General features: G+C 71.3%; 90 protein-coding genes, 11 tRNA genes, 1 other RNA gene, 2 pseudogenes and 1 riboswitch (1 of these 105 only partly in view). Of the genes and pseudogenes, 51 read left to right on the top strand and 53 right to left on the bottom strand.

What is annotated here, in order from left to right; genetic code table 11:
- Window positions 1–30: 30 nt before the first annotated feature.
- Together ACZ5K7_RS18060 and ACZ5K7_RS18055 are read right to left on the bottom strand one after the other, a co-directional pair.
- Window positions 31–1,677, bottom strand: coding sequence for an ATP-binding SpoIIE family protein phosphatase (locus ACZ5K7_RS18060; protein ID WP_450971782.1), 1,647 nt, complete (start codon window positions 1,675–1,677; stop codon window positions 31–33).
- 182 nt (window positions 1,678–1,859) lie between these two features.
- Window positions 1,860–3,239 carry an NAD(P)/FAD-dependent oxidoreductase gene (locus tag ACZ5K7_RS18055; RefSeq protein ID WP_468914490.1) on the bottom strand — a complete coding sequence of 460 codons (1,380 nt, stop codon included), beginning with the start codon at window positions 3,237–3,239 and terminating at the stop codon, window positions 1,860–1,862.
- Window positions 3,240–3,633: 394 nt separating this feature from the next.
- On the opposite strand from ACZ5K7_RS18055, the gene ACZ5K7_RS18050 reads away from it, so the two are divergent.
- Window positions 3,634–4,407, top strand: coding sequence for a TetR/AcrR family transcriptional regulator (locus ACZ5K7_RS18050; protein WP_468914488.1), 774 nt, complete (start codon window positions 3,634–3,636; stop codon window positions 4,405–4,407).
- Window positions 4,408–4,716: 309 nt separating this feature from the next.
- Window positions 4,717–6,618, top strand: coding sequence for a sigma-70 family RNA polymerase sigma factor (locus ACZ5K7_RS18045; RefSeq protein ID WP_468914486.1), 1,902 nt, complete (start codon window positions 4,717–4,719; stop codon window positions 6,616–6,618).
- On the opposite strand, the gene ACZ5K7_RS18040 is transcribed toward ACZ5K7_RS18045, so the two are convergent.
- On the bottom strand, window positions 6,605–9,895 hold the full coding sequence (locus ACZ5K7_RS18040; protein ID WP_468914484.1) for an AfsR/SARP family transcriptional regulator: 3,291 nt from the start codon (window positions 9,893–9,895) through the stop codon (window positions 6,605–6,607). The genes ACZ5K7_RS18045 and ACZ5K7_RS18040 overlap by 14 nt on opposite strands.
- 249 nt (window positions 9,896–10,144) lie before the next feature.
- Window positions 10,145–12,223, bottom strand: coding sequence for an asparagine synthase-related protein (locus ACZ5K7_RS18035; RefSeq protein WP_450971786.1), 2,079 nt, complete (start codon window positions 12,221–12,223; stop codon window positions 10,145–10,147).
- A gap of 749 nt (window positions 12,224–12,972) precedes the next feature.
- Here ACZ5K7_RS18035 and ACZ5K7_RS18030 point away from each other — a divergent pair.
- The 4 genes from ACZ5K7_RS18030 to ACZ5K7_RS18015 all read left to right on the top strand — a co-directional run bounded on the left by ACZ5K7_RS18030 (window position 12,973) and on the right by ACZ5K7_RS18015 (window position 18,083).
- The gene (locus ACZ5K7_RS18030; protein WP_351713581.1) at window positions 12,973–14,397 is read left to right on the top strand and encodes an MFS transporter; all 1,425 of its coding nucleotides are present in this window, start codon (window positions 12,973–12,975) and stop codon (window positions 14,395–14,397) included.
- A gap of 202 nt (window positions 14,398–14,599) precedes the next feature.
- On the top strand, window positions 14,600–15,820 hold the full coding sequence (lhgO, locus tag ACZ5K7_RS18025; protein ID WP_351744388.1) for an L-2-hydroxyglutarate oxidase: 1,221 nt from the start codon (window positions 14,600–14,602) through the stop codon (window positions 15,818–15,820).
- 54 nt (window positions 15,821–15,874) lie between these two features.
- A complete protein-coding gene (gene trmB / locus ACZ5K7_RS18020) occupies window positions 15,875–16,756 on the top strand; it encodes a tRNA (guanosine(46)-N7)-methyltransferase TrmB (protein WP_351713577.1) in 882 nt (293 codons plus the stop codon).
- A 10-nt stretch (window positions 16,757–16,766) separates the two neighbouring features.
- Window positions 16,767–18,083 (top strand): PrsW family intramembrane metalloprotease, encoded by a 1,317-nt coding sequence (locus ACZ5K7_RS18015; RefSeq protein WP_351713573.1) that lies wholly within the window; start codon window positions 16,767–16,769, stop codon window positions 18,081–18,083.
- Window positions 18,084–18,097: 14 nt separating this feature from the next.
- On the opposite strand, the gene ACZ5K7_RS18010 is transcribed toward ACZ5K7_RS18015, so the two are convergent.
- The 5 genes from ACZ5K7_RS18010 to ACZ5K7_RS17990 form a co-directional block, all read right to left on the bottom strand.
- Complete coding sequence (locus ACZ5K7_RS18010; RefSeq protein ID WP_468914481.1) at window positions 18,098–19,060, bottom strand: aldo/keto reductase; 963 nt, start codon at window positions 19,058–19,060, stop codon at window positions 18,098–18,100.
- Window positions 19,061–19,214: 154 nt separating this feature from the next.
- Window positions 19,215–20,261: a M23 family metallopeptidase gene (locus ACZ5K7_RS18005; RefSeq protein WP_468914479.1), complete on the bottom strand. Its 1,047-nt coding sequence runs from the start codon at window positions 20,259–20,261 to the stop codon at window positions 19,215–19,217.
- Window positions 20,262–20,270: 9 nt separating this feature from the next.
- A riboswitch (cyclic di-AMP (ydaO/yuaA leader) is annotated at window positions 20,271–20,429 on the bottom strand.
- A 267-nt stretch (window positions 20,430–20,696) separates the two neighbouring features.
- Complete coding sequence (locus tag ACZ5K7_RS18000; protein WP_468914477.1) at window positions 20,697–21,806, bottom strand: PP2C family protein-serine/threonine phosphatase; 1,110 nt, start codon at window positions 21,804–21,806, stop codon at window positions 20,697–20,699.
- 181 nt (window positions 21,807–21,987) lie between these two features.
- Window positions 21,988–22,061 (bottom strand) — tRNA-Met (locus ACZ5K7_RS17995).
- Between the two features lie 56 nt (window positions 22,062–22,117).
- Window positions 22,118–23,248, bottom strand: coding sequence for a dihydrofolate reductase family protein (locus tag ACZ5K7_RS17990; protein ID WP_468914476.1), 1,131 nt, complete (start codon window positions 23,246–23,248; stop codon window positions 22,118–22,120).
- Between the two features lie 69 nt (window positions 23,249–23,317).
- On the opposite strand from ACZ5K7_RS17990, the gene ACZ5K7_RS17985 reads away from it, so the two are divergent.
- Window positions 23,318–23,845 (top strand): MarR family winged helix-turn-helix transcriptional regulator, encoded by a 528-nt coding sequence (locus tag ACZ5K7_RS17985; protein ID WP_351713562.1) that lies wholly within the window; start codon window positions 23,318–23,320, stop codon window positions 23,843–23,845.
- 148 nt (window positions 23,846–23,993) lie between these two features.
- Window positions 23,994–24,635: a GTP cyclohydrolase II gene (locus ACZ5K7_RS17980; RefSeq protein WP_351713560.1), complete on the top strand. Its 642-nt coding sequence runs from the start codon at window positions 23,994–23,996 to the stop codon at window positions 24,633–24,635.
- A 213-nt stretch (window positions 24,636–24,848) separates the two neighbouring features.
- Here the strand turns inward: ACZ5K7_RS17980 and ACZ5K7_RS17975 are convergent, their stop codons facing one another.
- Window positions 24,849–25,577, bottom strand: a complete 729-nt coding sequence (locus ACZ5K7_RS17975; protein ID WP_468914473.1) for an SDR family oxidoreductase — start codon at window positions 25,575–25,577, stop codon at window positions 24,849–24,851.
- A gap of 113 nt (window positions 25,578–25,690) precedes the next feature.
- Window positions 25,691–26,359: a nitroreductase gene (locus ACZ5K7_RS17970; RefSeq protein WP_468914471.1), complete on the bottom strand. Its 669-nt coding sequence runs from the start codon at window positions 26,357–26,359 to the stop codon at window positions 25,691–25,693.
- Window positions 26,360–26,502: 143 nt separating this feature from the next.
- On the opposite strand from ACZ5K7_RS17970, the pseudogene ACZ5K7_RS17965 reads away from it, so the two are divergent.
- Window positions 26,503–26,670 (top strand): annotated as a pseudogene (locus ACZ5K7_RS17965) (NAD(P)H-dependent oxidoreductase); the annotation flags it as partial.
- Window positions 26,671–26,822: 152 nt separating this feature from the next.
- On the opposite strand, the gene ACZ5K7_RS17960 reads toward ACZ5K7_RS17965, so the two are convergent.
- The 10 genes from ACZ5K7_RS17960 to ACZ5K7_RS17915 form a co-directional block, all read right to left on the bottom strand.
- Window positions 26,823–27,308 carry a MarR family winged helix-turn-helix transcriptional regulator gene (locus ACZ5K7_RS17960; RefSeq protein ID WP_468914469.1) on the bottom strand — a complete coding sequence of 162 codons (486 nt, stop codon included), beginning with the start codon at window positions 27,306–27,308 and terminating at the stop codon, window positions 26,823–26,825.
- Window positions 27,309–27,579: 271 nt separating this feature from the next.
- Complete coding sequence (locus ACZ5K7_RS17955; RefSeq protein WP_468914467.1) at window positions 27,580–28,875, bottom strand: glycosyltransferase 87 family protein; 1,296 nt, start codon at window positions 28,873–28,875, stop codon at window positions 27,580–27,582.
- A 706-nt stretch (window positions 28,876–29,581) separates the two neighbouring features.
- A complete protein-coding gene (locus ACZ5K7_RS17950; protein ID WP_351713550.1) occupies window positions 29,582–30,148 on the bottom strand; it encodes an NADPH-dependent FMN reductase in 567 nt (188 codons plus the stop codon).
- Between the two features lie 233 nt (window positions 30,149–30,381).
- Window positions 30,382–31,605, bottom strand: a complete 1,224-nt coding sequence (locus ACZ5K7_RS17945; protein WP_468914465.1) for an MFS transporter — start codon at window positions 31,603–31,605, stop codon at window positions 30,382–30,384.
- A 433-nt stretch (window positions 31,606–32,038) separates the two neighbouring features.
- Window positions 32,039–32,111 (bottom strand) — tRNA-Lys (locus tag ACZ5K7_RS17940).
- A 98-nt stretch (window positions 32,112–32,209) separates the two neighbouring features.
- Window positions 32,210–33,724 (bottom strand): amino acid permease, encoded by a 1,515-nt coding sequence (locus ACZ5K7_RS17935; protein ID WP_468914463.1) that lies wholly within the window; start codon window positions 33,722–33,724, stop codon window positions 32,210–32,212.
- An 84-nt stretch (window positions 33,725–33,808) separates the two neighbouring features.
- Window positions 33,809–36,895, bottom strand: a complete 3,087-nt coding sequence (locus ACZ5K7_RS17930; protein WP_468914461.1) for an FG-GAP repeat domain-containing protein — start codon at window positions 36,893–36,895, stop codon at window positions 33,809–33,811.
- Between the two features lie 201 nt (window positions 36,896–37,096).
- Window positions 37,097–39,289 carry a DEAD/DEAH box helicase gene (locus tag ACZ5K7_RS17925; RefSeq protein ID WP_468914459.1) on the bottom strand — a complete coding sequence of 731 codons (2,193 nt, stop codon included), beginning with the start codon at window positions 39,287–39,289 and terminating at the stop codon, window positions 37,097–37,099.
- A gap of 299 nt (window positions 39,290–39,588) precedes the next feature.
- On the bottom strand, window positions 39,589–40,113 hold the full coding sequence (locus ACZ5K7_RS17920) for a hypothetical protein (RefSeq protein WP_351695486.1): 525 nt from the start codon (window positions 40,111–40,113) through the stop codon (window positions 39,589–39,591).
- Between the two features lie 144 nt (window positions 40,114–40,257).
- Window positions 40,258–40,611 (bottom strand): metallopeptidase family protein, encoded by a 354-nt coding sequence (locus tag ACZ5K7_RS17915; RefSeq protein ID WP_468914457.1) that lies wholly within the window; start codon window positions 40,609–40,611, stop codon window positions 40,258–40,260.
- 105 nt (window positions 40,612–40,716) lie between these two features.
- On the opposite strand from ACZ5K7_RS17915, the gene ACZ5K7_RS17910 reads away from it, so the two are divergent.
- From ACZ5K7_RS17910 to ACZ5K7_RS17870, 9 genes are all read left to right on the top strand, one after another.
- The gene (locus ACZ5K7_RS17910; RefSeq protein WP_468914456.1) at window positions 40,717–42,261 is read left to right on the top strand and encodes a metallophosphoesterase family protein; all 1,545 of its coding nucleotides are present in this window, start codon (window positions 40,717–40,719) and stop codon (window positions 42,259–42,261) included.
- Between the two features lie 80 nt (window positions 42,262–42,341).
- Window positions 42,342–42,414, top strand: a tRNA-Glu gene (locus ACZ5K7_RS17905).
- A 37-nt stretch (window positions 42,415–42,451) separates the two neighbouring features.
- Window positions 42,452–42,526: transfer RNA gene (locus tag ACZ5K7_RS17900), tRNA-Asp, on the top strand.
- A 24-nt stretch (window positions 42,527–42,550) separates the two neighbouring features.
- Window positions 42,551–42,624 (top strand) — tRNA-Phe (locus ACZ5K7_RS17895).
- Window positions 42,625–42,984: 360 nt separating this feature from the next.
- On the top strand, window positions 42,985–45,861 hold the full coding sequence (locus tag ACZ5K7_RS17890) for a PKD domain-containing protein (protein WP_468914454.1): 2,877 nt from the start codon (window positions 42,985–42,987) through the stop codon (window positions 45,859–45,861).
- A gap of 72 nt (window positions 45,862–45,933) precedes the next feature.
- The gene (locus ACZ5K7_RS17885) at window positions 45,934–46,245 is read left to right on the top strand and encodes a hypothetical protein (RefSeq protein WP_351695495.1); all 312 of its coding nucleotides are present in this window, start codon (window positions 45,934–45,936) and stop codon (window positions 46,243–46,245) included.
- A 121-nt stretch (window positions 46,246–46,366) separates the two neighbouring features.
- Window positions 46,367–50,311 carry an ATP-dependent RNA helicase HrpA gene (hrpA, locus tag ACZ5K7_RS17880; RefSeq protein ID WP_468914452.1) on the top strand — a complete coding sequence of 1,315 codons (3,945 nt, stop codon included), beginning with the start codon at window positions 46,367–46,369 and terminating at the stop codon, window positions 50,309–50,311.
- Between the two features lie 93 nt (window positions 50,312–50,404).
- Window positions 50,405–50,479: transfer RNA gene (locus ACZ5K7_RS17875), tRNA-Asp, on the top strand.
- Window positions 50,480–50,882: 403 nt separating this feature from the next.
- A complete protein-coding gene (locus ACZ5K7_RS17870) occupies window positions 50,883–51,074 on the top strand; it encodes a DUF6274 family protein (protein ID WP_351695499.1) in 192 nt (63 codons plus the stop codon).
- 517 nt (window positions 51,075–51,591) lie between these two features.
- Here the strand turns inward: ACZ5K7_RS17870 and bldC are convergent.
- Together bldC and ACZ5K7_RS17860 are read right to left on the bottom strand one after the other, a co-directional pair.
- Window positions 51,592–51,798 (bottom strand): developmental transcriptional regulator BldC, encoded by a 207-nt coding sequence (gene bldC, locus ACZ5K7_RS17865; RefSeq protein WP_003949541.1) that lies wholly within the window; start codon window positions 51,796–51,798, stop codon window positions 51,592–51,594.
- A gap of 607 nt (window positions 51,799–52,405) precedes the next feature.
- On the bottom strand, window positions 52,406–53,248 hold the full coding sequence (locus ACZ5K7_RS17860; RefSeq protein ID WP_468914450.1) for a DUF8083 family protein: 843 nt from the start codon (window positions 53,246–53,248) through the stop codon (window positions 52,406–52,408).
- A 233-nt stretch (window positions 53,249–53,481) separates the two neighbouring features.
- On the opposite strand from ACZ5K7_RS17860, the gene ACZ5K7_RS17855 reads away from it, so the two are divergent.
- The gene (locus tag ACZ5K7_RS17855; RefSeq protein WP_351695503.1) at window positions 53,482–54,573 is read left to right on the top strand and encodes a Leu/Phe/Val dehydrogenase; all 1,092 of its coding nucleotides are present in this window, start codon (window positions 53,482–53,484) and stop codon (window positions 54,571–54,573) included.
- Window positions 54,574–54,873: 300 nt separating this feature from the next.
- Entirely contained in the window at window positions 54,874–55,134 is a 261-nt protein-coding gene (locus ACZ5K7_RS17850; RefSeq protein WP_351744693.1) for a DUF3073 domain-containing protein, read from the top strand.
- 86 nt (window positions 55,135–55,220) lie between these two features.
- Here the strand turns inward: ACZ5K7_RS17850 and purM are convergent, their stop codons facing one another.
- The 8 genes from purM to purS all read right to left on the bottom strand — a co-directional run bounded on the left by purM (window position 55,221) and on the right by purS (window position 63,400).
- Window positions 55,221–56,318 (bottom strand): phosphoribosylformylglycinamidine cyclo-ligase, encoded by a 1,098-nt coding sequence (gene purM / locus ACZ5K7_RS17845; RefSeq protein WP_351695505.1) that lies wholly within the window; start codon window positions 56,316–56,318, stop codon window positions 55,221–55,223.
- A 34-nt stretch (window positions 56,319–56,352) separates the two neighbouring features.
- Window positions 56,353–57,882: an amidophosphoribosyltransferase gene (gene purF, locus ACZ5K7_RS17840; protein WP_468914448.1), complete on the bottom strand. Its 1,530-nt coding sequence runs from the start codon at window positions 57,880–57,882 to the stop codon at window positions 56,353–56,355.
- A gap of 221 nt (window positions 57,883–58,103) precedes the next feature.
- Window positions 58,104–58,577: an META domain-containing protein gene (locus tag ACZ5K7_RS17835; RefSeq protein WP_450971794.1), complete on the bottom strand. Its 474-nt coding sequence runs from the start codon at window positions 58,575–58,577 to the stop codon at window positions 58,104–58,106.
- 18 nt (window positions 58,578–58,595) lie between these two features.
- Complete coding sequence (locus tag ACZ5K7_RS17830) at window positions 58,596–59,393, bottom strand: maleylpyruvate isomerase family mycothiol-dependent enzyme (protein WP_351695511.1); 798 nt, start codon at window positions 59,391–59,393, stop codon at window positions 58,596–58,598.
- 129 nt (window positions 59,394–59,522) lie between these two features.
- Window positions 59,523–60,047 carry a GNAT family N-acetyltransferase gene (locus ACZ5K7_RS17825; protein WP_351695517.1) on the bottom strand — a complete coding sequence of 175 codons (525 nt, stop codon included), beginning with the start codon at window positions 60,045–60,047 and terminating at the stop codon, window positions 59,523–59,525.
- A 157-nt stretch (window positions 60,048–60,204) separates the two neighbouring features.
- Window positions 60,205–62,463 carry a phosphoribosylformylglycinamidine synthase subunit PurL gene (gene purL, locus ACZ5K7_RS17820; RefSeq protein WP_351695519.1) on the bottom strand — a complete coding sequence of 753 codons (2,259 nt, stop codon included), beginning with the start codon at window positions 62,461–62,463 and terminating at the stop codon, window positions 60,205–60,207.
- Window positions 62,460–63,140 carry a phosphoribosylformylglycinamidine synthase subunit PurQ gene (gene purQ, locus ACZ5K7_RS17815; protein WP_450971796.1) on the bottom strand — a complete coding sequence of 227 codons (681 nt, stop codon included), beginning with the start codon at window positions 63,138–63,140 and terminating at the stop codon, window positions 62,460–62,462. Before purQ ends, purL begins: the two co-directional genes overlap by 4 nt.
- Window positions 63,137–63,400 carry a phosphoribosylformylglycinamidine synthase subunit PurS gene (gene purS / locus ACZ5K7_RS17810; protein WP_093501106.1) on the bottom strand — a complete coding sequence of 88 codons (264 nt, stop codon included), beginning with the start codon at window positions 63,398–63,400 and terminating at the stop codon, window positions 63,137–63,139. Before purS ends, purQ begins: the two co-directional genes overlap by 4 nt.
- Before the next feature lie 359 nt (window positions 63,401–63,759).
- Here purS and ACZ5K7_RS17805 point away from each other — a divergent pair, with 359 nt between their 5' ends.
- The 8 genes from ACZ5K7_RS17805 to ACZ5K7_RS17770 all read left to right on the top strand — a co-directional run bounded on the left by ACZ5K7_RS17805 (window position 63,760) and on the right by ACZ5K7_RS17770 (window position 68,432).
- Window positions 63,760–64,077 (top strand): histone-like nucleoid-structuring protein Lsr2, encoded by a 318-nt coding sequence (locus ACZ5K7_RS17805; protein WP_351695523.1) that lies wholly within the window; start codon window positions 63,760–63,762, stop codon window positions 64,075–64,077.
- Window positions 64,078–64,213: 136 nt separating this feature from the next.
- Window positions 64,214–64,285, top strand: a tRNA-Gly gene (locus ACZ5K7_RS17800).
- Between the two features lie 81 nt (window positions 64,286–64,366).
- Window positions 64,367–64,442, top strand: a tRNA-Gly gene (locus ACZ5K7_RS17795).
- Window positions 64,443–64,590: 148 nt separating this feature from the next.
- Window positions 64,591–65,517 (top strand): ABC transporter ATP-binding protein, encoded by a 927-nt coding sequence (locus ACZ5K7_RS17790; RefSeq protein WP_468914444.1) that lies wholly within the window; start codon window positions 64,591–64,593, stop codon window positions 65,515–65,517.
- Complete coding sequence (locus ACZ5K7_RS17785; protein WP_468914442.1) at window positions 65,514–66,338, top strand: ABC transporter permease; 825 nt, start codon at window positions 65,514–65,516, stop codon at window positions 66,336–66,338. The genes ACZ5K7_RS17790 and ACZ5K7_RS17785 overlap by 4 nt, the downstream gene beginning before the upstream one ends.
- Before the next feature lie 32 nt (window positions 66,339–66,370).
- Entirely contained in the window at window positions 66,371–67,726 is a 1,356-nt protein-coding gene (locus ACZ5K7_RS17780; protein WP_468914441.1) for a sensor histidine kinase, read from the top strand.
- The gene (locus ACZ5K7_RS17775; protein WP_351695531.1) at window positions 67,723–68,337 is read left to right on the top strand and encodes a response regulator transcription factor; all 615 of its coding nucleotides are present in this window, start codon (window positions 67,723–67,725) and stop codon (window positions 68,335–68,337) included. The genes ACZ5K7_RS17780 and ACZ5K7_RS17775 overlap by 4 nt, the downstream gene beginning before the upstream one ends.
- A gap of 22 nt (window positions 68,338–68,359) precedes the next feature.
- Window positions 68,360–68,432 (top strand) — tRNA-Gly (locus ACZ5K7_RS17770).
- 71 nt (window positions 68,433–68,503) lie between these two features.
- Here the strand turns inward: ACZ5K7_RS17770 and ACZ5K7_RS17765 are convergent.
- The 6 genes from ACZ5K7_RS17765 to ffs form a co-directional block, all read right to left on the bottom strand.
- Window positions 68,504–69,403: a phosphoribosylaminoimidazolesuccinocarboxamide synthase gene (locus ACZ5K7_RS17765; RefSeq protein WP_468914438.1), complete on the bottom strand. Its 900-nt coding sequence runs from the start codon at window positions 69,401–69,403 to the stop codon at window positions 68,504–68,506.
- A 70-nt stretch (window positions 69,404–69,473) separates the two neighbouring features.
- Entirely contained in the window at window positions 69,474–70,967 is a 1,494-nt protein-coding gene (locus tag ACZ5K7_RS17760) for a N,N-dimethylformamidase beta subunit family domain-containing protein (RefSeq protein WP_468914436.1), read from the bottom strand.
- 327 nt (window positions 70,968–71,294) lie between these two features.
- Entirely contained in the window at window positions 71,295–73,064 is a 1,770-nt protein-coding gene (locus tag ACZ5K7_RS17755) for a M48 family metalloprotease (RefSeq protein WP_468914435.1), read from the bottom strand.
- 277 nt (window positions 73,065–73,341) lie between these two features.
- Complete coding sequence (purD, locus tag ACZ5K7_RS17750) at window positions 73,342–74,622, bottom strand: phosphoribosylamine--glycine ligase (protein ID WP_468914433.1); 1,281 nt, start codon at window positions 74,620–74,622, stop codon at window positions 73,342–73,344.
- Window positions 74,623–74,753: 131 nt separating this feature from the next.
- Window positions 74,754–77,036 (bottom strand): DNA polymerase III subunit gamma and tau, encoded by a 2,283-nt coding sequence (locus tag ACZ5K7_RS17745; RefSeq protein ID WP_468914431.1) that lies wholly within the window; start codon window positions 77,034–77,036, stop codon window positions 74,754–74,756.
- A gap of 45 nt (window positions 77,037–77,081) precedes the next feature.
- Window positions 77,082–77,180: signal recognition particle sRNA small type (ffs, locus tag ACZ5K7_RS17740), an RNA gene on the bottom strand.
- Between the two features lie 72 nt (window positions 77,181–77,252).
- On the opposite strand from ffs, the gene ACZ5K7_RS17735 reads away from it, so the two are divergent.
- Window positions 77,253–77,340, top strand: a tRNA-Ser gene (locus ACZ5K7_RS17735).
- 79 nt (window positions 77,341–77,419) lie between these two features.
- Here the strand turns inward: ACZ5K7_RS17735 and ACZ5K7_RS17730 are convergent.
- Window positions 77,420–77,770 (bottom strand): hypothetical protein, encoded by a 351-nt coding sequence (locus ACZ5K7_RS17730; protein ID WP_351695614.1) that lies wholly within the window; start codon window positions 77,768–77,770, stop codon window positions 77,420–77,422.
- 50 nt (window positions 77,771–77,820) lie between these two features.
- A pseudogene (locus tag ACZ5K7_RS17725) lies at window positions 77,821–78,063 on the bottom strand (site-specific integrase); the annotation flags it as partial.
- A gap of 1,094 nt (window positions 78,064–79,157) precedes the next feature.
- Here ACZ5K7_RS17725 and ACZ5K7_RS17720 point away from each other — a divergent pair.
- From ACZ5K7_RS17720 to ACZ5K7_RS17710, 3 genes are all read left to right on the top strand, one after another.
- Window positions 79,158–79,931, top strand: coding sequence for a calcium-binding protein (locus ACZ5K7_RS17720; protein ID WP_468914430.1), 774 nt, complete (start codon window positions 79,158–79,160; stop codon window positions 79,929–79,931).
- 320 nt (window positions 79,932–80,251) lie between these two features.
- Complete coding sequence (locus ACZ5K7_RS17715; RefSeq protein WP_468914429.1) at window positions 80,252–80,755, top strand: SCO4402 family protein; 504 nt, start codon at window positions 80,252–80,254, stop codon at window positions 80,753–80,755.
- Between the two features lie 1,022 nt (window positions 80,756–81,777).
- Complete coding sequence (locus ACZ5K7_RS17710; protein WP_351695620.1) at window positions 81,778–83,301, top strand: VCBS repeat-containing protein; 1,524 nt, start codon at window positions 81,778–81,780, stop codon at window positions 83,299–83,301.
- Window positions 83,302–83,602: 301 nt separating this feature from the next.
- On the opposite strand, the gene ACZ5K7_RS17705 is transcribed toward ACZ5K7_RS17710, so the two are convergent.
- The 5 genes from ACZ5K7_RS17705 to ACZ5K7_RS17685 are packed head-to-tail and all read right to left on the bottom strand — an operon-like array spanning window position 83,603 to window position 89,884.
- Window positions 83,603–85,489 carry a copper resistance CopC/CopD family protein gene (locus ACZ5K7_RS17705; protein WP_468914427.1) on the bottom strand — a complete coding sequence of 629 codons (1,887 nt, stop codon included), beginning with the start codon at window positions 85,487–85,489 and terminating at the stop codon, window positions 83,603–83,605.
- Between the two features lie 50 nt (window positions 85,490–85,539).
- Window positions 85,540–86,298: an SDR family NAD(P)-dependent oxidoreductase gene (locus ACZ5K7_RS17700; protein ID WP_468914425.1), complete on the bottom strand. Its 759-nt coding sequence runs from the start codon at window positions 86,296–86,298 to the stop codon at window positions 85,540–85,542.
- Complete coding sequence (locus ACZ5K7_RS17695; RefSeq protein WP_468914521.1) at window positions 86,295–86,768, bottom strand: cupin domain-containing protein; 474 nt, start codon at window positions 86,766–86,768, stop codon at window positions 86,295–86,297. The genes ACZ5K7_RS17700 and ACZ5K7_RS17695 overlap by 4 nt, the downstream gene beginning before the upstream one ends.
- Window positions 86,755–87,393, bottom strand: coding sequence for a GNAT family N-acetyltransferase (locus ACZ5K7_RS17690; RefSeq protein WP_468914519.1), 639 nt, complete (start codon window positions 87,391–87,393; stop codon window positions 86,755–86,757). The genes ACZ5K7_RS17695 and ACZ5K7_RS17690 overlap by 14 nt, the downstream gene beginning before the upstream one ends.
- A gap of 7 nt (window positions 87,394–87,400) precedes the next feature.
- On the bottom strand, window positions 87,401–89,884 hold the full coding sequence (locus ACZ5K7_RS17685) for a penicillin acylase family protein (RefSeq protein ID WP_468914423.1): 2,484 nt from the start codon (window positions 89,882–89,884) through the stop codon (window positions 87,401–87,403).
- Window positions 89,885–90,020: 136 nt separating this feature from the next.
- On the opposite strand from ACZ5K7_RS17685, the gene ACZ5K7_RS17680 reads away from it, so the two are divergent.
- The 4 genes from ACZ5K7_RS17680 to ACZ5K7_RS17665 all read left to right on the top strand — a co-directional run bounded on the left by ACZ5K7_RS17680 (window position 90,021) and on the right by ACZ5K7_RS17665 (window position 92,077).
- Entirely contained in the window at window positions 90,021–90,665 is a 645-nt protein-coding gene (locus ACZ5K7_RS17680) for an HhH-GPD-type base excision DNA repair protein (protein WP_468914421.1), read from the top strand.
- A gap of 78 nt (window positions 90,666–90,743) precedes the next feature.
- On the top strand, window positions 90,744–91,448 hold the full coding sequence (locus tag ACZ5K7_RS17675; RefSeq protein WP_351695628.1) for an HdeD family acid-resistance protein: 705 nt from the start codon (window positions 90,744–90,746) through the stop codon (window positions 91,446–91,448).
- Between the two features lie 94 nt (window positions 91,449–91,542).
- A complete protein-coding gene (locus ACZ5K7_RS17670; RefSeq protein WP_468914419.1) occupies window positions 91,543–91,884 on the top strand; it encodes a hypothetical protein in 342 nt (113 codons plus the stop codon).
- Window positions 91,885–91,942: 58 nt separating this feature from the next.
- The gene (locus tag ACZ5K7_RS17665; RefSeq protein ID WP_351695632.1) at window positions 91,943–92,077 is read left to right on the top strand and encodes a hypothetical protein; all 135 of its coding nucleotides are present in this window, start codon (window positions 91,943–91,945) and stop codon (window positions 92,075–92,077) included.
- 45 nt (window positions 92,078–92,122) lie between these two features.
- On the opposite strand, the gene ACZ5K7_RS17660 is transcribed toward ACZ5K7_RS17665, so the two are convergent.
- A complete protein-coding gene (locus ACZ5K7_RS17660) occupies window positions 92,123–93,706 on the bottom strand; it encodes a helicase HerA-like domain-containing protein (protein ID WP_468914517.1) in 1,584 nt (527 codons plus the stop codon).
- Window positions 93,707–93,821: 115 nt separating this feature from the next.
- On the opposite strand from ACZ5K7_RS17660, the gene ACZ5K7_RS17655 reads away from it, so the two are divergent.
- Window positions 93,822–94,118: a type II toxin-antitoxin system VapB family antitoxin gene (locus ACZ5K7_RS17655; RefSeq protein ID WP_003999914.1), complete on the top strand. Its 297-nt coding sequence runs from the start codon at window positions 93,822–93,824 to the stop codon at window positions 94,116–94,118.
- A gap of 138 nt (window positions 94,119–94,256) precedes the next feature.
- Window positions 94,257–94,910 carry a LytR C-terminal domain-containing protein gene (locus tag ACZ5K7_RS17650; RefSeq protein ID WP_351695634.1) on the top strand — a complete coding sequence of 218 codons (654 nt, stop codon included), beginning with the start codon at window positions 94,257–94,259 and terminating at the stop codon, window positions 94,908–94,910.
- 181 nt (window positions 94,911–95,091) lie between these two features.
- Here the strand turns inward: ACZ5K7_RS17650 and upp are convergent, their stop codons facing one another.
- A complete protein-coding gene (upp, locus tag ACZ5K7_RS17645; protein ID WP_351695636.1) occupies window positions 95,092–95,727 on the bottom strand; it encodes a uracil phosphoribosyltransferase in 636 nt (211 codons plus the stop codon).
- Between the two features lie 135 nt (window positions 95,728–95,862).
- Between upp and ACZ5K7_RS17640 the strand changes: the two genes are divergently transcribed.
- The 9 genes from ACZ5K7_RS17640 (at window position 95,863) to ACZ5K7_RS17600 (ending at window position 101,657) form a co-directional block, all read left to right on the top strand.
- Complete coding sequence (locus tag ACZ5K7_RS17640) at window positions 95,863–96,060, top strand: hypothetical protein (protein WP_351696255.1); 198 nt, start codon at window positions 95,863–95,865, stop codon at window positions 96,058–96,060.
- 361 nt (window positions 96,061–96,421) lie between these two features.
- Window positions 96,422–96,961, top strand: coding sequence for a tRNA adenosine deaminase-associated protein (locus ACZ5K7_RS17635; protein WP_351695638.1), 540 nt, complete (start codon window positions 96,422–96,424; stop codon window positions 96,959–96,961).
- Window positions 96,962–97,017: 56 nt separating this feature from the next.
- Window positions 97,018–97,449: a tRNA adenosine(34) deaminase TadA gene (gene tadA / locus ACZ5K7_RS17630; RefSeq protein WP_351695640.1), complete on the top strand. Its 432-nt coding sequence runs from the start codon at window positions 97,018–97,020 to the stop codon at window positions 97,447–97,449.
- Between the two features lie 77 nt (window positions 97,450–97,526).
- Window positions 97,527–97,611: transfer RNA gene (locus ACZ5K7_RS17625), tRNA-Ser, on the top strand.
- A gap of 273 nt (window positions 97,612–97,884) precedes the next feature.
- Window positions 97,885–98,061 carry a hypothetical protein gene (locus tag ACZ5K7_RS17620; RefSeq protein ID WP_351695642.1) on the top strand — a complete coding sequence of 59 codons (177 nt, stop codon included), beginning with the start codon at window positions 97,885–97,887 and terminating at the stop codon, window positions 98,059–98,061.
- A 22-nt stretch (window positions 98,062–98,083) separates the two neighbouring features.
- Entirely contained in the window at window positions 98,084–98,377 is a 294-nt protein-coding gene (locus ACZ5K7_RS17615; protein WP_351695644.1) for a Dabb family protein, read from the top strand.
- A 206-nt stretch (window positions 98,378–98,583) separates the two neighbouring features.
- Window positions 98,584–99,501 (top strand): RNA polymerase sigma factor SigF, encoded by a 918-nt coding sequence (locus ACZ5K7_RS17610; protein ID WP_468914514.1) that lies wholly within the window; start codon window positions 98,584–98,586, stop codon window positions 99,499–99,501.
- A gap of 447 nt (window positions 99,502–99,948) precedes the next feature.
- Window positions 99,949–100,863, top strand: coding sequence for an RNA polymerase sigma factor SigF (locus ACZ5K7_RS17605; protein WP_351695648.1), 915 nt, complete (start codon window positions 99,949–99,951; stop codon window positions 100,861–100,863).
- Window positions 100,864–100,913: 50 nt separating this feature from the next.
- Entirely contained in the window at window positions 100,914–101,657 is a 744-nt protein-coding gene (locus ACZ5K7_RS17600; RefSeq protein ID WP_468914415.1) for a hypothetical protein, read from the top strand.
- Window positions 101,658–101,771: 114 nt separating this feature from the next.
- On the opposite strand, the gene ACZ5K7_RS17595 is transcribed toward ACZ5K7_RS17600, so the two are convergent.
- On the bottom strand, window positions 101,772–101,975 hold the full coding sequence (locus ACZ5K7_RS17595) for a hypothetical protein (RefSeq protein WP_351695652.1): 204 nt from the start codon (window positions 101,973–101,975) through the stop codon (window positions 101,772–101,774).
- Window positions 101,976–102,169: 194 nt separating this feature from the next.
- Between ACZ5K7_RS17595 and ACZ5K7_RS17590 the strand changes: the two genes are divergently transcribed.
- From ACZ5K7_RS17590 to ACZ5K7_RS17575, 4 genes are all read left to right on the top strand, one after another.
- The gene (locus ACZ5K7_RS17590; RefSeq protein WP_468914412.1) at window positions 102,170–102,739 is read left to right on the top strand and encodes a MarR family winged helix-turn-helix transcriptional regulator; all 570 of its coding nucleotides are present in this window, start codon (window positions 102,170–102,172) and stop codon (window positions 102,737–102,739) included.
- 94 nt (window positions 102,740–102,833) lie between these two features.
- Window positions 102,834–105,302, top strand: coding sequence for an MFS transporter (locus ACZ5K7_RS17585; RefSeq protein ID WP_468914411.1), 2,469 nt, complete (start codon window positions 102,834–102,836; stop codon window positions 105,300–105,302).
- A gap of 111 nt (window positions 105,303–105,413) precedes the next feature.
- Window positions 105,414–106,235 (top strand): YceI family protein, encoded by an 822-nt coding sequence (locus ACZ5K7_RS17580; protein WP_468914409.1) that lies wholly within the window; start codon window positions 105,414–105,416, stop codon window positions 106,233–106,235.
- Between the two features lie 59 nt (window positions 106,236–106,294).
- Window positions 106,295–106,768 (top strand): PPOX class F420-dependent oxidoreductase, encoded by a 474-nt coding sequence (locus tag ACZ5K7_RS17575; RefSeq protein ID WP_468914407.1) that lies wholly within the window; start codon window positions 106,295–106,297, stop codon window positions 106,766–106,768.
- A 90-nt stretch (window positions 106,769–106,858) separates the two neighbouring features.
- On the opposite strand, the gene ACZ5K7_RS17570 is transcribed toward ACZ5K7_RS17575, so the two are convergent.
- The 6 genes from ACZ5K7_RS17570 to ACZ5K7_RS17545 form a co-directional block, all read right to left on the bottom strand.
- On the bottom strand, window positions 106,859–107,593 hold the full coding sequence (locus ACZ5K7_RS17570; RefSeq protein ID WP_468914512.1) for a TetR/AcrR family transcriptional regulator: 735 nt from the start codon (window positions 107,591–107,593) through the stop codon (window positions 106,859–106,861).
- Window positions 107,594–107,745: 152 nt separating this feature from the next.
- On the bottom strand, window positions 107,746–109,128 hold the full coding sequence (locus ACZ5K7_RS17565) for an MFS transporter (protein WP_468914405.1): 1,383 nt from the start codon (window positions 109,126–109,128) through the stop codon (window positions 107,746–107,748).
- A gap of 107 nt (window positions 109,129–109,235) precedes the next feature.
- Window positions 109,236–111,509 carry a glycosyltransferase family 39 protein gene (locus ACZ5K7_RS17560; protein ID WP_468914403.1) on the bottom strand — a complete coding sequence of 758 codons (2,274 nt, stop codon included), beginning with the start codon at window positions 111,507–111,509 and terminating at the stop codon, window positions 109,236–109,238.
- Window positions 111,506–112,996 (bottom strand): bifunctional glycosyltransferase family 2/GtrA family protein, encoded by a 1,491-nt coding sequence (locus ACZ5K7_RS17555; protein WP_351695666.1) that lies wholly within the window; start codon window positions 112,994–112,996, stop codon window positions 111,506–111,508. Before ACZ5K7_RS17555 ends, ACZ5K7_RS17560 begins: the two co-directional genes overlap by 4 nt.
- Window positions 112,997–113,010: 14 nt before the next feature.
- Window positions 113,011–114,678 carry a HAMP domain-containing sensor histidine kinase gene (locus ACZ5K7_RS17550; protein ID WP_351695668.1) on the bottom strand — a complete coding sequence of 556 codons (1,668 nt, stop codon included), beginning with the start codon at window positions 114,676–114,678 and terminating at the stop codon, window positions 113,011–113,013.
- Window positions 114,675–115,343, bottom strand: partial view of a response regulator transcription factor gene (locus tag ACZ5K7_RS17545; protein ID WP_194078854.1) — the 3' portion only. 72 nt of this gene lie beyond the right edge of the window; the window shows 669 of its 741 coding nt (coding positions 73–741); the start codon falls outside the window, past its right edge; its stop codon occupies window positions 114,675–114,677. The genes ACZ5K7_RS17550 and ACZ5K7_RS17545 overlap by 4 nt, the downstream gene beginning before the upstream one ends.

Raw genomic sequence — 115,343 nt, 5'->3', positions numbered from 1 at the left:
ACCGGCCCGCAGTCAAATCTCGGCCTGCCCCTACCCCTTCGGCAGTACGAACTCGCACCACACCGCCTTCCCACCCCCCGGTGTCCTTCTCGACCCCCACCCCGAAGCGATCGTCGCCACGATCGCGATGCCCCGGCCCGACTCGTCGCCCGGTTCCGCGCGGCGGCGGCGCGGCAGGTGGTCGTCGCCGTCCGTCACCTCGATGATCAGGCGGCGGTCGGTGCGGCGGAGTCGCAGCCGCATGGGCGGGGTGCCGTGCTGGAGTGAGTTGGCGACCAGCTCGCTCGTGGCGAGGACGCCCAGGTCGTGGAGTTCGACGGGGAAGCGCCAGCTGGTCAGCACGCCGGAGGCGAACGCACGCGCGCGTGGTGCCGCTTCGACGCCGCCGAGGAGTTCCAGCGCCGCGTTGCGGAACAGCTCGCCGTCGGGACCCGTGCGGGCCGGGTGCTGGAGGACCAGGACGGCGACGTCGTCGTCGTGGTCGGCCGTGACGCCGGCCGAGCGGACCAGGCGGTCGCAGATGACCTGCGGGGTGCCGGTGGCTCCCGCCAGCGCGCGTTCGAGCGCGGCGATGCCCTCGTCCAGGTCCTCGTTACGGCGCTCGACCAGGCCGTCCGTGTAGAGGACGGCCGTGGAGCCGGGGCCCAGCGGTACCGAGCCCGACGTGTGGATCCAGCCGCCCGTGCCGAGCGGCGGGCCGGTCGGCTCGTCGGTGCGGAGCACGCTGCCGTTCTCGTCGCGGACCAGGATCGGCAGGTGGCCGGCCGAGGCGTACACCAGCCGCCCCTCGTTCGGGTCGTGGACGGCATAGGCGCAGGTGGCGATCTGGTTGGCGTCGATCTCGGTGGCGAGGCCGTCGAGGAGCTGGAGGACCTCGTGCGGGGGGAGGTCCAGGCGGGCGTAGGCGCGGACCGCCGTGCGCAGCTGGCCCATGACGGCCGCCGCGCGGACGCCCCGGCCCATCACGTCGCCGATGACGAGGGCGGTGCGGCCGCCGCCGAGGGTGATGACGTCGTACCAGTCGCCGCCGACCGCGGCCTCGGTGCCGCCGGGCTGGTAGGTCGCGGCGACGCGCAGGTCGTCCGGCTGTTCGAGTTCCTGCGGGAGGAGGCTGCGCTGGAGGGTCACGGCCGTCTCGCGCTGGCGGCGCTCGCTGGCGCGCAGCCGCTCGGCCGCTTCCGCGTGGTCGGTGACGTCGGTGGCGAAGAGGAGGACGCCGCCGTCGTGGTCGCCGTTCTCGGCGACGGGTGTGCAGGTGAACGTGTAGGTGCGGCCGTCGAGCGCCTTGCGTGACTTCAGGGTGCGGGGCTTGCCGCTGCGCAGAACCTGGTCGAGGAGCGGGAGGAGACCGAGTTCGGCGAGTTCGGGCAGCGCCTCGCGGGCGGGGGCACCCGGGGGTCGTACGCCGAAGGCCGCCGTGTAGGCGTCGTTGACGTACGCGATGTGGTGGTCGGGGCCGTGGACGAGGGCGACCAGGGCCGGGACGCGGTCCAGGACGTCTCGGGCCGGCAGTTCGTCGACGGCGGGCAGACACGGCGAGTCGTCGGTCAGCTGTTCGACGCGGGCAGCGGGCACGGAGCCTTCCCCCCGTCGGTCCGGGGGGACCGCGTGCTCGATCCGCGCTGCGGCGCGGCGCTGCGTTCCGGGGAGCCGGGCGCTCCAGCGCGTGAAGTTCACGAATCCTTGCCTCGTGTCGTCGTCTCCGGCCGGCTAATGGGAGCGGCCGGGGGCCGGGGGAAGTCCCCCGGTGCAGTTCTGGGGAGAAGCCTTGTGCTCGGTCGGGGGGCAGTCTGACAGGGTGGCCGTCGGCGGCGACATCCGTCAGACGCCGGGGCGGGCCGTGGAGTTCCTGAGTTCCGTCAGGACGACCCGTTCGAGTCGTCGGAGGGACTGTGAGGAGGCTTTCCACCGGCCGCGAGTTCGAACTCCGCTCGGGGATGTTCGAGTGATCCGAGCGAGACGATCTCCCGCTTGAAGAGTCCGGAGAGGGTCCATTCGGCGAGCACACGGGCCTTGCGGTTGAAGGTGGGCACCCTGCTCAGGTGGTAGACGCGGTGCATGAACCAGGCAGGGTAGCCCTTCAGCTTGCGCCCGTAGACCTGGGCGACGCCCTTGTGCAGTCCCAGGGAGGCGACCGAGCCGACGTAGGCGTGGGCGTAGGTGTCGAGGGGTTCGCCGCGCAGTGCGTGGACGATGTTGTCGCCGAGGACCCCGGCCTGGCGGACCGCGTGCTGCGCGTTGGGGGCGGTCTCGGTGCCGGGTTCGGCGGCGGTGACGTCGGGAACGGCGGCGGCGTCGCCCGCGGCCCACGCGTGGTCGACGCCGTCGATCGTCAGCTCGGCGGTACATTTCAGGCACCCGCGCGGGGTGAGCGGAAGATCGGTGGCCGCGAGCACGGGGTGCGGTTTGACGCCGGCCGTCCACACGAGCGTCCGGGACGGGAAGCGCTGGCCGTCGCTGAGGACGGCGACACGGTCGGCGCAGGATTCCAGGCGGGTGTTCAGCAGCACCTGGATGTTGCGGCGGCGCAGCTCGGTGACGGTGTAGCGACCCATGTCGGGGCCGACCTCCGGCAGGATCCGGTCGGTGGCCTCGACGAGGATCCACTTCATGTCCTCGGGCTGGACGTTGTGGTAGTACCGCGTGGCGTAGCGGGCCATGTCCTCCAGTTCGCCGAGGGCTTCCACGCCCGCGTAGCCGCCGCCGACGAAGACGAAGGTGAGGGCCGCGTCGCGGATCGCGGGGTCGCGGGTGGAGGAGGCGATGTCCATCTGCTCGATGACGTGGTTGCGCAGGCCGATGGCCTCCTCGACGGTCTTGAAGCCGATGCCGTGCTCGGCGAGACCGGGGATGGGCAGCGTGCGCGCGATCGAGCCGGGCGCGAGGACGAGTTCGTCGTACTCGAGGAAGGTGGCGCCTTTCCGCTCCTCGGCGGTGGCGAGGGTGGTGACTTCGGCGGTGCGCTTGGCGTGCTCGATGGACGTCACCTCGCCGATGACGACATGGCACCGGTCCAGAACGCTCCGCAGGGGTACGACGACATGACGAGGGGAAATCGAACCCGCGGCCGCTTCGGGAAGGAACGGCTGGTACGTCATGTAGGGGTCGGGGGTGACGACAGTGATGTCGACCTCGTCCCGCCTGAGCTCCGCCTTCAGCTTCCGCTGGAGCCGCAGGGCCGTGTACATCCCGACGTAGCCGCCGCCGACAACGAGAATGCGCGCACGTTCCTTCACCATCCCATGACGCACCCGTGACTGTTGTTTGTCCACAGCCCCGGCAATTTGTGTGACCGGCGGGCCGCTGTGCGGGGTGCCGGGCGTGCGGACGGAGCCGGACGAAAGGGGCCAGGTCAGCGGGGGCGGACGAGGGGGCGTGAAGACAACGAATCGGGATGTAAGCGACCCGTACTCCGATCGGGGGGCGCTCCGTGCGGAACGTCCCCCTTCTGAATTGACAGCCTCTCAACTATGTTCGTGTGTCGACGGGGTGTAGGGGATGTGGCCGAACGGTCCGCGACGGGCGGGTTCACCCGGCCGACGGTCCGTGGATCGGCGACAGTTCCACTCGCTCCGGCTTTCACAGTGCGGGGAGAGTCTCCGGGGGGAGACGTCATTAACCGGGGGAACACAGATGCATATTCAGGACACGCATTGGTCATCGGCTTCCGCCCTCACGACGGGCGGCGCAACGGTGAGCGCGGCGACGGGCAACGGACGCGGCGACGGGCCGCGTACGACGCCGCTGCGGGTGGACGCACAGCGCAATCTGGAGCACGTGCTGCGTGCGGCGCGCGAGGTCTTCGGCGAGCTGGGTTACGGCGCGCCGATGGAGGACGTGGCGCGGCGGGCGCGGGTCGGGGTCGGCACGGTGTACCGGCGCTTCCCCAGCAAGGACGTGCTGGTCCGGCGGATAGCCGAGGAGGAGACCTCCCGGCTGACCGACCAGGCGCGGGCCGCACTCGGGCAGGAGGACGAGCCGTGGTCGGCGCTGTCGCGTTTCCTGCGGACGTCGGTGGCGTCGGGCGCGGGGCGGTTGCTGCCGCCGCAGGTGCTGCGCGTCGGGGTGCCGGAGGAGGTCGGCGGTTCCGTCGCCGGGGCCGAGGAGGCCCGGGTGCCGCAGCAGCGGACGCAGTCGGGCGCCGGCGAGTTGCGGCTGGTGCCGGAGGAACGGGAGCCGACGGTCGGCGCCGACGACGACGCGGGAGCGGCCGCGCTGCTCGAAGTCGTCGGGCGGCTGGTGGAACGGGCGCGGGCGGCGGGTGAGTTGCGCGCGGATGTCTCGGTGTCCGACGTGCTCCTGGTGATCGCCACGGCGGCGCCCTCGCTGCCGGATCCGGCACAGCAGGCGGCGGCTTCGTCGCGGCTGCTGGACATCCTGCTGGAGGGACTGCGGTCCCGGCCCTGACGGCGCGGTGACGGTGTCCTGTGCTTGGCGGCGCGGGGGCATGTGCCGTCCATGGTCGTAGGCGGTGCGGGGGGGTGTGGCTGAGCGCGCCCACGCGGCGGAGCCGCACATCGGCAGGCCCCGCACCGCTTGCAGGGGCGCGGCTCCTGTCTGTTGAGGCCTTCCCTTCCGGGTGATCGTCAGTGCACCGCCCTGACAAGTGCGCTCGGACGAGTGGTACGTCCGTCGCTCCGGGGGCTGAACAAAAGCCAATGTGGCAGTCTGACCCGGTGATTCGGTCGGGTTGGGCAGCATCGGGGGCATTCCGCGATGAGCGTTGACGGGTGGGACGAGTCCGCCGGTGAGGAACTGACCTCGCCGAAGGTGCCCAGTCAGGGCGGGCGGGCCGGTGTACCGCCCGTCGGCGAACCGCCGGAGGGGAACGTTCCGGCACAGCGGAGCGGCAGTGTGCTGCCATCGCCCCGGGACCAGCCGCCCGCCGACACCCAGTTGATCGAACGGATGCGGGGCGGCGACGACTCGGCCTACGAGGAGCTGTACCGGCGGCACGCGGACGCGGTACGGCGGTACGCGCGGACCTGCTGCCGGGACGGGCACACCGCCGACGACCTGACCGCCGAGGTCTTCGCCCGGATGCTGCAGGCGGTGCGCGGCGGGTCCGGGCCCGAGTACGCCGTGCGCGCCTATCTGCTCACCTCCGTACGGCGGGTCGCCGCGCAGTGGACCAAGTCCGCCCGGCGCGAGCAACTGGTCGACGACTTCGCGCTGTTCGCGGCGCAGTCCGCGCGCGGCTCCGAGGCCGCCGACGACACCGCATCCGTCGGCTCCTTCGGAGCGGGGCTGGGCCCCGGCGCCGATGTGCGGGCGATGCACGAGGCCGAGCAGTCGATGGCCATGCAGGCCTTCCGTTCGCTGCCCGAGCGCTGGCAGGCGGTGCTGTGGCACACCGAGGTCGAGGACGAGTCGCCGAGCGAGGTGGCCATCCTGTTCGGGCTGGACGCCAACGGCACCCGCGTCCTGGCCAGCCGGGCCCGTGAGGGGCTGAAGCAGGCCTACCTCCAGGCCCATGTGAGCGCCTCCCTCACCGACGACGAGGAGTGCGCCCGCTACGCCGACCAGCTCGGCGGCTACGCCCGCCGCAAGCTGCGCATCCGCGCGGAGCGGGGGCTGCGCAAGCATCTGGAGGAGTGCGCCAAGTGCCGGCTGGCCGCCGCCCAGATCGAGGAGGTCGCCGCCGGTATCCCGGCCGTCGTACCGGTCGCGGTCATCGGCTGGTTCGGGGCCGCCGGGTACGCCAAGGCGCTCGGGATCATCGCGGGCGGTGCCGGAGCGGGGGCCGCGGGCGCGGCCGCCGCGGCGGGCGGTTCGTCCGGCGGGGCGGGCGGCGGTGCCGGTGGTACCGCGGCCTCAGAGGGGCTGGGGGCGCCGGTGAAGGCCGGTATCGCGGCCGGGGTGGTCGCGGTGGCGGCTACCGCCGCCGTGGCCCTCGCCCTGATGAACAACAGCCACCCGACCAAGGAGGTGGCCCGCCCCACCCCCTCCGCGCCGGTCGTCCAGCCCGGGACACCGACCCCGGCCCCCGCGCCGCCGAAGCGGGCGCCGCAACCCGAGCCGGTGGTCCTCGCCCCGGAGCCGGCCCCGACGCCCACCCCGAGCCCGACCCCGACTCCGGAACCCACCCCGAGCCCCAGGCCGACCCCCACCGCCACTCCGACGCCCACCCCGACCCCGAAGCCGGCCCCCACTCCCACCCCGACGCCCACGCCGCCGCCCGCCCCGGTCGTCTACCAGTGGAACGAGCTGCGCTTCGACGTCACCGGCGACGGCACCCAGCCCGAGATGCGGCTCGGCGAAAGCAGCTGGGTGTGGCAGCGGTACGGGGTGACGGTCGCCGGAGAGCGATATGCGAACGGCGTCACCGTGCACGGCCGGTCCTCCGTCACCATCGACCTCAACCGCGAGTGCACCGCCTACGACGCGATGGCCGGCGTCGACGACATGACGCTCGGCCTCGGCAAGGTCGCCTTCTCCGTCTACGCGGACGGGGAGCGCCTGTGGCGGTCCGGGACGGTCGAGGGCGGGCAGGCCGCCGTGCCCGTCCATGTGGACCTCACCGGGCACCGGACCGTGCGTCTGGTGGTCGAACCGGGGACCGGCCTCGACTCGGTGGCACTCGCCGACTGGGCCGAGTCGAGGTTCACCTGCCGGTAGCGGTGCCCGTGGGTGTCCCGCTCAGTTCGCGCAGGACGTCCTCCTCGGTGAGGGAAGCGCCGCGCGAGCGCTCGGCCGCGTAGCGCTCCGGGGTCAGCGCCGCGCGCGCGGCCGCGTCGATCTCCACGGCACGGGTGCCCTCCGGCTCGGGGCGGACGCTGCCGGCCCGCCAGTGGTCGGCGGCGGCGAACAGCCGTACCGCGCCCGCCAGATCGCCGAGCCGGGCCAGCAGGTCGGCGCCGACGTCCGCCAGCGCCGCCGTGATCGTCTCGGCGCACCGGGCCTCCATCGCCGCGCGCAGTCCCCCGGCCAGGATCGGCAGCCCTTGCCGTGGGCCGTGCTCCATCGCCGTGATCAGGGCATCGACTGCGTGGAACCCCGCCATGAACTGCGGTGGCGGGGTGCCGCCCCGCGTCGCCGCGCGGGCGGCCTCGCAGAACGCGCGCGCCTGGGCCAGATCTCCCTCGTGCTGCGCCATGTGCGCCCGCAGCAGCGCCACGAACGCCTGCGACTCCGCGACCCCGTACCGGTCGGAGGCCTCGCTCGCCCGGTCCAGGGTGGCCCGGGCGGTCGCCCGGTCGCCGGAGCGGTAGGCGATCTCGGCGAGCCGCGCGATCAGGAACGGCGTCTCGGCGTACGCGCCGACCTCGCGGGCCAGCCGCAGCGCCTCCTCGTACTCGGTCTCGGCCTCCGTGAACAGGCCGCGCGCCATGGCCGCCTCGCCGGCCGCGCTGCACACCTGGGCCCGCATCCAGCGGTCCCCGACCCGCCGGCTGAGGATCCGCAGCTCCGCCAGGTCCTCGTCGACGCCCCGCAGGTTGCCGGGCGAGTCGACCATGACATGGGCGCGGTACATCAGGGTGACGCCGATCTCCCAGTCGCCGCCGTACACCCGGCAGTTGGCGACGACGGCGGCCATGTCGGGGCCGACGTCCGCCGAGCTGCCCAGGAACCAGGCGGTCAGCGGCCAGATGATGCCCGGCAGCCGGGCGGCCCGGGGACCGCCCGCCTCGAAGGCGCCCCGGACCAGCGCGATGTACTTCGGGGCCCGCTCGTCCGCCACCAGGCCGGCCGAGGCGGACTCGGAGGCCAGGAGCAGGTCGAACAGCCGCAGGTCCATGCGCAGTTCGTGCAGCGGGTGCCCGGTGTCGGCGTCCGGAGCGGCCAGCAGCGCGCCCACCGGGTCCGCCGCGTCGGCCAGCGCGCGCAGTTCCTTCGGGCCGGCGCCGTCCGGCAGGGCGTCCCTGGCGACACCCAGGCGCAGCACCGCACCCATCCAGGCCATGGCCTCCAGGCGGTAGTTCCGCAGCCACCAGAACCAGCTGACGGCGAGGACGATCCCGCCCGCCAGCGCCTCGTCGCCCGCGTACACCGCGCGGTCCAGGGCGGCGCGGATGTTGTCGAGGTCGGTCTCCAGGCGGCGGATCCACGGAAGCTGCTCCCCGGACCGCAGCTTCGGCGCCGCCTCCTCCACCAGCGCCCGCACCCAGGCGCCGTGCCGGCGCTCGGCCGCCGCGCGCAGCCCCGGGACCTCGGCGGCACGCTCGACGGCGTACTCGTGGATGGTCTCCAGCATGCGGTAGCGCATCCCGCCGGTGCCGTCCGGGCCGTCCGGGGTCGCGACCACCAGGGACTTGTCGACGAGCGCGCCGACGAGGTCGGCGACCGGGCCGGTGCACACGGCCTCCGCCGCCGCGAGGTCCCAGCCGCCGGCGAAGACGGACACCTCGCGCAGGACCGTGCGCTCCCCCTCGTCGAGCAGATCCCAGGACCAGTCGACGACCGCGCGCAGGGTCTGCTGGCGGGGCAGGAGCGTACGGCTGCCGGAGGTGAGCAGGCGGAAGCGGTCGTCGAGCCGGTCGGCGATCTGCCGGGGCGTCAGCAGCCGCAGCCGGGCCGCCGCGAGCTCGATGGCGAGCGGCAGTCCGTCCAGACGGCGGCAGATCTCGTCGACCGCCGTCCGGTCGTCCGGCGCGCCACCGGCGTCGGGGCGGACGGTGGCGGCGCGCTCCTCGAAGAGCCGGTGTGCCTGCTCGGGGGCGAGGGGCTCGACCGGGCGCACCGACTCACCGGGGACGCCGAGGGGTTCACGGCTGGTGGCGAGAATCGTGAGCCCCGGGCAGCGGGTGAGCAGGGTCTCGGCGAGGGCGGCCGCCGCTTCGATGACATGTTCGCAGTTGTCAAGGATCAGGAGTTGGCTGCGCCGCGCGCAGTACTCGACGAGCAGGGCCGTGGGGTCGGCCTGCGGGGTCGCCAGCTCGTTGGTCATGAGCACGGTCTCGCGCAGACCGAGCGCGCTGACCACCGCGCCTGGCACCGCCTCCGGCCGGTCGAGCGGGGCGAGCTCGACGAGCCATGCCTGCGGGAGCGCGGCGGCGGCCTCCTCGGCGAGACGGGTCTTTCCGGAGCCGCCCGGTCCGGTGAGGGTGACGAGGCGGGCCCTGTGCAATTCGGAACGAACCGCGTCGAGTTCGGGTTCCCGGCCCACGAAAGAGGTAAGCCGTGGACGCAGGTTGCCGGTGCGGGGCGGGAGGGCGCCCGGCGGGGTCGGCTCCTGTCTCAGCAACGACGCGTGCAGGGCCTGGAGTTCCGGGCCGGGGTCGGTGCCGAGGCCGTCGGCGAGGGTGCGGCGGGCGGTCTCGTACGCGGCGAGGGCGTCCGCCGGGCGGCCGGTGTCGCGCAGGGCGCGGATGAGGAGGGCGTGCAGCGGTTCGTCGTACGGGTGCGCCGTGGTCAGCGCGGTCAGTTCCGGTACGGCGTCGGAGGCGCGGCCGAGACGGAGGGCGGCGTCGGCGCGGGCGCGGGTGGCCTCCAGCCGGAGCGCCTCGGGGCGGGCGGCGGCCGGTACGCGGTCGGGGAGGTCGGCGAGGACGGGGCCGCGCCACAGGGCGAGGGCCTCGGTGAGGACGCGGTGCGCGGTCGCCGCGTCGGCGGCGGCGAGGGCGGCCGCCCCTTCGCGCACCCGGCGTTCGAAGACGTACAGGTCGATGTCGTCCTCGGCCGCGGCCAGGCGGTAGCCGCCGGGGGTGGAGGCGACGGTGTCCTTGCCGAGAGCACGGCGGAGCCGGCCGACGAGGGCCTGGAGGGCGGCCGGGGCGTCCTGCGGCGGGTCGTCGTCCGCCGCCCAGACCTCCTGGATGAGGGTTTCCGGGGTGAGGGTGCGGTGGGGGTGGAGAGCGAGGACGGTGAGCAGCGCGCGGAGGCGGGGGCCACCGATGGGTAGGGGGGTGCCCTGGTCGTCAGTCGCCTGGGTCACACCCAGAATTCGGTACCGCACCGGGTCATTGTCGCCGGGTCGTGGGGATCGGGCACGGGGGTTTCGAGGCCGGGGCACTGGAGATACGCGGGGTGCGGGCTGGGGAGGTTGCCCGGGGCGGGGGCTGGGGGCGGGGGGTTTTCGCTCACCGGCGCTTGCAGGGCGCTGGGGGTACCCCCGGCCGAAGGCTGGGGGAGGAACTGCGCGATCGGCCCCCACCGGCCCGCACTCCGCATCCGACCGGCAGGGCAACGGCGGCCTCCCGGAGGGTCACGCCCCCGACGCCAACGCCCCCCTCATCGGCCTGATCCCCGCAGGGACCGCACGGGCGCGTGCCGGCGTTCCCGTCCAGCACGTGCCCCGGCGGGACAGCAGGCGGCGGAGCCACAGTTCCAGGGAGACCAGGTCGGCCAGGCCGTCCAGCGGCAGGGGTTCGCCCGCCGCCGCCCCGCGGAGCGCCTTGCGGACCACCCGGGCCTCCACCAGGCCCGCCTGCGCCAGCAGCGGCGTCGAGAAGAGGGCGATCAGGTCGTCGGCCGCGACGCGCAGCCCCGTGCGGGTGGCGGCCGCCGAAGAGGCGTGGGAGGGGGCGCCCCAGCCCGGCGGGAGATCGGCGACGCCGGCGCCCTCCAGGACCGTGCGGAGGATGGCGGCGCGGGCTCCCGGCCGGACCCGCAGCGCTTCGGGGAGGTCGCGGCAGGCGCGGACCACCTGGTTGTCGAGGAAGGGGGCGTGCAGGCGCTGGGAGCGGATCTCGGCGGCCTGTTCCAGGATGCGGATGTCGGCCGCGTGGCGGGCGAGGACGGCACGCGCGCGGTAGTCGCCTGGGCGCTGCCCGGGGCCGACGCCGGAGCGGTTCGCCGCACCCTGTAGCAGAACCGATACTTCAGCCAGCGCCTCACCCGTCAGCCAGCGCGCCGCCGGGCCGGGTCTCGCCCAGGTGAGTGCCGCGAGGGACGCGCCCACCGCGCCTCCCGGGTCGTCGAAGCGGCGCCGCAGCAGGCGCTCGGCCAGGGACTCGACACCCGCGCGGTACGGCGTACGCGCCAGGCGGCGCGCCGCGCTGTACACGCGCGCGGAGACCATCACCGAGCCGTCGGCCTTGGCGAGCGCGGCGACCGGGCGGACGAGGTGCCGGCGCTTGCGGTCCATCAGCAGGTCGGCGAGGCGCGCGGGGTGCGCGTCCAGGACCTGGCGGGCGCCGTAGCCGGTGAAGTGGTCGGCGCTGCCGGCGGCGAGGCGGGCGCGGTGTCTGGCCGCGTGCACGAGGGACGGCCCCGGTTCGTCGGTCAGGGGGCCCTCCAGGTCGGCGTACGGGAGCATGTCCTCGCCGCCGGTCACCACCACGTGGTGCAGCCGCGGGTTGGCCGCCAGGGTGCCCGCGCGTTGGAGTTCCGCCTCGCGGCCGCCGACGGCGAGGTCGTTGAAGGTGACCGCGAGGAGGCGCTCGCCGGCGCCCGTGCCGTGGCCCAGGACCGTGCCGGGCATGCCGGGCAGACCGGCGGCCAGCAGGGCGAGAGTGCCGGAGGCCGGGCCGCCGGACAGGTCGGCGCCGATGCCCGGCACCGGCATCCCGCGCGCCGCGCGCCGCTCGGCGGGGCCCATGCCGGGCACCGGGCCGGGGTCGATGTCCGGGACGTGCCGGGGGGCCGACAACCGCGCGCGTACGGCTTCTACGAGCGCGTCCCGTACGGCGTCCACCGCACGGTCGGGGTCGGCGGAGGGAGCCGCGACCGCGAGCGAGGCGACCTGCTCGTACCCGGCGACCTCGCGCGCCCCGGTGCGCAGGATCAGCGCATGCCCCGGCGGAATGCGCCGTACGCCCTCGTACGGGGTCGAGTCGTGCACCGCGGCCGGTACGTCGGGGGCGGCCAGGAGCGCGGCGAGGTGTCCGTAGTCGAGGTTGGCCTCGATCAGGTCGGCGAGCGGCAGCGCGGCCGTGGCGTAGGCCGTACCGCCTGCCCAGGGGGTGTGGAAGACCGGGCGGGCGCCCGCGAGGTCACCGCAGACGGTGATCCGGCGGCCGACCTGCACGACGGCGGTGTAGCTGCCGGGCCAGGCGGTCACATGCCGGAGTGCGCCCCCGCGCGCCGTGAAGAGGCCGAGGCGCAGTTCCTCGTCGGTGGCGCCGCAGGTCCCGAGGACGGCGATGCGGTTCTGGGCGTCCGCCGTGATGACGCGCACCTCGTCGGGGCGCCAGTCGCCGACCGCCCAGAGCGGATCCGGGTCGCCCCACAGCAGCTGGGAGCCGACGGGGTGGACGGTCTCGCCGTCGTATCCCAGGGCGCCGGCGGAGCCGAGCGTGGCGGCACCGGAGGCGGTGCTGCTCCATCCCACCAACCACCGCATCGACGCCTCCACAGGCTGTGGACAACCATGCACGGTACGAACTGGATGCCCATGCTGCCATGAAGGAAGCGCTCCGGAGGGGCGGTGGGGCCGCCTTTGATCCTCGGAAGATTTCACGGAGTTGCCGCAGGACGGGCCCACGCGCGCGTGCTGTGGACGAGTCGCGGCAGAACCGCGGAAGAAGCGAACCGCCGTACGGCGCAAGGCGACTGCGACGCGAATGCGCCCCCCGAACGCTCCCCCCGAACGCCCTTCGCGCCCTCAATTCCCATGGTAGGAGCGTTGATCGCCCGCAAAAGACGGGGGCGATTTTCGGCCAATTCGGCGAGGTCGCCGCGGCGGTGCGCACGCTCCGTACATGCTTTGCGCACCGCACGCGCGCGTACTCGAACGCGCACAGTCCGGGAGGCGGGCATCGCCTCCCGGACCGGTCCGCCACCCGCGGGGATTGAGGTGGCGGTGTCCCCCAGCCCACTGGATCCAGTACAGCGGGCCGACCCACGCACCGACCATGGAACCGCTCCCCCGATGGCCGGAGAAGAGCGCACGGACAGGCGCACGGCCACACGGCGGGGGCACGACGCGACAGCCCGTGCACGGTGCGTATATGGGCCGCACTCGCGTACGGACCACAATCCCGCCATCCGGAACAATGCCCCTTAACGCTTGGGATGCGGCGAACTACGCTGGGTTTACGAATGCCGCGTGGTTATGCCACCGCGGCAGCCGTCTGTGTCGAGGGGTGGCGCATGTCCAGGGAGCAACGCGGGCCGAACGAAAAACTCGGCACCGTTCTCGCCCTCGCGGGAATCAGCAACGCAGGACTCGCGCGTCGCGTCAACGATCTTGGCGCTCAACGCGGGTTGACTCTTCGCTACGACAAGACGTCGGTGGCGCGCTGGGTGTCGAAGGGCATGGTGCCGCAGGGCGCCGCGCCGCATCTCATCGCGGCCGCGATCGGCCAGAAGCTCGGCCGCCCGGTGCCGCTCCACGAGATCGGCCTGGCGGACGCGGATCCCGCGCCCGAAGTGGGCCTCGCCTTTCCCAGGGACGTAGGACAGGCGGTGCGCTCGGCCACCGAGCTGTACCGGCTCGACCTCGCCGGCCGCCGGGCCGGCTCCGGCGGCATCTGGCAGTCGCTGGCCGGATCGTTCGCAGTAAGCGCGTACGCAACGCCCGCCTCGCGCTGGCTGATAACCCCCGCCGACAGTTCGGTCGCGCGCGAGGCGAACACCGCCGAGGCCTCCGGCGCACCGCTCAAAGTCGGCCACAGCGATGTGCAGAAGCTGCGGGAGGCCGCCGAGGACGCCAGGCGCTGGGACTCCAAGTACGGGGGCGGCGACTGGCGTTCCTCGATGGTGCCGGAGTGTTTACGAGTGGAGGCGGCACCGCTGCTGCTCGGCGCGTACTCCGACGAAGTCGGGCGGGCGCTGTTCGGGGCGAGCGCCGAACTGACCCGGCTCGCCGGGTGGATGGCCTTCGACACGGGACAGCAGGAGGCCGCGCAGCGGTACTACATCCAGGCGCTGCGGCTCGCCCGCGCGGCGGCGGACGTGCCGCTCGGCGGGTATGTCCTGGCATCCATGTCGTTGCAGGCGACGTACCGCGGGTTCGGCGACGAGGGCGTCGACCTCGCGCAGGCGGCCGTCGAACGCAACCGGGGGCTGGCCACCGCGCGGACCATGAGCTTCTTCCGGCTGGTCGAGGCACGGGCGCACGCGCGTGCGGGTGACGCGCAGGCGGCGGGGGCCGCGCTGAAGGCCGCGGAGGGGTGGCTGGAGCGGGCGCGGGAGGGGGACAACGATCCCTCCTGGCTCGGTTTCTACGGGTACGACCGGTTCGCCGCCGATGCCGCCGAGTGCTACCGCGACCTGAAGGCGCCGCGGCAGGTGCGGCGGTTCACGGAGCAGGCGCTCTCGAAGCCGACCGAGGAGTTCGTGCGGTCGCACGGGCTGCGGCTGGTCGTCTCCGCTGTCGCCGAACTGGAGTCCGGAAACCTCGACGCGGCGTGCGAGCAGGGGGTGCGGGCCGTGGAGGTGGCCGGGCGGATCTCGTCGGCGCGGACGACCGAGTACGTGAAGGATCTGCTGCACCGGCTGGAGCCGTACGGGGACGAGCCGAGGGTGGTGGAGCTGCGGGAGCGGGCGCGTCCGCTGCTGATGGCTCCGGCGTGAGGGGCGCCTGGCCGCCTGCCGGGCTGATGTCGTGTGGCGCCGTGCGGGTGCGTGGGGTTGCTCGCGCAGTTCCCCGCGCCCCTGACGGGGCGCGTGTCCGTAGCCGTATGTCGAAGGCGGCCCCGCGGCCCTGAAAGGCAAGCCGCGCTCCCCCGCGTTTGAAGTGGCTGTCAGTGGCGCAGTGCACTATCGAGCGTGGGAGGTGGTGCAGGTGTCTGCCGGGGTTGCTCATGACTGTGATGTGCTCGTCGTCGGGGGCGGGATCGTCGGGCTGTCCACGGCGTACGCGATCAGCCGGGCCGCGCCCGGTACCCGGGTCACCGTGCTGGAGAAGGAAGCCGGGGCCGCGCGGCATCAGACCGGGCGGAACAGCGGGGTCATCCACAGCGGGATCTACTACCGGCCCGGGTCGCTCAAGGCGCGGTACGCCGTCAAGGGTGCCGCCGAGATGGTCAAGTTCTGCGCGGAGTACGGCGTCGCGCACGCCGTCACCGGCAAGCTGATCGTCGCCACCGAGCGGGCCGAGCTGCCCCGGCTGCACGCGCTCGTGCAGCGCGGCCGGGAGAACGGGATACCGGTGCGGGAGCTGGGGGCCGCCCAGATCGCGGAGTACGAGCCCGAGGTGCGGGGGCTGGCCGCCATACACGTCGGGACGACCGGTGTGTGCGACTTCGCGGGAGTCGCCCGGCAGCTCGGCGAGGCGTCGGGGGCGGAGATCCGCTACGGGGCCCGGGTCGAGCGCATCGACCGGCGGCCGGAGCGGGGCGTGGCCGTGCTCACCGCGCGCGGAGACGTCGTACGCGGGCGCGTGCTGGTGAACTGCGCCGGGCTGTACTGCGACGAGATCGCCCGGCTGGCCGGGGACGAGCCGGGGATGCGGATCGTGCCGTTCCGCGGGGAGTACTACGAGCTGGCGCGGCGGGAGCTGGTGCGGGGGCTGGTGTACCCGGTGCCGGATCCGGCGTTCCCGTTCCTCGGGGTGCATCTGACCCGGGGTATCGACGGAGGCGTGCACATCGGGCCCAACGCGGTGCCGGCGCTGGCCCGGGAGGGGTACGGGTGGGGGGTCGTACGGCCCCGGGAGATCGCGGGGACGCTGGCCTGGCCGGGGGCGTGGGCGCTGGCGCGACGGCACTGGCGGTACGGGGGCGGGGAGCTGCGGCGGTCGGTGTCGAAGCGGGCGTTCACGGCGGCCGTACGGCGGCTGCTGCCGGCCGTGACGGAGGCGGATCTGGTGCCGGCGGCGGCCGGGGTGCGGGCGCAGGCCGTGCTGCGGGACGGCTCGCTGGTCGACGACTTCCTGATCAAGGAGGGCGCCCGGACCGTGCACGTGCTGAACGCGCCCTCACCGGCGGCGACGGCCTCGCTGCCGATCGGGCGGGAGGTGGCACGCCGGGCACTGGAGATGCTGGGCTCGGTGTGACCCGGGCCCGACCCGGCCACCCCGTCCCGCACGGGCCGTAAAATCGACTGCACTGTGTCTGACTCGCTCAATGCCCAAGAGACCCCCAGGCCCGCCGAGACCGTCCCCGGCGCGGGCTCCCCGCACGCTCCCGGTGTGTCCGTGCGGCGCACCCGGGCCAAGGGGGAGCCGCGGTTCCCGGACGGGCCCAGCGCCGATCCGGCCGGATCGCACTTCGAGCGGCGGATCCGCAGCTTCCAGCCACGGCGGAGCCGGGTCACCGCCGGGCAGGCCGACGCCCTGCAGCGGCTGTGGCCCAAGTGGGGGCTGGACATCGACGGGCAGCACGTCATCGATCTCGGTGAGCTGTTCGGGAACGGCAACCCCGTCGTCCTGGAGATCGGGTTCGGGATGGGTGAGGCGACCGCGCAGATGGCCGCCGGGGACCCGGGCACCAACATCCTCGCGGTCGACGTGCACACGCCGGGGCAGGGGAACCTGCTCAACCTCGCCGACCAGAACGGGCTGTCCCACATCCGGGTCGGCAACGGGGACGCGATCATCCTGCTCCGGGAGATGCTCACGCCCGACTCGCTGGACGGGCTGCGGGTGTACTTCCCGGACCCCTGGCCCAAGAAGCGGCACCACAAGCGGCGGCTGATCCAGCCCGAGTTCCTCGACCTCGCCGCGACCCGGCTCAGGCCGGGGGCGATCGTGCACTGCGCGACGGACTGGGAGCCGTATGCCGAGCAGATGCTCGAAGTACTCGACGCGCACCCGGCGTTCGAGAACACCCAGACCGGGGGCGGTTTCGCGGCGCGTCCCGTCCACCGGCCGCTGACCCGTTTCGAGGGGCAGGGGCTGGACAAGGGACATGTGGTGAACGATCTGCTCTTCCGCCGCGTACAGCATCCGGTGCAGCAGGGCGATCAGCACCGACTGGAGTCACCTCGTTAGGGTCGATGCCGTGGCCACCTTCCCGCCGCCGTACCCGCCGTATCCCCCGGACCCCACCGGCGACGGGCTGCGGCATCCCCGCTGGTGGCAGCGGCGCTGGGTGCGGTACGGGGCGCTGAGCACCCTGCTCGCCCTCTCCGGCCTGGTCATCCTCGCCATGGTGCGGGAGCAGACGGGCACGGAGGGCTTTCTCGTCGGGCTCGGGCTCGCCGTGCTGCCCGTGCCCCTGCTCATAGCCGCGTTCCGCTGGCTCGACCGGGTCCAGCCCGGGCCCTGGCGGAACCTGCTGTTCGCGTTCGCCTGGGGGGCGTGTGCGGCCGCGCTGATAGCGATCGTCGCCAACAGCTTCGCGACGCGGTGGATAGCGACGGCGACGGCGGACCCGAGCAGCGCGGACACGCTCGGGGCGACCGTGATAGCGCCGATCGTCGAGGAGTCCGCCAAGGCCGCGGCCGTGCTCCTGGTCTTCCTGTTCCGCAGAAGGGACTTCACCGGGATCGTCGACGGGGTGGTGATAGCCGGGGTCACCGCCACCGGCTTCGCGTTCACCGAGAACATCCTCTACCTCGGGACGGCCTTCGGGACCGACCAGCTGACCGGCGGCACCGGCATCGCCTCCGTCACCGCCGCGACGTTCTTCGTGCGCATCGTCATGTCCCCCTTCGCGCACCCCCTGTTCACCGTCCTCACCGGCATCGGGTTCGGCATCGCCGCGTTCTCCGGGGAACGGCAGCGGGTGCGGCGCGTGCTCGTACCGCTCGCCGGACTGCTGCTCGCGATGAGCATGCACGCGTTCTGGAACGGCTCGTCGACCTTCGGACAGTACGGGTTCTTCGCCGTGTACGGCACGTTCATGGTGCCGGTGTTCGGGCTGCTGACCTGGCTGGCGATCTGGACGCGGCAGCGGGAGCTGCGGACCGTGCGGGAGGAGTTGCCGGCGTATGTGTACGCCGGGTGGCTGGGGGCGGCCGAGCCGTTCGTCCTGGGGTCGATGCGGGCGCGGCAGATGGCCAGGGAGTACGCCGCGTACCACTTCGGCAAGCCGGCCGGGCGGGCGGTCGCCGAGTACGAGGCGTACGCGACGACGCTCGCCCTGCTGCGCCGCCGGGGGCAGCGAGGGCGGGCGGGCGCCGACTTCGTGGTGCGGGAACGGCACCTGCTGACGGAGCTGCGCAACCGGCGCGAACTGGTCCGCCCCGCCCTCGACTACGCGGCCCGCACCGCCGCCCCGCACGGCTGGCCGGGCTATGCGCCACCGGCCTACGGGGCGCCGGGGTGGTACGGGCCGGCGGTGCCGTATCCGTCCTACAACCCGTACCGGGGTTAGCGGGAAAGCAAGCGTCAGGCGGAAGCGGCCGTGAGCCGGGTCAGTTCCTGCTCCGTCAGCTCCAGGTCCGCCACGCCCAGCAGGGCCGGGAGCTGGTCCAGGGTGCGGGCCGAGGCGATGGGGGCCGTGATGGTGGGCTGGGCCGCCAGCCAGGCCAGGGCGACCGTGGGGACCGGGGCGGAGTGGGCCTCGGCGATCTCGTCCAGGGCGGTCAGCACCTTCTGGCCCCGCTCGGTCTCCAGGTACTGGGCCGCGCGGCCCGCGCGGGGGCTGTCGACCGTCGTGCCGGGGCGGTACTTGCCGGTGAGGAATCCGGCGGCCAGGGCGAAGTACGGGACCGCCGCGAGGCCGGTGCGCGAGGCCAGCTCCTGGAGGGGGCCCTCATAGGTGTCGCGGGAGACCAGGTTGTAGTGGGGCTGGAGGGCGACGTACCGGGCGAGGCCCTCACGGTCGGAGAGGTCCAGGGACTCCTGGAGCCGCTCGGCGGTGATGTTGGACGCGGCGATGTGCCGGACCTTGCCCGCCCGCACCAGTTCGTCCAGGGCGCCGATGATCTCCTCGACCGGGATCTCGGGCTTGTCGAAGTGGGTGTAGTACAGGTCGATGTAGTCGGTGTCCAGGCGGCGCAGGGACGCGTCGGCGGCGGCCTTGATGTTGGCGCCCGACAGGCCCGGGTAATCGGGGTGCTGGCTGACCTTCGTCGCGATCACGACGTCGTCGCGGTTGCCGCGCGCCTTGACCCACTTGCCGATGACGGTCTCGGACTCGCCGCCCTTGTGGCCCTCGATCCAGGCCGTGTACGAGTCGGCGGTGTCCACGAAGTTGCCGCCGGCGGCCGTGTACGCGTCGAGGACGGCGAAGGAGGCGGCCTCGTCGGCGGTCCAGCCGAAGACGTTGCCGCCCAGGCAGAGCGGAAAGACCTCCAGGTCGGAGGCGCCGAGCTTGCGGAGGGAGCGGGAAGCGGAAGAAGCAGTCATGCCTCAGTTCAACACCGGCTGCCGGTGCGCCCATGCCGACGCAACGCGAAGTTCTCGTAAAAGCGGAATGCACCGGGGTGCCCTGGGTACACCGAACCGGCAGCCCTGACGTCGGGGGGTTGTCGTCAGGGCCGCCGGGGATCAGTGGGGTCCGTCAGGGGTTGAGGCCCTTGCCGCGCAGCCAGGTCATCGGGTCGATGCCGGTGGCCTGGCCGCCGGGGTGGACCTCCAGGTGGAGGTGCGGGCCGGTGACGTTGCCGGTGGCGCCGACGCGGCCGATGACGTCACCGGTGGCGACCTTCTGGCCGACCTTGACGCCGATCGAGGACTGGTGGCAGAACCACAGCTCGGTGCCGTCGTCCAGGGTGATGATCGTGCGGTAGCCGTACGAGCCGGCCCAGCCGGCCTCCGTGACGGTGCCGCTGTGCACGGCCTTGATGATCGTGCCGGTGGGAGCGGCGAAGTCGAGCCCGGTGTGGTAGCCGGAGGCCCACATCGAGCCGGCCTGCCCGAAGGTGCCGGTGATCGTGTAGGAGACGACCGGCAGCGTGTACTGCTTGGCCAGCGCGGCGAGCCGCTTCTGTTCGGCCTGCGCCTTCTCGGCGGCCTGCGCCTGCTCCTTGGCGTCGGCGGCCTTGGCGGCCGCCGTCTGCTCCGCCTTGGCCTCCGCGTCGGAGACCGCCTTGTCGGCGGCGGCCACGGCCTTGGCGGTGGCCTTGACGTCGAGCTGGGTCTGCTGCTGCTCGGCCTGGGCGATGATCCGGCTGCGCAGCGCCTCACCGGCGTCGGCCGAGGAGGCGGAGGAGTCCGCGTCGGTGGCGTTCGTCGTCGTGGTGACGCTGCTGAGCGCGGTCTGGGTGGCGTGGTGGCCACCGCCCTCGCCGAGCAGGGAGCCGACGGAGGACGGCAGGTCGGGCAGGGAGATGGAGACCGGCGGCTTGCCGGTGTTGGCGCTGGCCATGCCGCCCGCGCCGACGGCGGCGATGACGCCGACGCCGAGGACCGTGGAGCTGCGGGCGAGCCCGCCGCCGCGCTGCTTGGCGACCCGGTGCCGGCCGCGTACCGGGGCGAGGGACTCCTCGGTGGGGTTCCACTCCTCCCAGGGGCCCTCGTCGGTGCGGTAGCCGCCATAGCCGAAGGTCTCGGGTTGACGCTGGCTGGGCACGAACGGGGCTGTCGGAGCAGGCCGGTTGGACGCCACGCGGGCGCACTCCTTTCCTTCCGCTGCCTACCGGGTTAGCTGACGGGTTCGGAGCGGGAAGGTCTCCTACGCGCGTATACCGGCCGTTTCGTACCCGGCGGTAGTTGTGCGATTCACCCCAAGGTGGTGGTTCCCCGGTTCCCTTGCGGGATTCGGCGCGTGCGCGCGGAGCCGTCGCGGGTGACGGCTGGGACGACCGCGCTGCGTTATCGAACGTTAATAGACCCGGCTGTCAGATTCCAAGCTGTTCGCCTTGATCATTAAGCTTTCAAAGCATGGACTTACCTGCCTGAACGGTCAAAAACGGTCGACTTGACTCTGTGTTCTGTCCAGCTCAGGAGTCACACGCGTTTTGATGGTGACTCAGCTGTTATGCGGAGGGCGCTCGTCCGTGCACCGAGGGTGACAATCCCCAGAACGGCCGCGTGATCGCGCTCAGGGCCGTCGTACGGCGAGCAGCGCCATGTCGTCCGTCATGCCGCCGCCGGTGTGCCTGCGCACCTCGGCCGCGAGCCGGGCCAGCAGCGCACCGGGGGCGGTGACGGCACGGCCGGCCAGCCGCCGCTCGGGGTCGTAGAACCGGCCGTGTGCGTCCCGCGCCTCGGAGAGGCCGTCGGTGTACAGCAGCAGCGTGGCCCCGCTCGGGAACGCGTGCTCGGCGGCCCGGTCCGGCCAGGCCCCCAACTCGGCCATCCCGAGCGGCAGTGCGGCCTCGGGCCCCCGTACCGGGCACACCGTGCCGTCGCCGTGCAGCAGCAGGGGCGGCGGATGGCCGCGGTTGACGACCCGGACCGTGCCGTCACCGCGCGGGAGTTCGGCGAGTACGGCGGTGGTGAACCCCTCGACCGCGTCGAGGCCGCCGCGCCGGACGCCCTCGCGGGCCAGCGCCCGCTCCAGCCGCCCCGCCACCGCCTCCAGCGTTGCCTCTTGCTCGGCGGCCTCCCGGAACGCGCCGATGACCACGGCGACGGCGGCGACCGCGCCCATACCCTTGCCGCGGACGTCGCCGACGACCAGCCGCACGCCGTACGGGGTGTCCTGGACCGCGTACAGGTCACCGCCGATGAAGGCGCCCTCCTGGGCCGCCTCGTAGCGGGCCGCGATCTCGAAGCCGCCGATCCGCTCGTCGGGCTCGGGCAGGACCGCCCGCTGGGCGGCCTCGGCGATCTCGCGGGCGGAGGCCAGACGCTGGTCACCGAGGCGCACGACCCGGTTGATGCCGGCCGCGAGGGCGGCGACGGTGACCACGGTGAGGACCTCGGTAACCATGTCGACGTTCGGGCCGAAGTCGAAGCGGGCGTGCACGGCGAAGGCGGCGAGGAAGGACGCGAGGCCGGTCAGGACGGTGGTGCGCAGCGAGGTGAGGGGCGCGGCGATCAGCGGGGCTGCCGTGAAGAACGGGACGGCCGTGAAGGCCCTCGGGGTGAGGACGTCGTAGCAGACCCCGGCGACGATCAGCAGGGCCGGCAGGAAGCAGGCCAGGGTGCGGACCGCTGCGGACCCGTCCTCCTGCGCCTCTCCAGGGGCCACGGTACGACTCCCCATATGTCCCAGGTGTCCAATGCGTGTCCGTCCAGGTTTGCGGTTGCGAGCGAGCGGCGGCGAGTGGTGTGGGCCGGGCGGATGAGTGCGGACGGATGTGACGAGGGACACGTGCCGGTATGGAACCCGGTATACGACTCAGGGCCGGAATCCTCGTTCTTGGATTCCGGCCCTGATTCTTCAGTAGCGGGGACAGGATTTGAACCTGCGACCTCTGGGTTATGAGCCCAGCGAGCTACCGAGCTGCTCCACCCCGCGTCGTTGACACCAGCATACGCCATCCGAAGGGGGAGAGTCACACGGGTTAAGAGAGGTCAGCCCAGCAGGTGCGCGTTCGGGGTCTTCGCCAGGTCCTCGTACTGGTCCAGCACCAGCACCGCCACCCCCGTCTCCCGCAGCATCCCCGTCCCGTCGGCCGCCTCGACGAAGGTGTCCGGCTCGCGCCACGCCGTGACCACCCGCCGTACCCCGGCCCGGAGGATCAGCTCGGCGCACGGGTGCGGCCGGGACGCGCGGTGGGTGCAGGGTTCGAGGCTGGTGTAGACGGTGGCCGTGGCCAGCCGGGGGTCGGCCGGGGGGATCTTGGCCAGGGCCGCCTCCTCCGCATGGACGACGGGGTCGCCGGCCTCCCGGGAGTGGCCGCGGGCCAGTTCGGTGCCGTCGGCCGCGACCACCACCGCGCCGACGCTGAACGCGGTCCGGGAGGGCGGGCAGTCCGCCGCCAGCTCGCAGGCGAGCCGCAGCCAGTGCCGGTCCGCGGCGGACGCCGACGCACCCGCGCCGGGCGCGGTGGGCTCGTACCGCATCAGGACGACGTCCTCGATACGGCGGCTCTCCAGCAGCCGCAGCCGCCCGGCCTGGTACCCGCCCGGACCGAACAGGCGCGGCGCCTTCGGGTCGCCGACGAAGAGCGGGGCCAGGACCAGCTGGAGTTCGTCGGCCAGGCCCTGCTGGAGGAGCTGGGTGTGGACGGTGCCGCCGCCCTCGACCATCAGCCGGCCGACCGCCCGCGTCTCGCGCAGGTCCGTCAGCAGCGCGGGCCAGTCGAGGTCGGCGCCGAGGGAGACGACGTCCGCGGCGACACCGAGGCCGCGGATCCGCGCCGCGCCCGTCTCCGTCGTGTACACGACCTTCTCGCCGCCGGTGTGCCAGAACTTCGCGTCCGGGTCGAGGTCTCCGGTCGCGGTGACCGTGACCTTGAGGGGGTACTCGGGCCTGCCCGCGGCGACCCGGGCCGCGCGCCGCCCGGTGTCGTTGACCAGGAGCCGCGGGTTGTCCGCGCGGATGGTGCCGGCGCCGATCAGGATCGCGTCGACACCGGCCCGTACCTCGTCGACGCGGTCGAAGTCGGCCGGGGACGAGAGCAGCAGCCGTTCGGGGCCGGTGTCGTCGAGGTAGCCGTCGAGGGAGACGGCGGCGGACAGCAGGACGTAGGGGTACGGCATCGGACGCGCTCACTCCCGGGGGCGACGGGCAGGCTTGGTTAAACTTTGAAACAAACCTACACTGGCGGCATGACGACTCGCTGGCTGACGCCGAAGGAGCAGAGCGCCTGGCGCGCCTACATCTCGGCGACGCACCTCCTGGACGACGCGATGGACCGGCAGCTCCAGCAGGACGCCGGCATGCCGCATCTGTACTACGGCATCCTCGTCAGTCTCTCCGAGGCGCCGGAGCACAAGCTGCGCATGACCGACCTCGCCGAGAAATCGAAGATCACCCGGAGCCGGCTGACGTACGCGGTGACCCGGCTGGAGAAGGACGGGCTGATCCGGCGCGAGGACTGCCAGTGGGACAGGCGCAGCAGCTTCGCGCTGCTGACCGAGGAGGGCCTGGCGGTGCTGGAGCGTGCCGCGCCGGGGCATGTGGAGACGGTACGGGCGGCGGTGTTCGACCATCTCTCCGCCGAGCAGGTGACCCAGCTGGAGGAGATCAGCTCGGTGATCGCGCGGGCGCTGGAGGGTGACGCGACGACCCCGCGGCCGACCTCCGACGAGGTTCCCTGGCGGCGGCGGTCGTCGCCCTGTTCCGGTCCTTCGTAAGGCCTCGGCCCGCCGTGACACCTCGTGGATATTCCCGCGAAATCCTGTTGCTTCAAATTTAAAACATGGATAGGGTTCCAGCCGTGGATCTGCTTCAAATCTGAAGCAGAGGCCGCTACCGTCCTCCACCCGGACACAGGAGAACCCGATGCCAGACTTCCCCGCCGCCACCCAGCGCGCCCGCGTCCGGGTTCCGCTGCGCTTCACCGACGGCTACAGCGTCAACGCCGAACTCGTCACTTTCCATGGCCTCACCGACGGCCAGGAACATGTGGCCGTCGTTCTCGGCGACCCCGCCCCCGGCGCGCTCCCGCTGGTCCGGCTGCACTCCGAGTGCCTGACCGGCGACGTCTTCGGCTCGGCCCGCTGCGACTGCGGACCCCAGCTGCGCGAGGCCGTCGAGCGCATCGCGGAGCGCGGTGGCATCCTGCTCTACCTGCGCCAGGAGGGGCGCGGCATCGGCCTCTACAACAAGCTCGACGCCTACGCCCTCCAGGACCAGGGCCTCGACACCTACGAGGCGAACGCCGCGCTCGGCCTCCCCGAGGACGGCCGCGACTACACCGCCGCCGCCCAGATGCTGACCGCTCTCGGCGTCACCGAGCTCGACCTGCTCTCCAACAACCCCGACAAGGCCGAGCAACTGCGCGACCTCGGCGTCACCGTCCGCGACCGCGTACCGACCGGCGTCTTCCGCACCGCGCACAACGTCCGCTACCTGCGCGCGAAGGTCCTGCACACCCAGCACACACTCCCGCTCGGCGAGCTGACGGAACTCAACGCGGGCTGAGGAACCGGGCGGGGGATGCGGGCAGGGACTCCGGGTGGAATCCCGGGCGGGACCCGGCACAGCCGCGCCGGATGCGCCGGGCGACGAGAGCGCAGTGGCATCCGGAACGGGAGTTCGGCGGCATCCGGCGACAGGAGCCCCCGTGGGCGGCCGGCCGGTCGGCGCGCGTTCCCGACGGCCTCTGCCACGAGGACCCCGGCGCACGTGAGCGGATCAGGAGAGCCAGTCGGTGTAGTGGGTGGGGGCGAGGTGGGCGTCCTTGTCGGTGAGGACGTCGCCCTTGACCGCCGCGAACATGCCGGCGGTGGGGTCGATGACGACGGTGCGGTTGTCACCCTGGTGGGACAGGGTGAGCCGGCCCAGCTCGTCCAGGGTGAAGATGTCGGGGCCGGCGATATTGCGGATGCCGTTGAGCGGGGGGCCCGCGGCGACCTCGGCGACCGCCGCGGCCACGTCCCCGGCGGCGATGGGCTGGATGGGCGTGGCCGGCAGCCGGACGGTGTCGGCGTCGGAGGTCCAGGACATGACGGCGTCCATGAACTCCATGAACTGCGTCGCCCGGACGATCGAGTAGGGGATCGGCCCGTCCGCGAGGAGGTGCTCCTGGAGCGTCTTGGCCCGGTAGTAGTCCATCTCCGGCACCTGGTCCACGCCGACGATCGAGAGGATGACGAAGTGGCCGACGCCGCCCCTGTGGGCCGCGGCCAGGAGGTTGTCCATCGAGGTCTGGAAGAAGGCCGGGGAGGCCTCGTCGAAGGTCGGGGAGTTCGTCAGGTTGACGACGACGTCGGCTCCCGCCAGCGCCTCGTCCAGTCCCTGGCCGCCGATGACGTCGACGCCGGTGGACTTCGAGTGCGGTACGGCCTCGTGCCCGGCGGCCGTCAGGTCCTTGACGACCTGCGATCCGATCAGTCCGGTACCGCCGATGACTGCGATCTTCATGGCGTGCCTTTCGCAGGGGTCCCGGGGGTCATGTACGGAAATATGCCATCCGAACGGTTACGTGGGCGGGGCAAGAAACCGCCCCCTCGCCGTCCATGGAGGTGGGTGCGGCGTCAGAGGCCGTCGATGAACGTGACCGTCTCGCCGAGCGGCGCCCGGCCCGTACGGGCGTGATCCACCGTGACGTCCTCGTACCCGATCGACATGCCGCAGAAGAGGACGAGTTCGTCCGGGGGCGACAGGACCTCCGCGACGGTCCGGTGGAACTTCGCCCAGGCCATCTGCGGACAGCTGTGCAGCCCTTCGGCGCGCAACAGCAGCATGACGGTCTGCAGGTACATGCCGGTGTCGGACCACTGGGGGCGGCCCAGGCCGCGGTCGAGGTAGCAGAACAGGGCCGCGGGCGCGCCGAAACACCGCCAGTTCGAGGAAGCGGCCCGCTGACGGGCCTCCAGGTCCTCGCGCGGGATACCGAGTGCGCCGTAGCGCTGCTCACCGAAGGCGGACCGGCGCTCGCGGTAGGGGGACTTCAGTACGGGCGGGTACTGCTGGTACTCGGGCTCGTCCCAGGGGTCGCCCGAGGCCAGGCGGGCGCCGGCGCGCTTCTTGATCTCCTCCAGTGGCGCGCCGGTCACCACGTACGCGTGCCATGGCTGGATGTTCGATCCCGACGGCGCCCAGGCCGCGGCGGACAGCACACGCTCCAGCATGCCCCTCGGGACAGGGCGGTCGGTGAACCCGCGCACCGCCCGCCGGCTCGTGACCGCCTCGTAGACGTCCATCGCCCGTCTCCATCACTCAACAGGTCTGGCCTTCACTTCACCAAGATGGTATCACTCGATACCATCTCGCTTGAAACCATCTCCCATGCCTGATCCTCGGCCCCCGGTTCCCCGCCTCGGGCCCCGCATCTCGGAGAACGTCCATGGCCACGCTGCTACACATCGACTCGTCCGTCTTCCCGGGCGAGGCGTCCTCGTCCCGTTCCGTCACGGCCGCCTTCCGCAGGACATGGGAGGAGCAGCACCCGGAGGGCACGGTGATCTACCGCGACCTCGCCACCGACCCCGTCCCGCACATCACCGCCGACGCCTGATCGCCGCCGTGTGACACCTCACCCGACCCGAGGACGCCACACGGCGATCCCGGCGCCGACACGACGGCCGACAACGGGAGCGCCGGGCACGGGAGCGCCGACAACGGGAGCGCGCGGCACGGGAGGGCCGGGCAGGAGCGCGGGAGGGCCTATCCCTTGTCGGCCGCGGGATGGGCAAGCCGGGTCAGCAGGTCCCTGAGCTGCTCGGCCTCGCCGGAACCCAGTTCGGCGGCAAGGCGTTCGGATAGCGGCTCCGCCGCCACGTGGGCGGCGTCGAAGAGCTCCAGCCCCTGAGGCGTGATCTCCACCTCCCGGACCCGCCGGTCCCCCGGAACGGCGTTGCGTACGGCCAGACCCTTCCGCTCCAGGTCATCCACGACCCGCATGATGCCGGCCTTGTCCGAACCTGTCGCCGCCGCCAGGTCCCGCTGCACCGTGGGCCCGCGATTGACGAGCACGATCAGCACCGCGAAGTGCCGCAGCTCGATACCGAACGGCCGAAGCGCCTCTCCCATCACCGCGGCCGCGTGCCAGTGCGCCCGGCGCAGCAGCAGGCCGAGAGCGAAGGGCGAGGTGTCCCCGGGGCGGTCCGTCGCACGAGAGGCGGTGGTTCGGGCAGGAACGTCGGCGGCCATGAGGTCAGACTACTTCAATCGATACGGTATCGCCTGAAACTAAACAGGGTTGCGGCTGCGTCGGGGCAACGCCGTAGGGCCGCGGCGTTGCCCCGCTGCGGCCCGGGCCGTCGCCGGTACCGCGGACCGACGGCGACCGGCGGCGGGGTCGGCCGGGGCAGCCGAGGCAGCCGGGGCGGCCTGGGACGGCACCACGGCCGAGCCTTCCGGCTGGAACAGCGGCGTTGCACGGAGGGCAGCGTTCCGCCCCGGTTGCGGTGCTGGACCTTCTTCAGCTTCTGATTGACCGGGCGGGCCGGACCCGCCGGTCGGCCGCTCGGTCCGGCCCCTGCGGCTGCCCGTCGGACACGCCCGCCGACAGAGCGGCGGCGAAGCGGGGCCAGGTCAGCAGGACGACCGGATAGATGGCGTAGCCGATACGGGTCGCCGGGGAGAGCACTATCGCCAGGGCCAGGCCGAGTGCCAGCCGGTCGGCGCCGGCCACGGCGCTTCGCGGCGGGCGGATCAGGAGCGAGAGGCCCACACCCGCGGCGCTCAGCGCGATGAATGCCACCGCGACCGCCTCGCCGTGCGGGACCAGGACAGCGATCAGATGCCCCAGCAACGGGCTCTGCGCGGACGACGCGACGGGGCCGAATCCCAACGGGTAGAGGACGACGTTGCGGTAGAAGGCATCGCTGTTCGCGAGGGCCACGGGCAGGACGGTGAACAGCGCGATGCCCACGGCTCCCGCCGCGCACTTGAGCGCGGCCCGCCGCCCGCCGCGCACCGCCAGCACGACGAGGAGCACCGGAATGGCCGGCCAGGCGGTCCACTTCAGCGCGGCCGCCGCGCCCAGGGCCAGCCCGGCCCGTCCGGCATCGCCTCGCTGGGTGAAGGCCAGGGCCAGGCAGATCAGTCCGACGACCGGCGGGTCCACACCACCGATGGTGAGCGGTAGCGCGACGACGGGACAGGCGATCAGCCACAACACGCCCGTCCCGCCGGTGACCCCGCGCGCGGTGCCTGCCGGGCCGGCGTCCGCGGCGCGGCCGTTGGTCAGCACCCGTATCGCGCCCGCCACGGCCGCCAGGAAACCGACGAGGAACCACAACCGGGCGCTGGTGAAAGGCGTGTCTCCGAACAGCATGTGCGGTATGCCGAGGAGCGCCATGCCGGGCAGGTAGGGATTGAAGTCCCGCACCACGTGCGGTGTGGAGTGGTACGGGCTTCCGGAGGCGAACAGCAGGTCGGCCGCCCGTTGCACGACGCCGACCTCCATCTGCTGCTTGCTGTTCACCGTCAGGTACAGCAGGGGTACGACGAGCGCACCGACGACCGCGACCACGGCGGGGGCCGGTGCCCACGGCGCGGACGACCTCGCCGCGATCAGGGCGGCACAGCCGTAACCGAGTGCGGCGGCCAGGCCCCATGCCTCCTGCGTGCTGTCGGCGGGCGACAGCAGACCCACCACGAGTGCGGACACGGCGCAGACCACCAGCGACGGCCAGTCCCACCGTCGCACGGCACGCGGCGACTTGCCGGTGGTCGTGGCGCCCGACTCTTCCGGATGAAGGGCAGTTGACATCAGGCACCGGTATTTCGTCGGCCGCGGACGCCGAGGTGCGCCGCACGATGCCGCTGTTGACGCGTACCGGATCTGTGGAGGCCGAGTGGAGGGGGGTTGTTGATCATGGAGGGACTATACATTTGACGTGTACGCGTCACATCCGGATATATCCATCCCGCCGCCTGCACGCGTTCTTCACCTCATGGGCGCGCCCGCGACCTCCGACTCCGCGAGGCAGCCGACCTGGAAGAGGGCGAAACCCGTCCCCGGGTTCCGTCCGACCGCCGCCATCCGCAGCCGCGGACACACCCGCGCACACGAACCCGAAAACGAAACAGCGCCCGACCCGACCGAAGCCGACTCAGGCGCTGCACAGCAGGTCAGGGATCACATCCCCCGCCCACCACCCGTAGGCCGGGTGGGACTCGACCCCACAACCAATGGATTACCAGGGTCGCCAGCCGGTGCAGTCGTCCGATCTCGGGCGGGAGGTCGGTAAGCCCGTTGTCCACGAGGATCAGCAATCAGCACCTGGAGGTCCGGGTCCTGCCAGACCGACGCGGGTACTTTTCCGAGCTGTTGACGCCACAGGTTCAGCGTGTGCGGCCCGGCGTGGTCCTTCCTCGATATGCCGGCGGACCGATGGTTCAGGCAAAGAATCGCAACAGGTGCGAACACACACCTGACGAGGACGAGCCGGAAGCCACCTGACCAGGACCAGGAGTCACGCCAGGTCTGCCACTGCGGCCTGTTCGCCGGCCGCCGCCAACAGGTTCAACACGTCGCCGAGTTGACGGCGGACCTCCGCGTCGTCGATGAGGCCGTCCGCGCCGACCGTCCGCCGGTCCACCGGGGCCTTCACGCAGGCCGACTCCACGATGTCGGCGCCGGTGTAGCCCAGAACCGCTCGTAGCGTGGCCTCCGCGCCCTGGCCGCGGGAGGGCGCCGCCGCGTTGACCCAGGCCACCGGCTTGTCGCAGATCTCGGTACCACCGACCGTCCAGTCCAGCAGGTTCTTGAACGAACCCGGCAGGGTTCCGGCGTACTCCGGGGTGCAGATCAGGATTCCGTGCGCCCCCTCGATCGCCGCCCGCAGCCGCGCCACAGGGGGCGGCAACGGGTCGGTGTCGTCGTCCGGGTTGAAGTGCGGAAGCTCCGCCAGACCGTCGTACATGACGGCACGCGCCTGCACCGACTGCGCCACGACCTGCGCGGTGCGCAGCACGGCCTCATTGGTGGAACCGGCGCGCAGACTCCCCGACAGCAACAGAATCACGGGCACAGCGGACATCTGCTCAACCTACCTTCCTGGTATTCCCATCGGCCAACAGCACTGCCCGACAAGGATGTTCACGACCGCGCCACGACCGCACAGCGGAAGCAGCAGTTGCTCCGCGGGCGGACTCGGGCACCCGCACTCGAAGGTGTACGACGGATCGCTGCCGCCTCACCGGCGAAGCCACTCTGAACTTGCGCCGGAACCTGCCCCGGGGCCAAACGCCCGCCACAGGACCAGATGCTCCGTCAGGTGGTGCTCCGCTCGGCTCCGCCTGTCGCCGGCGCGGACTTCGGCAGACGCGGAGCAAGTGCCAGCATGCCGGGAACCGTCACCAGAGCGAGCACCGCCAGGGTGACCCACGGAGCCGCGCTCGACACAGCGAACAGGAGCGAGAACAGCAGCGGGGCAACGACCGTGGCGATCGCGAAGGAGTACTGGAACACCGCGATGTAACGCCCGCGGATGTCAGCGGGCGCGGCATCGGCGGACAGCGCGTTCGACACGGGAGAGTGCACGAGCTGAGCCGCCGAGTAGCAGAGCACGGCCACGGTGAGACAGGGGACCCACCAAGCCCGCGGCAACGAGAGCGGTGCGGCCGTCAGGCACGCCCACGAAGCCCAGAGAGCTCCGGCCAGGCACAGCGACGTGTGCCTGGGCAGCGGTCGGATCAGGCGGACGACCGGTGTTTGGAGCACGGCCTGGACCACCGTGTTCATCGCCAGCAGCGGACCAACCGCCCAGGTCACGGCGGGTAGTCGACGGTCGATGAAGGGTGGGAAGGCGATACTGAGCATGACGTTGCACAGCGCGAACGCCGTGTTCAGCCCCACGAGCGCCAGGTAAGGACGATCGGCCCACAGCGTCCGGTAGCCGCGGTTGCTCGGCTCCGCGTCCCCCGGCTCCACACCACCTGCTCGGACAGGCAGAGCAGCGCTCCGCGGAACTCCCCACTCGAGCAACACGGCAGCCACCAGCAGCAGGCAGGCGCAGGCGCCGATCGCCCCGCGATACACCGTGCCCGACTTCACCGAGAGAGCGACGCCCGCGACCATGGCGCCCACTCCGTAGCCCGCCGCGCGCAGCGAGCCGATGATTCCGAACCACCGCTCGCGGGAGTGCCCACCGGGATCACGGTCGGACAGATTGCTGACGAGAGTGAAGGCCGAGGACCAGAAGGCCCGCTGCCCCAGTGACGCGACGGTCGCAGCCAGGAGGATCCCACCGCCGTCGCGGACCATGAGATACCCCAGGAAACCGACCGCCTGGAGGAGCTGCGCCACGAACACGACCGGCTTGGGTCCGAGCCGGTCGACAAGACCGCCGATCCACAGCGGCAGGGGAAGGGACAGCAGGCCGGCCGCGCTCAGCAGCGTCCCCACCCGCACCAGCGAGGCGCCCGAGCTCGCCGACAGATAGAGCATGGACAGCGGGACGAACAGTCCGTTCACCACCGAGTCGACCATCAGCACGAGGAAGAGCGCCGTCCCGGCCTTGTTACGTCGGGACCGCACCGGCTGTGGACCGGGTGAGCTCCGCCCCCGCACCAGCCCCCGCAATGTCCGCCTCCGCGTCAAGAATCCCCCTGGCCGCTTGGACTCCTATGCGGGACGGTCATCCACTCCGCCGCCACCCGAGCCTGCAGCCGAGACGGGCGTCCCGCGACAGGTGTATCCACGACCGTGAATCGAAAACCCCTCGGAATGGCGCACCGAGGAGGACGGCTCCTCCCTCCTCCTCCCCCCCCCCCCCCCCCCGAGAGTCGTCCATCACCCTGCGGGACCTGCGCCACGTCGCCGCATCGCTCACGCAAGGCCCCCGAAAACGAAGCAGCGCCCGACCCGACCGAAGTCGGTTCAGGCGCTGCACAGCAGGTCAGGGGTCACATCCCCCGCCCACCACCCGTAGGCCGTGTGGGACTCGAACCCACAACCAATGGATTAAAAGTCCACTGCTCTGCCAATTGAGCTAACGGCCCAGGCGATGTTGCCTCCCCGAGCATAGCCGGACGGAGCCGTGTCGCCGATCGGGTATCGGGGGTGCGGCCGCGTCGCGAGGCAGAAGTGGCCCGGAGCGTCAGAGATCGACCAGTTTGGCGGTGTCCTCCTGGCGTGCTCTGTCCGGGTGGAGGAACCAGTGCCGGGCCGAGACCTGCCACCAGATCGCGGCGAAGCCGAGGACCGCGAGGACGGCCACCGGGGCGTAGTTGAAGGACTTCCAGGTGACCGGGGAGACCTGCGGGAGCATGAAGAGGACGGTGATGACGCCGACCCAGGCCACCGAGATCACGCCGATCACCCCGGACCAGCGGCCCAGATGCCACGGCCCGCGTTCGAACGCGGCGCCCTTCCTGACCCGCAGCAGAGTCGGGATCACGTACGCCACGTACAGCCCGATCACCGCGATCGACGTCACGGCGGCGTAGGCCGTGTAGTTGATCAGGTACGGGAGGCCCAGGGCGAGCGCGGCGAAGGCCGCGAGCCAGACCGCCGCGACGGGGGTGCGGGTGCGCGGGCTGACCGTGTGCCAGACGCGGGAGAAGGGGAGCGCGCCGTCGCGGGAGAACGCGTAGATCATGCGGCTGTTGGCCGTCACCGAGGCCATTCCGCAGAAGAGTTGGGCGCCGATGACGACGAGGAGCAGGAGCTTGCCGGTCGTGGCGCCGAGCGCGTCCAGCAGGATCTGGGCCGGCGGTGCCCCCGTCGGGGACCCCAGTTCCTTGTCGTACGACTGGATGGCGAAGGTGAAGCCGAGGAGCAGGACGAAGCCGGCGATCCACGACGTCCAGATCGAACGGACGATGCCCCGCGGGCCCGCCGTCGACGCGTCGTGCGTCTCCTCCGTCATGTGCGCCGAGGCGTCGTACCCGGTGAAGGTGTACTGGGCCATCAGAAGGCCGAGCAGGACGACGTACGGGCCGCTGCTCCAGCCCGTCCTGTTCACGAACTCGGTGAAGACGAAGGACGCCGACTGGTGGTGGTCGGGGACGAAGGTCAGCGCGCCGACGATGACCGCGACACCGACGACGTGCCACCACACGCTCACGCTGTTGAGCAGCGCGACGATACGGACGCCGAAGGTGTTCAGCAGGCCGTGCAGGAGCAGGATCGCGGCGAAGAGGAGGATCGTGCGGCCCGGCGTCACCTTGAAGTCGAACTGCAGGTTCAGGTACGCGCCCAGGAAGGACGCGGCTCCGAAGTCGATGCCCGCGGTCACCGCGACCTGGCCGAGCACGTTGAACCAGCCCGTGAACCACGCCCAGGCGGCCGCGCTGCGGGGCGGGGCCAGGCGGTGGGCCCAGAAGTAGAGGCCCGCCGAGGTGGGATAGGCGGAGCAGATCTCGGCCATGGAGAGGCCTACGAAGAGGGTCATCAGGCCCACGGCCACCCAGCCCCAGGTGATCACCGCGGGACCGCCGGTGATCATGCCGAAGAGGTAGAGGGTGAGACAGCCGGAGAGGACCGAGATGATCGTGAAGGAGACCGCGTAGTTCGAGAAGGCCGACATACGGCGGGCCAGGACCTGGGTGTAGCCGAGCTGGGCCAGCCGCTCCTCGTCGGAGGTCGCTGTGCCTATCGCGTCATCTGTCATGCCCCCAGCGATTCCCTCGCCGGGGGCGTGACATGCGTCACAGCATGGCTGAAAACACTCTGGAACCCCTCGGAAACAGGGTGCCTAGAAGAGGCCCTTGTAGCCCTGCCAGCCCGTCCCGATCTTCACCCGGGCCGCGAACGTCCCCTTGCCAGTGCCGGTCTGCCGGTACAGGTTGCCCGCGGTGTCCCGCATGACCAGGTCGTTCTTGCCGTCCCCGGTGATGTCCCCGACGCCCACGACCGCGTTGTACGACGCGCCCCACCCGGTGGCGATCTTCACCCGGCCGCCGAAGCCGCCCTTGCCGGTGCCGTAGTACCGGTACAGGTTGTTCGCCTTGTCCTGCGCCAGCAGGTCCCCGACCCCGTCGCCGTTCAGGTCCCCGGCGCCGACGACCTTCTTGTACGTCTTCCAGTTGTCGTACAGCTTCACGCGGGCGGAGAGCTTGCCGGTGCTCGTCGTCTTGTACAGGTACACCGCGCCGGTCGCGGAGTTGCGGGCGATCAGGTCGGGGCGGCCGTCCTTGTTCAGGTCGCCGGGCGAGGTGAGGACGTCGTACTGGTTCCAGCCGCTCGTGCCGAGGCTCCAGGACCCCGTCGACGGGGTGAGTGCCGCGCCGCAGTCGGGCAAGTAGGCGCGCAGCGCACCGCTGGGCAGGCGCACCAGTACATCGTTGCAGCGCTCCTCGTTCAGGTCACCGAACGGCACGGCGACCGTTTTCGTCGACCAGCCGTTCCCGGAGACCTTCCCGGCGAAACCGCCCTTGCCCGTCCCCTTCTGGAAGGTCATCGTGCCCGAGGAGTTGAGCGTGAGCAGATCACCGAAGCCATCGGCGCCCACGTGGTCGTGCTGCACCGGAGTCCCCATCTTGACCCGCACCGAGCCGGTCGCCTGGAGCGGCGCCTCGGCGCCGTCGGCGGGGGTGACGGACAGCGTCCACTCGTACGCCCCGTTCGCCACCGGCACATCCCCGGGCGCCTTCCGGTCCATCGCGGACCAGCCCACCGTCAGCGCGCCTCGCGTCTCACCGCCGTCCGCCGTGTCGACGACCTCGCCGGTCGCCTTGGAACGCACGGTGAGCTTCCAGCCGGACGCCGGCTTCGACAACAGCACGCTCGTCAGCGTGTCCGGCGTCGTGTCGACCGTGCGCGGGGCGACGGTCGTCGCGCTCCGAGCGGGCGAGAGCAGCCGCAGGGGCTGCTGGGGCACCCCGGACGGTACGAGACGCACCTGCTCCCTGGCGTCCACATAGGCCGCGTTGGCGCCGGACTCGTCGACCGTCCAGCGCACGTCCCGCTGCGAGACCCCGGTGTCGGGCAGGTCGCCGATCACCCGGCTGACGGGGGCCCCGTCGGCGACGGTCGTCGACACCAGCTTCCCGGCCGCCTTGTCGTGCGTGACGACATACCCGTCGCCGAGCTTGGCCTCGTCGGCCGGGACGGACACGGACTTCTTCGCCGTACGGTCGTACACCCCGGCCCTGTCCCCGCAGTTCCAGTAGAGCCAGCGGCCCAGCGCCTGGAGTTCGGTGGGCGCGCAGCCGGCATCGGTGGTGATGGTCTCGACCGTCTTCCGCTGCGTCAGGTCGTACGCCGTGACGGTGCCGGGGGTCGCGCCCGGCGTCCACAGCGTGTCCCCGGAGAGGGCGGCGGGGCCGGGGGTGCGGGTGAGAACCGGGGTGAGGCTGCCGCCGACGATCCCGTAGACGGACTGCCGGTCGGACGTCGTGTGGATCAGGTACGTGCCGGAGGCGTCGGTGATCCGTCCGCCGGCCGGGACCTGGGTCTCCCAGTGCTGACGGGGTTCGGCGACCGTGATCCGGTCCGACCCGCTCGCACCGCGCTGGAGCGACGCGACCCGCCCGCCCGGCATGCCGAACAGCTGCGAGCAGCCGAGGTCCGTCTCCGCGCAGGTACCCAGCCGGGTGGTGATCCCGTCGAGCGAGGTGCGCGCCCCGAACGTCGGCGTCCCGGTCGCGGCGACGGTCCGGGCGAAGGCGTCTCGGACTTCGAGGACACTCGCGTCGCCGACGACCAGCGTCCCCTGGTCCAGGGACAGCCCCTGGATCTTGTACGGCGGCTTGGGCAGCGCCTTGACCTGGGTCACCGTCGGCTCGCCGCCCGGACCGGGCTGGATGCGCTGGACCCCCCAGTCGTCCGCGGCGGCGCCGGTACGGCCGACCACCAGGGCACCGCCGTCGGAGGCGGCGGCGACACCGCCGTTCGACGCGGGCAGCAGGGTCCTCGAAGGACCGCCGGCGATCGGCTCGGCGATCACCGCCGTACCGGGCTGGGTCAGCAGCCAGTCGCCGACGACCGCGAGGCCCGTCGCGGGCAGCATGCCGCTACCGCCGAGCGTCACCGCGACCGGGGCGGCGGACAGGTCGGTGCGGGAGTACACCTGGACCGTCGGGTCGTTCGTGTTGAAGAGGACGACATGGGCTGGGGTGACCTGCGCGTTGAGGTAGGCCTTGGCGGTGGGTGGGGTCCACGCCCGCACCTGCCCCGTGTGCCGGTCGACCATGACCGAGGTGTACGACCCGCCGCCGGTCCGTCCGGCGAGGAAGAGCAGCCCGTCCGCGTCGCCGCCCTTGGGCTGCCCGAGCACGTATCCGTCGGGCACCCCGGTCACCGGCACGTCACGCGTGCTGCCGTCGTCCTGCGGAAGCAGCAGATGCATCTCGCGGGTCGCCGTGCCGTTCCCGTCGGGCACCTGCCGGTAGGCGACCGCCAGGTCGGCGTAGGCGGTGAGCAGCGAGAGCCCCTCGGGGGTGTGGATCGTCCGGGTGGTGCCGTCGGCCGCGTTCCACAGGTCGACCCGGCCGTCGGCGTACCTGTACGCGAGGACGTCGCCGCCGGCGGTCGAGTAGCTGGTGTAGCCGGACGGGTGGACCACCGGCACCGAGACGCCGGTGGAGTAGCGCGTCCAGACCAGCCCCGCGCCCTCCAGACTGTGGAACACGCCCTGGTCACCGGCGCCGTCGTGGCCACCGTACGTCGACTTCCCGTAGAGCGCCCCGGACGTGTACGTGCCGCGCAACGTCGGCGGTACGACCGTCTCCTGTGCGGTGTCGGCCGTCGCCGAGGCGGTCGGCAGCAGCGGGCTCAGGGCAGCCGCCAGTACGGCGGTCGCGGCGATGAGGCGCAGGCGAGCAGGGGCATGACGCACCACGAAGAGTCCCTCCCCAGGAACGGAGACGGGTTCGGCACCGGTCACTCCAGCGCCCTCGGCCCCCCGGCCTGCTCACCCGCCACACAAGTGGGCTGATCTTACAGCCGCTTGACAGGTTCGCGCTCAGCCATTCCGGACGCGTCATAGGGAAGGGCCCGTACGACAGTTCGTCGTACGGGCCCTTCCTCAGGTCACTCGGTGTCAGCCGTTGCGCTTCCAGCGCGGCTTGTCGTCGCGGCGGCCGAAGGAACCGGTGCCAGTGCCGGTGCCGGTGCCGCGGTGGTCGTCACGGCGGCCGTAGGGGCGGTCGTGGCCGCCGCTGCGGAAGCCCGGACGGTCGTCTCGGTGGTCACGGTTGAAGGGACGGTCGCTGCCCCGGTGGCCGGACGGACGGTCGTCGCGGCGGAAGCCGCCACGGTCGCCGCCGTCACGGCGGTCGTCCCGGCGGAAACCACCCGAGGGACGGTCGTCACGACGCTCGAAGGAACGGCCACCACGGTCACCGTCACGACGGTCGTCCCGGCGGTCGTCCCGGCGGAAACCACCCGAGGGACGCTCGTCGCGACGCTCGAAGGAACGGCCACCACGGTCACCGTCACGACGGTCGTCCCGGCGGAAGCCACCCGACGGACGGTCGTCGCGGCGGAAGCCGCCACGGTCGCCGCCGTCCCGACGGTCGTCCCGGCGGAAACCACCCGAGGGACGGTCGTCACGACGCTCGAAGGAGCGGCCACCACGGTCACCGTCACGACGGTCGTCCCGGCGGAAGCCGCCCGAGGGACGGTCGTCACGACGGTCGCGGCGCTCGTAGTTGCCCCGCTCGTCACGCTGCTGACGCGGACGCTCGTACGAGGAGGACTCCTGACGGGCCGGCGCCTCGACGGCCGGCTGCTCCGCCACCTCGGCAGCGGCCTCGGCCACGGCAGCGGCCTCGGCCACCGCCGTCTCCGGGTCCTCGCCGCGCTCGCGGGCGGCACGGGCGACCAGACGGTCGGCCTCCTCGCGCAGCTCGGCCGCACGGCGGGTGGCCCGCTCCAGCTCCTTGGTGAGCTGCGTGACCTCGCGCTCGGCCTGCTGCGCCGCGTTGCCCGCGGACTCGGCCTGGACCTCGGTCATCGAACGGGCGCCGGTGATCTCGGCGACCTCGGGCTCGAAGGCCGTACCGGAGTTGATGATGTGACGGCCGGCGTCGACGCCCGCGTCCTCCATCAGCCGGAAGATCTGGCGGCGCTGGTGCGGCAGGGAGAGGGAGACGACGGTTCCGGTACGACCGGCACGCGCCGTACGGCCCGCGCGGTGCAGGTAGTCCTTGTGGTCGCCGGCCGGGTCGACGTTCAGGACCAGGTCGATGCCGTCGACGTGGATGCCGCGGGCGGCGACGTCGGTGGCGACGAGCGCGTTGACGTACCCGTCCTTGAAGTCGGCCAGCGTCCGGGTGCGGGCGCCCTGGGTCATGCCGCCGTGCAGCGCGTCGGCCTTCACACCGGCGTCACGCAGCTGCTCGGCGATCCGGTCGGCGCCCAGCTGGGTGCGGACGAAGATGATCGTGCGGCCCTTGCGGGAGGCGATCGCGGCGGTGACCGGCGCCTTGTCCTTGGGCTTCACGATGAGGATGTGGTGGGACATCGTGGTGACGTTGCCCTGGGCGCTGTCGACCTCGTGGGTGACCGGGTCGGTCAGGTAGCGCTTGACCAGCGTGGAGATCTCGTTCTCCATCGTGGCCGAGAACAGCATGCGCTGGCCGCCGGCCGGGACCTGGTCGAGCAGCTCCGTGACCTCGGGCAGGAAGCCCAGGTCGGACATCTGGTCGGCCTCGTCGAGGACGGCGATCTGCACGTCCTCGAGGGAGCAGGCGCCGCGGTTGATGATGTCGCGGAGACGGCCGGGGGTGGCGACGAGGACGTCGACGCCGCGCTCCAGGGCGTAGATCTGGTTGCCCATGGACGTACCGCCGCAGACGACCTTCATCTTCAGGCCGAGGACGTCGCCGTACGGCTGGAGGGCGTCCGCGACCTGCATGGCCAGCTCACGGGTCGGGGTGAGGATGACGGCGCGGGGCCGCTTCTTCTCGGTACGGCCGCCGGCCAGCGTGGCCAGGGTGGGCAGACCGAAGGAGAGGGTCTTGCCGGAGCCGGTACGGCCACGGCCGAGGATGTCCTTGCCGAGCAGGGCGTCCGGGATGGTCGCGGCCTGGATCGGGAAGGGGGTGGTCACACCGTTCTGCGCGAGCTTGCGCACGACGCCCTCGGGGAGACCGAGGTCGGCGAAGGTGATCTGGGGGGTGTCGGTGGTGGTGTCGGTGGTGTCAGCGGTCTCCTCGGAGACCTGGGTCACCAGCTCGTTGTCCTCGTTGTTCTCGGGCACGACGAACTGATCAGTACTGGACACGGACATGCGAATGCGAAACCTTCCGGAGTCTCTTCGGCACGCGCCCGTCAACTCCGTGATTCGCTCACGACCGCCTCAATGCGGTCCGCCACGGCAAGGGAGAGTACGCGCCACACGGCGCGCTCTGCGGTGGCGCCGGGCAAATGGGATCAAACGATCTACCACCATACGCACCCAACACCCCTCAAGGCAAACCGCCCCCTAAAACCGCAGCTCACACCCCCCACCCCCGCCCTCCGACCACGTCCCCCGGCCGCTTCCTCCGTCGTGGTGAAGGCACCGGTGGGCTGAAGGCCGACGGCCGCCTACGCCGGCGTCCCCGCCTCCGGCGCCGGTTCCCGTTGCACCAGCTGCGGCCCCGTGTCCTCGTGCGCCGACGAGGACGGCTCGGCGGACGGCGGGTCCGTGACCGGCGGTGGTGGTGTCGGCGAATCCGGCGGTGGCGTGGGGGAGGCCGCCGGCGGCGTGGGCGAGGCCGGCGCCCCCGTCGGCCCGGCCGGCACCCCCGGCGCCGCACTCTGCCCCGGCTTCACCGGCACGGTCGGCCCCGCACTCGCGCCCTTCGTCGGCTTGGCGGACGCCGACCCGGACTCCCCCGGCTTCGGCTTCCCCCCATGCCCCCGCTTCCCGTCGCCCACCGCACCGCCGTACCCCGCGCCGCCCGCACCGGACGCCCCGGAACCTCCGTCGGCCTCGCCACCGTCCCGGTGCCCGGCGGAGTGCGACGGCCTGGCCTTCCCCGCGTCGTCCCCGACGTTCACACAGCCGGCGGCGGCCGCGACGGCCATCACGGTGACGGCCAGACGGACGGGTACGTACAAGGGGCGCACGGCGGCCACCTCCGGGGGCGAAGAAAGGAGTCAACCTCCCCAACTCCCGCCGCCCACAAGAGGACACGCAACCGAGGCGTCACCCGCAGCGGGGCATCACCCACGCCCGAGGGCGCACGCCGGACCCGCCGCCCCCGTCACCGGTCACCCATACCCCAGCGCATGCAGCCGCGCGTCGTCGATGCCGAAGTGATGGGCGATCTCGTGCACCACGGTCACCTCCGTCTCCGCGACGACCTCCTCGCGCGACGCGCACATCCGCAGCGTCGGCCCGCGGTAGACGGTGATCCGGTCCGGCAGCACGCCCGCGTACCACTCCCCGCGGTCGGTCAGCGGAGTCCCCTCGTAGAGCCCGAGCAGCTCCGCATCGGACGGATCGTCGGGCTCGTCCTCGACGAACACCGCCACGTTGTCCATCAGCCGGGTCAGCTCCGGCGGGATCCGGTCGAGCGCCTCGGCGACCAGTTCCTCGAACTCCTCGCGCGTCATCTCCAGCACAGACCCATTGTCCGGTACGGAACGCCCGTGCGAGAGTCGCGAGCCCCTGGCATACGGGCCGCACACCGTCGCATACGCGTCGGCAATCCTGGGCATACGGCACCAATGGTCCGCGTCCGAGCCCGTCCCCATGCCCGCCTGCCCGATCTGGAACTCGCCCCCGACGCGCACACGCCGCCCGCCTGGATCCGCGTCCTCGGCCTGATCACCGTCGTACTCGTCGGCGCCTGGCTCGGTCTGCTGGTCGTCGGGAACGTCCGGGCCCAGGTCGGCCCGATGGACACGACGATGACCCTGCGCCCGTCCCTGCACGGCGGTACGAAGATCAACGTCTCCCCGCTGGGCGCCCTCTACCTGGACACCCACACCGGCCCCGTCCGCCTGGACGTCAACGTCGACCAGCTCGACCCGGTCCGCTCCCAGGCGCTGGTCGACCACCCCGAGCGCCTCTCCGACCTCCAGGACGAGGTGGCCCGGGACGTCACGCACGGCACCATCGACGTCGCCGTACGCTCCTGCGCGGCCGTCGTCTGCGGTGCCACCGCCCTCGGCCTCGCCGTCTACCGCCGCCCGCGCCGCGCCCTGACCGCCGGCGGCCTCGCCCTCGCTCTGCTGGCCGGCTCCGGCGTGACCGCGTACGCCACCTGGAACCCCAAGTCGGTCCTGGAACCGAGGTTCTCCGGCCTGCTCTCCTCAGCCCCCGCCCTGGTCGGCAACGCGCGCAGCATCGTCACCGAATTCGACGTCTACCAGAAGGAACTGGCGCGACTGGTGACCAATGTGACGAAGCTGTACGACGCCACCTCCACGCTCCCCGCCTACACGCCGGACCCGACCACCCTGCGCGTCCTGCACGTCTCCGACATCCATCTCAACCCGGCGAGCTGGAAAATCATCGCCTCGCTGGTGGAGCAGTACAAGGTGAACGTGATCGTCGACTCCGGCGACACCATGGACCACGGCACAGCGGCCGAGAACGGCTTCCTGGACCCGATCGCCGATCTGGGCGTGCCGTACGTCTGGGTCCGGGGCAACCACGACTCGGGACTCACCCAGCGCTATCTGTCCCGGATGAAGAACGTGCACGTCCTGGACGACGGCCGGGCCGAGACGATCGCCGGGCTGCGCTTCGCCGGGATCGGCGATCCCCAGTTCACGCCCGACCGCTCGGGCGTGCCGGGCGGGGACGCGGCCGAGGAACAGGCCGGGGACCGTCTGGCCACGGCCCTGCGGGAGCAGCGGGCTGCCGACACCCCGGCGGATGTGGCCATCGTCCACGAACCGACGGCCGCCCGGATGACGGACGGCGAGGTGCCCCTGGTCCTGGCGGGCCATCTCCATCACGAGCAGACCGAGATCCTGCCGCACGGCACCCGCCTTCGGGTGGAGGGCTCCACGGGCGGCAGCGGTCTGCGCGCGGTCGAGGGCAAGTACCCGGACCCCATCGAGGCCTCGGTCCTCTACTTCGACCGCGACACCCGCCGGCTCCAGGCCTGGGACGAGATCAGACTGGGCGGTCTGGGCGAGACGACGGCCGAGGTCAGCCGCCACCTACCGGAAGACGCGTTGCCGGGAGCCACCCCCTCCCCCTCGAAGAGCCCGTCACCCTCAGGAGGCGCACCGGAAACACCGTCGCCCTCGGGGTCGTAAACCGTTTTGGCGATACTCCCCGCCATCCCATATGCTTCTCACGTCCCCGACGCGCTGAGAAGCGCCCAGGCGGGCCGATAGCCCTCATCGTCTAGCGGCCTAGGACGCCGCCCTTTCAAGGCGGTAGCACGGGTTCGAATCCCGTTGGGGGCACGCAAGATCGTGTGCGACACTGTTGCACGCAGAGCTTGGTCCTGTGGAGCAGTTTGGAGTGCTCGCCACCCTGTCAAGGTGGAGGCCGCGGGTTCAAATCCCGTCAGGACCGCTGAGGTTTCACGTGAAACCTCGTGGCTGGGTAGCTCAGTTGGTACGAGCGATCGCCTGAAAAGCGATAGGTCGCCGGTTCGACCCCGGCCCCAGCCACAACAGACAGCCCCTCCGGGATTCCGGAGGGGCTGTTTTCATGCCGCACGGCTTTCATGCCACACGGCCCCGCTGCCACTCCCGGCGCATCAGCCCACGGCGGAGCCGGTCTGGCCGTCGGCCAGGTAGCTGACGGCGCGGAGGGTCACCGCCCCGGCCCACACCGCCATCCCCGACGCGAACGCCCACATCACCAAGCACTGCCCACTCCGTCGGGCTGCGTTTTGAGCAAGACCAGAGCGGAGTATGGCGTTCCTTGGGAGTCGGGCTGCGACCATGACGACCGCATGACAACGCTGAGCTGACCAGCCTCCTCCGGCGTTCTCGTGACCGCACCCGCGAACGCTCCGTGGAGACCACGTGCACAGATCCCGTCCCGCCGTCGGACTGTCCCTCGCCATGATCGTCGTGGCGGGGGTGATGAGCGGCTGGGGGACCGGGCGGGCCGCGGCCGAACCGGGGTCGGGCGGGACGTTGTACGTCGCCCACGACGCGCCGTCGTGCAGTGACAGCGGTACGGGGACGGAGAGCAAACCGTTCTGTTCCGTCCAGGCCGCCGCGGACGTGGTCGAGCCGGGGGACACGGTCCGGATCGTGGGGTCCCCCCTCTCCTCGTACTCGGAGCCGGTGACCCTCACCCGGTCGGGGACCAGCGACAGGCCGATCACGTTCAGCGGGGCGCCCCTCTCCCCGAGCCGTTCGAAGGCGGTGCTCGCCGCGCCCGCCTCCGCACCGGCGTTGACGCTGAAAGGCGTGCACGACGTACGCGTCGAATCGCTGACCTTCAGCGACGAGCACCACTCGGACGTGGTGGCGGTGACCGGGTCCGACCATGTGACCCTCGACCAGCTGACGGTCGACAACGCCGCCCCGACGGTCCCCGTCACCGGGACGGCGATCGGCGTGGACGGCACGTCCTCGGACGTGACCGTGTCACGCAACTCGATCTACCCCAGCACCGCGTACGGCGTGCGGGTGGCGCCGGGAGCGGCCCGGGTCACCGTGACGACCAACGTGATCCTCACGCAGCAGCAGGGCGGCATCGCGGTGTCGGGGGCGGCCGACACGGACGTGACCGGCAACACCGTCTTCGCACCCTGCGCCACCGCCATCTCGCTGGACGGCGGGAGCTCCGGGGTCGTGGAGAACAACGTGGCCATCACCCTCAACTCCATGCAGACCAGGACCTGCCAGGCGCCGACCGCTCCGCTCTACGCGGTGTCGGCCGACGCCACGGGCCAGGTCACCGCCGACTACAACGTGGCGGCGAACGGGGCGTCCTCTTCCGCCCCGGCCCGCACCGAGTACTCCTGGGCCGGCACCTCCTACGCCACCAGCGCGGCGTTCCGGGACGGGACCGGCCAGGGCACGCATGACATCGACGGGATCAACGCGTACGCGGCGACGCCTTCCGAGCACTCCCCCCTGATCGACTCGGCCGACGCCTCCGCGCCCGGCGAGCTCACCACCGACCAGCAGGGGCGGCCCCGGGTCGACGACCTGCTGGTCGACAACACCGGCAACGGCACGGGCCACCCCGACCGGGGCGCCCTGGAACGGCAGGACACCCTCACCATCGCCTCCGGCGACGTTCCGACGCCCCCGAAGGGGCTCGCGCCGCTCGGCATCTCCGTGAAGACCGACGCCACCAGCTCCTGGGGCGCGGCCCTCACCTACTCGGTCGACTTCGGCGACGGCAGCGACCCGGCCACCGGCACGCCCGGCTCCCCGGTCAGCCACACGTACACCACGCCGGGGCTGTACACCACGCGCATCACGTTCACCGAACCCGACGGGACGAGCGCCGAGAAGTCCTACGCCGGGGTGGCGGCGGGTACGGCCACCCCGCCCGCCACCGCCCTGTCCGTCGCCCCGGACACCGCGACCGGGCAGGTCGCCGCCGGGTTCGCGCGGTTCACGGTGCCGGCACCGGCCGACCCGTGGGAGGTCGAGTACCGGACCCTGAGTTTCGGCGACGGCACGCAGGACAACCTGGCCGCCGACGCCCAGGAGCCGACGCAGGCCACGCACCAGTACGCGGCCCCCGGCACCTACACCGCCACCCTGACGCAGACCGACCTGCTCGGCCGGACCACCACCGCCAGGACGACCTTCCACGCCGCCGACGCCTTCGTCGCGATGACCCCGCAGTACGACACCGAGAAGACGATCGCCGCGCACGGCGTCCTGAAGCTCTCGGCGGCCACGCTGCGGGCCGACTCCGACGGCGTGGACGCGGCGCAGCTCCAGCTCGTCACCAGCAACGCGAAGGCGAGCGGCACGCTCACCCTCTACACCCACGGCACCACCCGCCCGGGCACCGCCGCCATCGCCTTCGAGCCGGGCCGTAAGGCCACCGCCGAGACCACGGTGAAGGTCACCCCGACCGGTTCGGTCGACCTCTACAACGGCAGTTCCGGCGCGGTCACGGTCAACGTCGCGACGGTCGGCCTCCAGTCCCACGCCCAGTACGCCGACACCTACCACCCGGTCACCCCGGCCCGCCTGCTCGACACCCGCACCGGCACCGGCGGCACGCGGGCTCCGGTCGCCGGCGGCCACTCGCTCACCCTGCCGGTCGGCGGCACCCACGGCGTCCCGGCGAACGCGACGGCCGTGGTCCTCGACGTCACGGCCACCACCACCAAGGCATCCGGCGACCTCACCGTCGCCACGCACAGCACCAACGACTCCGTCGTGACCGGCCCCTACTGGACCACCGGCCAGACCGCCACCACCCAGGTCGTGATCCCCGTGTACGACGGCAAGGTCGTCCTGCACAACGACAGCAAGGCGTCGGCGAACCTCGTGGCGGACCTCGTCGGCTGGTACGGCACCACCGCGAACGGTTCGGAGTTCCTGCCTGTGACCCCGGCCCGCATCCTCAACACCCGTACCGGAACCGGCACCGGCAAGGTCGCCAAGATCGCCGCTCACGCCACCCTCAGGCTCAAGGTCACCGGCGCCCACGGCGTCCCCGCGACCGGAGTCACCGCCGTCGACCTGAACCTCACGGTGCCCTCCCCGTCCGGCAACGGCTACCTCGTCGCCTACCCCGACGGCACCGCGCGCCCCGGCGTCTACTCGCTGAACTTCGCCAAGGGACACAGCACGGCCAACCGCGCGCTGGTCAAGGTCGGCACCGACGGCGAGATCGACCTCTACAACGCCGGCACCGGCCCGGTGGACGTCTATGCCGACGTACTGGGCGATTACGACGTCTTCCCGGCGGGCTGACCTGATCTCCTTGGCCGCGGGGCCGCTCGGCGCTAGGTTCTGGCGGGTCGACACGTCGTCAGGGTGGGGAAGATGAGCCGGGACCAGGACATACAGCTGGAGAAGGACCGTGCGAGATACGGCCTGCTCGCCGTCGTCATCAGCAACCTCGCGATCGCCGGAGTCGCGGCCTTCGGAGTCTGGCGGCTGAACGGCAACACGTCGGTGATCATCGGCGTACTCTCCGCCGCCTTCACCGCCGTGAGCAGCATGACCACGGCATACCTGGGCATCAAGGCGGTGTCCAACACAGCGAAGTCGATGGCCGCCTCCGCGGCCGCCCAGCCGACTCCGGCCGCACCCACCACTACGCCCACCACCACACCCGCCCAGCGCACCCAGTAGCCGATCGCGGGCCGCCCGAACCACCGCCCTGCCGGTGGAACCAGGGGGACAACCCCGGCCGAACCGCCGGAGGCAAAAGCGTTCGCCACGAATTTCCCCGAGGTGAGATCCTGGACCGCGTATGTCTACGCATCCCGCCCCCGCCCTCGGCGCTCTCGCCCCCCGTCTGACCGAGCTTTCGCTGCGCGACGCGCACCGGCTCGGGCGCAGGCTGGAAGGCGCACGCAAGATCCGTAAACCGGAGGCCCGGGCCGCCGTCCTCGCGGAGATCGAGGCCGAGGTGGCCAGGGCCGAGGAACGGATGGCCGGCCGACGCGCCGTCGTGCCCGCCGTCTCGTACCCCGAGCAGCTGCCCGTCAGTCAGAAGAAGGACGAGATCGCGGAGGCGATACGCGATCACCAGGTCGTGATCGTCGCCGGCGAGACCGGGTCCGGGAAGACCACGCAGATCCCGAAGATCTGTCTGGAGCTCGGGCGCGGTGTCCGGGGAATGATCGGGCACACCCAGCCCCGCCGGATCGCCGCCCGCACCGTCGCCGAGCGGGTCGCCGAGGAGCTGCGCACGCCCCTCGGGGAGGCCGTCGGCTGGAAGGTCCGCTTCACCGACCAGGTGAACCCGGACGCCACCTTCGTCAAGCTGATGACGGACGGCATCCTGCTCGCCGAGATCCAGACCGACCGCGAGCTGCGCGCCTACGACACGATCATCATCGACGAGGCCCACGAGCGGTCCCTCAACATCGACTTCCTGCTCGGCTACCTGGCCCAGCTGCTGCCCAAGCGGCCGGATCTGAAGGTGGTCATCACCTCCGCGACCATCGACCCCGAGCGGTTCTCCCGGCACTTCGGGGACGCCCCGATCGTCGAGGTCAGCGGCCGGACGTACCCCGTGGAGGTGCGCTACCGGCCGCTCCTCGAAGAGGACGCCGAGGACGCCGACCGCGACCAGATCACCGCGATCTGCGACGCGGTCGAGGAGCTCCAGGGCGAGGGCAAGGGCGACATCCTCGTCTTCCTCTCCGGAGAGCGCGAGATCCGGGACACCGCGGACGCGCTGGAAAAGAAGAACTACCGGTTCACCGAGGTACTGCCGCTGTACGCCCGGCTCTCGCACGCCGAGCAGCATCGCGTCTTCCAGCCGCACACCGGTCGCAGGATCGTTCTGGCGACCAACGTCGCCGAGACCTCGCTGACCGTCCCCGGGATCAAGTACGTCATCGACCCCGGCTTCGCCCGGATCAGCCGCTACAGCCACCGCACCAAGGTGCAGCGGCTGCCCATCGAACCGATCAGCCAGGCCAGCGCCAACCAGCGCAAGGGCCGCTGCGGCCGCACGTCCGACGGCATCTGCATCCGGCTGTACGACGAGGACGACTTCCTCGCCCGTCCGGAGTTCACCGACGCCGAGATCCTCCGGACCAACCTCGCCTCCGTCATTCTCCAGATGACCGCCGCCGGGCTCGGCGACATCGAGAAGTTCCCCTTCATCGACCCGCCGGACCACCGCAACATCCGGGACGGTGTGCAGCTGCTCCAGGAGCTGGGCGCGATCGACCCGGCCGAGAAGGACCCGCGCAAGCGGCTCACCGACACCGGCCGCAAGCTCGCCCAGCTGCCGGTCGACCCGCGGCTCGCCCGCATGGTCCTGGAGGCCGACAAGAACGGCTGTGTCCGCGAGGTCATGGTCATCGCCGCCGCGCTCTCCATCCAGGACCCGCGCGAACGCCCCGCCGACAAACAGACCCAGGCCGACCAGCAGCACGCCCGCTTCCGCGACGAGACCAGCGACTTCCTCGCCTTCCTCAACCTGTGGAGATACGTCCGCGAGCAGCAGCGCGAACGCGGCTCGTCCTCCTTCCGGCGCATGTGCAAGCAGGAGTTCCTGAACTTCCTGCGCATCCGGGAGTGGCAGGACATCTACACCCAGCTGCGCACGGTCGCCAAGCAGATGGGCATCCACCTCAACGAGGAGGACGCCGCCGGCGACCGCGTCCATGTCTCGCTGCTCGCGGGTCTGCTGTCCCACATCGGCATGAAGGACGTGAAGGACGGCGCGAAGAACGAGTACCTGGGCGCCCGCAGCGCCAAGTTCGCGATCTTCCCCGGCTCGGCGCTCTTCAAAAAGACTCCCCGGTTTGTGATGTCGGCCGAGCTGGTGGAGACCTCGCGCCTCTGGGCCCGGGTCAACGCCAAGATCGAGCCCGAATGGGTCGAACCCCTCGCCGAGCATCTCCTGAAGCGGACGTACAGCGAACCGCACTGGGAGAAGGACCAGGTTGCCGTACTGGCGTTCGAGAAGGTCACGCTGTACGGCGTACCGATCGTCGCCCAGCGGAAGGTCAACTACGGCCGGATCGACCCGGAGACCAGCCGCGAGCTTTTCATTCGCAACGCACTGGTCGAGGGCGACTGGCGGACCCACCACAAGTTCTTCGCCGACAACCGCAGACTCCTCAGCGAGGTCGAGGAGCTGGAGCACCGGGCCCGGCGCCGGGACATCGTCGTGGACGACGACACGCTCTTCGACTTCTACGACCAACGGGTGCCCGAACACGTCGTCTCCGGCGCCCACTTCGACTCCTGGTGGAAGCACAAGCGTCACGAGCAGCCGGAGTACCTCGACTTCGAGCGGGAGATGCTGATCCGGGAGTCGGCGGAGGCGGTCACCAAGGCCGACTATCCGGACTCCTGGCGGCAGGGGCAGCTCAAGTTCCGGGTGACGTACCAGTTCGAGCCGGGCGCGGACGCCGACGGCGTGACCCTCCACATCCCGCTCCAGGTCCTCAACCAGGTCAGGGACGAGGGCTTCGACTGGCAGATCCCGGGCCTCAGGGAAGAGGTCGTCACGGAGCTGATCCGGTCCCTGCCCAAGCCCATCCGCCGCAACTACGTCCCGGCACCGAACTTCGCCAAGCGCTTCCTGGACACGGCGGTCCCCCTTCAGGAGCCCCTCACCACGACCATGGCCCGCGAGCTGAAGCGGATGGTCGGGGTGCCCTTCGAGGCCGAGGACTTCGACTGGGCGAAGCTGCCGGACCATCTGAAGATCACCTTCCGGATCGTCGACGAGCGGCGCCGGAAGCTGGCCGAGGACAAGGACCTGGAGGCGCTGAAGCTCCGGCTGAAGCCGAAGGCCCGTCAGGCCATCTCGCAGGCCGCCGCGGCCACCGCGGAGCGCGAGGGCGGCGAGTCGCTGGAGCGCAAGGGGCTCACGGACTGGTCGATCGGCGCGCTCACGCGCGTCTTCGAGACCCGTCGGGCCGGCCAGCCGGTGAAGGCGTACCCGGCGCTCGTCGACGACGGCGACACGGTCTCGGTCCGCCTCTTCGACACCGAGGAGGAGCAGGCCGAGGCGATGTGGAAGGGCACGCGCAGGCTGATCCTGCGCAACATCCCGGTCAATCCCGCGAAGTTCGCCTCGGAAAAGCTCACCAACGCGCAGAAGCTGGCGCTGTCCGCGAACCCGCACGGCACGATCCAGGCCCTGTTCGACGACTGCGCGATGGCGGCGGCGGACAAGCTGATCGGTGACTTCGGGGGGCCGGCGTGGGACGAGGAGTCGTACCGGAAGCTGTACGACAAGGTGCGCGCGGAGATCGTCGACACGACGGTCCGCACGGTCGGGCAGGTGCAGCAGGTGCTGGCCGCCTGGCAGGCCTGTGAGCGCCGCCTGAAGGCCGTACGGAGCCCTGCGCTGCTGGCAAACCTGACGGACATCCGCAAACAGCTGGACGCCCTGGTGAAGCCGGGCTTCGTGACGTGGGCGGGTATACGAAGGCTTCCCGACCTGATGCGCTATCTGGTGGCCGCCGACCGGCGCCTCCAGCAGATGCCGGCCAACGTCCAGCGGGACACCACCCGGATGGAGAAGGTCCACGAGATGCAGGACGAGTACGCCTGGCTCCTGGAGCAGCTCCCCAAGGGGCGGCCGGTGCCGCAGCAGGTGCTGGACATCCGCTGGATGCTGGAGGAGCTGCGGGTCAGCTACTTCGCGCACGCGCTGGGCACGGCGTATCCGATCTCCGACAAGCGGATCGTGAAGGCGATCGACTCGGCAGTACCGTAACCGACCGGGCACGCTGCGTGAGTTCGACCAGGACCCTCACCCTCCTGTACAGTCCTTCTCGCAGCACAGCGCAGACAAAGTGCCGCAAAACCTGGTCCTGTGGAGCAGTTTGGAGTGCTCGCCACCCTGTCAAGGTGGAGGCCGCGGGTTCAAATCCCGTCAGGACCGCATCATGTCGAGGCCCGCGTCCCCCCAGGGGAAGCGGGCCTCTCGCATGTCACCCCGACCACCCCGTGGCGCAGCCGCGGTCGGATGCGGCGAATCCCGTCAGGACCGCACAACGAAAAGGACCGCGCCCCGGAGGGAAGCGGGCCTTCTTTCTGCGCTCCCTGGCCCCAGGGGGCGCCCCCGCCGCCGTCGCGACAGCGAGCCACCACCGCGGTGCCCAACCTCCGGCATCCAACACGGCGGTGCCGGACCGGTGGTACCCGCCACGACGGTGCCTGACCGGTGGTATCGGGCCTGCCGGCTGATGGCCGGGCAGCGGGGGTCGGCTCTTGACGGGGTCACATTCGGTCGGTACCCAGAAGACAGGACTCGCTTCCCCTCGGCCCCCTTCTGGAGGTGGCGTATGGCGGCTTCGGTGCGGCATGAGACGCGAGCCCTGCTACGGGCCCATCTGGCGGCCGCCTCGTCGTACCGGCATGTGACCCGGCACTGCCCGGTCTGCCATCGGCTGCTGCGGCTGGCCATGGACTCCGCCCCGTACTCCACGGAGGCCCCCGAGGACGCCACGGAGGACGAAGACCCCGTCGGCGCGTGAGAGGCGCCGCCGGGCCCAACGGCCGTTCCTCCGTGGGGCGGTGGAGCCTCCGGCCCCTTTAGCGCACCCGCCCCAGTACAAACAACCCGTGCGGTATGTGACGGGAGTCACCGCATAAGTTCCTGAAACAACGGTACTTACACCTCTCCTACAACAAGTCAATTTAATATGTGCAATTGCACCACCCTGAGACACCTCCCGCAGCCCGCCCGCGCCCTCCCCCCAGGCCTCCCTCGGGGCGCATCCACAGCAGATCCGACAGGCCTCCCCAGACTCCGACAAGGCTGCTCAGGGACCGGTCGGCCACGGTCGATCAAGCCCCATGGACGCACAAAAAAGATCGCGCTGGACCCGGCGGAGTCCAGCGCGATCTACGACGCACCCTGTGTCGCTGCCTGAGAAGTTCTGTCGGCCTGGGCGTGGGCCCTGTTGGGGCAGGTCCCGCGTCGCTCGGAGCTAGGGTTCGGGGCGTGTCGGCCAGTTGGGGGACCGGTCGGTTTGCCCGCTATTCAGTTGGTCAGGCCTCGCTGCGCTGCTGCGGAATACCCGCCAGCAGTGCGCGGACCTCAGCCTCGCGGTAGCGTCGATGTCCGCCCAGCGTGCGGATCGACGTGAGCTTGCCGGCCTTCGCCCACCGCGTGACCGTCTTGGGGTCGACACGGAACATGGTGGCGACCTCAGCCGGGGTCAGCAGCGGCTCGGCATCAGGGGTGCGAGCGGTCATGAGCGGCCTCCTCGGGAGAACCGAACCTTCTCGGTTCTTTCCTCTAAATTCTGCACCTTGACCCGCGTTGCCCGAAATGGCGGACGCGAGTCGAGTCGGTTATAGGACGAACGGCTTGTCCTCGGCACTACAACTACACCATCCGTCCAGCCGCGTCGGCCAAACCGATGGAATTGCCCTCCCAGGTAGTCATCAGCCGCGGAAGCCGATGGACCATGCCATAGCGGACAGTCACGCCACTGTGACGATCAGTCACATGGCGATCAGGAGTCGTCAGACCCCCCAAAGCAAGTGCAATGCTGAGATTCCGCCCACAGTGCACCACAAGTGGACGGAAGGAGCCCTCCCCGGACTCCTTGTCCTATTTTGGCACGAGGAGTGGCAAGAGGCGCAAGAGCCGTGTAAGTGCGGTCCGTCACCCTTGACGCAAAAGCCCGGATCGGGACCTACGTCCCGTGCGTTCACTGAAGTGCCGTCAACGTACGTTGTTTCATGCCATCTGGGCCGTGATGCACATCACTCAGCACTCACACGTCACCGAGGTGTCATCCGACTGTCACACCATCACATGACCCGACACTCAGTACGGAGCAGTCGGCATCGGTACTCAGTTCGCGGACCGCCGGTCCCGCACCGACCGCCACCGCTCCACCAGCCGCCCGTACGCCTCACCGGCCGCGGCCCCGTCGCCCTGCCGCAGCGCCTCGATGCCGGCCGCCACGTCGGCCGCCGAATGGTCGTCCTCCAGGTCACCCGCCGGCAGGGCGTGCACCAGGCCGGCGTAGTCCAGCTCGACCAGCGAACGCGGATGGAAATCCTCCAGCCAGCGTCCGACGTCCACCAGGCCGTCGATCAGCGGCCCTTCGTCGATGGTGTCCTTGAGCGTGCGCAGCGCCCGGGCCACCCGGCGCCGGGCCTGCACCATCGGCGTGCGGTAGCGCAGCATCGGCGGGATATCGCCGGTGCCCTTCTCGTACCGGCGCTCCTCGTCGGAGACCAGCACGAACCAGTTCAGCGGCACCTGCCAGGTCGCGGTACGGATCCAGGGCCGGGAGTCGGGGTTGCGGGCCAGCCACCGCTCGTAGTCCATCGCGGCCTGCCGGCGGACCACCGGGGGCAGCATCGCGTCCAGGACCGTGTTCGGCAGTTCGTCGGACAGCTCCTGCAAGGCCTGCCAGCCGCGCAGCCGGGTCCGCCACGGGCACACGCACACGACACCGTCGGCCTCCAGGACGAAAGCGTCAGCGCTCTCCTGCACCGGCACCGGGATCGGCGGGGTGGGCAGCAAGTCGGCCAGCGCGCGCCGGAGTTCGTCCTGATAGGAGGGCCGGTCGGGGCGGCGGGCGTAGCGCGTCCAGTAGCCGCGCTCGGGCTCCGGGAAGGCGGCCAACGGCTCGTACACACGCAAGTAGGTCGCGTAGGGGACGACCACCGAGGACACCTTGGGCACGCCTGCTCCCTCCCCATCGGACCGGGCTCGAAACCAGCGGAACCCACTACGGAGCAGCCGCGAAACCACAGCAAATCGTCCCACGCTCATACGTGCACACGCGGCGCGGGAGAGTGATCCTGAACACGGCGCGGATGGTGGACGGGCAATAGCTCTACGCTCATGCCAAGCTCCCGCCACCTGTACGGGAGCCCCCGTCTCCACCCGCCGCGACACAACCGGGAGTCACCACAGTGACCGACGTTTCCACCGGCGTCCTGCACACCCTGTTCCACTCGGACCAGGGCGGTCACGAGCAGGTCGTGCTCTGCCAGGACCGCAAGAGCGGCCTCAAGGCCGTCATCGCCATCCACTCCACCGCGCTGGGCCCCGCCCTCGGCGGCACCCGCTTCTACCCGTACGCGAACGAGGAGGAGGCCGTCGCCGACGCCCTCAACCTCGCGCGCGGGATGTCGTACAAGAACGCCATGGCCGGTCTGGACCACGGCGGCGGCAAGGCCGTGATCATCGGGGACCCCGAGCGCGACAAGAGCGAGGAGCTGCTGCTCGCCTACGGGCGGTTCGTGGCCTCGCTCGGCGGCCGGTACGTCACCGCCTGCGATGTCGGCACGTACGTCGCCGACATGGACGTCGTGGCCCGCGAGTGCCGCTGGACCACCGGCCGTTCCCCGGAGAACGGCGGCGCCGGCGACTCCTCCGTGCTCACCGCGTACGGCGTCTACCAGGGCATGCGGGCCAGCGCCCAGCACCTGTGGGGCGACCCCTCGCTGCGCGACCGCACCGTCGGCATCGCGGGCGTCGGCAAGGTCGGCCACCACCTGGTGGAGCACCTGCTGGAGGAGGGCGCCCGAGTCGTGATCACCGACGTGCGCCGGGAGGCCGTCGGCCGGATCTCCGACCGGCACCCCCTGGTCCAGGTCGCCGCCGACACCGAGGCGCTGATCCGCGTCGAGGGCCTCGACATCTACGCGCCCTGCGCGCTCGGCGGCGCGCTGAACGACGCCTCCGTGCCGGCGCTGACCGCCGAGGTGGTGTGCGGGGCGGCCAACAACCAGCTCGCCCACCCCGGCGTCGAGAAGGACCTCGCCGACCGCGGGATCCTCTACGCGCCGGACTACGTGGTGAACGCCGGCGGGGTCATCCAGGTCGCCGACGAGCTGCACGGGTTCGACTTCGACCGGTGCAAGGCCAAGGCGGCGAAGATCTTCGACACCACGCTGGCCATATTCGCTCGTGCGAAGGACGACGGAATTCCGCCTGCCGCGGCGGCCGACCGGATCGCCGAACAGCGGATGCACGAAGCGGCAACAGCGGGTGGACGCTGACCGAACGCCGGGTTTCCGCACGGATTTCCGGTACCCGCCGACGGGCAGTTGGAGAGAACTCTCACGTTCGTCGGCGGGTCGCCCGCCAGGAAGTGGTTAAAATCGTCGTTGACCAGCGGGGACGGGGCGCCCCGCGGGTCGTGCAGCCAGGCGCGTGGTGCGGGCGACGTACCGTATGGGCGCGGGCTCAGGTACCGTGGAAGCCCTACGGACCGGTCTCTCCGAGGAGAGCCCGTTCCGGATCATGAACGCGTGTCAGACTCTGGGGCCGTCGAGCCCCGTCACCGAGGGGGTCGAGCCATGGGGCGCGGCCGGGCCAAGGCCAAGCAGACGAAGGTCGCCCGCCAGCTGAAGTACAACAGCGGTGGGACTGACCTGTCACGTCTGGCCAGCGAGCTGGGCGCTTCGACCTCGAACCAGCCGCCGAATGGCGAGCCGTTCGAGGACGACGACGAGGACGACGACCCGTACGCCCAGTACGCGGATCTCTATAACGACGATGACGACGAGGACGAGGACGACCAGTCCGGCCCCCAGTCTCAACATCGTCGCGGTGCGTAATGCCCGCGGCTGCTTAGCCGTTCACTGACCCGGTCCGGGGTTCTGCCGCCGGACCGGGTTTTGTGCTGGCCTCGCGGCCGGTAGGCCTATGCGTAGTCGCCGACCAGCTCCGCGCCGGTGGTGTGCTCGCCGCGCTCGGTGATCTCGCCGGCCACCCATGCGTCGACCCCGCGGTCGGCCAGTGTGGCCAGCGCCACATCCACCGATTCCTGCGGGACCATCGCGATCATGCCGACGCCCATGTTGAGCGTCTTCTCCAGTTCGAGCCGCTCGACGTTGCCGGTCCGGCCGACCAGGTCGAAGATCGCACCCGGCGTCCAGGTGGCCCGGTCGACGGTCGCGTGCAGGTGGTCGGGGATGACCCGGGCCAGGTTCGCGGCGAGTCCACCGCCGGTCACATGGCTGAAGGCGTGCACCTCGGCGGTGCGGATCAGGGCCAGGCAGTCCAGCGAGTAGATCTTGGTCGGCTCCAGGAGTTCCTCGCCGAGGGTGCGGCCGAGTTCCTCGACGTGCGCGTCGAGCGCGAGTCCCGCCTGGTTCAGCAGAACATGCCGGACCAGGGAGTACCCGTTGGAGTGAAGCCCGGAGGACGCCATGGCGATCACCGCGTCACCCGTACGGATACGATCCGCGCCGAGCAGCCGGTCGGCCTCCACCACGCCCGTACCGGCGCCGGCCACGTCGAAGTCGTCCGCGCCGAGGAGGCCCGGGTGTTCCGCGGTCTCGCCGCCCACCAGGGCGCAGCCGGCCAGCACACAGCCCTCGGCGATGCCCTTGACGATCGCGGCGACCCGCTCGGGGTGGACCTTGCCGACGCAGATGTAGTCGGTCATGAAGAGCGGCTCGGCGCCGCACACCACGATGTCGTCCATGACCATGGCGACCAGGTCGTGGCCGATGGTGTCGTACACGCCCAACTGCCGGGCGATGTCGACCTTGGTGCCCACGCCGTCCGTGGCGGAGGCGAGCAGCGGGCGCTCGTAGTGCTTGAGGGCGGAGGCGTCGAAGAGGCCGGCGAAACCGCCGAGGCCGCCGAGGACCTCGGGACGCCGCGTCTTCTTCACCCACTCCTTCATCAACTCGACGGCGCGGTCGCCCGCCTCGATATCGACACCGGCAGCCGCGTAGGAAGCACCGGGAACAGCACCCGTCGCCGGAGGCGACTGATTGTCTGCAGCAGACATTGCCTGGGATCTTTCGGGTTGGTTGCTACGGGGCTTACGGGCGACGGATCGCGTCGGCCGCGGCCGTGGCTGCCGGACCGGCGGCCAGTTCGGTCTCCAGGAGCTGCTTGCCCAGCAGCTCGGGGTCCGGAAGTTCCATCGGGTACTCGCCGTCGAAGCAGGCACGGCAGAGGTTCGGCTTGGCGATGGTGGTCGCCTCGATCATGCCGTCGATGGAGATGTAGGCCAGGGAGTCGGCGCCGAGCGAGGTGCCGATCTCGTCGATGGTCATGCCGTTGGCGATGAGCTCGGCGCGGGTGGCGAAGTCGATGCCGAAGAAGCAGGGCCACTTCACGGGCGGCGAGGAGATCCGGATGTGGACCTCGGCCGCGCCCGCCTCGCGGAGCATGCGCACCAGCGCCCGCTGGGTGTTGCCGCGCACGATCGAGTCGTCGACGACGACCAGCCGCTTGCCCCTGATGACTTCCTTCAGCGGGTTCAGCTTCAGACGGATGCCGAGCTGCCGGATGGTCTGCGAGGGCTGGATGAAGGTCCGGCCGACATAGGCGTTCTTGACCAGACCGTTGCCGAACGGGATGCCGGAGGCCTCCGCGTAGCCGACGGCGGCGGGAGTGCCGGACTCCGGGGTCGCTATCACCAGATCGGCGTCGACCGGGGCTTCCTTGGCCAGCTTCCGGCCCATCTCCACGCGGGAGAGGTAGACGTTCCGCCCGGCGATGTCGGTGTCGGGGCGGGCCAGGTACACGTATTCGAAGACACAGCCCTTGGGCTTCGCATCCGCGAATCGCGAGGTGCGCAGGCCGTTCTCGTCGATGGCGACGAACTCGCCCGGCTCGATCTCGCGCACGTAGCTGGCGCCGCAGATGTCGAGGGCGGCGGACTCGGAGGCGATGACCCAGCCGCGCTCAAGGCGGCCGAGGACCAGCGGGCGGATGCCCTGCGGGTCACGGGCGGCGTAGAGGGTGCCCTCGTCCATGAAGACGAGGGAGAAGGCGCCCCGGACCTTCGGCAGGACCGCGTGTGCGGCCTCCTCGATGGTCAGCGGCTTGCCGTCGGTGTCGACCTGGGCCGCGAGGAGCGCGGTGAGCAGGTCGGTGTCGTTGGTGGCGGCGACCCGGGTGGACCGGCCGTGGGTGTCCTTCGGGAGGTCGGCGACCATCTCGGCGAGCTGCGCCGTGTTGACGAGGTTGCCGTTGTGGCCGAGCGCGATCGAGCCGTGCGCGGTGGCACGGAACGTCGGCTGGGCGTTCTCCCAGACGGAGGCGCCGGTGGTCGAGTAGCGGGCGTGACCGACCGCGATATGACCCTGGAGCGAGCTGAGGGAGGTCTCGTCGAAGACCTGGGAGACGAGCCCCATGTCCTTGAAGACGAGGATCTGGGAGCCGTTGCTGACCGCGATTCCCGCGGATTCCTGGCCCCGATGCTGGAGGGCGTACAGCCCGAAGTACGTGAGCTTGGCGACCTCTTCGCCCGGAGCCCAGACACCGAAGACGCCGCAAGCGTCCTGGGGGCCCTTCTCACCGGGGAGCAGATCGTGATTGAGGAGACCGTCACCACGTGGCACGGCACCGAGTGTAGGCGAGATCGACCACTGGTCCGAATTGGGGATACCCGGCCGTAATGGATCTACGACCGCGGACGCGTTGGTGGCTTTCTCCATTTCCGCTGGTCAACGCGGTGGGAGGATTCTCCAGCCGAGGCACGTTCGTGCGGACCGGTGCCCGCGCAACCCCCTCACACCGTATCTCTGAGTGAGGTGTCGCACATCATTCGGGGCGGCGGAGGTCACTTCCTGGACAGCTCGACCCGGTCGCCGCCGGCGGTGGTGAGGGTCAGTTTCCTGCCGTCGGCCCGGGTGGTGAGCGGCCCCGCGGTGAGGGTGCCGGCAAGGGCGCGTTCGAAGGCCATGCGGGTGTTGTCGCAGGCCATGCGGGTGGTGCGGGCGTTGCTCAGCCGGATCCGGTCGTCCGTGACCTTCGCCGTGGCGCTGAACTGGTTGCACCCGTAGCTGCCGATGGCCTTGCCGTCGTCGATCTTCACGTGGGCGGATGCCGGGGCGCGCCGGGTGGTGCCGTCCACGGTCACGCTGTCGACGGTCCACTCGATCCCGGTCACCGGTGGCCGGCTCCCCACCGAGACACCGGCTTTCTCACCGCCGCAGGCCACCGCGAGCGGGACGAGCACGGCGGCCGCCGTCATGGTCAGGGTCCTGCGCTGCGTGCGCTGCTTGTACCCGTACATGCCGGTTCGACGGAACACCCCGGTCGATCGGTTCCCTCAGCTCATGAGGGGCAGCAGGGCCCCGAGGTCCGCCCGCTCCCCGCCGGCGCTGACCTTGGCGTCCGCCAGGGCCTCCGGCCACCCCAGGCGTCCGGTGGCCAGCCGGATCCAGGTGAGCGGATCGGTCTCGACGACGTTCGGCGGGGTGCCCCGGGTGTGCCGGGGGCCTTCGACGCACTGCACCACGGCGTACGGCGGCACGCGCACCTCGGTGGAGCCGCCGGGCGCCTTGACCGCGAGCGCGTCGGCGAGCAGCCGGGTGCACGCGGCCAGGGCCTGCCGGTCGAACGGCACGTCCACGCCGGCGACGGCCGCGTTGAGGTCGTCGGTGTGGACGACCAGCTCGACGGTCCGGGTGACCAGGTAGTCGTCCAGGGACATCGCGCCGGCGCTGGTGGCGAGCAGCCGGGTGCCGGGGTGTGCCGCGAGGAGGGCGCGGAGGCTGCCGTCGGCGTCGGCGAGGTAGGCGCCGAGGTCGGGGTGGCGGTCGGCGAGCGCCCGGGTGAAGTCGGCGATGGCGGCGGAGTTGCCCGAGGTCGCGAACGGCCAGTCGAGGAGGACCGCGTCGGCCTTCGCCGGCTCGGGCTGGTCCAGGGCCCGCTGGACGGCGGTGACGGCCATGCCGACATGGGCGACGAGGTCCCGTACGGTCCACTCGCCGAGCCGGGTGGGGAGCGCGAGCTGCTCGGGGGTGAGGCCCTCGACGGCCTCTCGCACGTTGCCGAACTGGGCGAGGACCGCGGCGCGGGTCTTGGCCGGGTCGTAACTGCGGGCACGCTTCTTGACCTGAGGCATGGCGGTGAGCCTATGCAGGGGCACGGCTCGACCGCGAGCGGCCGGATCCCGTGGCGGAACTCCTGGCCGAGCTCGGCGTCGACCGTGCCGCTGTCCGCGCACGCATCCGGCAGACGGGTCGCTGAGGGGTCAGGCCCCGGTGGTGGGGGCGAGGTCGGAAGCCGGGGTGATCACCCAGTGGTTGCTGTGGATGACCCGGTCCGCGAAGTCGACGTCGACCTCGCCGAGAAGCCGGAAGCCGAGGGATCGGCAGATGCCGTTCGAGGGGCCGTTGGTCGTCGCCGGGAAGGCGTGGATGTCGCCCCAGCGGTTCTCGTCCCGGGCCTGTCGCAGGAGGGTGCGGGTGGCCAGCTTGCCGAGTCCACGCCCCTGGAACTCGGGCAGGACCATCCACCCGATCTCCGAGATCGGCTTCCCGTCCTCGTCGTGCGCCCAGATGCACACATGGCCCGCGACGATGTCGGGGGTGCCGGGATCAGGGACGATCACCTTGATCCAGGAGGTGTCCGCTGCCGCCGCCTCGGCGTCCCGGCGCACCTTGTCCTTCATGCCCTCGGGGGGCAACGGTCCGCCGAGGTCCCTCATCATGACGGGGTCGCAGCGCATGCGGACGTAGGCGTCCACGTCGTCCGGGGTGACATCACGCAAGTACATGTCAGAAGGATGCGGTGTCCGGCTGGAACCCGAAAGGTAGCCGATGGGCATCGAGCTCGACACGGAGATCCTCAAGAACTACGTCCGCCAAGCCGAGAAGCCCCCGCCCGGAAACGTGAATCCGGGCGGGGGCTTTGCCGTCGGGTCGTAGGACCGCCTACGCGAGCAGCGCCTCGATCGTGCCCTCGTGGGCCTCGCGGAGTTCCGTCAGCGGGAGTTCGAACTCGCCCTGGATCTCCACCGCGTCGCCGTCCACGACACCGATGCGCGTCACCGGCAGGCCCCGCGCACCGCACATGTCGTTGAAACGGACCTCCTCGGAGCGCGGCACGGCCACGATCGCGCGGCCCGCCGACTCGGAGAGCAGGAAGGTGAACGCGTCCAGGCCGTCGGGGACGACGAGTCGCGCGCCCTTTCCGCCGAGCAGCGCCGACTCCACGACCGCCTGGATCAGACCGCCGTCGGACAGGTCGTGCGCCGAGTCGATCATGCCGTCACGGGAGGCGGAGATCAGGATCTCGGCCAGGAGGCGTTCGCGCTCCAGGTCGACCTTCGGCGGCAGGCCGCCCAGGTGGTCGTGGACGACCTGGGACCAGGCCGAACCGCCGAACTCCTCACGGGTGTCGCCGAGGAGGTAGAGCAGCTGCCCCTCCTCCTGGAAGGCGACCGGGGTGCGGCGGGCGACGTCGTCGATCACGCCGAGGACCGCGACGACCGGGGTGGGGTGGATGGCCGCCTCGCCCGTCTGGTTGTAGAGCGAGACGTTTCCGCCGGTCACCGGGGTGCCCAGCTGCAGACAGCCGTCCGCCAGACCGCGCACGGCCTCGGCGAACTGCCACATCACCGCCGGGTCCTCCGGCGAACCGAAGTTCAGGCAGTCGGAGACGGCGAGGGGCTTGGCGCCCGTCGTCGCCACGTTCCGGTAGGCCTCGGCCAGCGCCAGCTGCGCGCCCGCGTACGGGTCCAGCTTGGCGAAGCGGCCGTTGCCGTCCGTCGCGATGGCGACACCGAGGCCGGTCTCCTCGTCCACGCGGATCATGCCGGAGTCCTCCGGCTGGGCGAGGACGGTGTTGCCCTGCACGAAGTGGTCGTACTGCGAGGTGATCCACTTCTTGGAGGCCTGGTTGGGGGAGCCGACCAGCTTGAGGACCTGGTCCTTCAGCTCCTCGGCGGTGGCCGGCCGGGCCAGCTTGTTCGCGTCGTCCGCCTGGAGGGCGTCCTGCCAGGACGGGCGGGCGTACGGGCGCTCGTAGACCGGGCCGTCGTGCGCGACCGTGCGCGGGTCGACGTCCACGATCTTCTCGCCGTGCCAGAAGATCTCAAGCCGGTCGCCGTCGGTGACCTCGCCGATGACCGTCGCGATGACGTCCCACTTGGCGCAGATCTCCAGGAACCGCTCGACCTTCGCCGGCTCGACCACCGCGCACATGCGTTCCTGCGACTCGCTCATGAGGATTTCCTCGGGCGAGAGGGTCGAGTCACGCAGGGGCACGTCGTCGAGTACGACGGTCATACCGCCGGAGCCGTTCGAGGCCAGCTCGGAGGTGGCACAGGACAGACCGGCCGCGCCGAGGTCCTGGATGCCGACGACCAGCTTCTCGGCGAAGGCCTCGAGCGTGCACTCGATCAGGAGCTTCTCCTGGAACGGGTCGCCGACCTGGACGGCGGGGCGCTTGGAGGGCTTCGCGTCGTCGAAGGTCTCGCTCGCCAGGATCGACGCGCCGCCGATGCCGTCGCCGCCGGTCCGGGCGCCGTACAGGATGACCTGGTTGCCCGCGCCGGAGGCCTTGGCGAGGTGGATGTCCTCGTGCCGCATCACACCGATGGCACCGGCGTTGACCAGCGGGTTGCCCTGGTAGCAGGCGTCGAAGACGACCTCGCCGCCGATGTTGGGCAGGCCCAGGCAGTTGCCGTAGCCGCCGATGCCGGCGACGACGCCGGGCAGGACGCGCTTGGTGTCGGGGTGGTCGGCGGCGCCGAAGCGCAGCGGGTCGACCACGGCCACCGGCCGGGCGCCCATCGCGATGATGTCGCGGACGATGCCGCCGACACCGGTCGCGGCGCCCTGGTAGGGCTCGACGTACGACGGGTGGTTGTGCGACTCCACCTTGAAGGTCACGGCGTAGCCCTGGCCGACGTCGACGACACCCGCGTTCTCACCGATGCCGACGAGCAGCGCGTCGCTCTGCGGGGCCTTCTCGCCGAACTGGCGGAGGTGGACCTTGGAGGACTTGTACGAGCAGTGCTCGGACCACATGACCGAGTACATGGCCAGTTCGGCGCCGGTCGGGCGGCGGCCGAGGATCTCCACCACCCGCTCGTACTCGTCCTTCTTCAGGCCGAGTTCGGCCCAGGGCAGCTCGACGTCGGGGGTCGCGGCCGCGTGCTCGACCGTGTCCAGAGGCGTCCGGCTCATGCGTTGACCAGCTTCTTGAGGATCGAGGTGAAGAAGGGCAGACCGTCGGTGCGGCCGGAGCCGATGAGCGGCTCGACGGCGTGCTCCGGGTGCGGCATGAGGCCCACGACGTTCCCGGCCTCGTTGGTGATGCCGGCGATGTCGCGGAGGCTGCCGTTGGGGTTGAGGTCGAGATAGCGGAAGACCACCCGGCCCTCGGCCTCCAGCTTGTCGAGCGTGTACTCGTCGGCGACGTACCGGCCGTCCATGTTCTTCAGCGGGATGTGGATCTCCTGGCCCGCGCGGTAGTCGCCGGTCCAGGCGGTCCCCGCGTTCTCCACCCGCAGCTTCTGGTCGCGGCAGATGAAGTGGAGGTGGTTGTTGCCGAGCATCGCGCCCGGGAGCAGGTGGGCCTCGGTGAGGATCTGGAAGCCGTTGCAGATACCGAGGACCGGGAGGCCGGCCTTCGCCTGCTCGATGACGGTCTCCATCACCGGCGAGAAACGCGAGATGGCGCCGGCCCGCAGATAGTCGCCGTAGGAGAAACCGCCGGGGAGGACCACCGCGTCGACCTGGTGAAGGTCCTTGTCCTTGTGCCAGAGGGCCACCGGTTCGGCACCCGCGAGCCGGATCGCGCGCTGGGTGTCCCGGTCGTCGAGACTTCCCGGGAATGTGACGACGCCAATACGAGCGGTCACTTGGCCGCCTCCGCGACTTCATCCACCCGAACGGTGAAGTCCTCGATCACGGTGTTGGCGAGGAAGGATTCCGCAAGATCGTGGATGCGGGCGAGCGCGGCCTCGTCGACCGGCCCGTCAACTTCCAGTTCGAATCGCTTTCCCTGACGGACATCGGAGATGCCCTCGAAACCCAGGCGTGGCAGCGCACGCTGGACCGCCTGGCCCTGGGGGTCGAGGATCTCCGGCTTGAGCATGACGTCGACTACGACGCGTGCCACTGGCACTCCCGGTGTTGTGGTGCTGGCTGCTGAGCAGGCACTGCCGGGGTCCCCGACAGGTGTCTTCAGACTACCCGCACAAAATTTCTACGCGGGTAGAGTTGTAGGAAACTACGTGAGCCGCATCACGATCGGGTGACAGCGGGGGATCCACGCGAAAAGTTCTGGGAAAGTTCCCCGGGTTCGCCCACGACATCTATTGCGTCCGGGACACGCGGACGGATTTAGTCGGGCTTCACTTTGTATTGCCAGGCACTGTACAAATGAATTGGCAATAGCCGATACTCGGCACGTCATCTCCGCCATCGCGTCATCGCCGATGAGCTGTATAGACGTGCCACACGAAGGGACCGATATTCGTGGCGCAGAAGGTCGTGGTCACTCTCTTTGACGACATCGACGGCTCGGAAGCGGCGGAAACGATCGCCTTCGGACTCGACGGCAAGTCGTACGAGATCGATCTGAATCAAGCCAACGCCAAGGAACTGCGTAAGGCCCTGGAGCCGTACGTGACGGCCGGCCGCAAGCGGTCGAAGTCGGGCAAGGCGTACAAGCAGACGGAGGTCGCCCCCGACCCGGCGGCCGTCCGCGCCTGGGCGCAGGCGAACAAGATGGATGTCCCGGCGCGCGGTCGTATCCCGAAGAAGGTCTACGAGGCGTTCAGCGCCGCGCAGTGAGACGCGGCTCGGGCTGTCCTCAGGGACCGTCACCGGCCCCCGAGGACAGCCGACTTGCGCTACCCCCCTGCTGATCAGCTAATGTCTGGAGCACGCCGAGGGGCGCGGCCGAAAGGCCGGAACCCACGGAGTACATGCGGGTGTAGTTCAGTAGCAGAACATCCCCCTTCCAGGGGGAAGGCGCAGTGTGCAATTCCTGTCACCCGCTCTGCACCGCCGGTCCTGGTCACGCCTGTGGATCAGGTAGGCTGGTGCTCGCACCGATCGGTGGGAGCCGGTCGGGAGCAGTGCGGACGTAGCTCAGTTGGTAGAGCGCAACCTTGCCAAGGTTGAGGTCGCGAGTTCGAGCCTCGTCGTCCGCTCCAGCTCAGAGAAGAAACCCCAGTCATACGGCTGGGGTTTTTTCGTGTGCCCTAGGTTCCGCTCACGTGCCCTGACATTTGTCATGGCGAGTGATGACACCACGCACTGCTGCCGGGCGCGGTCCCCGGGGACGCTCTTTCCATGGAAGCCATGGATGACAACGAACACGTGATTGAGGTCACAGACCTCCGTCGTGTCTACGGGGGCGGGTTCGAGGCGGTCCGCGGAGTCACCTTCTCCGTGCGCCGCGGGGAGATCTTCGCGCTCCTCGGCACCAACGGCGCCGGAAAGACCTCCACGGTCGAGCTGCTGGAGGGCCTCGCCCCGCCGAGCGGGGGCCGGGTGCGGGTGCTGGGCCACGATCCGCACCGGGAGCGGGCCGTCGTACGGCCGCGCACCGGCGTGATGCTCCAGGAGGGCGGCTTCCCGTCCGAGCTGACCGTCGGCGAGACGACCCGGATGTGGGCCGGCTGTACGACCGGAGCCCGGCCGGCGACCGAGGCACTCGGCCTGGTCGGGCTCGCCGGCAAGACGGACGTCCGGGTCAAGCAGCTCTCCGGCGGTGAGCGGCGCCGCCTCGACCTGGCGCTCGCGCTGCTGGGCCGGCCCGAGGTGCTGTTCCTGGACGAGCCGACCACCGGCCTGGACGCCGAAGGACGCCGGGACACCTGGGAGTTGGTGCGATCCCTGCGCGACACCGGGACGACCGTCCTGCTCACCACGCACTACCTGGAAGAGGCCGAGGACCTCGCCGACCGGCTCGCCATCCTGCACGAGGGGCGGATCGCGGCCACCGGAACACCGGGCGAGGTGACCGCGGACCGGCCCGCGCGCATCTCCTTCGAGCTGCCGCTCGGCTACTTCGTGGGCGACCTGCCGCCGCTCGCCGCCCTGGGCGTGTGCGGCCACGAGACCGCCGGCCGGGCCGTACGGCTGCGGACCCGCGAGGTGCAGCGGACCGCCACCGGGGTGCTGACCTGGGCCCAGCGGACCGGGGTCGAGCTGGACCGGCTGGAGGTGCGGTCGGCCTCGCTGGAGGAGGCGTTCCTCGGGATCGCGAAGGAGGCGGTCGTATGAGCACGGCGGACGGCGGTCGTACGAGCACGGTGCGGCTCGGCGGGCGCCGGGCGGCGCGCGCCGCTTCCTGGCGCCGGCTGGGTGCGCTGGGCCGCGCCGAGTTGCTGCTCCTCGGCCGCAACCGCGGTGCGGTGCTCACCGCGCTGCTGGTACCGCTCGCCCTGCCGTTCAGTGTGCGGCCCGCCATCGACCAGATCGACCTGAGGGCCCAGGGACTGAACGTCGGCACGCTGATGCTGACCGCCGCGACCGGGTTCTCCTTCCTCTTCGCCGTGTACACGTCCCTGGTGAGCGCGTATGTGGCGCGCCGGGAGGAGCTCGTCCTCAAACGGCTGCGCACCGGCGAACCGGCCGACGCGGAGATCCTGGCCGGCACCGCCCTGCCCGCCCTCTGTCTCGGCCTGGCCCAGGCGCTGGTGCTCACCGTCGGCTGCGCGGTGCTGCTCGACGCGGGCGCGCCCAAGGCGCCGTACCTCACCCTGCTCGGGCTGCTCCTGGGCCTGCTGCTCAGTGCCGCGCTCGCCGCGCTCACCTCGGTGGTCACCCGGACCACCGAGAGCGCCCAGGTCACCGCGCTGCCGCTGGTCTTCGTCTCGATGCTGGGCTCGGGCATCGCCGTGCCCACGGACGTCCTGCCCGACCGGGTCGCCTCGGTCTGTGAACTCCTCCCGCTCTCCCCGGCCGTCCGGCTGGTCCGTGCGGGCTGGACCGGCGAGCTCGGCGGCTACGAGGCGCTGGGCGCGGTCCTCACCGCGCTGGCCTGGACCGTGGTCGCGGTGTTTGCTGTACGGCGGTGGTTCCGCTGGGAACCCCGGCGTTGAGCGGGGACGGGACAGGACGGGACGGGACCGGGATGAGCGGGGCAGGCGGCTGGTGGCGGGAGAAGACCACTCCCGCCAAGGTCGAGACGTACACACGCTGGTCGTTCCACTTCTTCGCGGTGGTCGAGGTCACCGCGATCGGGCTCCCGGTGTTCGGGGAGACGAGGGCCTCGGTCTCGGGCTGGCTGATCGCGATGGTCGTCGTCCACGCCGTCCTCTGCGCGCTCACCGCCTCCCGGGTGCTGGACTGGACGCGGGGCCGCCGGGAGCAGCCGGTGCGGCTGCTGTGGGTGCTCGGCGCGGCCACGTACGTCTTCGCCGTCATCGCCCTGGTACTGCGCGAGCACGGCGGGCCGGGCGACGCCATGGTCAGTGCGGCGGCCACCGTCTCCGTGGGGATCCTGGCCTTCGGGGCCGGCACCACGGCGCTCGGGGTCCGCGACCGGCGGCGGGCGGTGGCGTTGATCGCGGGCTTCGCGTTCGGGGCGGGCCTGGTCTCCTTCCCGCTGGGCGTGCCCGGGACCGGCGCGCTGATCACGGCGTTCGCGGTGTTCCTGGCCGGCGGCTTCCTCGCCGCCACCTCGGTCTTCTCCCTCTGGCTGCTGAACGCCGTCTACGAACTCGACGAGGCCCGGGAGACCCGTGCCCGGCTCGCCGTCGCCGAGGAACGGCTCCGGTTCGGCCGCGATCTGCACGACGTGCTCGGCCGCAACCTCGCCGTCATCGCCCTCAAGAGCGAACTGGCCGTCCAGCTGGCCCGGCGCGAACGGCCCGAGGCCGTGGAGCAGATGATCGAGGTGCAGCGGATCGCCCAGGAGTCGCAGCGGGAGGTACGGGCCGTCGTACGGGGCTACCGGGACGCCGACCTCGCGGCCGAACTCGCGGGCGCACAGGGCGTGCTGGCCGCCGCGGGCATCGACTGCGCGGTGACCGGCGAGACCGCCGGGCTGCCCGCCGAGGTGCAGTCGGCACTCGGCTGGGTGGTCCGGGAGGCGACCACCAATGTCCTGCGACACGGGGACGCGGGACGGTGCACGGTGGGTCTGCGGGTGATGGAGGAACGCGTGGTGCTGACGGTGGAGAACGACGGGGTCGCTGTACGGGGCGGTCGTGCGGGCGGCGGAACCGGGGTCGAGGTCGCCGTCGGCGCGGGGGACGGTGGTGGTGAGGACGTCGGCGGCGGGCGGCAGGGCGGTGGCGTCGAGGGGAGCGGGCCCGCGGGGGACGCGGGTGGCGGGTCCGGGATCGCCGGGTTGCGGGAGCGGCTCGCGGTGGTGGCGGGCACGTTGGAGGCGGGGCCGGTGGGCGCGGACGGGTTCCGGCTGGTGGCTTCGGTGCCGCTGGCCGGCCGTACGGCCGAAGCACATGTGAGCGGAGTCACCTCATGACCTCTCCGGTACGGCTGTTGCTCGCCGACGACGAGCACCTGATCCGGGGCGCGCTCGCCGCGCTGCTCGGTCTGGAGGACGACCTCGTCGTGGTCGCGGAGGCGGCCACCGGGCCGGAGGCGCTCGCCATGGCGCGGGCCCATCGGCCCGACGTGGCGGTACTGGATCTGCAGATGCCGGGGGCGGACGGTGTGAAGGTCGCCACATCCCTGCGGACCGAACTGCCCGGCTGCCAGGTGCTGATCGTGACCGGCCACGGCCGCCCCGGGCATCTGAAAAGGGCCCTGGCCGCCGGTGTGCGGGGGTTCGTCCCGAAGACGGTCAGCGCACAGCGGCTCGCGGAGATCATCCGTACCGTGCACGCGGGAAACCGCTACGTCGACCCGGAGTTGGCCGCCGACGCGATCTCCGCCGGGGACTCGCCGCTGACCGCCCGGGAGGCCGAGGTGCTGGAACTGGCGGCCGACGGGGCGCCGGTCGCGGAGATCGCCGAGCGGGCCGCGCTGTCGCCGGGAACCGTACGGAACTACCTCTCCTCCGCCGTCACCAAGCTCGGTGCGGAGAACCGCCACAGCGCAGTGCGTCTCGCCCGGGAGCGAGGTTGGGTATAGTTGCTCACGCGCCACGGCGCATGCGGACGTAGCTCAGTTGGTAGAGCGCAACCTTGCCAAGGTTGAGGTCGCGAGTTCGAGCCTCGTCGTCCGCTCAGAAGAGAAGGCCCCCGGTTTCCGCCGGGGGCCTTCTGCGTTCCCGGGCCGGGGCCCGGGGGTGCCTGCGTCACGACCAGGTGTTGCCGGTCAGCCGTTCGTACGCCTCGATGTACTTCGCCCGGGTCGCCTCGACCACCCGCTGCGGCAGCGGCGGCGGGGGCTGCTCGCTCTTGCGGTCCCAGCCGGACTCGGCCGAGGTCAGCCAGTCGCGCACGAACTGCTTGTCGAACGACGGCTGGACCCGGCCCGGCTCCCACTCGTCGGCCGGCCAGAAGCGGGAGGAGTCCGGGGTGAGGACCTCGTCGGCGAGGACGAGGGTGTCTTCCTCGAAGCCGAACTCGAACTTGGTGTCGGCCAGGACGATGCCCCGGTCGCGGGCGATGTCCCGGGCCCGCCCGTACACCGCGAGGGTGGCCTGGCGCAGCTGGGCGGCCGTCTCGGCGCCGACCTGCCGGGCGACCTCCTCGTACGACACGTTCTCGTCGTGCTCGCCGACCTCCGCCTTGGTGGCCGGGGTGAAGATCGGGGCGGGCAGCTCGGAGCCGTCGACCAGGCCCTCGGGGAGGGCGAGGCCGCACACCGTGCGGGACTCCTGGTACTCGGCCAGGCCCGAGCCGGTGAGATAGCCGCGCGCCACGCACTCGACCGGGAGCATCTTCAGCGACTTGCAGACCAGGGTGCGGCCCGCCCAGTCGGCGGGGGCGCCCTCGGGCAGCTCGGTGCTGATGACGTGGTTGGGGGCGAGGTCGGCGAGCTTGTCGAACCACCACAGGGAGAGCTGGGTGAGCACCCGGCCCTTGTCGGGGATCTCGGTCGGCAGCACCCAGTCGTACGCGGAGATGCGGTCACTGGCGACCATCACGAGGTCCCCGGCCGCGTTCTGGTACAGCTCGCGCACCTTGCCGGTGTGCAGATGCACCAGACCCGGCACCTCGACGGGCTCGGGCTTTTCGACGAATCCGGACACGGTTCCTCCCCGTGGTTCTGTACAGGTGACCCCGATTCTCCCGTATGCCGGGTTGCCGCCGGACACGGGGTCAGTCCCGTTTGCAGATGCGGTCCAGGAGGTTGGCGGTGGCGCGCTGGACGCGGGGGTCGACGTGGCCGGGGCGGTCCAGGGCCGGGGACCAGGCGAAAGTCCCGGAGGCGAAGACCAGGGCGTCGGAGGGGGCGCGGTAGAGGGAGGTCTCCTGGTGGCGCAGGGCGCCGTCGCTGTCGGCGTAGGGGGAGTGGGCGAGCAGGATGCGCTCCTCGTGCTCGGGCAGCGCGGTGCGCGGGAAGTAACGGTCCGCCTCCCCGGCCACCAGTCCCGGCAGTTCGTCGCCCTCCTGCGCGCCGGTGGCCTCCCAGAGCCAGTGGCCGGCGTTGCGCACGATCAGGGGGTGCGGCTCGGGCACCCGGCCCGCGTACTGGATGCCGACCGTCTGCTGCTCGGGCCGGTCGATCTCGCGCCAGAGCACGGGCCTGCCCGGACCCTTGCGTTTTCGGCAGGTGAGCAGACGGTCCGCGACCCCGGACGGGGACGGCGCCAACTCCACCTGCCAGTACATGGTGTTGGCGGAGAGGAAGACCAGCGAGGTGCCGCTGTCCCGGGCCAGATCGACCGTGCGGCGCATCCGCGGCGACCAGTACTCGTCGTGGCCCGGGAAGACCAGGCCCCGGTAGCGGGTGGGGTCGACACGGCCGGCGTGCAGGTCGCGGGCGTCGGCGTAGGCGAGGTCGTAGCCGTAGCGCTCGGCCCAGCGGATGAAGTCGTAGGCGTGGCCGACGTGCAGGGGCAGGCCCGCGCCCGCGTACGGCCGGTCGAAGGAGACGGTGGTCGCCGCGTCGGCCTCGCCGAGCAGCCGGCCCCGCTCGTCCCAGGCGTGGTAGAGGCTGGCGCCGGTGCGGCCGTCCTCGGGGTAGAGGTTGTAGGCCTGCCAGGTGATGTCCGGCAGCAGCAGGAGCAGGTCGGCGGGATGGTTGTCGCGGATCGTGAAGGGCACGTGGGAGCGGTGGCCGTCGGCCGTGGTGAGCACGGCGACATACGCGCCGATGCTCCAGGAGGACGGGACCTGCAACCGCCAGGACAGCCACCAGTGGTGGCAGGAGACCGTACGGTCGGCGGTCAGCGGCGGAGGCTGCACGATGCCGGACAGCCGCGGGCTGGTGGTGACCTTGGCCGCGCCGTCGCCGCCGTAGTGGCCGATGCGGTAGATGTCGACGCTGAATTCCTGCGGCGGGTCGACGGTGATGTGGAAGTCGACGGCCTCGCCGGGGGAGACCGCGCCGGTCGAGGCGAATCCTTTGATCTGCCGGTGCACGTCGTCCGCCGAGCGGGGGCCGACCGCACTACGGGGTGCGGGGATCCGCGGGTTCTCGCCGGTGGGCTGTGACCGGCTCGGGTCGACGTACCAGGGGACGACATGACCGGTGTCGTCGAAATAGGTCTCGCTGCCGCGCAGCCAGGGGACGGGACCCTGGCCGAAGGGGTCCGTGACGGCGTGCGCGAGTGCTCCCGACTCCCAGCGGCGGATGTGGTCCGATGCCATGGTGGCTCCCCTCCCTCGTGCCCCCGTGAGGTGTGCTGATACGAGTCGTCGTGCGGTGGTGCGGCGTTACGTGGCCGAGCTGGTGCTGTTGCGGTCGGGCCTGGTTCGCGCCCGGTTCGTGCCTGGTTCGTGCCTGTTTCCGGTTTCGCCCGTGGCGCCGTGCGGGTTCCGCGGGCGGTGACTGTGCCGTCTGCCTTATGTCGGATGCGCTTGCCATTTCACCGAACGGTCCCAGCACATCACATAACGCACGCGTCCGGTCACGGTTCGTTGCGAATTTGCCTGAAGTGGAACGGTTCGCTCCGCTAAGGCGTCGAAACGCCGAGGTCAGACCAGCCGTACGGGCTTCTCGGGACGTATCCCGGACTCGACCAGCCAGGCCCGCAGCGGGGCCGGGTCTCCTTCCTCGACAAGGCTGAGGACTCTGGGCGTCAGGTCGGCGGCGCGCTCGCCGTCGACCAGCAGGGACGGGCCGTCGAGCCAGTCCAGGCCGGGGGTGGCTCCGGCGGTGTCCACGGCCGCGCAGCACACCATCGCCGTGACGTGGTCGGCGAGCAGCTCGCGTGCGGTGCGCGGGGGCTGGAGGGGGAAGAGGGGCAGCGCGCAGTCGTCCCAGAGGGCGCTGTCGGGGCCCTGCCCGGCGGGTGCGGGTGCGGGTGCGTCGGGTCCGGGGCCGGGGCTGACGGCGGCGGCCTCCTCCCGGGCGAGGGCCGCGGTGAGCCCCGCGGCCAGGGCGGCGCTGCGCTCGGTGCCGGTGGCTTCCTCGGCGTCCGCTGCGTAGGCGGGGGGCTCCTTCGGCCTGCTGTGGGCGGCCGGATCGGTGAGGTGGTCCAGGACCCGGGCCAGGGTGGGACCGCCGGGGTCGGGGGCGGCGGGGTCGAGGGTGGCGCGGACGCCGAGGGAGTCCAGGACGCGGTGCAGCCGGGCCGCCTCGGTGCGCCAGGTGCGGTCGACGACCTCGTCCGGATACTCCTGCCAGGCCACCGGCGACCAGTCCGGGCCCGGCTCGGCGGGGCCGCCGTGGAAGAGACGGGCGGCGAGCAGCGAGGCGGCCTCGTCCACCAGACCGGGCTCCTCCAGCAGGTCGCAGGCGGGCCGCTCACCGAGCCGGGAGGCGAAGCCCTCGGCCAGCCGGTCGCGCCGGGACAGCTCGGTGAGCGCCGCGACCACGCCCGCGTCCAGCCGGGACGGCCAGCGGCCCATCCGCCAGGCGGGCAGCGCGACCCGGGTGAGAAGACGGTCCCAGCCGGCGTAGGCGAGGCCGACCTGCTCCTGGGCGACGATCCGCAGGCCGTAGTCCACGGCCTGTGCGCGCTCGGCGGCCGCGGCGGCGACCCCGCGCTCCATCAGCGCCGCGTGCTCCCGGCAGCCGCGCAGCAGCACCCGGGCCACCCAGCCGAGGCCCGCGCACATCAGCCGGGTCGCCGGACATCGGCCGGTCGTCGAGGCGACGGCGACCGCCGCGTCCAGCCCGCGCACGAAGCGGCGGGCGGCGGCTATGTCCGGGTGCGCCGAGGGGCCCGTACCGGCGACGACCGGGGCGAGGACCGCGCGCAGCTCGCCGACGCGCATCCACCACAGGAACGGGGAGCCGATGACGAGGACGGGGGCGGCCGGGGTACGGCGGTGCGGGCCGGGGCTGCCGAGCTCGTCGCCGCCCTTGGGCGCGGGCGGCCCGTGCGCCGGGTGGGTGCGGTCCTCCAGCCAGCTGTCGCAGTCCGGGGTGAGCGCTATGGCGGAGGGCACCGGGACCTCGAGGCGGTCGGCGAGGTCCCGCACCATCCGGTACAGGTCCGGGGCGGACTCCTCCAGGATCGGGACCGTGGGGCTCACGGCCGGCCGGGCGCGGGCCACGACCAGGCCGATGCCGGCGGCGGCCAGCAGTACGACGACGGCGAGCACACCGACGATCCAGCGGGCCGTGTCCCAGCCCCGGCCGACGAAGTGACCGGTGGAACCGCCGGACAGCAGGATCACCGTGGCCGCCGCGGGCAGCAGCGCCACGGCCAGGGCCCGGCCGCGGATGCGCAGCACAGCGAGGGCCCGGGTACGCGCTGCCTGCGCTCCCGCCTCCACACCGATACCGGTACTGGTCACGTCCGGACCTCACCCCCTCCCTGCTGTCCTGGTGCCGTCCTCGCTGTTGCTCACTCCCCCACTGTGGCACCCGCCACTGACATCGCAATGCCGGTGGGCCAAGTGCCGGAACGCTTGCGCCGCACCCTAGTTGGGGCCTCGGCCCCCGTCAGCCGGATGGGGCATCGGTCACTCGATGGAATGGCTTTGGTCAGAGGTGATCGACAGACAGCAACGATCAGGCCCCGGATTTTCGGGTTCCGGGGCCTGACCAGGAGCGGTGCGCGCATGGAGGCGCTCAGGCCTCGGCCGCCTCGGGCACGTCGCCCGCCTCGGCCGCCGCCTTCGCCGCGATGTCCGTACGGTGCTGGGAGCCGTCGAGCCCGATCCGCGCCACGGCCGCGTACGCCCGCTCCCGCGCCTGGGTCAGATCCTGACCGGTCGCGGTCACGGAGAGGACCCGGCCTCCGGCGCTGACGACCGCCTCGCCGTCCCGCTTCGTCCCCGCGTGCAGGACGTAGGCGTGCGGGGCGTCCTCGGCGGCCACCGTGTCGAGGCCGGTGATGGGGTCGCCGGTGCGCGGGGTGTCCGGGTAGTTGTGGGAGGCGACGACCACGGTTACCGCGGCGTCGTCGCGCCAGCGCAGCGGCGGGAGGTCGTCGAGGGTGCCGTTCGCGGCGGCGAGCAGGACGCCGGCCAGCGGGGTCTTCAGACGGGCGAGGACCACCTGGGTCTCGGGGTCGCCGAAGCGGGCGTTGAACTCGATGACCCGGACACCGCGCGAGGTGATCGCGAGGCCGGCGTAGAGGAGACCGGAGAACGGGGTGCCGCGCCGCCGCATCTCGTCGACGGTCGGCTGGAGAACGGTCTCCATGACCTCGTCGACCAGCTTGGGGTCGGCCCACGGCAGCGGGGAGTACGCCCCCATGCCGCCGGTGTTCGGACCCTGGTCCCCGTCCAGGGCGCGCTTGAAGTCCTGGGCGGGCTGGAGCGGGAGGACCGTCACGCCGTCGGTGATCGCGAAGAGGGAGACCTCGGGACCGTCGAGGAACTCCTCGATGACGACGCGATCGCACCCGGCGGCGTGCGCCGTGGCGGCGGCCAGGTCGTCGGTGACGACGACCCCCTTGCCGGCGGCGAGCCCGTCGTCCTTCACGACGTACGGCGCCCCGAAGGCGTCGAGGGCCTCGGCGACCTCATCGGCGTCTGTGCAAACGTACGAACGGGCGGTGGGCACTCCGGCCGCCGCCATCACGGCCTTGGCGAACGCCTTGGACCCCTCGATCTGCGCGGCCTCCCCGGAGGGACCGAAGACCGGGACACCCGCCTCGCGCACGGCGTCGGCGACCCCGGCGACGAGCGGGGCCTCCGGGCCGACGACCACGAGATCGGCACCGATCTCCCGGGCCAGGGCGGTGACGGCGACGCCGTCCAGGGCGTCGACCTGGTGCAGCTCGGCGACCTCGCCGATACCGGCGTTGCCGGGGGCGCAGTGCAGCGCGGTGACGTCGGAATCGAGGGACAGAGAGCGGCACAGGGCGTGTTCGCGGGCGCCGCCGCCGATGACGAGGACCTTCACGGGGGCCAGCGTAGCCGGGCGCACCGGCTGGAGGATCCTCCAAGGGGGCGGAGGGCGGGGCGGAGAACCCTCGGCTCCTGCCTCCTCACCGGCGGCGCTCGCCGCGCGTCACCGGCGGCACTCGCCGCGCGTCACTCGTTCTGGAACTCCTCCACCACCGTCGCCCCCAGCTCCCGCACGATCAGTTCATGGCCGGAGAGGGCCGACTCGTCGAGGTCGGGGTCGTCCTCCTCGGGGATGTCGTCCTCGGGAGACACCGGAGGCGGCTCGGGGGCCGCGGGCGGCGGGGTCGGAGCCGCTGCCGTCGCGGCGGACGGCGGGGAGCCCTGGGGTGTGGCCGTCGACGGGCCGGGTCGGGACGTCGCCGGGCGGGCCGGGGCCGCCGGGGCGGAGCCGCCGTAACCCGACGACGCCGCGGGTGCGCCACCGTAACCGCCACCGGGCTGACCGCCGCCGTATCCGGGACCGGCCGGGGCCGAGCCGCCGCCGCCCGTCGGGTCGACGATCGCCTCGATCCGCCACTGCACGCTGAACTGTTCGGCCAGCGCCTGCCGCAGCACGTCCTCGCTGCCGCTGCTCGCGAAGTTGTCACGGGCTCCGGCGTTGACGAAGCCGAGCTGGAGGGTGGTGCCGTCGAAACCGGCGACCTGGGCGTTCTGGCTGAGGAGGATCCAGGTGAAGCGCCGACGGTTCTTGACCGCTTCGAGGATGTTCGGCCAGAGAACACGGGGGTCCAGTCCGCCGGCAGGGGCGGCTGGGGCCGAGGCCGCCGGGGCCGCGGGAACCGGCTGGGCCGCCGGGGTCGGCTGGGACGGCTGGGATGGCTGGGTGCCCGCGCCCGTGGCCGAGGCCGTGGGCCAGCCGCCTGGGCGGCGAGCGGCGCCGCCACCCGCGGGGGCAGCGGTCGGCCAGGCGCCGGGCGGGGCGGCGGGCGCGGTGGCCGGAGGAGCCGGCGGGGCCGGCGGTGTGGGTGCGGTCGGCTGAGGAGCCGGTGTCGGTGCCTGCGCCTGCACCGGCGCAGGCTCGGGTGCCGCTCCCCCTCGTACCGCCGCACGGGCCGCCGCGGGCCCGCCCCCCTGCGGAACCGGAACCGGAACCGGAGGCACCGCAGGGACCGGAGCGGGAGCCGGAGCATGAGCCGAAGCCGAAGCCGGAGCAGGTGCCGCACCGGCCGAAGCCCCTACCGGCGCCGCCCGGTGTGCCTCGGGCCCGGGGACGTACCCCATCGCGGGCGCACCGCCCCCGCCGGAGAAGTTGACGCCCCGCTCCAGCCGGTCGAGGCGGGCCATCAGGGACCGCTCGTCGCCGTAGGCGGCGGGAAGCAGCACGCGCGCGCAGATCAGCTCCAGCTGGAGGCGGGGGGAGGTGGCGCCGCGCATCTCGGTCAGGCCCGCGTTGACGAGGTCGGCCGCGCGGCTGAGCTCGGCGGCGCCGAACGTGCCGGCCTGGGCCTGCATACGCTCCAGGACGTCGGCGGGGGCGTCGAACAACCCCTTCTCCACGGCGTCCGGGACGGCGGCGAGGATCACCAGGTCCCGCAGCCGCTCCAGCAGGTCGGCGACGAAGCGGCGCGGGTCGTTGCCGCCCTCGATGATGTGGTCGACGACCTCGAACGCGGCGGCGCCGTCCCCGGTCGCGAAGGCCTCGACGACGGAGTCGAGCAGGGACCCGTCGGTGTAGCCGAGGAGGGAGGTGGCCATGGCGTATGTCACACCCTCCGCTCCCGCTCCGGCGAGCAGCTGGTCCATGACGGACATGGAGTCACGTACGGAGCCGGCGCCGGCGCGCACGACGAGGGGCAGCACGCCCTCCTCGACGGGGATGTTCTCCTTGCCGCACACCTCGCCGAGGTACTCCCGCAGGGTGCCCGGCGGCACCAGCCGGAAGGGGTAGTGATGGGTCCGCGACCGGATGGTCCCGATGACCTTCTCGGGCTCGGTGGTGGCGAAGATGAACTTCAGATGCTCCGGGGGCTCCTCGACGACCTTGAGCAGCGCGTTGAAGCCGGCCGACGTGACCATGTGGGCCTCGTCGATGATGTAGATCTTGTAGCGACTGCCGGCAGGCCCGAAGAAGGCCTTCTCCCGCAGCTCACGGGCGTCGTCCACACCACCGTGAGAGGCCGCGTCGATCTCGATGACGTCGATGGACCCGGGTCCGTTGCGGGCGAGGTCGCGGCATGACTGGCACTCGCCGCAGGGGGTCGGCGTCGGCCCCTGCTCGCAGTTCAGGCAGCGGGCCAGAATTCGTGCGCTGGTGGTCTTCCCGCACCCACGCGGCCCGCTGAACAGGTACGCGTGATTGACCCGGTTGTTCCGCAGCGCCTGCTGCAACGGGTCGGTGACATGCTCCTGCCCGATGACCTCGGCGAACGACTCCGGGCGATAGCGGCGGTACAGCGCGAGAGACGACACGCTTACGAGGTTATAGGCGCCCACTGACAACCAGCCCCGCCCGCAAACGCAAGCGCCCCCCACGCACCCGCCAGAGCCAACCTACCCTTGCTGCCTTCCGGCCCTGGGGGAGTTCAGTCAGATAGCGCCGCGTGAGGGGCTCTGCACAGAGTACCCGACGTCAGGGGGTGGGAACGAGTTCGCGAGCACTCCTCTCGGTCATGTAATGTTCCGAGCGGAGGATTCGCCTAGAGGCCTAGGGCGCACGCTTGGAAAGCGTGTTGGGGGCAACCCCTCACGAGTTCGAATCTCGTATCCTCCGCCAGTGCCTCACCGGGCACGATGTCGAAGGGCCCCACCGTTCGCGGTGGGGCCCTTCGACGTTGTCCGTCTCAGTTTCCGTCTCAGTCGGCCTCTGCCGAGTACCAACCAGGGGCGCTCTCTTTGGTGACGACCGGCTCCGCCCAGGCCGCAACCGCGAGGACATCCCGCTTCACCATGTGCCCATCGACGACCTCGTAGAGCAACCGCCGCACTCGTGGCCCGAGCCGAATCACGTACCGAACGCCCTCGACGTCCACCGCACCGATTTCGCCCCGATCGCTGTCGGCGGTGAAGCCATCAGCCTCGACCACCTGCCAGCCGGCCTTCGAGGCGAGATACACCCAGGTACCGAAGGCCCGCTCGCGATCCGAGTAGGGCGTCACGCCACCCACGCGCGCGATGATCTCGACAGGGTCCGTCCGCTTGTCCATGGTTCCTCCCCCAGCTGCCCCCTCCCGGACGGGAGACAGGCGATCCCGGATCATGGCAGATGCCGTCCATCGGCACCCCACAGGGCCTCGCCGACCTGCTGAGCGGTCCTTTTCAACACTGTCCCGGTGACATGCATGTACCGGGCCCGCATACGGGCCGCTCCCCCGGGCTCCCAGCCCATGATCGCGTCGACCACGACGTCCGGGACCCCGAGGATCAGGAGCACGGTCGCGGCGGTGTGGCAAGCGTCATGGAGACGGCCGTCTCGCACTCCCACGTCCCGCAGGAGCCGGGTGGAGCGGGGTGCCGAGGGTGTCGTCGTCCTGGTCGTGGTGGGTGCCGCAGCGGGAGGCGCGGCAGCCAGGCCGCTCCGTCGCAGGCTAGAGCGGCAACCACCTCTTGAGCACCCCAGCTTCCCAAGCTGAGGTCCCCAGTACGCTGCCATCGGCAGGCACCAGCACGGACGAGGAGCGTCGTGGAGCTATCGCCACCGATGTTGAACCGTCTTGCGAACAGCAGCCTCGGAGCTGTCCCGGCAGCCGCTGCTGTCGCCTACGCAGCGCAAGCCAGCTCGGGCTTCTCGCGGCTCACGGCCTGTTTCGCTGTGATTGGGTTCGCGATCCTCGCCGTGAGGGGATACCGGCTCGGCGTGACGTGTGAGCGCGGGAGAGTCTCAATTCGCGGCTACTTGCGCACACGCGTGATTGCGCGAGAGCGCATCACAGAGATCACGGACTTCCCCGCCGTCAGATGGACGGCTGGCAAGGGGGGCAAGCGATGGACACCTGTCGCGGCGTTCATGACGAACCCGAGCGAAACCTCGAAAACTCGCCTCCACAAGGCCCGTGTCACCAGGGAGCTGCGACGGTGGGCAGGTCGCTAGCGATGGCCCACACGGGACCGTCTCCCGATGAGTGCGCGGCCGGCAGAGCTGACTTTCGTGTCCGTACCGGGCCGTCTGTGGGCCGTCCGAGGTCGCTCGACAGTGGCCGACGACGACCGAAGACGGCCACTCGGCCGCTCATGAACACCGCCCTGACCTGCGAAATCCCAGCTGGCCAAGATCCCCGACAAGACCCGGGGCAAGAAGAAGCAGTCTCCGCGATCATGCCTCCCACCTGCACGTACGGCGCGGGTGGGAGGCGTGATCGTGTCTCGGGACCTACCTCCCTGGAGGCTTGGCCCTTGTGAACTTGCGGTCCGCGGTGTGCCCCGGGGCGTCGTGCAGGTGGTCCGGTCCTCCGCGATGTTGGTCGCGCTGGGTGTGGTGACTGACGTGCAGGTGGACAATCAGCCAAGTTGACGTGAACGCAGTACGCTCCCGCTATCTATCGTGGTGCCTGCGGCGGGGGCTCGACCGGCAGGCCTGATTTTCCTGGGGACTACATGCGCTCAATCGCCATAGGTGCCGCTCTGTCCGGCGCCCTGGCACTCGCCGCCGCAAGCTCTCCAACGGCTCAGGCCGACGAGTCATGGGGCGGCGACACAACGATCACCAGCGTCACGGTCAACGGCGGCAAGCCCATCGTGGTCGGCACCTCCAACAAGGTCACCTTCTCGGCTTCGGTGACCGCCACCGATCCGGACGGCATCGAAACGGCCCGCGTGTTCGTGTGGCACGGCGGCCCCAAGGAAGAAGACACGGACATGACGGTGCCGTTCGGCCGTCCCACGTGCACAACCGTCGACGCCACGACGAAGACCTGCGTCGTCCCCTTCACCCTCAACCCCCGCGACCTGCAGGAGAACTCCTGGGCCGGGCAGTGGAGGGTCGGCGTCGACGCCTTCGACAAGGGCAACGGCGGCATCTCCCTGGATACCTACAAGTACACGAACATCCAGCGCTACTCGAAGCTCAGCGTCAACGCTTCGCCGGAGCCGGTCGCCAAGGGCAAGACCATCACCGTCACCGGCAGACTGACCCGCGCCAACTGGGAAACCCACGACTACCGTGCCTACACCAATCAGCCGGTCAAGCTGCAGTTCCGCAAAGCGGGAACAGGCACCTACACGACGGTCAAGACCGTGTACACCAACAGCACCGGCAACCTGAAGACCACCACGACAGCTGCCGGCGACGGCTACTGGCGCTACTACTTCTCCGGCACCAGCACGACCGCGACGGTCAAGACCGCCGGGGACTACGTAGACGTGCGGTAGACAGAGGTATCACGCACTGATCAAGCCCCCGACCAACGGCTTCTCCGTCGGTGGGGGGCTTGATGCTGTGCAGGGGCCGTCTCAGGGCCGTCAGCTGCTTGGCCGGGCCGTCACCCAGCAGCCGCAGATGTTCCGCTGACATCCAACGCTGACATCCAACGCTGACATCAACGAGCCCGGACGGCGGCATACGGCAGCGCCCGGTAATGGCACTCGCGCACAGGTTGGACCGCAGCCACGCAGGCGCGGGATCGAACTCCTAAAGCGGTGTTCCAAGAGTGCCGATGCCTCCACCAGCCGCGGTCGCTACGCTCGGACTCGTGAGCGAAGCCGCCCGACTCATAGCGAACCACCGAGTCCACGTCGTACCCGTTGTGTTGGCCCTGGCCAATCCACCATGGCAGCGGGACGTGTGGCTCGACCCGTCGGCGTTCGAAGACCTGGACCATGTCTTCCACACACTCTTCGACGACTTCTGCGACGCCGACGAGCCAGAGCGATACCTCGGCGTCAGTCTCCGAAGCGACGAAGAGGTCGTCCTGATGAGAGAGCTCGGTACCGCGCTTAACGCCGCGGCGGCCGAAGCGCCCAACGACACCTACGCGGAGTATCTCCAGGCATCTGCCTGGCCAGAGGTCGTGGCCATCGCCGGACGCCTCGCTCAAGTCATGGTCGCGAACGACCTAAGGGAACTCGCCGTGCTGCTCGACGTAACGGCCGTGCCAGATCGTGCGGGGAACATCGGGGAACAGGCCGGCGGAGACCCAGGCTCCGACACGGCATCGCCACAGGTCGGTTCGGCAACCTCTCGTAAACGCCTCTAGCTTCCCAAGCTCATGGCTTCGTCGACCGGATACGCGGTGGCCACCTGACGCGTGGTTCTGTAGCTTGCCCCCATGACCGACAACCGAAGGGGCAATGCCGCGTAGGCGCCCGTCAGTCCTGCGGGGCGACCTCCCTATCCGCCCCTGGAGACGGCGACGGTACCCGTTCATTGATCGCCTTTCAGGCTCCTGCACAGCTGACCTGCGTCGGCTAGAGCGGACCCGCTTCTGGCCCGAAGCCACAGAAGAAGCGTTCTGGCACTGGCAGGCCTATGCCCATGGCCCCCTCAGACAACTTGTAGACCCACTCACAGGTCCCGATTGCGGCATCCCTGAGTGCGGGTGTTACGGCGCTGGCTTCCGCGAGCACCTCGAAGCTGCGCTTCACGCACTGCCCAGGAAGAGCGCGCGTGAGTTGCGCGCCCTCGTATGTGCCCTCGACGGAAAGATTCTGGCAAGGGCCAAGGTCATCCCGGCTGACAGCCTGGACGTGCCATGGTGGCGAGGTCAGCTCTAGGACCATGGGCGGCCGTCTCAGTTTCCGTCTCATTCAGCCCCGTTCACGGCCGTTCAGGCGAGACCCGAAGCCGTCCCCGCACCGGCGGCCAGCCGTCCAAGAACGCAGGTGAACGCCCCTGTACTCGCGCCGGCACCCCACCACCACAGTTGGAAAGCGTGTTGGGGGCAACCCCTCACGGGTTCGAATCTCGTATCCTCCGCCATTGCTCTCACCGGGCAATACGTCGAAGGGCCCCACCGCGAGGTGGGGCCCTTCGACGTTGTCCTGTCGTGCAGCCGGGCTACCCGACCCCGGTACGCGTCGGCGATCACGCGCGTCCGGGCCGCTCCCCCGGGCTGTTCCCGACCCGTTGCTCAAGCCCGTTCCAGATCCTGGGGCGTGACAGGGCACAACCCTCGGGCCCGCTCTCCGGTCCAACATCGCGGCGGTGGGGAACGGGCCCTCGCCGTACCCCCCGCGACTCCGTCCCGATCGGCCATGCCGAGATCCCAGGAGCCACGAAGTGCGCAGTACGCGTTCCACCACGACAACGTCCAGAACGTTCCGCAGCCGAGCGAACCTGCTGTCCGGGCCGGCCGCGGCGACCGTACTACTGACCATCGGCGCCACGATCACCGCGACAGCCGCTCCGGCGCCCGCCGCTCCCGCGGCCGTCTCCGCGACCGCGGCCCATGACGACTTCAACGGCGACGGCTACCCCGATGCCGTGATCTCCGCCCCCGGCGGCACCGTCAGTGCCCAGAAGGGGGCCGGCTACATCGCCGTGCTGTACGGATCCGCGAACGGCCTGTCCACCTCCCGCCGGGCGACGTTCAGCCTGAGCACTCCCGGCATACCGGGTCTCGCCCAGACCGACGACGGCTTCGGACGGACCACCACGTCCGGAGACCTGGACGGCGACGGCTACGCCGATCTCGTCGTCGACATGCCCGGCAAGGACGTCGGGAGCACCGTCGACGCGGGGGCGGCGGTCGTGCTGTGGGGCTCCGCGAGCGGGCTGCAGGCCACCGGCGCTCTCCTGCTGCAGGACAGCGCACCCACGACGCGCGGACACTTCGGACTTGGCCTGGCCACCGGCCGCTTCCACGGCTCCCGCACCGAACTCGCCCTCCTGACCGGCAAGGCCCTGCAGACGTACGACTTCGAGGCCGGCGCCGGCGGCACGCGCACCTTCCAGGCCACCCCCATGGACTGGAAGTGGGCGGAGGACTTCACCCCCACCGGCCTGACCTCCGGCGACTACGACAACAGCGGCTCCGACGACGTGGTCCTGCTGGGCACCTTCACCGACTACGAATCGGTGAATCCCGTGGCGACGTTCGGTGCGGCCAGCTACCTTCGCGGCGGTCCCGACGGGCTGACGTACGGCCGCGGGCTGCGCGGCGGCCCGGTGGGCGCCACCGGCGACATCAACAACGACGGCTACCCCGACGTCGTCTTCGGTTCCCCGACCGACAGTGACGACCTCAACGGAGTCCTGGTCGACGGCGGCACCGTCGACGTCTTCCTCGGCGGGCCCGGCGGCCTGAGCGGTCCGGACGCCGACCAGCACTTCGACCAGACGACCATCGGCGCCTCCGGCGACGACAAGATCGGTGACCGCTTCGGTGGAGCCGTCACCGTGGCCGACGTGAACGGCGACGGCTACGCCGACGCCGCGATCGGCGCACCGGGCAACGACATCAACAGCCTCACCGACCCGGGCACGGCGTGGGTGGTGCGCGGTACCGCCAACGGACTCACCCCGCGAGGCCTCGTCAGCTACAGCCAGAGCACGCCCTCCGTGCCCGGCGACAACGAGAACGGCGACTGGTTCGGCGGCGCCCTTCGGCTCATCGACGCCAACAAGGACGGCAAGGCCGAGCTGATCGCCTCCGCACCAGGCGAGGACACCAACGACGGCGCCGCCTGGGTCTTCCCCGGCACGAGCAACGGCCCCGTCGGAAGCGGATCCTGGTCCTTCAACGGCGGCAGCCTGAGCGCCCCCGTGCCCGACGCCCGCTTCGGGGACACCCTGGCCCCGTAACGGTCGCGGTCGCTCCGCGGCCATCTCGACCTGGGTACGGTCGGCCTCCGCACCGCCGGAAGGACAGCGGCTTCCCACACGCTTGCCCTGCTTCCCAGGGTGCGGCCCGGTGTCGGCGGTCCGGCCGCTCGGAGGACCGAGCGGTCGGACCGTCGTGGCACACAATGACGGACACCGTCACGCAGCGTGTCTGACTGCTGTCGGCCGAGGCCCACGGACGTGCGGTTCTCGGCCAGGCGCGAGGGCGGTGCCGTCGAGAGGCGGTCATCAGGGAACGGTCCCCAACTACCCGGTGATCCGTCTACCCGGTGATCCGTATCTTCTTCGCCACCGTCACCTGGTCCAGGTCGGACACCCGTACCGTCAGGTTCATCGTCCACTCGCCCGCGATCGGGAGGTTGACGGAGTTGGTGGCCCAGTAGCCGCCCTGGTCGGTGAGGTTGGCCGGGAGGGGGCCGATCTTCTGGGCGGCGAGGGTGAAGGAGAGGCGCAGTTCGGGGACGGCGGAGATGCCGTTGTCAGGGCCGAAGACGACCGCCTGCACGGAGTTGTCGCCGACCCGGCCCGGGTCCAGGGTGATCTGTACCTTGCCGTGGCCGTTCGGGGTGCCGACGTCGAAGGGGACCATGGCGACGGAGGTCGTCGGGATGCCGCCGGCCGTGGCCGTTCCCGTGCCCGTGCCCGCCTCGGCGGCCTCGGCGGCCGCGCGGCCGGGCAGGGTGCCGGTCAGGATCGTGGTGATGACCAGGACAGCGACGCCGATGGCGACTTCGGCGAGGACCGAGCGGCGTAGGGCCCGGTGGTCCGGCGTGGGGGCCGGCTCCTCCGAGGTCGGTGGGGTCTCCGGGGGCGGCGCGCCGACCGTCTGCGGGACGCGCTCGCGGGCTGTCGCCGCGGCCGGGGCGCCCGCCAGCTTCGCCGTCCAGTGGCGGGACTGGGAGGCCGCCGCCAGCAACAGGGTCACGGCGATGAGTTTCACGAGCAGGAGACGGCCGTACGTCGTGTCGGTGAGCGCCTGCCAGGAGCCCAGGCCGCGCCAGGACTGGTACACGCCGGTGACCACGAGAACCGTCACCGAGGCGAAGGCCACCCGGGAGAAGCGGGTGACGACGGCGGCGGGGAGGGGGGTGGCGGTGGCCCGGTAGAGGGTGGTGAGGAGGGCCGTGAGGCCGCCCAGCCACAGCGCCATCGCCAGGAGGTGCAGGACCGAGGACGTCATCGCCAGGGGTACCTGGATGCCGGCCGACGCGTGTTCCGCAGTCGCCCAGGTCAGGGTCAGGGCGACGGCGAGGGCGGCGGCTGTGCCGAGGAACGGGCGGGACGACGGGCGGAACCGGTGCTCGCCCTTGCGGAGGAGGAAGACGTACAGGCCTGCCGTGATCGCCAGGAGGGCGACCCTGGCCAGCAGGATCAGGCCCGGGCGGCCCGTCGCGGTCCTGGCGAGCGCGGAGAGGTCGAAGGCCGTCGCCGGGGAGGTGCCCTCCTCGTAGGGGGAGCGGAGGACGAAGAGGAAGAGGGTGGCGGCCAGCAGGGCCCACCAGGCCGTCCGGATCGGTTTGCGGAGCGGGGCCGGGTCCGGCGGGCGGCAGAGGGCTATGAACGCGACGGTGCCTATCAGCAGTGCCACGGCGAGGTACGCGACATAGCGGCCGATGTTGTAGAGGCTGCCGGTGGCCGGGTTCTCGACCGGGCCGGTGGGGACGGCCGCCGTGGTCGCCGACGGTTCGCCCACGGAGAAGGTGAGGGCACCGGAGACGGGGTGGCTGTCCGCCGACACGACCCGCCACGCCACGGTGAACGTGCCGGTGCCGAGCTTCTTCGGGAAGGTGATCCGGGCGGTGTCCGAGCCGGCGGGGCCGTGTTCGGGGTCGCCGGTGGCCACCCGGTGGTTGGTGGGGTCGTACACCCGGAACGAGTCGTCGAGCAGGCCGACGGACTCGGTGAAGGTGAGGGTGACGGACCCGGGCGACGACTTCAGTACGGCGCCGTCGGCGGGGTCGCTGCCGCGCAGGGCCGCGTGCGCGGAGGCGGGGGCGGCCGACGCGAGGAAGAGGGCGGTGAGGAGCGTGCCGAGAAGGGCGAGGGTGCGCAACGCTCCGCGTGGGGCCGCCCCGTGGGGGGTGGTCGTGCACCGCCGGCCGTGTTCTTCGCTCACGTCACCGTCCTGAGTTCGGAAGCAGGCGTTCATGGGTCATACGGATGGGGGGCGTGCAGCACTCATTGTGCTGAAGGGCGCCGTCACCACGTCGGCCGGGCCGACACCCCGCCGTCCACCACCAGGTCGTGGCCGGTGATCCATGACGCCAGCGGGGACGCCAGGAAGACCACCGCGTCCGCCACGTCCTCCGGGCGGCCCAACCGGCCCGTCGGTACTGCCTCCTGCCATCTCCGCACCCCCTCCGGCCAGGCGTCCGCCAGACCCTCCCGGTCGATCAGGCCCGGGGAGACCGTGTTGACGCGGACACCGAGGCGGCCGTACTCCAGGGCCGCCGCTCGCGCGTGCATCACCACCGCCGCCTTCGCCGTGCTGTAGTGCGCGTGGCCGGGGGCCGGGTGGGTCGCCTCGATGGAGGCGATGTGGGTGATCGTGCCGCCCTCGGGCTGGGCGCGCATGATGTCGGCGGCGGCCTGGGTGCAGGCGAAGACGCTGCCGAGGTCGGTGTCGACGACCGCACGCCAGTCGGCCGCGGTCATGCCGGGCAGCGGCTGTACGGGTTGTACGGCCGCGTTGTTGACGAGCGCGGTCAGCCGGCCGCCGCCCCAGTCCGCGGCCTCCTGGACGATCCGGTGGCAGGTCGCCTCGTCGGTCAGGTCGCCCTGCACGACGACCGCTCGGTCGCCGATGGCCGAGGCGACCTCCTGCGCCGCCGCCACCGCCGTACGGCAGTGCACGGCCACCGCCGCGCCCTCCTCCGCGAGGCGCAGCGCGATGGCCCGGCCGATGCCGCCGCTCGCGCCCGTGACCAGGGCGATCTGTCCGTCCAGTAGAGGGGTCATGGACGGCAGAGTCCCCTGATGCGGGCGGCTTCAAAGGGGTAACGCGCCGTGAGGTGGGCCGCGTTCCCGTGTTCATACCCCTCGAAGGTGAATCCGGGGGCCATGGTGCAGCCGAACAGGGTCCAGGCGCCGGGCGGTGCCACCCGGGCGCCCATCCAGGTGCCGGCCGGGACGGTGAGCTGGATCTGCTGGCCGCCTCGGAGGTCCGGGCCGAGGACGGGGGTGCGGATGGTGCCGTCGGGGGCGAGGAGCAGGAGGTCCAGGGGGTCGCCCAGGTAGTGGTGCCAGATCTCGTCGGTGGGAAGGCGGTGCAGGGCCGAGAAGTCGTCGGCGGTGAGGAGGACGACGATCGCGGTGCCCTCGGGGCGGCCGTCGGCCCGTTCGGGACCGGCCCAGGTCTGCCGGAACAGGCCGCCCTCGCGGGGGATCGGCTCCAGGTCGTAGTGGGCGATCAGGTCATCGGGGGTCAGCATTTGGGAAGGCTACCGCCCGGGGGAGAAATGCCAGTTGAGCCCGCTTTTCGGGCAGATGGACGTCGGGGAGGTCGATCTCGGGGAGTACGACGGCCGGGCCGGGCGTGAAGCCCTGGCGGACGAATCGGGCGATCGCCTTCTCGTTGCGGACGTCCGGGTCGACGACGATGCGGTGGCGGTCGAGGGTGCGCAGGGCGAACTCCGTGAAGACGGAGAGGAGGGCTTCCGTCCAGCCGGGGCGGGGGCCCTGCGGTCCGGCCGGGGCGAGGAGGACGTGGATGCCGATGTCGCCGGGGCGGACGTCGTAGCACTCGCTCACGCGGTCGGCCTCCGGTTCGTACGTCTGGAGGAGCGCGACCGGGGTGTCGTCCTTCCCGTCGAGACAGGCGAGACGGGCGAGGTAGGCGTGATGGGTGTCGAGGGTGGCCATATGGGCGTAGATCTCGGCGACCTGGGCCCGGGTGAGGCCGGTCATGCCCCAGAAGGCGGCGCGTTCCTCGCTGACCCAGGCGTGGACGACGTCTGCGTCCCGCTCGGGGTCGAGGGGGCGGAGGCGGACGGTGCCGAAGCCGTCGACGGTGTGTTCGGCGACGGCGACGGGGGCGTTCGGCCGCTCGGCCATCGGCTGCTCAGACATCAGTTGCTCGGACATCAGTTGCTCGGACATCAGTTGCTCCGCCATCAGTTGCTCGGACATCGGTTTCCTCTACGAGTTCCAGTCGGTCCCAGTCGGTGCTGACCGGGGCCAGCTCACCCTTGAGCCACAAGGCGAGTTGGTCGGTGTGGTGCGGTGCGCCGGGGACGCCGTCCGCACCGAGCGGCACCACCCAGAGGCTGTTGTCGCGGTCCGCCAGGTCCCACACGTACCGGGCGGCCGGGCCGCGCGCGGAGAGGTCGGTGAGACCGGGGACGGCCGAGGTGCACAGCACGCAGTCGTGGTCACCGGACAGGGCCGGTCCGTCGTACGACGGGTCGGGCAACGCCCGCCAGGGGGCGAGGCGGTGGGTGTCGCCCCAGGTGCCGGTACCGGTACCGGCGGGTCTGCCGGCGGCGACCTCCTCGACCGCCGTACGGACGACGGCGGGACGGTCGACGCCGTACAGCTCCTCCGCCCTCAGGAGGTGTTCCAGGGCGAAGGCGATACGGGGGGTGAGGGCCAGCCAGGGGAGCAGGACCTCGGGGTAGGCGGGGGGTTCCGAGAGGGCGGCGAAGGCGGGGTGGGCGGCGAGGTGTCGTACGACCGCGGTGCGTACGGCCGCGTAGGCGGCGGCGCCGGTGCTGCCGGCGTCCATCCGGCGGTCCCAGGCGAGGAGCCGGCCGCGGAGTTCGGCGGCCCCGGGGGTGAGGTCGTCGAGGGCGGCCAGGTGGTCGAGGAGGGGCGCGGCGGAGGCGAGGTGCGTGTCGGTGTGGATCGCGGGCAGGTCGGCGGCGGACCAGGTGCGGCGCTCGTCGAGGAGGGTGCGGATGCGGTCGGCGCGGTGGGGTGGGGCGAACTCGACGCCGAGGGGGGCGGCCGGGCCGCGCTGGTTCGCCATCACGGCGACGCCGTCGGTGAGGTCGCCGTACGGCATCTCGTGCCAGCCCTGCCAGGCGTGGCCGGGGAGCCAGGCAGGGGCGAGGCGGGTGCGGTTGGTGTGGGAGCGGACGGGGACGCGGCCGGCGACGCGGTGCAGGAGGCCTCCGTCGGTGTCGGCGGCGTGTACGACGTTGACGGGCTCGGTCCAGGCGTCGAGGGCACGGTCGACGTCGGTGACGCGGCGGGCCCGCAGGAGCGGGAGGAGGGCGCTGAAGCCGAGGTCGGCGGTGACGCGGGGCGGATACCGCAGCGCCAACGCCTCGGCTCCGCCATCGGCGTGTGTCTTCCCACCCGCACCACCCGTGCGGCTTTCGTGGTCAGGTGCGGGTGGCCCCTGCGGGGGCTGAGCACCATCGGCGACTGCCGGGCCGGGGGCGGGAGCGCTGTGCGGGAGCCGAGTGTCGGCGACTGCCGGGCCGGGGGCGGGAGCGCTGTGCGGGGGTCGGGTGTCGGGGGTGGCTGTTGGGCCGGGGGCGGGAGCGCTGTGCGGGAGCCGAGTGTCGGCGGCGGCCGTCGGGGTGGGGGCGCTGTGTGGGGGTCGGGTGTCGGCGGCGGCCGTCGGGGTGGGGGCGCTGTGTGGGGGTCGGGTGTCGGCGGCGGCCGTCGGGGTGGGGGTGGGGGCGGTTGCTGTGATCAGTGGGCCCCGTTCGGTCTCGATCACCTCGATCACCAGCGGTGGGTTCCCTGCCACCTCCACCGTCTCCGTGTGCCGTTCGGCCCGGTGCCAGGTGCCGTCCGGGTTCAGGGCCTCCACGCCCCGCTCCGTGCGGCGCAGGCGCTCCCGGTAGAGGTCCTGGTAGTCGGCCATCGCGTTGGTGATGGACCAGGCGACCGTGCCCGTGTGGGCGAAGTGGGCGATGCCGGGGACGCCCGGGACGGCCAGGCCGATCACGTCGAACTCCGGGCAGGAGAGGTGGATCTGCTGGTAGACGCCGGGCGCCTCGATGAAGCGGTGCGGGTCGCCGGCGAGCAGCGCCTGGCCGGTCGTCGTGCGGGAGCCCGCGAGCAGCCAGCCGTTGCTGCCGGAGGTGCCCGGGCCGTCCGTGGCGAACAAGTGGACCGCGTCCTCTCCCAGGTGCCGTATCGCCTCCTCGCGCCACAGCTTGGCCGGGAAGCCGGCGAACAGGATGTGGGTGGCCAGCCAGACGCCCAGGGGGTGCCAGGGCTCCCAGATGCCGGGGGCGAGGCCGGTGCGGGCGAACTCGGGCGTGCGGGCCGCGCCGCCCGCCAGGCCCTCGTTCACCCCGGCCACGTACGCGCGTACCCACTCCGCCGTCTCCGGGTCCCGTCTCTCCAGCGCCTCGAAGCAGCGTCTCGCGGTGTCCGCCAGGCGGGCCCGGCGGGCGAACACGTCCCAGGCGGCGGCCGAGGGACCGAGGAAGGACGCCGACGTGCCCTGCGCCCGGTGCCGTTCGACCTCCAGTTGCCAGGCCCGGTCGTGGGCGGTGACCCGGCCCTGCGCCCGGGCGAGTTCGCGGGCGTCGGCCGCCCGCAGGTGCGGGATGCCCCAGGCGTCTCGGTACGTCTTGATGGTCACCCTGCGACACCTCTTGCGTAAGGTTAGGCTTGCCTAAGCTAAATCGTGGAGGAATCGTACGTGAGGGGTGCGGGAGCGGCGGAGGCCGGGCCGCCGCGGGCGCGCGGGGCGGTTCCGGGCGCGGGATCATCGAGCCATGGACGCCAACTCCAACTCCAACTCCAAGGCCGAGCCCGACGCCAGGGCCCACGCCACGACTCTGCGCCTCGCCCAGGACCCCGCCGCCGACGAACTCCTCAGCCGCAGCAGGCTCGCCGCGCTCATCGGCATGCTGCTCGACCAGCAGGTCCCGATGGAGTGGGCGTTCAAGGGGCCGGCGACCATCGCGCAGCGGATGGGGACGGACGACCTGGACGCGCACGAGATCGCCGCCCAGGACCCCGAGGCCTTCGCCGCGTTGCTCTCCGAGAAGCCCGCGGTGCACCGCTACCCCGGCTCCATGGCCAAGAGGATCCAGCAGCTGTGCCAGTACCTCGTCGAGCACTACGACGGTGACGCCGAGGGAATCTGGCGCGACGTCGACAGCGGGGCGGAACTGCTGAAGCGGCTCCAGGAACTGCCCGGGTTCGGCAAGCAGAAGGCGCAGATCTTTCTGGCGCTGCTGGGCAAGCAGCTGGGAGTACGGCCGAAGGGGTGGCGGGAGGCGGCGGGGGCGTACGGGGAGGCGGAGTCCTTCCGGTCCGTGGCCGACATCACGGGGCCCGAGTCACTGGCGAAGGTACGGGCGCACAAGCAGGAGCTGAAGGCGGCGGCGAAGGCGGCGAAGGCCGGGGACAAGTAGCCGGGACGGTCAGGGTTTCGTCACCCGTTCGGCCCCTTCCTGATGGCAGGGCCGCTCCCGTCGGTTTCAGCTGGAGGCATGAGCGAGCCTCCCAGCACCGGCCCCGCCGACGACGACCGCACGGCTCACACCACCCCGGCCCCGGCCGCGGCCTCGGTCCCGGCGTCCGCCTCCGCCCCCGTCTCCGCGCCCGGCTACCGGCATGAGCCCGAACCGCCCTTCGAGGGGCCCCTGCACGCCCTCTCGAAGGCCGCCTGGCAGACCGTGCTGCTCACCGGGATCGCCTCCCTGATCCTCGGCGTCCTGGTCCTCGTCTGGCCGGGCGCCTCACTGCTCGCCGCCGGTGTGCTCTTCGGTATCTACCTGCTCATCAGCGGCATCTTCCAGCTGGTCTCCGCGTTCGGCACGCACAAGACGACCTCACTGCGGGTGCTGGCCTTCATCAGCGGCGCGCTGTCGATCCTGCTGGGCCTGTTCTGCTTCCGCGGCCCGCTGGAGTCGATCCTGCTGCTCGCCCTGTGGATCGGGATCGGCTGGCTGATCCGCGGCATCACCCAGACGATCGCCGCCGTGCACGACCCCAGGATGGCCGCCCGCGGCTGGATGATCTTCCTCGGGATCGTCACCTTCATCGCCGGCATCGTGCTGATCGTGTCGCCGTTCGAGTCGGTCGCCGTCCTGACCCTGGTCGCCGGTATCTGGCTGGTGGTCGTCGGCATCGTGGAGATCATCTCCTCGTTCGGCCTCCGCAGCCGGGTCAAGCACATCCCGCAGGCCCTGTGAGCGGCGTCAACCTCACGCCCCGCCGGTACGCCGAGCGAGCGGATCTCGCGCCGGGTGCGATGAACACCGTCCACCGCGTGGGGAGATGACCGCCATGAGCAGCGGCTCCCGCTCCGGCCGCCCGCAGCCAGGACAGACCTGGCTGCGGGCGCTCGTGCTGCTGCTCGCCCTGCTGCTGGCCGGCGCCCCGACGGCGGCCGAGGCCCTCGCGGCGACCGCTCCGGCCGCCTCCGCCGAGACGGCCGAGTACGACGTCCTCGACACCCCGCTACGGCTCCCCGCCCGCGCCGTCCACCGCGCCGACGTACCCCAGCGTCCCGCGCCGCTTCCGGACCCGGCGCCCGCCGACCCGGCGGACCGCCACCGCCCGTGCCCGACGGCACCGCGTCCGCCGTACGCCCCGCCCCTGCTGCGCACCGTGGTCCTGCGCTGCTGACCGACCGACAGGTCCCGCACTCCCCCAGGTCAGCCGGCACTACGCAAGGAACACAGCCATGTCCACAGACCCGTACGCGGTCCTGCGTGCCCTGCTGCGCGCGGAGGCCGTTCGCAGCGCGCCGAAGCCGGAGACGGCGGCCAAGGCGGCGGAGCCGCCGAGGCCGCGGCCTCAGGAGCGGAAACACGGTTGACGTCGTGCGCCGGGCGGCCCGTGCGGGGCGCCCGGTGCACCCGGCTCACCTGCGTCGGCGCGCCGTACCGAACAGCGACCGGGTGATCTCGCGGCCGAGCTGGGTGCCCACGGAACGGGCGAGGGACCTGAACATCCCGCTGCTCACGACCTGTTCGACGAGCGAGGGTTCCTCATCGGGCGAAGGTTTCCCGGCACCGGTCGCGGCCTTCGGCCCGGCACGGGTCGCGGCCTTCGGCCCGGCGGCCGGGGTCCGCCGCAGCTTCTCGTACGCCGACTCCCGGTCCACAGCCTGTGCATAACGTCCGTGGAGGGCGGACGTCCGTACCGCCTCGTCGAGTTGCGCCGCGTCGACCGGCCCCATCAGGGACTCGGGGGCCCGCAGCCGGGTCGCCGCGACCGGCGTCGGGGCGCCCCGCTCGCTGAGCACGGTGACCACGGCCTCACCGGTGCCGAGACCGGTGAGCAGCTCTTCGAGGTCGTACGACGAGTTCGGGAAGGTCCGGACGGTCGCCCGCAGCGCCTTCTGGTCCTCGGGGGTGAAGGCGCGGAGCGCGTGCTGGACGCGGTTGCCGAGCTGGGCCAGGACGTCGGACGGTACGTCCTTGGGGGTCTGCGTGACGAAGAAGACGCCGACCCCTTTCGAGCGAATCAGGCGCACGGTCTGGGTGATCGATTCCAGGAACGCCTTCGAGGCGTCGTTGAACAGCAGGTGCGCCTCGTCGAAGAAGAAGACCAGCTTCGGCTTGTCGGCGTCGCCGATCTCGGGGAGGTCGTGGAAGAGGTCGGCCAGCAGCCACATCAGGAAGGTCGAGAAAAGGAGCGGCTTGTCCTGTACGGCGGGGAGTTCCAGGACCGAGACGACGCCCCGGCCGTCCGGTGCCGTACGGAGGAGGTCGGCCGTGTCGAACTCCGGCTCGCCGAAGAAGTCGGCCATGTCCTGCGCCTCGAAGGCGGTCAGCGAACGCAGGATCACCCCGGCCGTGGCCGTGGACAGCCCTCCGATGTCCTTCAGCTCGGCCCTGCCCTCGTCGGAGGTGAGGAAGGCGACCACCGCGCGCAGGTCCTTGAGGTCGATCAGCTCCAGGCCCTTGGTGTCGGCGTAGTGGAAGATCAGGCCCAGGGACTGCTCCTGGGTCTGGTTCAGCTGGAGCACCTTCGCCAGCAGGACCGGGCCGAAGCTGGTGATCGTGGCGCGGACCGGGATGCCGTGGCCGAGGCCGCCGAGCGCGAGGAACTCGGCGGGGAAGCCGGTCGCCGCCCACGCCTGCCCCACCTCCCCCGCCCGGCCCAGGACCCTCTCATCGCGCCGCCCGGGCCGGGCGATGCCGGACAGGTCGCCCTTGACGTCGGCCAGGAACACCGGGACGCCCTGCGCCGAGAGCTGCTCGGCGATCAGCTGGAGCGTCTTGGTCTTGCCGGTGCCGGTGGCGCCGGCGACCAGGCCGTGCCGGTTGAGCACGGGGAGCGGGATGCGGATCGGCGCGTCGGGACGGCACCGCCCGTCCCAGAGGAGGGCGCCGAGGTCCAGGGCCTGACCGGCGAAGGCATACCCGGTGGCGATCGCGGCGGCGGCCGGAGGCAGCGGCGGGGGCGGGTCACCTGTTCCGGCGGCTTCACCGGCACTCATCATCCGACCCCCTGTTCCCTTTTTGCCTTTTTGACGACCTTTACGGTGGCTTTTCCAGCGTCGCACTCGGTCGCCATGGCTGCGCCCGGAACGTCAGGACCGGTAGGCTTTCCGTGTGATCTTCAAGCGCATCGGAAACGGCCGGCCGTACCCCGACCACGGCCGGGAGAGCACCCGGCAGTGGGCGGACGTCGCACCGCGCCCGGTCCGCCTCGATCAGCTCGTGACGACCAAGGGGCAGCTCGACCTGGAGACCCTCCTCGCCGAGGACTCGACGTTCTACGGCGACCTCTTCGCGCATGTCGTGAAGTGGCAGGGCGACCTGTACCTGGAGGACGGGCTGCACCGCGCGGTCCGGGCCGCCCTCCAGCAGCGTCAGGTGCTGCACGCGCGCGTGCTCGAACTGGACTGACCCGGCCGGGTCGATCGACCCGGCCGACACCCGCTCGTCACCCGCCGTTTCACGCCGGTTGCCCCTTTCGGGTTGGACCGTGCGGCGTCGGATGATCATCTATTAGTCAACGCACCCGTGGCGCACTACGCTGCGCTCATGAGCATGCTGACTCCCCCCGGCATGGGCGGCCAGTACCGGATCACTGGGGACAAATACCCACGCATGCGCCCGCGCCGGCGGCGTGCCCGGCTCGTCCTCTCCATGGTCGCCTCCGTCACCGCGCTCGGCCTCGTCGGCTGGGGCACCCTGCAGCTCATCGACGTCTTCACGGGCGGCGACAAAGAGGCTGCGGCGGCCGGTGGCACGACGTGCGTGAAGCAGGCCGCCGCGAGCGCGGGGCCGGCGGCCGGTACGTCGTCGGCGGCGCTGCCGAAGCCGGCCCAGATCACGGTGAACGTCTACAACGCCACGACCCGTACGGGCCTGGCCAAGGACACCGCGGACGAACTCAGGAAACGTGGCTTCAAGATCGGCGACGTCGGCAACGCGCCGGCGAAGTTCGACGCGAAGGTCAAGGGCACGGCGATACTGCTCGGACCGGCCTCGGCCCTGCGCACGTCCCTGCCGGTGCTGGCCACCCAGCTCACGGCACCGGACCAGCGCACCGAGGCGGGCCGCAAGGGCGCCGCCGTGGACATGATCCTGGGCAACGCCTTCAAGACCCTCACGCCCCAGGCGACGGCCGCGAAGGCCATCACGGCCCTCTCACACCCCGAGCCGAAGGCATCGACTTCGAAGAAGAGCTGCTGAAAGCCGGACCGAGCACTGCCGCCCCCGGCCCGCCACCGAAGAGGCACATGCGCCCCGACAGGGGCGCGGGGAACTGCGCGACCAGCCCGCCACGAACCCGCAGCCGCCCACGCACCCGCACCCCTACGGCGCCAACGCACCGGCACCCCTGCGGCGCCGAGCCGGCCGATGCGTACGGCTCCTACTCGGCCGCCCCGTACAGGCGGTCGCCCGCGTCGCCCAGGCCCGGCACGATGTAGCCGTGTTCGTTGAGGTGGTCGTCGACGGCCGCCGTGACGACCGTGACCGGCGTTCCCGCCAGCTCCCGTTCCATCACCTCGACGCCCTCCGGCGCGGCCAGCAGGACCACCGCCGTCACGTCGTCCGCACCCCTCTTGATGAGCTCACGGATCGCGGCGACCAGCGTGCCGCCCGTGGCCAGCATCGGGTCCAGGACGTACACCTGACGCCCGGAGAGATCCTCCGGCATCCGCGAGGCGTACGTGGACGCCTGGAGCGTCTCCTCGTTGCGGATCATGCCCAGGAAGCCCACCTCGGCGGTCGGCAGCAGCCGGACCATGCCGTCCAGCATGCCGAGCCCGGCCCGCAGGATCGGCACCACCAGCGGGCGGGGACGGGCGAGCTTGACGCCGGTCGTGGGCGAGACCGGGGTCTGGACGTCGACCGCCTCGGTCCGCACGTCCCGCGTCGCCTCGTAGGCGAGCAGGGTGACCAGTTCGTCGGCGAGCCGCCGGAACGTCGCGGAGTCGGTGCGCTGGTCGCGCAGAGTGGTGAGCTTGTGGGCGACCAGAGGGTGGTCGACGACGTGGAGACGCATGCCCACAACAGTAACCGCGTCCTCGTACACCTCGCCGCTGGCCCGCGCGGATCCTCGCTGGCATCAAACCCTCCGTCCGGGGGAAAGTGGGAATGACCGGACTGGGGTGGTGTGACCGTGTCTGATGTTCCTGAGCTGCCTGATCTTCCTGAGCCGTCCGACCGTGCGTACGGCGCGCCGGAGGGCGAGACGGAGCCCGAACGGCGTCGCCGCCGGGCCCGGTTCCTGCGCGAACTCGCCGAGGCCAGGGCACTGCGCGACCGGGTCCAGCCCCGCCGCGCCAAGACCGCGCGGCTGCGACACGCCATGCGTATGCGGACGTTCCGCTGGTAAGAGTCGGTAAAACCGTTAGAACGGTAAGAGTCGTAAAGCCGATCCTTCGGCAAAGATCCACTGCTTGTGGCGCGTTGCGGTCCGTCATGGGGAAGGCCGTGCGTGGACCGCGGGAAAACCCGCGTACGATCCGCAGGTGGCGGCAACGAGTGCGCTGGTGATTACGTACGCGGGCACCTGGATGCCTCTTTGCATACGTGCGAACAAAACTGCCAGACACAGGGAGCCGAAGACGTCCCCTGAACGCCTTGTTTCTGCCACGATTCCGAGTGGGTGGGGCTCGGAGCCCAGCTCTCCCCGCCCAGAACCTCCGCCGGGGGGACCCCCAACCGGCACGCCTAAGACCAGTGGGAGAGTCACGGTGTACTTCGCCGCACTGCTCGCGCGCACCGAAGACGGGTGGGAAGCGAGCGACACAGAGCTCGACGATGTGGAGACCCTGTCGGACCTGGCCGACCTGGCCCGGGAATCGGCGTCGGACGCCGACGACACGGTGCTCGTCTTCATCGAGCAGGAAGACGCTTGGTTCGGCGTCGTGCGCGTGGACGGCGAGGAGGACCCCCGGGTCTTCGTCTCCAGCGCAGCCGCCGCCGCCCGGAGCTCGTACGGCGAGCTCCTGCTCACCGACGAACTGCTCGGAAGGGAGCCCAAGGACGAAGACGACGACCTGGACGCCCTCGACCTCGACGGCACCGAGGACGGTGAGCCGGAGGCCGAGGACGACGAGGACACGGACACGGAGACGGACATGTCCGCCGTGCCGTCGGGCCCGGTCGGTGACATCCGGATCCTCGACGACCTGGGCGTGAGCGCCAAGGAACTGCTGGCGCTCAGCGACGACGCGCTCAGCGAGATCGCCGAGGCCCTGGGCGCCGCCGAGGTCCTGGAGACCGTCCGCTGACCTTCCACGAGGCATCCGGGTCCCCGGACCCGGTGCGCGACCGCTGGCGGGCCGCGATGCGGCTCGCCCTGGACGAGGCCGGACAGGCCGTCCGGGGCGGGGACGTCCCCGTCGGCGCCGTCGTGCTGTCCCCGGACGGTACGACGGTGCTCGCGGCCGGCCACAACGAACGCGAGGCCACCGGCGACCCCACCGCGCACGCCGAGGTCCTCGCCCTGCGCCGGGCCGCCGCGGCGCTCGGGGAGTGGCGGCTCACCGGCTGCACCCTCGTGGTCACGCTGGAGCCCTGCACCATGTGCGCGGGCGCGCTGGTCCAGTCCCGTGTGGACCGGCTGGTCTACGGCGCCCGCGACGAGAAGGCAGGCGCCGCCGGTTCGCTCTGGGACGTCGTACGCGACCGGCGCCTGAACCACCGCCCCGAGGTCGTCGAGGGCGTCCTGGCCGAGGAATCCGCCCGGCTGCTCACGGAGTTCTTCCGGGACCGCTGAGGGCCGCTCACAGCGCCGGTCCCGGGCCCCGAATAGCGATTTCAGAGCACGGCCTCCGGTGCTGTAAGGTCTCTCTCGGTAGCGTGTCCGAGCGGCCGAAGGAGCTCGCCTCGAAAGCGAGTGTGGCGCAAGTCACCGAGGGTTCAAATCCCTCCGCTACCGCTGGAAAAGGGCCCCGTCGAAAGACGGGGCCCTTTCTGCGTCCGTCACCGGACACCTCCGCCGGACACCTCCACCGGACACCCCGCCGGACACATCTCCGCCCCGCGCACGTCTCCGCCGCGCGCCCCCTGTCGCGCCCCCGGACCTGACAACGGGCCTCGACCAGCGGGCCGTTGGTCCCCGAGGGGGGCGTGAAGGTTACACTCACCGCCGGCAGCAGGGTCCACAGGCTACGCAGACACGCCGGCAGAGGCAGGCACAGGGGAGGCCGCGGTGGCGGTGAATGCCAAGAAGATCGCCACGTACGTGCTCGTGGTCTTCGCGCTCTACGTGATCATTACAGACCCGGCCAAAGCGGCCGATTACGTCCAGATAGGATTTGAGGGCATTTCGGACGCGGCCAAGGCCATCGGATCGTTCATGACCTGGCTCGTCAACGGAGCCAAATAGCGCACCACCCACGGGAGCAACCATGATCCGCCACCTGGTCCTCTTCAAACTCGACGAGGGTGTCGAGCGGGACGATCCGCGGGCCGTCGCGGGCGCCGCGGCCTTCTCCGCGCTCGGCGCCCAGATCGAGGAGCTGCGCTTCTGGGAGTGCGGCTGGAACATCACCGAGCGCCCCATCGCCCACGACTTCGCGATCAACTCGGCCGTCGAGGACGGGGACGCGCTGAAGCGGTACCTGGAGCACCCGGCCCACCAGGCGGCCGCGGCGCAGTGGCGGGAGTTCGCCACGTGGGTGATCGCCGACTACGAGTTCTGAGCCGTACCGCACCCTCCGGACAGCCGTACGGCACCCTCTGGAGACAGGCCCTCCGCCGGGAACAGCGGGGGGCTTTTCTGCGTCTTATGCCCCAACTTGCCGACTTTCACTCTCAACACGGGGCTATGCGGTGCTTGCGCACAGTGCACATGTCTTGTGATGCTATGACCGCTTTTGACGGATGATTGACCGATGAAGAGGTGGCGTTGACCGTGTCGGCCAGTTCTGCGCCGCCCCAGGAAGAGGCGCCCGCCCCCGCTCCCCCCACTGCCCAGCCCCCGACCCAAGGACCCGCCCAAGGACCCGCCCAAGGACCCGCCCAGCCCCCCGCCCAGGCGCCCGCCCCGCCCCCGGAGAAGCGGCGGGGCGCCGACACCCGGGCGCTGACCCAGGTGCTCTTCGGCCAGCTCAAGGACCTCAAGCCGGGTACGCCGGAGCACAACCGGGTGCGCGCGGCGCTCATCGAGGCGAACCTCCCGCTCGTGCGCTACGCGGCCGCCCGTTTCCGCTCCCGCAACGAGCCGATGGAGGACGTCGTCCAGGTCGGCACCATCGGGCTGATCAACGCCATCGACCGATTCGACCCGGAGCGGGGCGTGCAGTTCCCGACGTTCGCGATGCCGACCGTCGTCGGCGAGATCAAGCGCTACTTCCGGGACAACGTGCGCACCGTGCACGTCCCGCGCCGGCTGCACGAGCTGTGGGTCCAGGTCAACAGCGCGACCGAGGACCTGACCACCGCCTTCGGGCGCACCCCCTCCACCGCCGAGATCGCCGAACGGCTGCGGATCAGCGAGGAGGAGGTGCTGTCCTGCATCGAGGCCGGCCGGTCGTACCACGCGACCTCCCTGGAGGCCGCCCAGGAGGGCGACGGGCTGCCGGGCCTGCTGGACCGCATCGGCTACGAGGACCCGGCCCTGGACGGCGTGGAACACCGCGACCTGGTCCGCCATCTGCTGGTCCAACTCCCCGAGCGGGAGCAGCGGATCCTCCTGCTGCGCTACTACAGCAACCTCACCCAGTCGCAGATCAGCGCGGAGCTGGGCGTCTCCCAGATGCACGTCTCCCGCCTGCTGGCCCGCAGCTTCCAGCGACTGCGCTCGGCGAACCGCATCGAGGCCTGAGCCCCGCCGCGAGTACCGCCTCAGGCTCTGCCTCAGGCCCCGCCGCGCACCCACCGCCGATGCCCTGCGCGCGCCGCCCCGCGGCCCTCCGCACGCGCCGTCGCACGCGCCGTCGCATGCGCCCGTCGCAGGACCCGTTACCGGTCCGAGACACGCCCCGGCCCGCTTCGTGCGGTCATAACCGCAAGCAGGATCGAGCCATCACCGTCACGAGCGAATCGCTCACCAGCGCACTTCCCGACAGTTGGGGGTCGAAATAGCGTCAGACCCCCTGCATCCAGGGCGGATTCACATTTCCCATGTCGACATGTCACTACAGCGTGTTGCCGACATGTGACATTCTGCGGGAAGCGCGTTTGCCGGGGCTTCGGCTCCGGTATTCAGGTGAAGGCGCCGTTCCTCGTGAGGGGCGTCGCCGCGACCGTCCCGCGACCCAAAGGGGGTGGCATGTCCGCAGACCAGGGCAGCTCGAAGGTGCTTACGCTCACGAAGAGCGAGGCAGCGCCCAAGGAGCTCGACGCCATCGACGTGCTCGACAGCATCGACGGCGCCCCGGCGCTGGAGACCCCTCCGACCCCGGAAACCCCGGTGGCCTCGGGAAACCTCGACACCCGCACCCTGTCCCGCTCCCTGTTCCTGCGCCTCGCCGCACTCGATGAGGACAGCCCCGAGCGTGCCTACGTCCGGGACACCCTGATCGAACTCAACCTCCCCCTCGTGCGCTACGCGGCGGCCCGCTTCCGCAGCCGCAACGAGCCGATGGAGGACATCGTCCAGGTCGGCACCATCGGCCTGATCAAGGCGATCGACCGCTTCGACTGCGAGCGGGGCGTGGAGTTCCCGACGTTCGCGATGCCGACGGTCGTGGGCGAGATCAAGCGGTTCTTCCGCGACACCTCCTGGTCGGTACGCGTCCCGCGCCGCCTCCAGGAGCTGCGCCTGGCCCTCACCAAGGCCAGCGACGAGCTCTCCCAGAAGCTGGACCGCTCCCCGACGGTCACCGAACTGGCGGCGGTCCTGGGCGTCTCCGAGGAGGACGTGGTCGACGGCCTGGCCGTCGGCAACGCGTACACCGCCTCCTCCCTCGACTCCCCGGCCCCCGAGGACGACGGCGGCGAGGGCTCGCTGGCCGACCGCCTCGGCTACGAGGACACGGCCCTGGAGGGCGTCGAGTACCGCGAGTCGCTGAAGCCGCTGCTGGCCAAGCTCCCGCCGCGCGAGCGCCGGATCATCATGCTCCGCTTCTTCGCGAACATGACCCAGTCCCAGATCGGCGACGAGGTCGGCATCTCCCAGATGCACGTCTCCCGCCTGCTGACCCGCACCCTCGCCCAGCTCCGCGAGGGCCTGATCTCGGACTGAACCCGCTCCGACGGGTTCCTTACTGACGGAGTGTCAGCCACACTGGCGCGATGCTTCTCCGTAGGACACCGAGTGGCCGCCGAGGCGCCGTCACGGCAGCGTCGGCGGCCGCCGTCTGCCTGGCCTCGGCACTCACGGCGTGCGGAGGCGGTGACAGCGGCGGCTATACGGCGGTGGGAGCGGCGGGCACGGCACCGGGAGCGCCCGGGACGTCGTCGAGACCGACGGGATCGGTGACGCTGGTCCCGCTGGACGGTTCCCCGGCGGGGGCGACCGACGGCTCGCCCCCGGCGGAGGACGGCCGGTCCGCGGCAGCGGCCGGGCCGGCCGACCCGGGGACCTCGGCCCCGACGCCGTCATCCGCTTCCTCCCGCCGCGACGGCACCCGGCCCCGACGGTCCGCTCCGCCGGCGCCGAACTCACCACAGCCGACCGGCACTTCGCCCACCGGTACGTCGCCCACCGCCACCACCCCCGGCGGCACGTCACCCGCCGCCCTCACCTGGAGCACCCCCACCCGTGAGCCCACGGACAAGCGGTGGTGCGAGAAGGTGACGGTCGAGTTCCGCAACTCGGGCGGTACGGCGGTCCGTTCCGGCACGGTCACCCTCGGCACGCACATCATCGACCTGCTGGGCATCGACTGGGCGACGATCGGGTCGACGGAGTCCCTGCCGACCCCGGTCGCGCCCAACTCCCGTAGGAGCGCGACCTGGACGGTGTGCGTGGACGACTGGCGCGTCCCGCTGGGCATGCATGTCGAGACCCGGGTGGTGGCGGTCGACTGGAGCTGAGTCGGCGCGTCCGCACGGGCACGACGAAAGCCCGGGGCAGTGGACCCCGGGTTCTTCGTCGCGCCGCCGCCCCGGCCCTCGTATCGCCCGAAGGGCCGAGCGCGCGGCGAGTGACTACTTGAGTGCCAGCCAGGCCACCGCCGCGACCACGACCACCACGGCGACGACGCCGAGGATCAGGCCGATGCGGGGGCCGCCGGAGGCGGAGGGGGATGCCGTCTGCTGGGAGGTCTGCGGGGCCTCGTCGACGAACGCGCGGAACATCTGGGTGCTGCCGGCGGGGTCGTAGTTGCCCTGGGGGCCCTGGGTGTTAGCCATGCCCCGAGACACTAGCGAATCCGGTGGCCCGGCCCAAGTGGGGGGCCTTCCGGAAGTACAACCTGCTCCACCTGGGCGTTTACGTTCGCAATACTTGTCTTTGCCAAGTTTTTATCCCCACCCCCGCCCATATATTTGCCTGTGGCAACCAAGCAGTTCTATGGTTGCCCCAAGCAACGAATACGGGAGGTGTGATGGCGGAGCAGGCGCAGTTCGAGGAGCTGGCGCGTCAGCTCAGCGCCGTCGGAGCCGTGAAGCGGGACCTGGGGCGCATTCTGCCGCCCGACTGCCCGACCGGCTCCGCGGCCGTGCTGACGCTGCTCGGCCGCTACGGATCCATGCGCATGAGCAAGCTCGCCGAGCTGCTCGCCGTGGACATGTCCGTGACCAGCCGGCACGTGGCGCATGTCGCCGAGCGCGGCTGGATCGAGCGGTCCTCCGACCCGGCGGACAAGCGGTCCCGCATCCTGCACCTCACCCCCGCGGGCGAGGCGACCCTCCAGGACCTGTCCCGGCGCAGCACCGAGCTGCTCACCGAGCGGCTGGGCGACTGGAGCGACGAGGAGGTCGACCAGCTGATCCGGCTGATGACCCGGCTGCGGGACAGCTTCGGCGACTGCCGGACCGCCCACCCGCGGCTGACCGCCTCGGCCGAGCCGGCCCCGGGGACCCTGAAGGCCGCCGCCGCGGCCACGGTCGCCTCCGCCGCTCGCGCCCCCACCATCGCCCCCGTACTCGAACCGACCACCCGTACACCCGCGTAAGACGTAGAAAAGGAAGCCCATGGCAACGACCACACCAGCCGGTGTGCGGGCCCATGCAAAGCACGGGGGAGGCTCCGTCGAGCAGGCTGCCCCGATGACGCACCGGCAGATCATGGAAGCGATATCCGGGCTGCTGCTCGGTATGTTCGTGGCGATCCTGTCGTCCACGATCGTCACCAATGCTCTGCCGCACATCATCAGCGACCTGGGCGGCGGCCAGTCCGCCTACACCTGGGTCGTCAGCGCGTCGCTGCTGGCCATGACCGCCACCACCCCGTTGTGGGGCAAGCTCTCCGACCTGTACAGCAAGAAGGCGCTCGTCCAGATCGCCCTGATCATCTACGTCCTGGGCTCCGCGGCCGCCGGTCTGTCGCAGAACTCCGGCATGCTGATCGCCTGCCGTGTCGTCCAGGGCGTCGGCGTCGGCGGTCTGTCGGCGCTCGCCCAGATCGTCATGGCCGCGATGATCTCGCCGCGTGAGCGCGGCCGTTACTCCGGCTACCTCGGTGCGACCTTCGCCGTCGCCACCGTCGGCGGCCCGCTGCTCGGCGGTGTCATCACCGACACCTCGTGGCTGGGCTGGCGCTGGTGCTTCTACGTCGGTGTCCCCTTCGCCGTCGTCGCGCTGATCGTGCTGCAGAAGACGCTGCACCTGCCCGTGCTGAAGCGGGACGTCAAGGTCGACTGGTCCGGCGCGTTCTTCGTCGCCGCCGCCGTCTCGCTGCTGCTGCTCTGGGTCACCTTCGCCGGTGACAAGTACGACTGGATCTCCTGGCAGACCTACGCCATGGTCGGCGGTTCGATCGTGCTCGGCCTGATCTTCGTGCTCATCGAGTCGAAGGCCAAGGAGCCGATCATCCCGCTGCGGCTGTTCCGCAACCGCACCATCACCCTGGCCTCGCTGGCCTCCTTGTTCGTCGGTGTCGCGATGTTCACCGGCACGGTCTTCTTCAGCCAGTACTTCCAGCTGGCCCGCGACAAGTCCCCGACGATGTCCGGCGTGATGACGATCCCGATGATCGGCGGTCTGTTCGTCTCCTCCACCGTCTCCGGGCAGTTCATCACCCGCACCGGCCGCTGGAAGGCATGGCTGGTCAGCGGTGGCGTGCTCGTGACGGCCGGCCTCGGCCTGCTCGGGACCATCCGGTACGACACGGCGTACTGGAAGATGGGCATCTTCATGGCGCTGCTGGGTCTCGGCATCGGCATGATGATGCAGAACCTGGTGCTGTGCACGCAGAACCAGGTCGAGCCCTCCGACCTCGGCTCGGCCAGCTCCACGGTCACCTTCTTCCGTTCCCTCGGTGGTGCGGTCGGCGTCTCCGCGCTGGGCGCGGTGATGGCCCACCGGATCACGCACTACGTGACCGAGGGCGCCGCCGCCCTCCCGCACAAGTACCAGGCCGCCCTGGCCGGTTCCAGCTCCTCCAGCGACAGCCTCCCGGACCTGAGCAAGCTGCCGGTCCCGCTGCGCACCCTCATGGAGAGCTCCTACGGCCACGGCATCGCCGACGTCTTCCTGATCGCCGGCGGCCTCGCGGCCCTGGCGTTCCTGATCAGCCTGTTCATCAAGGAGGTCCCCTTGCGGACCAAGGGCGCGCTCGCCCAGGCCGCCGCCGACGAGCAGGGCATCGAGGCCGCTCCGGTCGCCGCCGCTGCCCCTGCCGTCCCGGCTCCCGCCGAGGAGACGGTCCCCAGCTGGGCCGCCCCGGTCGTGAGCGGCACCACGGACACCGCCGCGGAAGCCACCCGGCAGTTCGCCGCCGTGGCCACCCTCGCCCCCGAGCAGTCGGCGGGCTCCGGCTCCACCCCGGTGCACGGCTTCGTGCGCGGCGCCGAGAGCGCCCCGGTCGCCCAGGCCGCGGTCACTCTCATCTCGCTCTCCGGCCGCCAGCTGGGCCGCTCGGTCGCGGGCTTCGACGGCTCCTACCGCCTGGACGCCCCCGGCGCGGGTTCGTACGTGCTGATCGCCTCCGCCGACGGCTACCAGCCGCAGGCAGCCACCGTCCTGGTGGGCGAGGACCCGCTGCCGTACGACATCCTGCTCAGCGGCACCAGCGGGCTGAGCGGTGTGGTGCGGGGCGCGGGCAGCGCGCTGCCGGTCAAGGACGCGATGGTGATCGTCACCGACGTGCGCGGCGACCTGCTGGCCACCGCGGCCACCGGTGACCAGGGCCAGTTCGTCTTCGGCGACCTGGTGCCCGGTGTGGTGACGGTCGCGGTGAACGCGGCCGGCTACCGCCCCCGCGCCCTGCCGGTCCAGATCGGCACCACCGGGGTCACCCGGATCGAGGTCGACCTGGACGCCGGCGCCCAGCTCCAGGGTGTCGTACGGGCCCCGCACGGGCCGCTGGCCGACGCCCGCGTCACCCTCGTGGACGCGGCCGGCAACGTGGTCGGCACGTCCACCACCGGCCTGGACGGCGCGTACGCCTTCGCCGACCTGGACGGCGGTGACTACACCGTGATCGCGACGGGCTACCCGCCGGTCGCCACGGCCCTGAACGTCACCGGCGCCGGTGTCGACGGGCACGACATCGAACTCTCCCACCCCGGCGAGTAGTTCACCCCGGCCCGGGGCAGCGATGGTTCATCTGCTGCCCCGGGCCGTCGCAATCTGTGCAATTTATAGGGCTTTTCACGCCTCTAGATCGGTTTTCAGGGAGAATTCGGGATGGGACTCACCGCCAGGATCCGTACCCGGGACGGATGGGCCGTGTCGCACGCGGTCGTCACGGTGACCGACATGACCGGCACGCAGGTGCTGCGCGTCGAGGCCGACGACGAGGGCACGGTACGGGACCCGAACCCGCTCGCGCCCGGTGCGTACACCGTCATCGTCACCGCCGTGGGCTACGCGCCCGCCGCCTCCAGTGCCATCGTCACCGCCAGCGGCCGTGCCGAGGTCGGCAAGGTCACGCTCGCCCGGCAGGGCGGCACCGAGCTGCCGCCGCCCGGCCCGTGGACCGTCGACCCGGCGCACTCCACCATCGCCGCGGTCGCCCAGCACCTGGGCATCTCCAGCGTCCGCGGCCGCTTCACCGACTTCACCGCCGCCATCGAGATCGCGCCCGACGACGTCACCAAGTCCCGCGTCCAGGCCGTCATCCGGGCCGCCTCCATCGACACCGGCAACGGCATGCGCGACACGCATCTGCGCTCGGCCGACTTCCTGGACGTCGAGCGCTACCCCGAGCTGACGTACACCTCGACGGGTCTGACGGTGGCCGGCTCCGACCGCTGGACGGTCCACGGCGAGCTGGCCATGCGCGGTGTCGTACGCCCCGTCGACCTCCACCTCGCCTACCTCGGTACCGGCGCCGACCCCTGGGGCGGCACCCGGGCCGCGTTCCGTGCGACGGCCGAGCTGCACCGCGAGGACTTCGCGATGAACTACAACCAGGTCGTCCAGGCGGGCATCGCGGCCATCGGCACGACCCTCAAGGTCGAGCTGGAGATCCAGGCGGTGCAGGGGGAGTCCCTGCCGCAGGCGTAGGACCGGCAGGGACAGGCAGCGACCGGGCGGGGCGGGTCCCGTCGGCCTAGGCTGACGCCATGGCACCGAACATCGCGACCAACACCGCCGTCTCCCTCGACGAACTGCTGGACTTCGTACGACCCCGCCACCGCGCGATCCTGCTCACGCGCCGTGCCGACGGCAGCCCCCAGGGGTCGCCGCTGACCTGCGGGGTCGACGACTCAGGACGGATCGTGGCCTCCACGTACCCCGAGCGGGCCAAGACCCGCAACGCCAAGCGGGACGAGCGGGTGAGCGTGATCGTCCTGAGCGACGACTGGGACGGGCCGTGGGTCCAGGTCGACGGCACCGCGGAGGTGATCGACTCGCCGGAGTCGGTGGAGCCGCTGGTGGAGTACTACCGGAACATCGCCGGGGAGCATCCGGACTGGGACGAGTACCGGGCGGCGATGCTGAAGCAGGGTAAGTCGATCATCCGGGTGACGCCGGAGAAGTGGGGGCCGGTGGCCACGGGCGGGTTCCCGGCGCGGCTGGCTTCGCCGTACGCGTAGTGGCTTCGCCGGGCGCGTAGTGGGTGGGGGGTGCGGGCCGGTCGGCGGGTGCGGGTCCGCTGTGGCTGGTCGCGCGGTTCCTCGCGCCCCTCAGGTGGGTCGAGTCACCTTGGCTTCAATGCCGGCGATCAGCAGGTCGAGGGCGAAGGTGAAGTCCCTGTCCAGCATTTCGGCGACCGTGTCGCCGCCCCTCGCGGCCATGAGGTCCTTGGACTCCTCGATGATCCGGGCCGTCGCCGGGGCCTCGGTCACCGCGGTCATCGCGGTGCTGAAGTACTCGTCCGGGGTCAGGCCGGCCGCCGCCACCCGCTCGGCGAAGTGGCCCTCGATCGTGCCGTAGCCGTAGACGAACTGGAAGACGGCCGAGATCGCGCCGGTCACCCCGTGTGCGGGCAGGCCGGCGCGGCGGACGACCTGCTGGACCACGCGGGAGAAGGCCAGCGAGTGCGGGCCGATGTTGAGGTACCGGCCGGCCAGCGGGGAGAGCCAGGGGTGGCGGACCAGCAGCGTGCGGTACTCCGTGGCCAGCGCCCGCAGTTGGTCCCGCCAGTCGCCGTCGGCCGGCTCCGGCAGGCGCAGTTCACCGAAGGCCGCGTCGAGGGCGAGTTCCAGCAGGTCGTCCTTGGTGTCGACGTACCAGTACACGGACATGGCGGTCACGTTCAGCTCGGCCGCCAGCCGCCGCATGGAGAACTTGTCGAGTCCGTCGGAGTCCAGGAGCCGGACACTGACCGAGGTGATGCGATCGCGGTCGAGCCCGGACGGCTGACCGCTACGGCCGCCCTTGCGGGCCTTCTCCCCCAGCCACACACTGGCCCGCGCCATCACGACACCTTCCTCCACGATCACTTCTGAAGATGCTAGAGCTCCAGCGCACCTCAGGGGCGCGGGGCTGTGTCCTATATGCGGCTCCGCCGCGTGGGCGCGACCAGCCACAATCCGCCCGCACCCGCCGCTGGACATGTACCCCCTGCCCACTAGGCGACATTCCTCTCCGCCCGACGAAGAAGTCCCGCCGCCACGAACCCCCCGACCACCACGGCCACCGCCCCCACCAACTGCCCTGCCCCCCGCCCCGCCGAAAACGACTTCCCCGACGCCACCCAAGAGCTGAGCACCGCTCCCAGCACGGCCACCCCCAGACCGTTCCCGAACTCCGCCAGCGTGCCGTTGATCCCGGCGCCCACCCCGGCCTTCTCCGGAGGAATCGCGCTCATGATGGCGTGCGCCATGGCCGGGTTGGCGATCGCGCACCCCGCTCCGATCAGCAGCAGACCGAGCAGCGTGCCGCCGTACCCGCTCGCGTCCAGTACGGCGATGGACACCAGCCCGAGCGACATCAGCAGCATCCCCAGGGCTATCGCCACCGGCGTACCCAGCTTGGTCGCCCACCTGGCGGACAGTCCCGTGAAGTTGAGGGCGACGACCGTGAGCGCGAGCGGTGCCGTGCGCAGGCCGGCCTCCAACGGGCCGTAGCCGAGGACGAATTGCAGGTGCTGGGTGAGCAGGAAGAGCGCGCCGCCCATGCCGAAGGTGATGAGCACCGCGCCGGCGACGGCACCCGTGAAGCGGCGGTCCCGGAAGAAGTGGGGGTCGAGCATGGGGTACGGGATCCGGTTCTCCCCGTACGCGAACAGGGCCAGGGCCACCACCGCCACGGCCGCCGTGACCAGCACCCGTGCCGAGGTCCAGCCGTGCTCCGGGCCGGAGATGATCGCGAAGACCAGTGCGGCCATGCCGATGGTGGAGAGCAGCGCGCCGAGGAGGTCGGGGCGGTCGCCTTGCGGGTTTTTCGACTCGGGGACCAGGACGACCACCGCCGCCAGGGCCAGCGCCGCGACCGGGAGGTTGATCAGGAAGATCGCGCCCCACCAGAAGTGGTTGAGCATGAACCCGCCGATCAGCGGCCCGGCGGCGAAGCCCAGCGCGTTGACGGCGCTCCAGATGCCGATGGCCTTGGGGTGCTCGTCGGGGGTGAAGATCTGCATCGCCACGGCGAGGGTGGTGGTGAGCAGGAGTGCGCCGCCCACACCCATCCCGGCCCGGGCGGCGATCAGCTGGGCCGTGGAGCCGGCCAGGCCCGCGGCCAGCGAACCCGCGCCGAACAGGACGAGTCCCGTGATCAGCATCTTCTTGCGGCCGTAGAGGTCGGCCGCGCTGCCGGCGGTGAGCAGCAGGCCGGACTGGACGAGCGAGTACGCGTTGATCATCCACTGGATGTCCGCGGTGGCCGCGTGCAACTCCCGGGTGAGGGAGGGGATCGCCACGTTCAGAACGGTGTTGTCGAGCAGCACGGTGAGCTGCGCGAGGCAGATCACACCGAGGATCAGCCAGCGCTGGGGATGGCCCTGAGAAGTCATGTTGTACACCGTAAGAGACTTCCTATACGGCGTACAACGCCGTTTTCCCTGACGTACGCCAGAGGGCGGTGGCCGAAGCCACCGCCCTCTCGCCGATCGGGCAACCGTCAGCTGCTGCTCGCCTTCTGCGTGAGGTCGTAGAAGGTGGACGAACCGACCGTCACCTTCTTGAAGTTCTTCTCGACCCACGAGGTGATCTGCGAGGACGTGCCGCTGCTGCTGCCGCCCATGCCGCCGCCGGTGCCGGAGGAGATGAAGTAGTGGATCTTGCCGTCTGCCACGTACTCCTTGAACTGGGCCAGCGTCGGGGACGGGTCGGTGCCGTTGAAGCCGCCGATCGCCATCACCGAGTCGTCGGTGGCCAGCTGGTAGCTCGCCGCGTTCTGGGCGCCGATGGCCGCCGCGACCCAGGTGTACTTCGAGGCGTCCTTCTCCAGCAGCTTCTTGGCCTCGGAGGTGACGGTCGCGCCGTTCAGCAGGCCGCCGACGCCACCGCCGCCGCCCATGCCGCCGCCTTCGCCCATCCGGCCGCCGCCGGGGAAGCCGTTGCCGTTCTGCGTGCTCCCGTTCCCGTTCTGGCCCTGGCCCTGCTGGTTCTGGCCCGGCATACCGCCACCGAAGCCGCCGGTGCCGCCACCCGGGAAGCCGCCGGTGCCGTTCTGGCCCTGCTGGTTCTGGGTGCCGTTGCCGCCCTGCTGGCCCTGCTGGTTCTGGCCGCCCTGGCCGAAGCCACCGCCGCCGCCCATGCCGCCACGGCCGCCCCCACCGGGACCGCCGCCGAAGCCCATCATGCTCGCGCCCGCCGGGCCCGCCGTCGGGATGGAGCCGGTGTGCGCGGAGTTCAGCGTGCTGAGGGTGTACGCCGTCGGGCCCGCCAGCGCGGCCACCAGGCCGACCGCGGCCGCCCCGAGAGCGAGTTGGCGGCTGATCCGGCCCGCGAAGATCAGACCGAGCGCGGCGGCCAGACCGCCGATCAGGACCAGCCACTTCAGCCAGGGCAGGTAGGTGGAGGTGCGGTTGAGGAGGACGTAGCCCCAGACCGCGGCCGAGACCACGGCGGCGGCGAGGGTGAGCGACGCCCACAACTCGGCGCGCTTCTCCCACAGCAGCCCGGCGCCCATGCCGACCACCGCGGCGATGTAGGGGGCGAGGGCGATCGTGTAGTACTGGTGGAAGATGCCGGCCATGTAGCTGAAGACCACCATGGTGATCAGCAGCGAGCCGCCCCAGACCAGGAACGAGGCCCGGGTCACCGAGGTCCGCCGCAGCTTGCGCGTCGCCACCAGACCCGCGGCCAGCAGGATCAGCGCGGCCGGGAGCAGCCAGGAGATCTGGCTGCCGATCTCGGAGTTGAACATCCGGTCCCAGCCGGTGGCACCCCACTGCCCGGTGCCGGTGCCGCCGCCACCGCCGCCGACGCTGCCGGTCTCGTCGCCGCTGAGGCGGCCGAGCCCGTTGTAGCCGAAGGTCAGCGACAGGAAGCTGTTGTCCTGCGAACCGCCGATGTAGGGGCGGGAGGAGGCCGGCCACAGCTCGACGATCGCCACCCACCAGCCGGCGGAGACGACCAGCGCGCCGGTCGCGAGGGCCAGCTGGCCGATCCGCTTCTTCAGCGTGTGCGGGCCGACGGCCGCGTACACGAACGCCAGCGCCGGCAGGATCAGGAAGGCCTGGAGGGTCTTGGCGAGGAAGGCGAAGCCGATCGCCACACCCGCCCACACCAGCCACTTCGTCTTGCCGTCCTCGACGGCGCGGACCACGAGGTAGCAGGCCAGCGCCATCAGCAGGGCCAGCATCGCGTCCGGGTTGTTGAACCGGAACATCAGCGCCGCGACGGGGGTGAGCGCGAGCACGGCGCCCGCGATCAGACCGGCCGCGGGGCTGAACCGGCGGCGCACGGAGGCGTAGACGACCGCGACCGTGCCGACGCCCATGAGGACCTCGGGGCCGAGGATCGTCCAGGAGTTCAGGCCGAAGATCCGGGCCGCGATCTCCATCGGCCACAGGAACGCCGAGGGCTTGTCCACGGTGATCGCGTTGCCCGCGTCCAGCGAGCCGAAGAACATCGCCTTCCAGCTCTTGGTGCCGGCCTGGACGGCGGCCGAGTAGAAGGAGTTCGAGTAGCCGTTGACGCTCAGGTTGTAGAAGTACAGCACCGCGGTGACGAGCAGCAGGCCCAGGAAGGCCGGGCGCGCCCAGCGGGGGTCCTCGGGCCGGCCGCGCCAGAGTCTGCGGGCGAAGGGCTGCCGGGGCTCGCCCGAATCCGCCTGCGGCACCGGCACGGCCGGGACGTCCTGGACGTCCGGCGTCTGCCGGGGGGCCGGGGGAGCCTCGGAGGCCGGGCCCCACTGGGTCGGACGGTCGGTGTGGGTGCTGCTCATCGGGGATCCCCCGGATCGGTGTCATGGGGGCGCACCGGCTGCAACTGCATGGTGGCGTCCCTCCAGGTGCCGTCCGCGGCTTCGCCGGCGCGGAGTTGGGTGGTCGTGGTGGCGCCCTGGGCGTAGGGCTGGTACGTCGGGCGGTGCGGCAGCGGACCCTGCTGCTGGTGTCCGCCGGGGGCCGTGGTGTACGTCGGCGACGACGGGGTGTGCCCGGCCACCACCGTGGAGGAGTCCTGCCGGCCGCCGTCGCGGTCCGGGAAGACCCAGGCGCGGAAGAGCAGGAAGCGCAGGACGGTCGCGGCGAGGTTGGCGGCGACCAGCACCGCCAGCTCGGTGGAGTGCGCGGGGTCGTTGCTCGCCGCGTTCAGGGCGGCGAGCGAACCGCTGGTCAGCGCCAGGCCGATGCCGAAGACGACCAGGCCCTGCGCCTGGTGCCGGACCGCCCCGCCCCGGCCGCGCACCCCGAAGGTCAGGCGCCGGTTGGCGGCCGTGTTGGCCACGGCCGACACCAGCAGCGCGAGCGCGTTGGCGATCTGCGAGCCGGAGAACTGCCGGAAGAGGCTGTAGAGCACCAGGTAGAAGAGGGTCGACAGGGCGCCGACCACGCAGAAGCCGACGAGCTGGCGGGCCAGGCCCTTCGGCACGTCCTGGATGTCGCGGTCGCGCGGGTCGTCGCCGAACGGGCGGGCGATCCGGTCCAGCGGCAGCGAACCGGTGGCCAGCGCCTTGCCGACCCGCCACACGCCCTTGAGGTCGTCGGTGGCCGTCTTCACGATGTGCACGGTCGAGTTCGGGTCGTCGACCCAGTCGACCGGCACCTCGTGGATGCGCAGGCCCGCGCGCTCGGCGATCACCAGCATCTCGGTGTCGAAGAACCAGCCGGTGTCCTCGACCATCGGCAGCAGCACCTGCGCGACATCGCGCCGGATCGCCTTGAAGCCGCACTGCGCGTCCGAGAAGCGGGCCTGCAGCGAGCCGCGCAGGATCAGGTTGTACGAGCGGCTGATGAACTCCCGCTTGGCGCCGCGCACCACGCGCGACGAGCGGGCCAGCCGGGAACCGATCGCCAGGTCGGAGTGGCCGGAGATGAGCGGCGCCACCAGCGGCAGTAGCGCGTTCAGGTCGGTCGACAGGTCCACGTCCATGTACGCGAGGATCGGCGCGTCCGAGGCCGACCAGACGGTCCGCAGCGCACGGCCGCGGCCCTTCTGCTCCAGCCGGAACGACTTGACCTCGGCCAGCTCCGCCTCGAGCCGCTTCGCCACCTGGGGGGTGGTGTCCGTGGACGCGTTGTCCGCGATGGTGATGCGGAACGCGTACGGGAAGGTGCGCTTGAGGTGGTCATGCAGTCTGACGACGCATGGGCCGAGGTCCTTCTCCTCGTTGTAGACGGGGATCACTACGTCCAGGACAGGCGTACCGGCGTCTCCGGCCGGGAGGTGCTCCCGCGCCGGCAGGGTGCCGGGAGAAGAGTCGGTTCGCATGGGAACGACTCTGGTCAGGCGCCCTGTTGCACCCATGTGGTGGCACTGTGCTGTGCCTGTGAGTGCGATTGCCAATTCGTTTCAGGGGCCGGCTGAGGAGCCGCCGGGGCAAGCGCGGGCAGATACAGGGTGAACACCGTGCAGCCGGGAACGCTGTCCACGGTGACGGCACCGCCGTGCGCGGAGGCGACGGCCTGCACGATGGCGAGGCCCAGGCCGGTGGACCCGGTGGACCGCGACCGCGCGGAGTCGCCGCGCGCGAACCGCTCGAAGACGTGCGGCAGCAGGTCCTGCGGAATGCCCTGCCCGTTGTCCTCGACGTCCACGCACATCCACGGGCCGCGCCGCTGGATACGGGCGGTGACGGTGGTCCCCGGCGGGGTGTGCTTGCGCGCGTTGCCCAGCAGGTTGACCAGCACCTGCTGGATACGGGCCGCGTCGGCGGCCACCAGGGCCGGCTCGTCGGGCAGGTCGAGCCGCCAGTTGTGGTCCATGCCGGCCGCGCGCGAGTCGCTGATGGTGTCGACGACGAGCGGGATGAGGTCGGTGTGCTCGAACTGCAGCGGACGACCCGCGTCCAGCCGGGCGAGCAGCAGCAGATCCTCGACGAGGAGGGTCATCCGGCCGGCCTCGGACTCGATACGGCCGAGGGCGTGCCGGGTGTCGGGACCGACCTCCTCCCGGCCGCGCCGGGTCAGCTCGGCGTAGCCGCGGATGGAGGCGAGCGGGGTGCGCAGCTCATGGCTGGCGTCGGCGACGAACTGCCGTACCCGCATCTCGCTCTGCTGGCGGGCGTGCAGGGCGCCGTGCACATGGTTGAGCATGCGGTTGAGCGCGGCGCCGACCTGGCCGACCTCGGTGTGCGGGTCGCACTCCGACTCCGGGACCCGCTCGCTGAGGTTGACCTCGCCGGTGTGCAGGGGGAGTTCGGAGACGCGGGTGGCGGTGTTGGCGACCCTGCGCAGCGGGCGGGTGGCCACGCCGACCATGACGGTGCCGGCGAGGGAGGCGGCGATCAGGCCGGAGAGGGTGAGGCTGATCTCGACGATGATCAGGGTGTTGATCGTGCCGTCGACGTCGGAGGTCGGGATACCGACGTAGAAGGTGCCGTTGTTGCCCTTGACGTACTGGGCCTGGTACGTGCCGAGGCCCGGGATGTCGATCGTGTGCGGCCGCTGGTCCTGGGCGACGGAACCGAGCGCCTTGATCTGGGCGTCGCTGAGGTCGTCGGGGGTCATCTGGGTGTAGCCGGCGGAGTTGTTCTCCTTGGTACCGACCTTGCCGCTGGTGATCGACCCGTTCTCGACCTGGGCCGCGATGGTCTTCTGCGGCTGCGGCCCCTGCGTGACGAAGTCGCCGAGGGTCTTCGGCTGGTTCGGCTTGAGCTTGCTGGCGTTGCCGGCCGGGGGGTCGCCCTTGCCTGCGAAGCCGCCCACGGGTCCGCCGGCCACACGCAGCGCGACCTCGCGCAGGTTGCTGTTCAGCTGCCCGTACAGGTGGTCCCGCAGCACGAGGGTCGTGACGGTCCCGATCACCGCGCAGACCACGGCGATCAGGGTCACGGACACGACGACGAGCCGGGTCCGCAGGGTGCGCGGCTGTCCCTCCCCCACTCTCGACTTCACTCGAGCGAGGGGACCCCCACGTCGCTTCTGCGCACGCGGCCGTCGTCGCCCGCTCATGACGCGGCGGGCTTGATCAGGTAACCGGCCCCACGCCGGGTGTGGATCATCGGCTCCCGGCCGGCGTCTATCTTCCTGCGCAGGTACGAGATGTAGAGCTCGACCACATTGGCCTGCCCGCCGAAGTCGTACGACCACACCCGGTCCAGGATCTGGGCCTTGCTGAGCACGCGCCGCGGGTTGCGCATCAGGAAGCGCAGCAGCTCGAACTCGGTGGCGGTGAGGTGGATCGACTCCCCGGCCCGCGAGACCTCGTGGCTGTCCTCGTCCAGGGTGAGGTCACCGACGACGAGCACCGAGTCCGACCGCCGGTCGGCGGCACCGGAGCGGCGGATCAGCCCGCGCAGCCGCGCCACGACCTCTTCGAGGCTGAAGGGTTTGGTGACGTAGTCGTCGCCGCCCGCGGTGAGACCGGCGATCCGGTCCTCGACCGCGTCCTTCGCGGTGAGGAACAGCACCGGCACGTCGGGCAGCTCGCGCCGCAGGCGACCGAGAACGGTGAGGCCGTCCATGTCGGGCAGCATCATGTCGAGGACGACGGCGTCGGGCCGGAACTCCCGGGCGGTCTGGATGGCACCCGTGCCGTCACCCGCACTCCGGATCTGCCAGCCCTCGTAGCGGAGGGCCATGGAAAGGAGTTCGGTGATCGACAGCTCGTCGTCCAC

Source organism: Streptomyces sp. NPDC031497, assembly GCF_055580905.1.
Note: the sequence above shows the minus strand (reverse complement) of the source record. Positions and strands in the feature narration are given on the sequence as shown.

What these genes read in the sequence shown, in the direction of transcription:
- ACZ5K7_RS18055 (WP_468914490.1), bottom strand. Translation starts at nt 3,239, where the DNA reads ATGGTGAAGGAACGTGCGCGCATTCTCGTTGTCGGCGGCGGCTACGTC.
- ACZ5K7_RS18050 (WP_468914488.1), top strand. Translation starts at nt 3,634, where the DNA reads ATGCATATTCAGGACACGCATTGGTCATCGGCTTCCGCCCTCACGACG.
- ACZ5K7_RS18045 (WP_468914486.1), top strand. Translation starts at nt 4,717, where the DNA reads ATGAGCGTTGACGGGTGGGACGAGTCCGCCGGTGAGGAACTGACCTCG.
- ACZ5K7_RS18035 (WP_450971786.1), bottom strand. Translation starts at nt 12,223, where the DNA reads ATGCGGTGGTTGGTGGGATGGAGCAGCACCGCCTCCGGTGCCGCCACG.
- ACZ5K7_RS18030 (WP_351713581.1), top strand. Translation starts at nt 12,973, where the DNA reads ATGTCCAGGGAGCAACGCGGGCCGAACGAAAAACTCGGCACCGTTCTC.
- ACZ5K7_RS18010 (WP_468914481.1), bottom strand. Translation starts at nt 19,060, where the DNA reads ATGACTGCTTCTTCCGCTTCCCGCTCCCTCCGCAAGCTCGGCGCCTCC.
- ACZ5K7_RS18000 (WP_468914477.1), bottom strand. Translation starts at nt 21,806, where the DNA reads ATGGGGAGTCGTACCGTGGCCCCTGGAGAGGCGCAGGAGGACGGGTCC.
- ACZ5K7_RS17990 (WP_468914476.1), bottom strand. Translation starts at nt 23,248, where the DNA reads ATGCCGTACCCCTACGTCCTGCTGTCCGCCGCCGTCTCCCTCGACGGC.
- ACZ5K7_RS17985 (WP_351713562.1), top strand. Translation starts at nt 23,318, where the DNA reads ATGACGACTCGCTGGCTGACGCCGAAGGAGCAGAGCGCCTGGCGCGCC.
- ACZ5K7_RS17980 (WP_351713560.1), top strand. Translation starts at nt 23,994, where the DNA reads ATGCCAGACTTCCCCGCCGCCACCCAGCGCGCCCGCGTCCGGGTTCCG.
- ACZ5K7_RS17975 (WP_468914473.1), bottom strand. Translation starts at nt 25,577, where the DNA reads ATGAAGATCGCAGTCATCGGCGGTACCGGACTGATCGGATCGCAGGTC.
- ACZ5K7_RS17970 (WP_468914471.1), bottom strand. Translation starts at nt 26,359, where the DNA reads ATGGACGTCTACGAGGCGGTCACGAGCCGGCGGGCGGTGCGCGGGTTC.
- ACZ5K7_RS17960 (WP_468914469.1), bottom strand. Translation starts at nt 27,308, where the DNA reads ATGGCCGCCGACGTTCCTGCCCGAACCACCGCCTCTCGTGCGACGGAC.
- ACZ5K7_RS17955 (WP_468914467.1), bottom strand. Translation starts at nt 28,875, where the DNA reads ATGTCAACTGCCCTTCATCCGGAAGAGTCGGGCGCCACGACCACCGGC.
- ACZ5K7_RS17950 (WP_351713550.1), bottom strand. Translation starts at nt 30,148, where the DNA reads ATGTCCGCTGTGCCCGTGATTCTGTTGCTGTCGGGGAGTCTGCGCGCC.
- ACZ5K7_RS17935 (WP_468914463.1), bottom strand. Translation starts at nt 33,724, where the DNA reads ATGACAGATGACGCGATAGGCACAGCGACCTCCGACGAGGAGCGGCTG.
- ACZ5K7_RS17925 (WP_468914459.1), bottom strand. Translation starts at nt 39,289, where the DNA reads ATGTCCGTGTCCAGTACTGATCAGTTCGTCGTGCCCGAGAACAACGAG.
- ACZ5K7_RS17910 (WP_468914456.1), top strand. Translation starts at nt 40,717, where the DNA reads ATGGTCCGCGTCCGAGCCCGTCCCCATGCCCGCCTGCCCGATCTGGAA.
- ACZ5K7_RS17885 (WP_351695495.1), top strand. Translation starts at nt 45,934, where the DNA reads ATGAGCCGGGACCAGGACATACAGCTGGAGAAGGACCGTGCGAGATAC.
- hrpA (WP_468914452.1), top strand. Translation starts at nt 46,367, where the DNA reads ATGTCTACGCATCCCGCCCCCGCCCTCGGCGCTCTCGCCCCCCGTCTG.
- ACZ5K7_RS17870 (WP_351695499.1), top strand. Translation starts at nt 50,883, where the DNA reads ATGGCGGCTTCGGTGCGGCATGAGACGCGAGCCCTGCTACGGGCCCAT.
- bldC (WP_003949541.1), bottom strand. Translation starts at nt 51,798, where the DNA reads ATGACCGCTCGCACCCCTGATGCCGAGCCGCTGCTGACCCCGGCTGAG.
- ACZ5K7_RS17850 (WP_351744693.1), top strand. Translation starts at nt 54,874, where the DNA reads ATGGGGCGCGGCCGGGCCAAGGCCAAGCAGACGAAGGTCGCCCGCCAG.
- purM (WP_351695505.1), bottom strand. Translation starts at nt 56,318, where the DNA reads ATGTCTGCTGCAGACAATCAGTCGCCTCCGGCGACGGGTGCTGTTCCC.
- ACZ5K7_RS17830 (WP_351695511.1), bottom strand. Translation starts at nt 59,393, where the DNA reads ATGCCTCAGGTCAAGAAGCGTGCCCGCAGTTACGACCCGGCCAAGACC.
- ACZ5K7_RS17825 (WP_351695517.1), bottom strand. Translation starts at nt 60,047, where the DNA reads ATGTACTTGCGTGATGTCACCCCGGACGACGTGGACGCCTACGTCCGC.
- purL (WP_351695519.1), bottom strand. Translation starts at nt 62,463, where the DNA reads ATGAGCCGGACGCCTCTGGACACGGTCGAGCACGCGGCCGCGACCCCC.
- ACZ5K7_RS17790 (WP_468914444.1), top strand. Translation starts at nt 64,591, where the DNA reads ATGGATGACAACGAACACGTGATTGAGGTCACAGACCTCCGTCGTGTC.
- ACZ5K7_RS17785 (WP_468914442.1), top strand. Translation starts at nt 65,514, where the DNA reads ATGAGCACGGCGGACGGCGGTCGTACGAGCACGGTGCGGCTCGGCGGG.
- ACZ5K7_RS17780 (WP_468914441.1), top strand. Translation starts at nt 66,371, where the DNA reads ATGAGCGGGGCAGGCGGCTGGTGGCGGGAGAAGACCACTCCCGCCAAG.
- ACZ5K7_RS17775 (WP_351695531.1), top strand. Translation starts at nt 67,723, where the DNA reads ATGACCTCTCCGGTACGGCTGTTGCTCGCCGACGACGAGCACCTGATC.
- ACZ5K7_RS17760 (WP_468914436.1), bottom strand. Translation starts at nt 70,967, where the DNA reads ATGGCATCGGACCACATCCGCCGCTGGGAGTCGGGAGCACTCGCGCAC.
- ACZ5K7_RS17730 (WP_351695614.1), bottom strand. Translation starts at nt 77,770, where the DNA reads ATGGACAAGCGGACGGACCCTGTCGAGATCATCGCGCGCGTGGGTGGC.
- ACZ5K7_RS17720 (WP_468914430.1), top strand. Translation starts at nt 79,158, where the DNA reads ATGCGCTCAATCGCCATAGGTGCCGCTCTGTCCGGCGCCCTGGCACTC.
- ACZ5K7_RS17705 (WP_468914427.1), bottom strand. Translation starts at nt 85,489, where the DNA reads ATGAACGCCTGCTTCCGAACTCAGGACGGTGACGTGAGCGAAGAACAC.
- ACZ5K7_RS17700 (WP_468914425.1), bottom strand. Translation starts at nt 86,298, where the DNA reads ATGACCCCTCTACTGGACGGACAGATCGCCCTGGTCACGGGCGCGAGC.
- ACZ5K7_RS17690 (WP_468914519.1), bottom strand. Translation starts at nt 87,393, where the DNA reads ATGGCCGAGCGGCCGAACGCCCCCGTCGCCGTCGCCGAACACACCGTC.
- ACZ5K7_RS17680 (WP_468914421.1), top strand. Translation starts at nt 90,021, where the DNA reads ATGGACGCCAACTCCAACTCCAACTCCAAGGCCGAGCCCGACGCCAGG.
- ACZ5K7_RS17675 (WP_351695628.1), top strand. Translation starts at nt 90,744, where the DNA reads ATGAGCGAGCCTCCCAGCACCGGCCCCGCCGACGACGACCGCACGGCT.
- ACZ5K7_RS17670 (WP_468914419.1), top strand. Translation starts at nt 91,543, where the DNA reads ATGAGCAGCGGCTCCCGCTCCGGCCGCCCGCAGCCAGGACAGACCTGG.
- ACZ5K7_RS17665 (WP_351695632.1), top strand. Translation starts at nt 91,943, where the DNA reads ATGTCCACAGACCCGTACGCGGTCCTGCGTGCCCTGCTGCGCGCGGAG.
- ACZ5K7_RS17660 (WP_468914517.1), bottom strand. Translation starts at nt 93,706, where the DNA reads ATGAGTGCCGGTGAAGCCGCCGGAACAGGTGACCCGCCCCCGCCGCTG.
- ACZ5K7_RS17650 (WP_351695634.1), top strand. Translation starts at nt 94,257, where the DNA reads ATGAGCATGCTGACTCCCCCCGGCATGGGCGGCCAGTACCGGATCACT.
- upp (WP_351695636.1), bottom strand. Translation starts at nt 95,727, where the DNA reads ATGCGTCTCCACGTCGTCGACCACCCTCTGGTCGCCCACAAGCTCACC.
- tadA (WP_351695640.1), top strand. Translation starts at nt 97,018, where the DNA reads ATGCGGCTCGCCCTGGACGAGGCCGGACAGGCCGTCCGGGGCGGGGAC.
- ACZ5K7_RS17615 (WP_351695644.1), top strand. Translation starts at nt 98,084, where the DNA reads ATGATCCGCCACCTGGTCCTCTTCAAACTCGACGAGGGTGTCGAGCGG.
- ACZ5K7_RS17605 (WP_351695648.1), top strand. Translation starts at nt 99,949, where the DNA reads ATGTCCGCAGACCAGGGCAGCTCGAAGGTGCTTACGCTCACGAAGAGC.
- ACZ5K7_RS17600 (WP_468914415.1), top strand. Translation starts at nt 100,914, where the DNA reads ATGCTTCTCCGTAGGACACCGAGTGGCCGCCGAGGCGCCGTCACGGCA.
- ACZ5K7_RS17595 (WP_351695652.1), bottom strand. Translation starts at nt 101,975, where the DNA reads ATGGCTAACACCCAGGGCCCCCAGGGCAACTACGACCCCGCCGGCAGC.
- ACZ5K7_RS17590 (WP_468914412.1), top strand. Translation starts at nt 102,170, where the DNA reads ATGGCGGAGCAGGCGCAGTTCGAGGAGCTGGCGCGTCAGCTCAGCGCC.
- ACZ5K7_RS17585 (WP_468914411.1), top strand. Translation starts at nt 102,834, where the DNA reads ATGACGCACCGGCAGATCATGGAAGCGATATCCGGGCTGCTGCTCGGT.
- ACZ5K7_RS17580 (WP_468914409.1), top strand. Translation starts at nt 105,414, where the DNA reads ATGGGACTCACCGCCAGGATCCGTACCCGGGACGGATGGGCCGTGTCG.
- ACZ5K7_RS17575 (WP_468914407.1), top strand. Translation starts at nt 106,295, where the DNA reads ATGGCACCGAACATCGCGACCAACACCGCCGTCTCCCTCGACGAACTG.
- ACZ5K7_RS17570 (WP_468914512.1), bottom strand. Translation starts at nt 107,593, where the DNA reads ATGGCGCGGGCCAGTGTGTGGCTGGGGGAGAAGGCCCGCAAGGGCGGC.
- ACZ5K7_RS17565 (WP_468914405.1), bottom strand. Translation starts at nt 109,128, where the DNA reads ATGACTTCTCAGGGCCATCCCCAGCGCTGGCTGATCCTCGGTGTGATC.
- ACZ5K7_RS17560 (WP_468914403.1), bottom strand. Translation starts at nt 111,509, where the DNA reads ATGAGCAGCACCCACACCGACCGTCCGACCCAGTGGGGCCCGGCCTCC.
- ACZ5K7_RS17555 (WP_351695666.1), bottom strand. Translation starts at nt 112,996, where the DNA reads ATGCGAACCGACTCTTCTCCCGGCACCCTGCCGGCGCGGGAGCACCTC.
- ACZ5K7_RS17550 (WP_351695668.1), bottom strand. Translation starts at nt 114,678, where the DNA reads ATGAGCGGGCGACGACGGCCGCGTGCGCAGAAGCGACGTGGGGGTCCC.